The 111,693-nt window shown below is 73.5% G+C and carries 101 protein-coding genes, 1 pseudogene and 1 riboswitch (1 of these 103 cut by a window edge); of the genes and pseudogenes, 48 read left to right on the forward strand and 54 right to left on the reverse strand.

The window, feature by feature from the left end:
• Window positions 1–30 precede the first annotated feature (30 nt).
• A complete protein-coding gene (locus ACIGG8_RS10025) occupies window positions 31–630 on the reverse strand; it encodes an Imm21 family immunity protein (RefSeq protein WP_396546830.1) in 600 nt (199 codons plus the stop codon).
• A gap of 156 nt (window positions 631–786) precedes the next feature.
• On the opposite strand from ACIGG8_RS10025, the gene ACIGG8_RS10030 reads away from it, so the two are divergent.
• Window positions 787–1,686 carry a HipA family kinase gene (locus ACIGG8_RS10030; RefSeq protein ID WP_396546832.1) on the forward strand — a complete coding sequence of 300 codons (900 nt, stop codon included), beginning with the start codon at window positions 787–789 and terminating at the stop codon, window positions 1,684–1,686.
• A gap of 30 nt (window positions 1,687–1,716) precedes the next feature.
• Here ACIGG8_RS10030 and ACIGG8_RS10035 read toward each other — a convergent pair whose 3' ends face one another.
• From ACIGG8_RS10035 to ACIGG8_RS10055, 5 genes are all read right to left on the reverse strand, one after another.
• On the reverse strand, window positions 1,717–2,064 hold the full coding sequence (locus ACIGG8_RS10035) for a hypothetical protein (RefSeq protein WP_396546834.1): 348 nt from the start codon (window positions 2,062–2,064) through the stop codon (window positions 1,717–1,719).
• A gap of 174 nt (window positions 2,065–2,238) precedes the next feature.
• Complete coding sequence (locus ACIGG8_RS10040) at window positions 2,239–3,732, reverse strand: S8 family peptidase (protein WP_396546836.1); 1,494 nt, start codon at window positions 3,730–3,732, stop codon at window positions 2,239–2,241.
• 262 nt (window positions 3,733–3,994) lie between these two features.
• Window positions 3,995–5,131, reverse strand: coding sequence for an amidohydrolase family protein (locus ACIGG8_RS10045; protein WP_396546838.1), 1,137 nt, complete (start codon window positions 5,129–5,131; stop codon window positions 3,995–3,997).
• A 3-nt stretch (window positions 5,132–5,134) separates the two neighbouring features.
• Window positions 5,135–6,598 carry a glutamine synthetase gene (locus ACIGG8_RS10050; RefSeq protein WP_396546840.1) on the reverse strand — a complete coding sequence of 488 codons (1,464 nt, stop codon included), beginning with the start codon at window positions 6,596–6,598 and terminating at the stop codon, window positions 5,135–5,137.
• Between the two features lie 76 nt (window positions 6,599–6,674).
• Entirely contained in the window at window positions 6,675–9,374 is a 2,700-nt protein-coding gene (locus ACIGG8_RS10055) for an MXAN_6230/SCO0854 family RING domain-containing protein (RefSeq protein WP_396546842.1), read from the reverse strand.
• A 538-nt stretch (window positions 9,375–9,912) separates the two neighbouring features.
• Here ACIGG8_RS10055 and ACIGG8_RS10060 point away from each other — a divergent pair.
• The 9 genes from ACIGG8_RS10060 to ACIGG8_RS10100 all read left to right on the forward strand — a co-directional run bounded on the left by ACIGG8_RS10060 (window position 9,913) and on the right by ACIGG8_RS10100 (window position 21,581).
• The gene (locus tag ACIGG8_RS10060; RefSeq protein ID WP_396546844.1) at window positions 9,913–11,688 is read left to right on the forward strand and encodes a 3-hydroxyacyl-CoA dehydrogenase family protein; all 1,776 of its coding nucleotides are present in this window, start codon (window positions 9,913–9,915) and stop codon (window positions 11,686–11,688) included.
• Between the two features lie 245 nt (window positions 11,689–11,933).
• On the forward strand, window positions 11,934–12,854 hold the full coding sequence (locus tag ACIGG8_RS10065) for a TetR family transcriptional regulator (RefSeq protein WP_350525304.1): 921 nt from the start codon (window positions 11,934–11,936) through the stop codon (window positions 12,852–12,854).
• A 379-nt stretch (window positions 12,855–13,233) separates the two neighbouring features.
• Complete coding sequence (ccrA, locus tag ACIGG8_RS10070; RefSeq protein ID WP_350525305.1) at window positions 13,234–14,571, forward strand: crotonyl-CoA carboxylase/reductase; 1,338 nt, start codon at window positions 13,234–13,236, stop codon at window positions 14,569–14,571.
• Window positions 14,572–14,581: 10 nt separating this feature from the next.
• Window positions 14,582–16,612, forward strand: a complete 2,031-nt coding sequence (locus tag ACIGG8_RS10075; protein ID WP_396546847.1) for a protein meaA — start codon at window positions 14,582–14,584, stop codon at window positions 16,610–16,612.
• 42 nt (window positions 16,613–16,654) lie between these two features.
• Window positions 16,655–17,617 carry an HpcH/HpaI aldolase/citrate lyase family protein gene (locus ACIGG8_RS10080; RefSeq protein WP_396546849.1) on the forward strand — a complete coding sequence of 321 codons (963 nt, stop codon included), beginning with the start codon at window positions 16,655–16,657 and terminating at the stop codon, window positions 17,615–17,617.
• 11 nt (window positions 17,618–17,628) lie between these two features.
• Entirely contained in the window at window positions 17,629–18,132 is a 504-nt protein-coding gene (locus ACIGG8_RS10085) for a MaoC family dehydratase (protein WP_396546851.1), read from the forward strand.
• 169 nt (window positions 18,133–18,301) lie between these two features.
• Window positions 18,302–19,534, forward strand: coding sequence for an acyl-CoA dehydrogenase family protein (locus ACIGG8_RS10090; protein ID WP_396546853.1), 1,233 nt, complete (start codon window positions 18,302–18,304; stop codon window positions 19,532–19,534).
• Window positions 19,535–20,023: 489 nt separating this feature from the next.
• Entirely contained in the window at window positions 20,024–20,716 is a 693-nt protein-coding gene (locus ACIGG8_RS10095) for a phosphatidylserine decarboxylase (protein WP_350525310.1), read from the forward strand.
• Window positions 20,703–21,581: a phosphatidylcholine/phosphatidylserine synthase gene (locus tag ACIGG8_RS10100; protein WP_030242067.1), complete on the forward strand. Its 879-nt coding sequence runs from the start codon at window positions 20,703–20,705 to the stop codon at window positions 21,579–21,581. The genes ACIGG8_RS10095 and ACIGG8_RS10100 overlap by 14 nt, the downstream gene beginning before the upstream one ends.
• Window positions 21,582–21,697: 116 nt before the next feature.
• Here ACIGG8_RS10100 and ACIGG8_RS10105 read toward each other — a convergent pair whose 3' ends face one another.
• The 3 genes from ACIGG8_RS10105 to ACIGG8_RS10115 all read right to left on the reverse strand — a co-directional run bounded on the left by ACIGG8_RS10105 (window position 21,698) and on the right by ACIGG8_RS10115 (window position 25,629).
• The gene (locus ACIGG8_RS10105; protein ID WP_350525311.1) at window positions 21,698–23,023 is read right to left on the reverse strand and encodes a hypothetical protein; all 1,326 of its coding nucleotides are present in this window, start codon (window positions 23,021–23,023) and stop codon (window positions 21,698–21,700) included.
• A gap of 638 nt (window positions 23,024–23,661) precedes the next feature.
• On the reverse strand, window positions 23,662–24,786 hold the full coding sequence (locus tag ACIGG8_RS10110; protein ID WP_396546856.1) for an alpha/beta hydrolase family protein: 1,125 nt from the start codon (window positions 24,784–24,786) through the stop codon (window positions 23,662–23,664).
• A 147-nt stretch (window positions 24,787–24,933) separates the two neighbouring features.
• The gene (locus ACIGG8_RS10115; protein ID WP_396546858.1) at window positions 24,934–25,629 is read right to left on the reverse strand and encodes a helix-turn-helix domain-containing protein; all 696 of its coding nucleotides are present in this window, start codon (window positions 25,627–25,629) and stop codon (window positions 24,934–24,936) included.
• Window positions 25,630–25,824: 195 nt separating this feature from the next.
• A riboswitch (cobalamin riboswitch) is annotated at window positions 25,825–25,959 on the forward strand.
• 212 nt (window positions 25,960–26,171) lie between these two features.
• On the opposite strand from ACIGG8_RS10115, the gene ACIGG8_RS10120 reads away from it, so the two are divergent.
• The 6 genes from ACIGG8_RS10120 to cpt are packed head-to-tail and all read left to right on the forward strand — an operon-like array spanning window position 26,172 to window position 33,334.
• Window positions 26,172–27,158, forward strand: coding sequence for a cobalamin biosynthesis protein (locus tag ACIGG8_RS10120; protein ID WP_350521310.1), 987 nt, complete (start codon window positions 26,172–26,174; stop codon window positions 27,156–27,158).
• Window positions 27,155–28,693 (forward strand): cobyric acid synthase, encoded by a 1,539-nt coding sequence (locus tag ACIGG8_RS10125; RefSeq protein ID WP_396546861.1) that lies wholly within the window; start codon window positions 27,155–27,157, stop codon window positions 28,691–28,693. Before ACIGG8_RS10120 ends, ACIGG8_RS10125 begins: the two co-directional genes overlap by 4 nt.
• Window positions 28,690–30,786, forward strand: coding sequence for a putative cobaltochelatase (locus ACIGG8_RS10130; RefSeq protein WP_396546863.1), 2,097 nt, complete (start codon window positions 28,690–28,692; stop codon window positions 30,784–30,786). The genes ACIGG8_RS10125 and ACIGG8_RS10130 overlap by 4 nt, the downstream gene beginning before the upstream one ends.
• Before the next feature lie 3 nt (window positions 30,787–30,789).
• Window positions 30,790–31,395, forward strand: coding sequence for a cob(I)yrinic acid a,c-diamide adenosyltransferase (cobO, locus tag ACIGG8_RS10135; RefSeq protein ID WP_350521313.1), 606 nt, complete (start codon window positions 30,790–30,792; stop codon window positions 31,393–31,395).
• 13 nt (window positions 31,396–31,408) lie between these two features.
• Window positions 31,409–32,779 carry a cobyrinate a,c-diamide synthase gene (locus ACIGG8_RS10140; protein ID WP_396546865.1) on the forward strand — a complete coding sequence of 457 codons (1,371 nt, stop codon included), beginning with the start codon at window positions 31,409–31,411 and terminating at the stop codon, window positions 32,777–32,779.
• 15 nt (window positions 32,780–32,794) lie between these two features.
• Window positions 32,795–33,334, forward strand: coding sequence for a chloramphenicol phosphotransferase CPT (gene cpt, locus ACIGG8_RS10145; protein WP_396547014.1), 540 nt, complete (start codon window positions 32,795–32,797; stop codon window positions 33,332–33,334).
• 148 nt (window positions 33,335–33,482) lie between these two features.
• Here the strand turns inward: cpt and ACIGG8_RS10150 are convergent, their stop codons facing one another.
• Entirely contained in the window at window positions 33,483–34,067 is a 585-nt protein-coding gene (locus ACIGG8_RS10150) for a TetR/AcrR family transcriptional regulator (RefSeq protein ID WP_396546867.1), read from the reverse strand.
• Between the two features lie 133 nt (window positions 34,068–34,200).
• On the opposite strand from ACIGG8_RS10150, the gene ACIGG8_RS10155 reads away from it, so the two are divergent.
• Window positions 34,201–35,382: an FAD-dependent monooxygenase gene (locus ACIGG8_RS10155; RefSeq protein ID WP_396546869.1), complete on the forward strand. Its 1,182-nt coding sequence runs from the start codon at window positions 34,201–34,203 to the stop codon at window positions 35,380–35,382.
• 94 nt (window positions 35,383–35,476) lie between these two features.
• Here the strand turns inward: ACIGG8_RS10155 and ACIGG8_RS10160 are convergent, their stop codons facing one another.
• Window positions 35,477–35,944 (reverse strand): hypothetical protein, encoded by a 468-nt coding sequence (locus tag ACIGG8_RS10160; RefSeq protein ID WP_396546871.1) that lies wholly within the window; start codon window positions 35,942–35,944, stop codon window positions 35,477–35,479.
• Between the two features lie 161 nt (window positions 35,945–36,105).
• The gene (locus ACIGG8_RS10165; RefSeq protein ID WP_396546872.1) at window positions 36,106–36,618 is read right to left on the reverse strand and encodes a MarR family winged helix-turn-helix transcriptional regulator; all 513 of its coding nucleotides are present in this window, start codon (window positions 36,616–36,618) and stop codon (window positions 36,106–36,108) included.
• Window positions 36,619–36,746: 128 nt separating this feature from the next.
• Here ACIGG8_RS10165 and ACIGG8_RS10170 point away from each other — a divergent pair, with 128 nt between their 5' ends.
• The gene (locus ACIGG8_RS10170) at window positions 36,747–37,700 is read left to right on the forward strand and encodes an EamA family transporter (protein ID WP_396546874.1); all 954 of its coding nucleotides are present in this window, start codon (window positions 36,747–36,749) and stop codon (window positions 37,698–37,700) included.
• 91 nt (window positions 37,701–37,791) lie between these two features.
• Here ACIGG8_RS10170 and ACIGG8_RS10175 read toward each other — a convergent pair whose 3' ends face one another.
• From ACIGG8_RS10175 to ACIGG8_RS10190, 4 genes are all read right to left on the reverse strand, one after another.
• Window positions 37,792–38,781, reverse strand: a complete 990-nt coding sequence (locus ACIGG8_RS10175; protein WP_396546876.1) for a hypothetical protein — start codon at window positions 38,779–38,781, stop codon at window positions 37,792–37,794.
• Window positions 38,782–38,874: 93 nt separating this feature from the next.
• Window positions 38,875–39,900, reverse strand: coding sequence for a TolB family protein (locus tag ACIGG8_RS10180; RefSeq protein WP_396547016.1), 1,026 nt, complete (start codon window positions 39,898–39,900; stop codon window positions 38,875–38,877).
• 2 nt (window positions 39,901–39,902) lie between these two features.
• On the reverse strand, window positions 39,903–41,348 hold the full coding sequence (locus tag ACIGG8_RS10185; RefSeq protein WP_396546878.1) for an MFS transporter: 1,446 nt from the start codon (window positions 41,346–41,348) through the stop codon (window positions 39,903–39,905).
• Between the two features lie 5 nt (window positions 41,349–41,353).
• Window positions 41,354–42,331, reverse strand: a complete 978-nt coding sequence (locus tag ACIGG8_RS10190; RefSeq protein ID WP_396546880.1) for an alkaline phosphatase family protein — start codon at window positions 42,329–42,331, stop codon at window positions 41,354–41,356.
• A gap of 301 nt (window positions 42,332–42,632) precedes the next feature.
• Here ACIGG8_RS10190 and ACIGG8_RS10195 point away from each other — a divergent pair, with 301 nt between their 5' ends.
• Entirely contained in the window at window positions 42,633–44,030 is a 1,398-nt protein-coding gene (locus tag ACIGG8_RS10195; protein ID WP_396546882.1) for a cobalamin biosynthesis protein, read from the forward strand.
• The gene (cobC, locus tag ACIGG8_RS10200) at window positions 44,027–45,073 is read left to right on the forward strand and encodes an Rv2231c family pyridoxal phosphate-dependent protein CobC (RefSeq protein ID WP_396546884.1); all 1,047 of its coding nucleotides are present in this window, start codon (window positions 44,027–44,029) and stop codon (window positions 45,071–45,073) included. The genes ACIGG8_RS10195 and cobC overlap by 4 nt, the downstream gene beginning before the upstream one ends.
• Here the strand turns inward: cobC and ACIGG8_RS10205 are convergent.
• The 7 genes from ACIGG8_RS10205 to ACIGG8_RS10235 form a co-directional block, all read right to left on the reverse strand.
• Complete coding sequence (locus ACIGG8_RS10205; protein WP_396546885.1) at window positions 45,060–45,890, reverse strand: MOSC domain-containing protein; 831 nt, start codon at window positions 45,888–45,890, stop codon at window positions 45,060–45,062. The two genes, cobC and ACIGG8_RS10205, sit on opposite strands and share 14 nt — an antisense overlap.
• Entirely contained in the window at window positions 45,884–46,420 is a 537-nt protein-coding gene (locus ACIGG8_RS10210; RefSeq protein WP_396546887.1) for a hypothetical protein, read from the reverse strand. Before ACIGG8_RS10210 ends, ACIGG8_RS10205 begins: the two co-directional genes overlap by 7 nt.
• Entirely contained in the window at window positions 46,417–46,995 is a 579-nt protein-coding gene (locus ACIGG8_RS10215) for a hypothetical protein (RefSeq protein WP_396546889.1), read from the reverse strand. Before ACIGG8_RS10215 ends, ACIGG8_RS10210 begins: the two co-directional genes overlap by 4 nt.
• A gap of 163 nt (window positions 46,996–47,158) precedes the next feature.
• A complete protein-coding gene (gene glnII, locus ACIGG8_RS10220; RefSeq protein WP_396546891.1) occupies window positions 47,159–48,181 on the reverse strand; it encodes a glutamine synthetase GlnII in 1,023 nt (340 codons plus the stop codon).
• A gap of 257 nt (window positions 48,182–48,438) precedes the next feature.
• Window positions 48,439–49,503 carry an SCO1860 family LAETG-anchored protein gene (locus tag ACIGG8_RS10225; RefSeq protein WP_396546893.1) on the reverse strand — a complete coding sequence of 355 codons (1,065 nt, stop codon included), beginning with the start codon at window positions 49,501–49,503 and terminating at the stop codon, window positions 48,439–48,441.
• 88 nt (window positions 49,504–49,591) lie between these two features.
• Window positions 49,592–50,269: a uracil-DNA glycosylase gene (locus ACIGG8_RS10230; protein WP_350521330.1), complete on the reverse strand. Its 678-nt coding sequence runs from the start codon at window positions 50,267–50,269 to the stop codon at window positions 49,592–49,594.
• Window positions 50,270–50,421: 152 nt separating this feature from the next.
• Window positions 50,422–51,513, reverse strand: a complete 1,092-nt coding sequence (locus tag ACIGG8_RS10235; RefSeq protein ID WP_396546895.1) for an amidohydrolase family protein — start codon at window positions 51,511–51,513, stop codon at window positions 50,422–50,424.
• A 43-nt stretch (window positions 51,514–51,556) separates the two neighbouring features.
• Between ACIGG8_RS10235 and ACIGG8_RS10240 the strand changes: the two genes are divergently transcribed.
• Window positions 51,557–52,699 (forward strand): pyridoxal-phosphate-dependent aminotransferase family protein, encoded by a 1,143-nt coding sequence (locus ACIGG8_RS10240; RefSeq protein WP_396546896.1) that lies wholly within the window; start codon window positions 51,557–51,559, stop codon window positions 52,697–52,699.
• A gap of 58 nt (window positions 52,700–52,757) precedes the next feature.
• Here the strand turns inward: ACIGG8_RS10240 and ACIGG8_RS10245 are convergent, their stop codons facing one another.
• Window positions 52,758–54,401 (reverse strand): APC family permease, encoded by a 1,644-nt coding sequence (locus ACIGG8_RS10245; protein WP_396546898.1) that lies wholly within the window; start codon window positions 54,399–54,401, stop codon window positions 52,758–52,760.
• A 349-nt stretch (window positions 54,402–54,750) separates the two neighbouring features.
• Between ACIGG8_RS10245 and ACIGG8_RS10250 the strand changes: the two genes are divergently transcribed.
• Window positions 54,751–56,331 (forward strand): TauD/TfdA family dioxygenase, encoded by a 1,581-nt coding sequence (locus ACIGG8_RS10250; protein ID WP_396546899.1) that lies wholly within the window; start codon window positions 54,751–54,753, stop codon window positions 56,329–56,331.
• A 13-nt stretch (window positions 56,332–56,344) separates the two neighbouring features.
• On the opposite strand, the gene ACIGG8_RS10255 is transcribed toward ACIGG8_RS10250, so the two are convergent.
• Window positions 56,345–57,079 carry a GntR family transcriptional regulator gene (locus tag ACIGG8_RS10255; RefSeq protein WP_396547018.1) on the reverse strand — a complete coding sequence of 245 codons (735 nt, stop codon included), beginning with the start codon at window positions 57,077–57,079 and terminating at the stop codon, window positions 56,345–56,347.
• A gap of 459 nt (window positions 57,080–57,538) precedes the next feature.
• Here ACIGG8_RS10255 and ACIGG8_RS10260 point away from each other — a divergent pair, with 459 nt between their 5' ends.
• The 6 genes from ACIGG8_RS10260 to ACIGG8_RS10285 are packed head-to-tail and all read left to right on the forward strand — an operon-like array spanning window position 57,539 to window position 62,721.
• Window positions 57,539–58,702 (forward strand): extracellular solute-binding protein, encoded by a 1,164-nt coding sequence (locus tag ACIGG8_RS10260; RefSeq protein WP_350521340.1) that lies wholly within the window; start codon window positions 57,539–57,541, stop codon window positions 58,700–58,702.
• Between the two features lie 6 nt (window positions 58,703–58,708).
• A complete protein-coding gene (locus ACIGG8_RS10265; RefSeq protein ID WP_350521341.1) occupies window positions 58,709–59,686 on the forward strand; it encodes an ABC transporter permease subunit in 978 nt (325 codons plus the stop codon).
• Window positions 59,686–60,495 (forward strand): ABC transporter permease, encoded by an 810-nt coding sequence (locus ACIGG8_RS10270; RefSeq protein WP_396547020.1) that lies wholly within the window; start codon window positions 59,686–59,688, stop codon window positions 60,493–60,495. The genes ACIGG8_RS10265 and ACIGG8_RS10270 overlap by 1 nt, the downstream gene beginning before the upstream one ends.
• A 54-nt stretch (window positions 60,496–60,549) precedes the next feature.
• On the forward strand, window positions 60,550–61,635 hold the full coding sequence (locus tag ACIGG8_RS10275; RefSeq protein WP_350521342.1) for an ABC transporter ATP-binding protein: 1,086 nt from the start codon (window positions 60,550–60,552) through the stop codon (window positions 61,633–61,635).
• A 50-nt stretch (window positions 61,636–61,685) separates the two neighbouring features.
• Window positions 61,686–62,393 carry an HAD family hydrolase gene (locus ACIGG8_RS10280; protein WP_396546901.1) on the forward strand — a complete coding sequence of 236 codons (708 nt, stop codon included), beginning with the start codon at window positions 61,686–61,688 and terminating at the stop codon, window positions 62,391–62,393.
• 7 nt (window positions 62,394–62,400) lie between these two features.
• A complete protein-coding gene (locus ACIGG8_RS10285; RefSeq protein ID WP_350521344.1) occupies window positions 62,401–62,721 on the forward strand; it encodes a multidrug efflux SMR transporter in 321 nt (106 codons plus the stop codon).
• 226 nt (window positions 62,722–62,947) lie between these two features.
• Here the strand turns inward: ACIGG8_RS10285 and ACIGG8_RS10290 are convergent, their stop codons facing one another.
• The 3 genes from ACIGG8_RS10290 to ACIGG8_RS10300 all read right to left on the reverse strand — a co-directional run bounded on the left by ACIGG8_RS10290 (window position 62,948) and on the right by ACIGG8_RS10300 (window position 65,018).
• Window positions 62,948–63,463, reverse strand: coding sequence for a pyridoxamine 5'-phosphate oxidase family protein (locus ACIGG8_RS10290; RefSeq protein WP_396546903.1), 516 nt, complete (start codon window positions 63,461–63,463; stop codon window positions 62,948–62,950).
• A gap of 218 nt (window positions 63,464–63,681) precedes the next feature.
• Complete coding sequence (locus ACIGG8_RS10295; RefSeq protein WP_396546905.1) at window positions 63,682–64,350, reverse strand: phosphatase PAP2 family protein; 669 nt, start codon at window positions 64,348–64,350, stop codon at window positions 63,682–63,684.
• Window positions 64,350–65,018 (reverse strand): DedA family protein, encoded by a 669-nt coding sequence (locus ACIGG8_RS10300; protein WP_396546907.1) that lies wholly within the window; start codon window positions 65,016–65,018, stop codon window positions 64,350–64,352. The genes ACIGG8_RS10295 and ACIGG8_RS10300 overlap by 1 nt, the downstream gene beginning before the upstream one ends.
• Window positions 65,019–65,249: 231 nt before the next feature.
• Here ACIGG8_RS10300 and ACIGG8_RS10305 point away from each other — a divergent pair, with 231 nt between their 5' ends.
• The 3 genes from ACIGG8_RS10305 to ACIGG8_RS10315 all read left to right on the forward strand — a co-directional run bounded on the left by ACIGG8_RS10305 (window position 65,250) and on the right by ACIGG8_RS10315 (window position 68,367).
• Complete coding sequence (locus ACIGG8_RS10305; RefSeq protein WP_350521348.1) at window positions 65,250–65,666, forward strand: BlaI/MecI/CopY family transcriptional regulator; 417 nt, start codon at window positions 65,250–65,252, stop codon at window positions 65,664–65,666.
• On the forward strand, window positions 65,663–66,784 hold the full coding sequence (locus ACIGG8_RS10310) for a M48 family metalloprotease (protein WP_396546909.1): 1,122 nt from the start codon (window positions 65,663–65,665) through the stop codon (window positions 66,782–66,784). Before ACIGG8_RS10305 ends, ACIGG8_RS10310 begins: the two co-directional genes overlap by 4 nt.
• Before the next feature lie 146 nt (window positions 66,785–66,930).
• On the forward strand, window positions 66,931–68,367 hold the full coding sequence (locus ACIGG8_RS10315; RefSeq protein ID WP_396546910.1) for a GAF domain-containing protein: 1,437 nt from the start codon (window positions 66,931–66,933) through the stop codon (window positions 68,365–68,367).
• A 53-nt stretch (window positions 68,368–68,420) separates the two neighbouring features.
• Here the strand turns inward: ACIGG8_RS10315 and ACIGG8_RS10320 are convergent, their stop codons facing one another.
• On the reverse strand, window positions 68,421–68,921 hold the full coding sequence (locus ACIGG8_RS10320) for an SsgA family sporulation/cell division regulator (RefSeq protein ID WP_350521351.1): 501 nt from the start codon (window positions 68,919–68,921) through the stop codon (window positions 68,421–68,423).
• A gap of 331 nt (window positions 68,922–69,252) precedes the next feature.
• Here ACIGG8_RS10320 and ACIGG8_RS10325 point away from each other — a divergent pair, with 331 nt between their 5' ends.
• The 4 genes and pseudogenes from ACIGG8_RS10325 to ACIGG8_RS10340 form a co-directional block, all read left to right on the forward strand.
• Window positions 69,253–70,512 carry a hypothetical protein gene (locus ACIGG8_RS10325; protein WP_396546912.1) on the forward strand — a complete coding sequence of 420 codons (1,260 nt, stop codon included), beginning with the start codon at window positions 69,253–69,255 and terminating at the stop codon, window positions 70,510–70,512.
• Window positions 70,513–70,734: 222 nt separating this feature from the next.
• Window positions 70,735–72,054 (forward strand): TerD family protein, encoded by a 1,320-nt coding sequence (locus ACIGG8_RS10330; RefSeq protein ID WP_396547022.1) that lies wholly within the window; start codon window positions 70,735–70,737, stop codon window positions 72,052–72,054.
• Window positions 72,055–72,169: 115 nt separating this feature from the next.
• Window positions 72,170–73,135, forward strand: a complete 966-nt coding sequence (locus ACIGG8_RS10335) for an SGNH/GDSL hydrolase family protein (protein ID WP_396546914.1) — start codon at window positions 72,170–72,172, stop codon at window positions 73,133–73,135.
• 116 nt (window positions 73,136–73,251) lie between these two features.
• A pseudogene (locus ACIGG8_RS10340) lies at window positions 73,252–73,359 on the forward strand (GNAT family N-acetyltransferase); the annotation flags it as partial.
• A 31-nt stretch (window positions 73,360–73,390) separates the two neighbouring features.
• On the opposite strand, the gene ACIGG8_RS10345 reads toward ACIGG8_RS10340, so the two are convergent.
• Entirely contained in the window at window positions 73,391–74,083 is a 693-nt protein-coding gene (locus ACIGG8_RS10345; protein ID WP_396546916.1) for an RraA family protein, read from the reverse strand.
• A gap of 148 nt (window positions 74,084–74,231) precedes the next feature.
• Here ACIGG8_RS10345 and ACIGG8_RS10350 point away from each other — a divergent pair, with 148 nt between their 5' ends.
• Entirely contained in the window at window positions 74,232–74,825 is a 594-nt protein-coding gene (locus ACIGG8_RS10350; RefSeq protein ID WP_396546918.1) for a Uma2 family endonuclease, read from the forward strand.
• A 79-nt stretch (window positions 74,826–74,904) separates the two neighbouring features.
• Here ACIGG8_RS10350 and ACIGG8_RS10355 read toward each other — a convergent pair whose 3' ends face one another.
• The 4 genes from ACIGG8_RS10355 to ACIGG8_RS10370 all read right to left on the reverse strand — a co-directional run bounded on the left by ACIGG8_RS10355 (window position 74,905) and on the right by ACIGG8_RS10370 (window position 79,822).
• Complete coding sequence (locus ACIGG8_RS10355) at window positions 74,905–75,834, reverse strand: proline dehydrogenase family protein (RefSeq protein ID WP_396546920.1); 930 nt, start codon at window positions 75,832–75,834, stop codon at window positions 74,905–74,907.
• A 162-nt stretch (window positions 75,835–75,996) separates the two neighbouring features.
• A complete protein-coding gene (pruA, locus tag ACIGG8_RS10360; protein WP_396546922.1) occupies window positions 75,997–77,625 on the reverse strand; it encodes an L-glutamate gamma-semialdehyde dehydrogenase in 1,629 nt (542 codons plus the stop codon).
• 287 nt (window positions 77,626–77,912) lie between these two features.
• Entirely contained in the window at window positions 77,913–79,229 is a 1,317-nt protein-coding gene (locus ACIGG8_RS10365) for an FAD-dependent oxidoreductase (protein WP_396546923.1), read from the reverse strand.
• Complete coding sequence (locus ACIGG8_RS10370) at window positions 79,226–79,822, reverse strand: PadR family transcriptional regulator (protein ID WP_350521360.1); 597 nt, start codon at window positions 79,820–79,822, stop codon at window positions 79,226–79,228. Before ACIGG8_RS10370 ends, ACIGG8_RS10365 begins: the two co-directional genes overlap by 4 nt.
• A gap of 145 nt (window positions 79,823–79,967) precedes the next feature.
• Here ACIGG8_RS10370 and ACIGG8_RS10375 point away from each other — a divergent pair, with 145 nt between their 5' ends.
• A complete protein-coding gene (locus tag ACIGG8_RS10375; RefSeq protein WP_350521361.1) occupies window positions 79,968–81,569 on the forward strand; it encodes a helix-turn-helix domain-containing protein in 1,602 nt (533 codons plus the stop codon).
• A gap of 37 nt (window positions 81,570–81,606) precedes the next feature.
• Here the strand turns inward: ACIGG8_RS10375 and ACIGG8_RS10380 are convergent, their stop codons facing one another.
• Together ACIGG8_RS10380 and ACIGG8_RS10385 are read right to left on the reverse strand one after the other, a co-directional pair.
• Window positions 81,607–83,097 (reverse strand): alkaline phosphatase PhoX, encoded by a 1,491-nt coding sequence (locus ACIGG8_RS10380; protein WP_396546925.1) that lies wholly within the window; start codon window positions 83,095–83,097, stop codon window positions 81,607–81,609.
• Window positions 83,098–83,370: 273 nt separating this feature from the next.
• Entirely contained in the window at window positions 83,371–84,561 is a 1,191-nt protein-coding gene (locus tag ACIGG8_RS10385) for a hypothetical protein (protein ID WP_396546927.1), read from the reverse strand.
• 136 nt (window positions 84,562–84,697) lie between these two features.
• Here ACIGG8_RS10385 and ACIGG8_RS10390 point away from each other — a divergent pair, with 136 nt between their 5' ends.
• The gene (locus tag ACIGG8_RS10390; protein WP_396546928.1) at window positions 84,698–85,177 is read left to right on the forward strand and encodes a VOC family protein; all 480 of its coding nucleotides are present in this window, start codon (window positions 84,698–84,700) and stop codon (window positions 85,175–85,177) included.
• Between the two features lie 26 nt (window positions 85,178–85,203).
• Here ACIGG8_RS10390 and ACIGG8_RS10395 read toward each other — a convergent pair whose 3' ends face one another.
• Window positions 85,204–86,811 carry a hypothetical protein gene (locus ACIGG8_RS10395; protein ID WP_396546930.1) on the reverse strand — a complete coding sequence of 536 codons (1,608 nt, stop codon included), beginning with the start codon at window positions 86,809–86,811 and terminating at the stop codon, window positions 85,204–85,206.
• 325 nt (window positions 86,812–87,136) lie between these two features.
• Between ACIGG8_RS10395 and ACIGG8_RS10400 the strand changes: the two genes are divergently transcribed.
• On the forward strand, window positions 87,137–88,477 hold the full coding sequence (locus ACIGG8_RS10400) for an MFS transporter (protein WP_396546932.1): 1,341 nt from the start codon (window positions 87,137–87,139) through the stop codon (window positions 88,475–88,477).
• Here the strand turns inward: ACIGG8_RS10400 and ACIGG8_RS10405 are convergent.
• The 10 genes from ACIGG8_RS10405 to ACIGG8_RS10450 all read right to left on the reverse strand — a co-directional run bounded on the left by ACIGG8_RS10405 (window position 88,474) and on the right by ACIGG8_RS10450 (window position 97,036).
• Window positions 88,474–89,277, reverse strand: a complete 804-nt coding sequence (locus tag ACIGG8_RS10405) for a BTAD domain-containing putative transcriptional regulator (RefSeq protein WP_396546933.1) — start codon at window positions 89,275–89,277, stop codon at window positions 88,474–88,476. The genes ACIGG8_RS10400 and ACIGG8_RS10405 overlap by 4 nt on opposite strands.
• Before the next feature lie 157 nt (window positions 89,278–89,434).
• The gene (locus tag ACIGG8_RS10410) at window positions 89,435–90,085 is read right to left on the reverse strand and encodes a hypothetical protein (protein ID WP_396546935.1); all 651 of its coding nucleotides are present in this window, start codon (window positions 90,083–90,085) and stop codon (window positions 89,435–89,437) included.
• Window positions 90,086–90,246: 161 nt separating this feature from the next.
• The gene (locus tag ACIGG8_RS10415; protein ID WP_396546937.1) at window positions 90,247–90,627 is read right to left on the reverse strand and encodes a metal-sulfur cluster assembly factor; all 381 of its coding nucleotides are present in this window, start codon (window positions 90,625–90,627) and stop codon (window positions 90,247–90,249) included.
• Window positions 90,628–90,648: 21 nt separating this feature from the next.
• Entirely contained in the window at window positions 90,649–91,101 is a 453-nt protein-coding gene (gene sufU / locus ACIGG8_RS10420; protein WP_350521371.1) for a Fe-S cluster assembly sulfur transfer protein SufU, read from the reverse strand.
• Between the two features lie 15 nt (window positions 91,102–91,116).
• Window positions 91,117–92,391, reverse strand: a complete 1,275-nt coding sequence (locus ACIGG8_RS10425; protein ID WP_396546938.1) for a cysteine desulfurase — start codon at window positions 92,389–92,391, stop codon at window positions 91,117–91,119.
• Window positions 92,388–93,152: a Fe-S cluster assembly ATPase SufC gene (gene sufC, locus ACIGG8_RS10430; protein WP_196952639.1), complete on the reverse strand. Its 765-nt coding sequence runs from the start codon at window positions 93,150–93,152 to the stop codon at window positions 92,388–92,390. The genes ACIGG8_RS10425 and sufC overlap by 4 nt, the downstream gene beginning before the upstream one ends.
• A gap of 6 nt (window positions 93,153–93,158) precedes the next feature.
• Window positions 93,159–93,476, reverse strand: coding sequence for a bifunctional 3-phenylpropionate/cinnamic acid dioxygenase ferredoxin subunit (locus tag ACIGG8_RS10435; RefSeq protein ID WP_350521373.1), 318 nt, complete (start codon window positions 93,474–93,476; stop codon window positions 93,159–93,161).
• A 5-nt stretch (window positions 93,477–93,481) separates the two neighbouring features.
• Window positions 93,482–94,711, reverse strand: coding sequence for a Fe-S cluster assembly protein SufD (gene sufD, locus ACIGG8_RS10440; RefSeq protein ID WP_350521374.1), 1,230 nt, complete (start codon window positions 94,709–94,711; stop codon window positions 93,482–93,484).
• Window positions 94,712–94,768: 57 nt separating this feature from the next.
• Entirely contained in the window at window positions 94,769–96,184 is a 1,416-nt protein-coding gene (sufB, locus tag ACIGG8_RS10445) for a Fe-S cluster assembly protein SufB (RefSeq protein ID WP_350521375.1), read from the reverse strand.
• 9 nt (window positions 96,185–96,193) lie between these two features.
• On the reverse strand, window positions 96,194–97,036 hold the full coding sequence (locus ACIGG8_RS10450; protein WP_350521376.1) for a MarR family transcriptional regulator: 843 nt from the start codon (window positions 97,034–97,036) through the stop codon (window positions 96,194–96,196).
• 164 nt (window positions 97,037–97,200) lie between these two features.
• Here ACIGG8_RS10450 and ACIGG8_RS10455 point away from each other — a divergent pair, with 164 nt between their 5' ends.
• Both ACIGG8_RS10455 and ACIGG8_RS10460 read left to right on the forward strand, forming a co-directional pair.
• A complete protein-coding gene (locus ACIGG8_RS10455) occupies window positions 97,201–98,127 on the forward strand; it encodes an ABC transporter ATP-binding protein (protein WP_396546940.1) in 927 nt (308 codons plus the stop codon).
• A complete protein-coding gene (locus ACIGG8_RS10460; protein ID WP_396546942.1) occupies window positions 98,124–98,894 on the forward strand; it encodes an ABC transporter permease in 771 nt (256 codons plus the stop codon). Before ACIGG8_RS10455 ends, ACIGG8_RS10460 begins: the two co-directional genes overlap by 4 nt.
• 67 nt (window positions 98,895–98,961) lie before the next feature.
• Here ACIGG8_RS10460 and ACIGG8_RS10465 read toward each other — a convergent pair whose 3' ends face one another.
• Complete coding sequence (locus ACIGG8_RS10465) at window positions 98,962–99,657, reverse strand: LAETG motif-containing sortase-dependent surface protein (RefSeq protein ID WP_396546943.1); 696 nt, start codon at window positions 99,655–99,657, stop codon at window positions 98,962–98,964.
• Between the two features lie 318 nt (window positions 99,658–99,975).
• Window positions 99,976–100,200 (reverse strand): LPXTG cell wall anchor domain-containing protein, encoded by a 225-nt coding sequence (locus tag ACIGG8_RS10470; protein ID WP_396546945.1) that lies wholly within the window; start codon window positions 100,198–100,200, stop codon window positions 99,976–99,978.
• An 84-nt stretch (window positions 100,201–100,284) separates the two neighbouring features.
• Between ACIGG8_RS10470 and ACIGG8_RS10475 the strand changes: the two genes are divergently transcribed.
• Window positions 100,285–101,271 carry a heme A synthase gene (locus tag ACIGG8_RS10475; protein WP_396546946.1) on the forward strand — a complete coding sequence of 329 codons (987 nt, stop codon included), beginning with the start codon at window positions 100,285–100,287 and terminating at the stop codon, window positions 101,269–101,271.
• A gap of 97 nt (window positions 101,272–101,368) precedes the next feature.
• Here the strand turns inward: ACIGG8_RS10475 and ACIGG8_RS10480 are convergent, their stop codons facing one another.
• A complete protein-coding gene (locus ACIGG8_RS10480) occupies window positions 101,369–101,704 on the reverse strand; it encodes a hypothetical protein (protein WP_396546947.1) in 336 nt (111 codons plus the stop codon).
• Window positions 101,705–101,776: 72 nt separating this feature from the next.
• On the opposite strand from ACIGG8_RS10480, the gene ACIGG8_RS10485 reads away from it, so the two are divergent.
• On the forward strand, window positions 101,777–102,418 hold the full coding sequence (locus ACIGG8_RS10485; protein WP_350521381.1) for a DUF2461 domain-containing protein: 642 nt from the start codon (window positions 101,777–101,779) through the stop codon (window positions 102,416–102,418).
• Between the two features lie 103 nt (window positions 102,419–102,521).
• Here ACIGG8_RS10485 and ACIGG8_RS10490 read toward each other — a convergent pair whose 3' ends face one another.
• Window positions 102,522–103,469, reverse strand: coding sequence for a heme o synthase (locus tag ACIGG8_RS10490; RefSeq protein ID WP_396546949.1), 948 nt, complete (start codon window positions 103,467–103,469; stop codon window positions 102,522–102,524).
• Between the two features lie 461 nt (window positions 103,470–103,930).
• On the opposite strand from ACIGG8_RS10490, the gene tkt reads away from it, so the two are divergent.
• From tkt to pgl, 5 genes are all read left to right on the forward strand, one after another.
• A complete protein-coding gene (tkt, locus tag ACIGG8_RS10495; protein WP_396546951.1) occupies window positions 103,931–106,030 on the forward strand; it encodes a transketolase in 2,100 nt (699 codons plus the stop codon).
• Window positions 106,031–106,117: 87 nt separating this feature from the next.
• A complete protein-coding gene (gene tal / locus ACIGG8_RS10500; RefSeq protein ID WP_350521384.1) occupies window positions 106,118–107,260 on the forward strand; it encodes a transaldolase in 1,143 nt (380 codons plus the stop codon).
• A 61-nt stretch (window positions 107,261–107,321) separates the two neighbouring features.
• The gene (gene zwf, locus ACIGG8_RS10505) at window positions 107,322–108,878 is read left to right on the forward strand and encodes a glucose-6-phosphate dehydrogenase (protein ID WP_350521385.1); all 1,557 of its coding nucleotides are present in this window, start codon (window positions 107,322–107,324) and stop codon (window positions 108,876–108,878) included.
• Entirely contained in the window at window positions 108,875–109,972 is a 1,098-nt protein-coding gene (gene opcA / locus ACIGG8_RS10510; RefSeq protein ID WP_396546952.1) for a glucose-6-phosphate dehydrogenase assembly protein OpcA, read from the forward strand. The genes zwf and opcA overlap by 4 nt, the downstream gene beginning before the upstream one ends.
• Window positions 109,969–110,757 carry a 6-phosphogluconolactonase gene (gene pgl, locus ACIGG8_RS10515; RefSeq protein WP_396546954.1) on the forward strand — a complete coding sequence of 263 codons (789 nt, stop codon included), beginning with the start codon at window positions 109,969–109,971 and terminating at the stop codon, window positions 110,755–110,757. The genes opcA and pgl overlap by 4 nt, the downstream gene beginning before the upstream one ends.
• Window positions 110,758–110,824: 67 nt before the next feature.
• On the opposite strand, the gene ACIGG8_RS10520 is transcribed toward pgl, so the two are convergent.
• The 3 genes from ACIGG8_RS10520 to tpiA form a co-directional block, all read right to left on the reverse strand.
• Window positions 110,825–111,112, reverse strand: coding sequence for an RNA polymerase-binding protein RbpA (locus ACIGG8_RS10520; RefSeq protein WP_030238413.1), 288 nt, complete (start codon window positions 111,110–111,112; stop codon window positions 110,825–110,827).
• Between the two features lie 205 nt (window positions 111,113–111,317).
• Window positions 111,318–111,554 (reverse strand): preprotein translocase subunit SecG, encoded by a 237-nt coding sequence (gene secG, locus ACIGG8_RS10525; RefSeq protein ID WP_350521388.1) that lies wholly within the window; start codon window positions 111,552–111,554, stop codon window positions 111,318–111,320.
• 87 nt (window positions 111,555–111,641) lie between these two features.
• Window positions 111,642–111,693 carry the final stretch of a triose-phosphate isomerase gene (tpiA, locus tag ACIGG8_RS10530; RefSeq protein ID WP_350521389.1) on the reverse strand. 734 nt of this gene lie beyond the right edge of the window, so 52 of the gene's 786 nt are visible here — the last part of the coding sequence; its start codon lies off the right edge, out of view; it ends in the stop codon at window positions 111,642–111,644.

The raw sequence follows: 111,693 nt of genomic DNA on the forward strand, positions 1-111,693 counted from the left end.
GACGTTCGAATCCTCGGGCTGTCGCCCGTGTCAGGGTGCGGGCGGCTGCGGACCGGACTCGGGGAGGAGCTGGACCACGCCGAGCCGGTGGGAGTCGGCGTTCTCGCAGAAAGCGCGGACCCTCCAGCGTCCTGCGGGCAAGGGGACCGGGGCCTCGTCCGGCTGCCCCCCGCCGGTGGGGTAGAGCACGCCGAGGTCGCTGCCGGCCTCGGCCGAGTCCATGAGGACTGCCGGTCCGTCGGTTTCCCAGACCCCGCACTCCTCCCACGGCGTCGACGGGTCGTCCAGCGCGGCCTCGGCAGCGGCGAGCAGTTCGACGTCGGAGTCGGCGGCGAACCACCGCAGGAAGCTCTTCCGCTCGGACAGGTAGCAGGTGGCGGCGGGCTCGTCACCCAGCACCAGAGCGGATGCGGTGCCGCCGCCCAGGCCGATCACCTCGGCGGAACCCTCGACCGCGCAAGCCCGGTCGTAGTCGTCCGGCCGGTCGGTGCCGCCGACGATCACACCCTCCGGGGTGCATCCGCCCCACCGGTGCAGCGCGGACACCGGGACGACGACCAGCGGTCCACCCATGGACCCGACCCAGGCCAGGCCGAGTTGCCGGTGGGAGGCGTGTGGGATGTCACTCATGCGCGCAGTCTGCCGCCCCGCACCGACACCCCGGCAGGCCGGGGCCGCGGTGTCGCGCGCCGGTCCGTCCCCGGGGCCTGACGGCCCGGGATTCGAACGGACCGGCCGCAGCCCCTGGCTACACCGATCCGCCGTCAACGAATTAGGGTGGCCGGTGTGCTCGATCTGGTGACTGCAGTGCGCTACGTCGACCCGCTGCGCGCCGGCGGCTCCGTTCCCGGTGTGGTGGAGACCGACGACCTGGGAACGTACGTGGTCAAGTTCACCGGGGCCGCGCAGGGCCGCAAGGCGCTGATCGCCGAGGTGATCGTCGGCGAGCTGGCCCGGCGGCTGGGCCTGCGGGTGCCGGAGCTGCGGCTGGTGGACTTCGACCCGGCCGTCGCCGCGGACGAGCCGGACACCGAGATCCAGGACATGCTCAAGGCCAGCGCGGGACTCAACCTGGGGATGGACCTGCTGCCCGGGGCGCGGGACTTCCGCCCGGGGACGATCGCGGTGGACTCCGTCGAGGCCGGCCGGGTGGTCTGGCTGGACGCGCTCACCGGCAACGTCGACCGCACCGTGCACAACCCCAACCTGGTGGTCTGGCACGGGCGGCTCTGGCTGATCGACAACGGCGCCGCGCTGATCTTCCACCACCGCTGGGCGGGCGCCGAGGCGTCCGTCGGCAAGCGGTACGACCTCAGCGCGCACGCGCTCGGCGGCTCGGCCCCGGACGTCCGGCTGGCCGACGAGGAGCTCGGCCCGCTGGTCACCGTGCCGCTGCTGGAGGAGGTGCTGGCCCTGGTCCCGGACGAGTGGCTGGCCGACGAGCCCGGCTTCGACTCGGCGGACGCCGTCCGGCACGCGTACGTCACCCACCTGGCAGCCCGGGTGGTGCTCTCCGAGGAGTGGCTGCCGGAGGGCTTCGCCACGCCCGAGCAGCTGCGCGAGGCCGAGCGGCGGCAGGCGGCCCGGACCAGGGCCGGGCGGCCGGCCTGGCTGCAGCAGGTGCCGGACCTGCACGGCAAGCCGTCGGTGGAGACGGTCTGGGAGCACCACTTCGACGAGGGCTGAGCCGGCCACCGATCGGGGGGCGGCCGCGGGTCAGCCCATCGCGGGGCGGATCCAGCCGAAGTACTCGACCGCCGTTCCGAGCAGCAGGCCGAAGCCGACCACCGGGAACGCGACGTCCCGGGGCAGCCGCTGCAGCCGGGCGACCAGGAACCCGAGGCCCAGGCCGAGCAGCGGGCCGGCGGCGAGCAGCAGGCCGAGGAGCAGCACCGCGACCGCCGACCCACCGGCGGCCAGGCCCATCACGGCGACCACCAGGCCGCCGGCCGCGACCGTGGCCAGCATCGGTGCGGCGAGCAGCAGTTCGCCCACGCCCAGGGCCAGCGCGAGCCGGTTCCGCTTGCCGGGAAGGGCCTGTCGGCCGGGGACGGTCTGTGCCATGCCGCTCAACTCCTGTGGTGACTCCGTCGGGTACGGACCCATCCTCGGCGGCGGGGGAGGCGGAGGCCTGAGTACGGCTACTCAAACGCGACCGGGGAGCGGGGCCCGTGTGGCCCCGCTCCCCGGCTCGGCGATCAGGTGTCGTCGCGGTCAGCGCATCAGCGCATCAACGCATCAGCGCCACCACTGGACCGCCTTCTCGGCGTTGATGATGCCCGCGCCGTAGAAGCCGTTGTCGTCGGCGCCGCCCTCACAGGTGGCCTTCCACTGGCCGGCGCCGCCCGGGTTCCAGTCGCCGGTCGGGCAGGCGTGGGACTCGGCCTGGCTGGTCAGCATCTCGGTCAGCTCGTCCGCGCTGGCCCACGGGAAGGTGCTGGCGAGCAGGGCGACCACACCGGTGGCGTGCGGCGAGGCCATCGACGTGCCCTGCATGTAGCCGTACTTGCCACCGGGGAGGGTGGACAGGATGCGGCCGTTCTTGTCCGGGGTGTTCGGGATCTGGTATCGGGCGTCGCCACCCGGCGCGGCGACGGTCACGACGCCCTTGCCGTAGCTGGAGTAGTACGACTTGTCGCCGTTGACGCCCACCGAGGAGACGGCCAGGACGCCCGGGAGCTCGGTCGGCAGCGACAGGCAGTCGTTGGTGACCGGACGGGTGCCGGGGGTGGTGTCGTCCGGGCTGGAGACGTCAGTGGTCTTGTGCGCCAGGTCGATGTTCTCGTTGCCCGCCGCGGCGACGTTGAGGACGCCCTTGCGCTGCGAGAACGCGACGGCCTTGCGGACGGCGGCGGTGATGGCCGCCTGGTCCTTGTCGTTCGGGCAGTTGAACATCCACGGGTCGATGTAGTAGCTGTTGTTGGTCACCTTGAACTGGTGCTCACCGGCCCACACGAAGCCGCAGATCGCGTACTCCGGGTAGATGAACCCGCCGTCGTCCACGACCTTGACCGCAGCCAGCTTGACGTTCGGGGCGATGCCCACGATGCCCTTGCCGTTCTTGGCGGCGGCGATGGTGCCGGCCACGTGGGTGCCGTGGTCACCGTCGGGGCCCGGCTGCCAGGCCTTCCAGTCGGTGTTCGGCTTGCCGCCGTCGATGCAGGAGACCGACTGCGAGGCGTCCACGTTGGCGGCCAGGTCCTCGTGGGTGCCGTCGATGCCGGAGTCCAGCACGCCGACGGTGACGTTGCGGCTGCCCAGGGAGAGCTTGTGCGCCTTGTCGACACCGATCTGGCGCATGTCCCACTGGTTGGCCTCAAGCGGCTCCTGACCGGGGGCGGCCGCGGCGGCGGTGGGCTCGGCGACGACCTCGGCCTTCTCGCGGTCGGCAGCCGTGATGCCCTTGGTGCGGCTGGCACCGACGGAGTCGACGCCCTTGGCCAGGCGCAGCTTCTCGGCGAACTTGGTGTCGGTCGAGCGGGCGATGACGACGCCGATCTGCTCGTACGAGTAGACCACCGTGCCGCCGAGGCTCTTGACGGCCTGTTCGACCTTCTGCACCTGGCCGTGGTTGGCCTTGGTGTTGACGACGTAGCTGAGCAGCGGACCGGTCGTCGGGTCGGCCGTGGGGGCCGCGACGGCGGTGCCGGCCGGGAGCGCGAGGGCGCCGGCAGTGGCGAGCACGAGGCCCACCGCCGCGTACCGGGTCCGGCTGATCCGAGAAACTCTCATTGGGGGTGGCCCTCCCGAGTCGTCATGCGGCAGCTGCGGTTGGCAGGTGCACTGGGAATGACCGGACGCTAATGAATATTCGATGAGATGCGCAAGAGGTAGTCATCTAATCGTCACATCTAGACCAGCAACGGATGTTAGGAGTCCGCAGGTCAACAAGGGAAACAGGGGCCAAGATTGTTAAAAAGTGATGGTTCGCCGACGTGCTTCCTTTGCCCCGATAACGGCGGCCGGGCACCGGGCCCGCACGGCCGCGGTGCAGCTACAGGGCGTACAGCCGACGGGCGTTGTCGGCGGCGATCGAGCACGTCAGCCGCTGCGCGTCAGCGGCGGAACAGGCACCGTCCGCCCGCCAACGATCCAGCAACACGGCCAGTCCGTGCCGGAACTGACAGGTGCCCACCAAGAAAAGTTCGGGTAGCCCGTATGCGTCCGTGGAGAACAGCAATTTGCCGAACGGCGCCAGTTCCAGCATCTCGCCCAGCACCGATGCCACCTGCGGGCCGGTGTAGGAAGCCGTCAGCCCGAGGTCGGTGAAGACCGTCGGAAAGGCCTGGGCCAGCCAGGCGGCTTGACGGTGGTACGGGTAGCAGTGCAGCAGCACCAGGGGGACGCCGCTGGGCTCGGCGGCGCGCACGAAGTCCGTCAGCAGGGACGGGTCGGCCCGGTGCAGGGTGAGGTCCGGGTCGCCGAAGCCGGTGTGGAGCTGGATCGGCAGGCCGAGCTCGGCGCAGACCTCCACGGCCGTCCAGAGCAGGTGGTGCAGCAGGACCGGGTCGGTGAGCCGCCCGGACCCGCCGCGCAGCCGGGCGCCGGCCGCGGCCACCACGGCCCGGCGGGCAGGCCGTTCGGCCGGGGCGGCCAGGCCGTGCCGGTAGGCGAGCACGGACTTCACCGCGACGGCCCCGCCGGCGGCGGCCGCCAGCGCCTCGGCGACGGCCGACGGCCAGTCCTCGGCACCGGAGGCCACCGCCTCGGCGACGGACTCCAGCCGGACCACCTCGCGCACCGACGCCCCGGCGGCCGCGGCCAGTTCGGCCGGCGGCAGCAGCGGCAGGCCCGCGGCCTCGGTCAGCCCGGTGTCCACCAGGCAGGTGTCCAGCCCGGCTGCGGCGAGCAGCCGGCCGGTCGCCCCGGCGGCGCCCAACTCGCGCCGCCGGTCCAGGTACTCGGCAGCCGGGGCGTGCGCCGGAAGGCCGAGCGCGGGCGGGCACCAGCGCCGCACGGCGAGGCCGAGCGCGCTGTCGAAGGGCGAGCAGCCGGGCGCGGGCGGACGGTCGGACTCGGTGAGCAGCCCGGCCAGGGCGTCGTCGGAGAGGTCGGCGGCCACCACGCTGTGGCAGTGGTGGTCGACCAGCGCGGGCGCCGCTGCGGACGGTGCGGGCCGCGGCCGGGCCACCGGTCAGTACCGCCAGCGGGTGGCCGCGGCCACCTCCTCGGGCGTGGCGGTGGCGTACTGCTCGGCCTCCGCCCGGCGCACCGCCAGCACCGCCTGGTACAGCGGCTCGCCGAGCGCCTCGCGCAGCACCGCCGAGCGCTCGTACGCGGCCAGCGCCTCGGCCGGAGCCTGCGGCAGCCTGGGCACCGTACCGGGCTCGGCGGCCGCCGGATCTCCGGTGAACTCCGGCGGCAGGGCCCGGCGTTGGTCCAGCCCGGCGAGGCCGGCCGCGATCACCGCGCCGACCGCCAGGTACGGGTTGGCGCTGGCGTCGAAGCACTTGACCTCGGCGTTGGCGGCGGCGGCCCGCTCCCCGGTGGAGCCGGTCACCAGCCGTAGCGCGGCCTCGCGGTTCTCCAGGCCCCAGCACTGGTAGGCGCCGGCCCAGTGCGAGGGCACCAGCCGCAGGTACCCGGCGGGGCTGGAGCAGCCGAGCACCAGCAGTTCGGGCAGCGCGTCGAGCACCCCGGCGAGGAAGCCCTCGGCCTCGGCCGTCAGCCCGTGCGGGCCTGGGCCGCCGTGCCCGAGGTTCTGCCCGTCCCGCCAGAGGCTGAGGTGGAGGTGCCCGCCGTTGCCGACCGCGCCCGCCTCGACCACCGGCGCGAAGGAGACCCGCAGGCCGTGCCTGGCGGAGACGGCCCGGACGGTGTGCCGGACCAGGACGGAGGTGTCCGCGGCGCCGACCGGGCCCTCGGGGGCCACCGAGACCTCGAACTGGCCCGGGGAGTACTCGGGGTGGATCTGCAGGACGTCCAGGCCCTGCTCGCCGAGGGCGCGCAGGACGTCGCGCAGGTAGTCGGAGAGGTCGGTGAGCCGGTGCATCCCGTACGCGGGGCCGTGCGTCGGGTACTGCGGCGCCTCCTGCGGGGAACCGGCGAGGGCGACCACCCACTCGATCTCGATGCCGGCCTTGAGGCTCAGCCCGCGCCCGGCCGCCGCGGCCTGCGCCCGGCGGGCGAACAGCCGCTGGCAGCCGGGGTGCGGGGCGCCGCTCTGGGTGTACCTGTCCCCCGGGGCCCAGGCCCAGCCGGGCTGGGCGGCGAGCGGGACGATCCGCTCCACGTCGGGGTAGAGCCTGAGGTCCCCGGTGGGGCCGCCGATGATCGGGCTGGTGGTGATCGCGTCGTCGGCGAGGAACACGTCGAAGCAGGGCGCGGTGCCGACGCCCCACTGCGCGGCGTGCGTCAGACCGCCGAGCGGCACGGCCTTGACCCGGGTGACGCCCGCGTTGTCCACCCAGGTGACGGCCACCGCCTCCACGGCGGCGGTGCGCAGCCGGTCGGCCGCCTGCTGGGCGCGCTCGGCCCGCTCGGCGCGCGGGGGCAGCCCCACGGCGGCCGCGGAGCCGGCGGGGCCGAACGGATCGGCACCGGAGGGCTGGGCGGCGCCGGGCGCGGTGGGGCCGGCGGTGGCGGTTCCGATGGTCATGTCACCATGCTGCCCCGCCGGTCGGGCTTCCGTAACTCCCCTATCGGGTGGTCCAAACGGAAGCCCGTCCACCCGTTCACCCGTTCGGAGCGAACCGGGCCACCAGCTCCCCGGCGGTGATCCGCTCCAGTGTGTCCGGAGCGGCGTCCAGCCGGCCCGGGTAGAGCCGGTACAGCGTCCCGCCGGCGCCCTCCGGGACGGGCACGTCGGCGTGCACCAGGGCCGCGAACGCCCGTGAGCCGCCGAGGCGTTCGGCGATCAGCCGGGCGGTGTCGTCGGCCGGCTGCTCGGTGCGGTGGTCGCTCTCGTGCCGCCCGCGCAGCCGCTCGGCGAAGGCCGCCACCGGCTCGTCCGCGCCCCGGTGGTAGCGCCCCAGCCCGAGGCCGGTGCGGTCGCGCACCCACACCTCGTCGCTGGCGGCCGCGGCGGCGGCGCAGCCGAGGTCCCACAGGGTGGCCCGGGTGCCGGTGGCGAAGTGGCTGGTCACGGCCTCGGCCAGCGTGCCGATCTCGGCGTGGTGCCGGAAGAGGTTGTGGAACCCGGAAGCGGCGCCGACGTTGAGGTCGGTCCAGGTGTGGCTGCGGGTGTGCAGGTCGACGATCATCGGGACGCAGATCCTGGCGTCCCCGGCGAGGTCCAGCCGCTGGCGGACGCTCCTGGGGTGGAAGGCGCCCGTGCGGTTCCGGGCCGCCTCGGAGGGGGTCAGGGTCATGAAGCCGGCGAACGCGTCGGCGAGGTCCTCGAAGGGGATGTCGTTGTAGCTGAACACCACCACCACGGCGTACCGGGCGCGGACCTTGCCCAGCGCCTGCAGGTCGAGGTCGACGAACTCGGTGGCGCCGTGCGGCGGCGGGGCGGTGGTGAAGTCCCCGGAGTGCACGGCGGCGCGCGGGCCGAGCACCAGCCGGGTGTAGTCGCACAGGCCGGTGAACTGCCACTCCTCGTCGTAGAAGGCGACCGACAGGTCGAGGTCCACCCGCTGCGGCGGGCGCTGCGTCCAGTGCACGAACAGCCGCAGGTGCTGCCCGTGCGGGAGCCGCTGCACGCTGCCGCGCGGCACGGCGACCAGGGTCTTGGCACTGGCCCGTTCGGCGAACGGGACCACCAGGTCGGCCAGCCCGGCGTCCAGCACGGCCACGTCGTAGCGCTCGGACTGCCCGGCCCGGCGCAGCAGTTCGGCCTCGATCAGGGCGCAGACCGGCGCGCTCAGCCCGGCCGGGACGGGCTTGCCCCAGTCGCGGCGGACGTGCGCCGAGGCGACCCGGCCGCGCGGGAAGTACAGCCGCTGCTCGCCGATCCCGCGCGGCGCGCGCAGCCGTCCGTACGCGCCGAGCAGCGGGCCGGGGGCGACCGCGCGCAGCGCGGCCGGCAGCGCGTCGGCGAGTTCGGCGGGCAGGGGCGCGCCGGGGGACCAGGTGGCGTGCACCCGCAGCAGGTGGTGCAGTCGGCGCACCAGTTCGCCGGGGCGGCGGGCCAGCAGGCGCACGGCGGCGGGCAGGTCGCCCTGTTCGAGGGCGTGCTCGACCCGGGCGGCGAAGGTCTCGACGGTCAGCCGGGTGTGCCCGGCGGGTGTCTCGCGCACCCGTAGCGGGGCGGGGGCCTCGCGCAGGTGCGGGCCGAGGCCGTGCAGGTCGAGGTCGCTCTGCCGGACGACGGCGAAGGCGGCCGCCGCGTACGGGAAGCGGGCGCGGTGCTCGTACGGGTGCAGCAGTTCGCCGGCCCGCAGCCAGGGCTGGCGGTGGCGGCGCAGGTCCTCGGCGAGGGTGCCGACCGGGAACGCGTCCAGGACGGCGAGCAGTTCGCGGCGCAGCGGGCGGGGCAGGCCCCGCAGCCGCAGGGTGCGGGCGGTCTCCGGCAGCAGGTCGGGTTCGGCGCCGGACCACGCCCAGATCAGCCGCAGCACGTCGGTGGCGGTGGTGAGGTGGGCGGCGAGCAGCGGTCGGGTGTGCTCCGGGTCGCGGCGCAGCAGCGCGGCCAGCACGGTGGCGCGGCTCTCCCGGACGGGGATCTCGGCGGGCAGCCAGGCGGCCGGGTCGGCCGGGGCGTGGTCGAGCAGCAGGGCCAGGTCCTCGCGGTCCTGCGGGTCCAGCGGGGTCCGCCGGGCGAGCAGGGCGGCGAGCGCGGTGCCGGCGAGTTCGGCCCGGTCGCCGGCCTCGGCCAGGCGCAGCGGCCGCAGGGTGCTGCCGGGCTGGAGGGCGCGGGCGGTGTGCCGGGCGCCCCGGGTGTCGGGCGCGAGGCGGCGCTGCCGGTCCAGCGGGGTGCGGCAGACCGGGCAGCGGGCGTCGCCGGAGGGCTCGACGAGGTCGTCGTGGCAGTCGCCGCACAGCAGGTGTGCGCAGGGGGCGAGCGCGCCGATCCCGGCCTCCAGGCTGCTGCGCCCGCAGCAGAGGCAGATCTGGCTCGCCTGGCAGAGGAGGTAGCCGCGGACGGCCGCCGAGTAGTCGGCCCGTGCGCGGGAGGGCACGCCCTCGGGGAAGCGGCGGAACAGCGGCTGGTGGCGGCGGTCGGCGCCGAGCGTCGCGTCGATCCGTGCCAGCAGGCGCGTGCCGGTCTCGGCCAGCGCGGCCGGGCGCAGCCGTCCGAGGGCGGCGTGCAGGTCGCGGGTCAGGACGTGTCCGCGCCGGGCCAGGTCGGCCTCCAGGGCGATCAGGCCCTCGGCCGTCCAGGGGTCCGGTTCCGCGGGCGCGGCCCCGGCCTCGACCGGGACCGTCCCGTGGCGGCGCAGCAGGTAGGCGTCCAGCCCGTGGTCGGGCGCCGCGACGCTCGGCTTCTTCACAGCTCTTCCCCCGTCGGATACGACAAAGCGGGGGCGGAGAGTGCGCACTCGGTCATGTGAAAGATGAGAGAAGGAAGCACGCCGCGGAGCCGCCCCCGCGTCGATCACCCTAGCGGGCAGCGGCCCGCGCGCCCGAACGGTTTTCCGCCCACGCCCCCTTCCTACCGGCGAGTAGCTTCGCTACAGTGGCCGGACGCACCACCGCCGGGCTTCGGGAGCCGCACCGGCGGGAGCCTGCGGTCGCCGTGTCTGCGGCGCTCGCGCGGTGCGCTTTCACCGGCCGGTGCCGCGAACCGCGGCCGGCCGGGTTTCCCCTCGCATCAGAGCCGCTTCCTTCACCTTCGAGCGCCTGAGTACCACGGCACACCCGCAGTTCGGCCGGAGCGGACCGGCCGCTGCCCGGGTGGGCCGCACCCCGTCATCTCCCCAAGCCCCCGCGCGTGAACCCTCCTCCGGCGGCGGCCGCCCCCGGCGTACGGGCGCGGCGGCGTGCCCGCCGGAGCACGCGCGGGCCCTTCATGACTAGGAGTCAGGACAGATGGAGCGTCCCTTCCCGACCGTCGCCGTCGTCGGCCTCGGCACGATGGGTGCCGGCGTCGCGGTGGCCGTCGCCAAGAGCGGCCGCCGGGTGATCGGCATCGAGGCCACCGAGGACTCCGCCGCCCGGGCACTGGCCCGGATCGAGGAGGCGACCGCGCACGCGGTCGACCGGGAGCGGCTCACCGCCGAGGAGCGCAGCGGGCTGCTGACCCGGATCTCCGTCGGGCACGAGCTGGCGGCCGCCGCCGGCGCGGACCTGGTGATCGAGGAGGTACCCGAGCAGCTGGAGCTGAAGCGGGAGGTCTTCGCCGAGCTGGACCGGATCTGCCCGGAGACGACCGTGCTGGCCACCGGCACCACCGCGCTCTCGGTGACCCGGATCGCCGCCGCGACCGCCCGTCCGGAGCGGGTGCTGGGCCTGCACTTCTTCAACCCGGTGCACACCATGAAGCTGGTCGAGGTGGTCCGCACCGTGCTGACCTCCCCGCAGACCGCCGAGGACGCCGCCGCCTTCGCCCGCGACCTCGGCAAGGAGCCGGTGGCAGCCGGCGACCGGGCCGGGTTCGTGGTGAACGGCCTGCTGTTCGCGTACCTGAACCAGGCCGCCGCGATGTACGAGTCCAAGTACGCCTCGCGGGAGGACATCGACGCCGCGATGCGGCTCGGCTGCGGTCTGCCGATGGGCCCGCTGGCGCTGCTCGACCTGATCGGCGTCGACACCGCGCGCACCGTCCTGGAGGCGATGTACGAGCAGTCGCGGGACCGCCTGCACGCCCCCGCCCCGATCCTCGGCCAGCTGGTCTCGGCCGGGCTGCTGGGCCGCAAGTCCGGCCGCGGCTTCTACACCTACGAGGCGCCGGGCTCGTCCAGGGCCGTGGACGCGGCGACCGGTCCGGCCCTGCCGAAGGTGCCGGGCCGCGAGGTCCGCACCGTCGGCGTCTGCGGCTCGGGCACCATGGCGACCGGCATCGCCGAGGTGTTCGCCAAGGCCGGGCACCCGGTGCTGCTGGCCGCCCGCAGCCAGGAGAAGGCCGACCGCGCGAAGGCGCAGCTGGCCAGGTCCCTGGAGCGCTCGGTCGCCAAGGGCCGGATGTCCGCCGAGCAGCGGGACGCCGCGCTGGCGCTGGTCACCCCGGTCGGCCAGTACGCCGAGCTGGCCGACGTCGACCTGGTGGTCGAGGCGGTGGCCGAGGACCTGGGGATCAAGCGCGAGCTGTTCGCCACCCTGGACAAGATCGTCAAGCCGGGCGCGGTGCTCGCCACCACCACCTCCTCGCTGCCGGTGATCAGCTGCGCGACCGCCACCTCGCGGCCGCAGGACGTGATCGGCATGCACTTCTTCAACCCGGCCCCGGCCATGAAGCTGGTCGAGGTGGTCTCCACCGTGCTGACCGCGCCGGACGTCACCGCGACCGTGCTGGAACTGACCGCCAAGGTCCGCAAGCACCCGGTGGAGTGCGGCGACCGGGCCGGCTTCATCGTCAACGCGTTGCTCTTCCCCTACCTGAACGACGCGGTGCGGATGCTGCAGGAGCACTACGCGACGGTGGACGACATCGACACCGCGATGAAGCTCGGCTGCGGCTACCCGATGGGCCCGTTCGAGCTGCTGGACGTGGTCGGCCTGGACGTCTCGCTGACCATCGAGCAGGTGCTGCACCAGGAGTTCCGCGAGCCCGGCCTGGCCGCCGCGCCGCTGCTGGAGCACCTGGTCGCGGCGGGCTGCCTGGGCCGCAAGACCGGCCGCGGCTTCCGCGACCACGCGCGCCGGTGACCACGCCGCAGCCCGGGGGCGGCGGCCCGTACCAGGCCGGACCGCCCTCCGGGACCCCTCCGTACGGCGGCGCGGCGCACGGCAACGGCGCGCCGCCGCACGGGGCCGCGCCCGCCGCGCGCCCCGGCTGGAGCCCCGGGGCGGTGTCCTCACGCTGGCCCCGGCCGGCCGTGAGCGCCCCGGTCGCACCGGTGCGCCGGGGAAGGCCCGCGGCCGCACCCCCGGGGCCGTGTAGCGTTCCGGACATGGATCGGGTTCAGTCAGCCTCCCCGCAGCGCCCCGCCGGTTCGCACGGCACCGAGCGGACCGCCCCCTCGACCGGGGGCACCGGGCCGGAGGGCGGGCCGGGCAGCCGCCGGGCGGCGGCGCAGCGCCAGCAGATGCGCCAGGACCTGGCCACGGCCGCGATGGAGCTGTTCGCCTCGCAGGGCTACGAGGAGACCACGGTCGACCAGATCGCGGCCGCCGCCGGCGTGGCCCGGCGCACCTTCTTCCGGTACTTCCGGTCGAAGGAGGAGGCGATCTTCCCGGACCACGACGACACCCTCGTCCGGGTGGCCGACCTGCTGGCGAGCGCCGAGCCGGAGGAGCACCCGCTGGACGTGGTCTGCCGCGGCATCAAGGAGGTGCTGCGGATGTACGCCTCCACCCCGGGGGTGTCGGTCGCGCGGTACCAGCTGATCCGCCAGGTCCCGGCGCTGCGCGAGCGGGAGATCGCCGTGGTGGCGCGCTACGAGCGGCTGTTCACCCGGTACCTGCTGGGCCGGTTCGACACCGGCGAGTCCATCCCGTCCGGCTGGCAGCGCGGCGGCGAGGACGACTCGATGCTGGCCGAGGTGTCGGCGGCGGCGGTCGTCGCGGCGCACAACCACGTGCTGCGGCGCTGGCTGCGGGCCGGCGGGCGGGGGGACGTGGAGGCACAGCTGGACCACTCCTTCGAGGTGATCCGGCGGACCTTCTGGGCCGCCAGCGCCCCGGGTGCCAGACGCCGGGGGTCCGTGGTGGCACCCGGTGCCAGTGGGGCCCCCGGTGACACCGTGGCCGAGAGCGCACTGAGTGCCAGCCCCGGAGGTGAGGTGCTCATCACAGTCGCCCGGACGGACGCCCCGCTGGACGTCGTGGTGGACAGCATCCGGGCCGCACTGAGCGGCGCCCGGGAGTCATAGGCCCAGCGTTTACGCAGGTCAGAGCGATATCAAAGGCCCGCGCCGATTCGTCGGCGCGGGCCTTTCGGCTGTCCGCGCAACGCGCGTCACGCGCCGTTTCCGCCCTTTTCGGCCGGTCGGAATTCCTGACACCCGGTGTCTTTACGAGTGGCACAGGGTGCCACTACCTTGTTACTCACCAGTCGCGGCGCCGCGGCTCCCCACCTCGGCGCGCCGTCGTCCGGTGTTCCCACACCCCGGGAGCAGTGCCAGCACGGCCCGGTCCACGCCGGGCGCCCAGCCTGACCCGACCACCACCCATCTCAGCGAAGCCGGTGTCCGCTCCCGGCTCCCCCAGACGCCCTGTGACCCTCACACAGGTACGCCTTCGGAGGCAGCCATGCAGGAAATCCTCGACGCGATCCTCAGCACCGACAGCACGTCGGCGGACTTCGCGGCGATCAAGCTCCCCGAGTCCTACCGGGCGGTCACGCTCCACAAGGACGAGGAGCAGATGTTCGCGGGCCTCGACAGCCGCGACAAGGACCCCCGCAAGTCCCTTCACCTCGACGAGGTCGCGCTGCCCGAACTGGGCCCCGGCGAGGCCCTGGTGGCCGTCATGGCCAGCTCGGTGAACTACAACACCGTGTGGAGCTCGATCTTCGAGCCGGTCTCCACCTTCGGCTTCCTGGAGCGCTACGGCCGGCTGTCGCCGCTCACCAAGCGCCACGACCTGCCGTACCACGTCCTCGGTTCCGACCTCGCGGGCGTCGTGCTGCGCACCGGTGCCGGCGTCAACTCCTGGAAGCCGGGCGACGAGGTCGTCGCGCACTGCCTCTCGGTCGAGCTGGAGTCCCCGGACGGCCACAACGACACGATGATGGACCCGGAGCAGCGCATCTGGGGCTTCGAGACCAACTTCGGCGGCCTGGCCCAGATCGCCCTGGTGAAGACCAACCAGCTGCTGCCCAAGCCGAAGCACCTCACCTGGGAGGAGGCCGCCTCCCCCGGCCTGGTCAACTCCACCGCGTACCGCCAGCTGGTCTCGCGCAACGGCGCCGGCATGAAGCAGGGCGACAACGTGCTGATCTGGGGCGCCAGCGGCGGCCTCGGCTCGTACGCCACCCAGTACGCGCTGGCCGGCGGCGCCACCCCGATCTGCGTGGTCTCCAGCGATGCCAAGGCCGAGATCTGCCGCGCCATGGGCGCCGAGGCGATCATCGACCGCTCCGCCGAGGGCTACCGGTTCTGGAAGGACGAGAACAACCAGGACCCGCGCGAGTGGAAGCGCCTGGGCTCCAAGATCCGCGAGTTCACCGGCGGCGAGGACGTGGACATCGTCTTCGAGCACCCGGGCCGCGAGACCTTCGGCGCCTCGGTGTACGTCACCCGCAAGGGCGGCACCATCGTCACCTGCGCCTCCACCTCGGGCTACATGCACCAGTACGACAACCGCTACCTGTGGATGTCGCTCAAGCGCATCGTCGGCTCGCACTTCGCGAACTACCGCGAGGCCTTCGAGGCCAACCGCCTGGTCGCCAAGGGCAAGATCCACCCCACCCTGTCCAAGGTCTACTCCCTGGAGGAGACCGGCCAGGCCGCCCTCGACGTGCACCACAACAAGCACCAGGGCAAGGTCGGCGTGCTCTGCCTGGCCCCCGAGGAGGGCCTCGGCGTGCGCGACCAGGAGTTCCGCGCCACGCACGTCGACGCCATCAACCGCTTCCGAAACGTGTGAGACGGACCCGATGACCGAGCCCCAGAAGCGCGACCGGCCCTGGCTGATGCGCACCTACGCCGGCCACTCCACCGCGAGCGACTCCAACGCGCTCTACCGGCGGAACCTGGCGAAGGGCCAGACCGGCCTGTCCGTCGCCTTCGACCTGCCGACCCAGACCGGCTACGACTCCGACCACATCCTCGCCCGCGGCGAGGTGGGCCGGGTCGGCGTCCCGGTCGGGCACGTCGGCGACATGCGCACCCTGTTCGACGGCATCCCGCTCGAACAGACCAACACCTCCATGACGATCAACGCCACCGCGATGTGGCTGCTGGCGCTCTACCAGGTGGTCGCCGAGGAGCAGGGCGCCGACATCGCCAAGCTCACCGGCACCACCCAGAACGACATCGTCAAGGAGTACCTGTCGCGCGGGACGCACGTCTTCCCGCCCGGCCCGTCGGTGCGGCTGATCACCGACATGATCGCCTACACCGTCGGCAACATCCCCAAGTGGAACCCGATCAACATCTGCAGCTACCACCTGCAGGAGGCCGGGGCCACGCCCGTCCAGGAGATCGCGTACGCGATGTGCACCGCCATCTCGGTGCTCGACGCCGTCCGCGACTCCGGCCAGGTGCCCGCCGAGCGGATGGGCGACGTGGTCGCCCGGATCTCCTTCTTCGTGAACGCCGGCGTGCGCTTCGTCGAGGAGATGTGCAAGATGCGCGCCTTCGCCCAGCTCTGGGAGAAGGTCACCCTGGAGCGCTACGGCGTGACGGACCCCAAGCAGCGCCGCTTCCGCTACGGCGTCCAGGTCAACTCCCTCGGCCTGACCGAGGCCCAGCCGGAGAACAACGTCCAGCGGATCGTCCTGGAGATGCTGGCCGTCACCCTCTCCAAGGACGCCCGCGCCCGGGCCGTCCAGCTGCCCGCCTGGAACGAGGCGCTCGGCCTGCCCCGCCCGTGGGACCAGCAGTGGTCGCTGCGGATCCAGCAGGTGCTGGCGTACGAGTCGGACCTGCTGGAGTACGGCGACATCTTCAACGGCTCCGAGGTGATCGAGACCAAGACCGCCGCGCTGCTGGCCGGCGCGGAGGCGGAGATCGCCAAGGTGCTGGAGATGGGCGGGGTGATCCCGGCCGTCGAGTCCGGCTACCTGAAGTCCAACCTGGTCGCCTCACACGCGGCCCGCCGGGCCCGGATCGAGTCCGGCGAGGACAAGATCGTCGGGGTCAACTGCTTCGACACCACCGAGCCGAGCCCGCTCACCGCCGACCTCGACACCGCGATCATGGTGGTCGACCCGGCCTCCGAGCGGTCCGTGCTCGCCGCCCTGGAGGCCTGGCGGGGACAGCGCGACGAGGCCGCCGCCCGAGCGGCGCTGGCCGAGCTCAAGGCCGTCGCCGCCACCGAGGCCAACCTGATGCCGGCCACGCTCGCCTGCGCCCGGGCCGGCGTCACCACCGGCGAGTGGTCCTTCGCCCTGCGCGAGGTCTTCGGCGAGTACCGCGCCCCCACCGGCGTCGGCGGCGCGCCCGTCGCGGTCGCCGCCGAGCCCGGCGGGGAGCTGGAGCAGGTCCGTGCCGCGGTCGCCGCGACCGCCGAGGAGCTGGGCGCCGGCAAGCTGCGCCTGCTGGTCGGCAAGCCCGGACTGGACGGGCACTCCAACGGTGCCGAGCAGATCGCCGTCCGGGCCCGCGACGCCGGGTTCGAGGTGGTCTACCAGGGCATCCGGCTGACGCCGGAGCAGATCGTCTCCGCCGCCGTCGCGGAGGACGTCCACTGCGTGGGTCTGTCGATCCTCTCCGGCGCGCACTGCGAGCTGGTTCCCGACGTCCTGAAGCGCCTGGACCGCGCCGGGGTGCAGGATGTCCCGGTGATCGTGGGTGGCATCATCCCGGCAGCGGACGGCGAGGCCCTCAAGGCCGCCGGCGTCGCCGCCGTGTTCACCCCGAAGGACTTCGGCATCACCACCATCATCGGCCGGATCGTGGACGAGATCCGGCTGGCCAACAAGCTCCAGCCGTGGACGCCCGCACCGGCCCCGGCCACGAACTGACCAGCTGACCAGCTGACCACTGGGAAGGAACGAACCACCCTCATGACCAACGTCAACCGCCTGCGCCCGCGCCGCTCCTGCCTCGCCGTACCGGGCAGCAACCCGCGTTTCCTGGAGAAGGCCCAGGGCCTCCCGGCCGACCAGGTCTTCCTCGACCTGGAGGACGCCTGCGCCCCCCTGGTCAAGGAGAGCGCCCGCCACAACATCGTCGACGCGCTGAACAACGGCGACTGGGGCAACAAGACCAAGGTCGTCCGGGTCAACGACTGGACCACCCACTGGACCTACCGCGACGTGATCACCGTGGTCGAGGGCGCCGGCCCCAACCTCGACTGCATCATGCTGCCGAAGGTCCAGGACGCGGAGCAGGTGAAGGCGCTCGACCTGCTGCTCACCCAGATCGAGAAGACCATGGGCTTCGAGGTCGGCAAGATCGGCATCGAGGCGCAGATCGAGAACGCCAAGGGCCTGATCAACGTCGACGCCATCGCCGAGGCCTCGCCCCGGCTGGAGACCATCATCTTCGGCCCCGCCGACTTCATGGCCTCCATCAACATGAAGTCCCTCGTCGTCGGCGAGCAGCCGCCCGGCTACAACGCCGACGCCTACCACTACATCCTGATGCGCATCCTGATGGCCGCCCGCGCCAACGACCTCCAGGCGATCGACGGCCCGTACCTGCAGATCCGCAACCAGGAGGGCTACCGCGAGGTCGCCGGCCGCTCCGCCGCCCTCGGCTTCGACGGCAAGTGGGTGCTCCACCCGGACCAGGTCTCCGCCGCGAACGAGATCTACTCGCCCTCGCAGGAGGACTACGACCACGCCGAGCTGATCCTCGACGCCTACGACTACTGCACCTCCGAGGCGGGCGGCGCCAAGGGCTCCGCGATGCTCGGCGACGAGATGATCGACGAGGCCAGCCGCAAGATGGCCCTGGTCATCGCCGGCAAGGGCCGGGCCGCCGGCATGGAGCGCACCACCAAGTTCGAGATCCCGGAAAGCTGAGGGCCTGAGCCATGCAGTTCGGACGCACCTACGAGGAGTTCGAGGTCGGCGCGGTCTACAAGCACTGGCCCGGCAAGACGGTCACCGAGTACGACGACCACCTCTTCTGCCTCCTCACCATGAACCACCACCCGCTCCACATGGACACCAACTATGCGGAGAAGACGACGGACTTCGGCAAGAACGTCGTGGTGGGCAACTACATCTACTCGCTGCTGCTCGGCATGTCCGTCCCGGACGTCTCCGGCAAGGCGATCGCCAACCTGGAGATCGAGTCGCTGCGCCACGTCGCACCGACCTTCCACGGCGACACCGTCTACGGCGAGACCACCGTGCTCGACAAGTGGCCGTCCAAGTCCAAGGACGACCGCGGCATCGTCTACGTCGAGACCAAGGGGTACAAGCAGGACGGCACGGTCGTCTGCATCTTCCGCCGCAAGGTGATGGTGCCGACCGAGACGTACACCAAGGCGCGCGGCGGCGAGCAGCCCGGCCGCCCCACCCCGCTCTCCTGAACCCCTCCCCCCTCTCCTTCCGAGGAGACCGTGGAGACCCCGGAGGGGCAGGCCGCCGTCATCGGCCGACCCCCACCCGGTAACGGGGGCCCTGCTGCCGCAGCCACGCCGGCAGGGCCCCCGCAATCCCCCCCCCCCCGCCTTCTTCAGACAATTTCGGAGCCGCACGATGGGACGCCTCGCACAGACCGACGGCCTCACCGAGATCCAGCGGGACATCCTCGCCACCGTGCGGGATTTCGTCGACAAGGAGATCATTCCGGTCGCGACCGAGCTGGAGCACAAGGACGAGTACCCGACCGCCATCGTCGAGGGCATGAAGCAGCTCGGCCTCTTCGGACTCACCATCCCCGAGGAGTACGGCGGCCTCGGCGAGTCGCTGCTCACCTACGCCCTGGTGGTCGAGGAGATCGCCCGCGGCTGGATGTCGGTCTCCGGCATCGTCAACACCCACTTCATCGTGGCGCACATGATCAACGCCCACGGCACCCAGGAGCAGAAGGACTACTTCCTGCCGAAGATGGCCGCCGGCGAAATCCGCGGCGCCTTCTCGATGTCCGAGCCCGGCCTCGGCTCCGACGTTTCGGCCATCTCCACCAAGGCGGTCAAGGACACTGGGGGCACCTCCCGGCCGGAGGCCGGGGGAGACTTCTACGTCCTCAACGGCCAGAAGATGTGGCTCACCAACGGCGGCACCTCCACCCTCGTCGCGGTCCTCTGCAAGACCGACGAAGGCGGCAACACGCCGTACAAGAACATGACCACCTTCCTGATCGAGAAGGAGGCCGGTTTCGGCCCGAACCCCAAGGTTCCCGGCCTGACCGTGCCCGGCAAGATCGAGAAGATGGGCTACAAGGGCGTCGACACCACCGAGCTGGTGCTGCAGGACGTCCGGATCCCGGCCGACCGCATCCTCGGCGGCGTCCCGGGGCGCGGCTTCTACCAGATGATGGACGGCGTCGAGGTCGGCCGCGTCAACGTCGCCGCCCGCGGCTGCGGCGTCGCCCGCCGCGCCTTCGAGCTGGGCATCTCCTACGCCCAGCAGCGCTCCACCTTCGGCAAGAAGATCGCCGAGCACCAGGCCATCCAGTTCAAGCTCGCCGAGATGGCCACCAAGGTCGAGGCCGCCCACCAGATGATGGTCATGGCCGCCCGCAAGAAGGACAGCGGCGAGCGCAACGACCTCGAAGCCGGCATGGCCAAGTACCTCGCCTCCGAGTACTGCAAGGAGGTCGTCGAGGACGCCTTCCGCATCCACGGCGGCTACGGCTTCTCCAAGGAGTACGAGATCGAGCGCCTCTACCGCGAGGCCCCGATGCTGCTCATCGGTGAAGGTACTGCGGAGATCCAGAAGATGATCGTCGGACGCCGGCTCCTGGAGGAGTACCGGATCGCCGAGTGATCCCCGGGCCGTCCGGCGACCGACCGCGTCGCCGGGCGGCCCCCTCGAACCGCCGGTCGACGGGCGTGCGGGCCCGTCCCGGCGGAGCGCCGTGCCCCGTCACGGGCCCGGCCTGGTCCGCCAGGGTCCGGCACGGCCCTCCGGAAGCGGCCGTAGGGCGTACAGCTGCGACAACGCGCCCTGCGGCCGCTTCCGCACACCTTCTTCCGGCCGCCGCGCCCGTTTCCCCGCCGTGGTTCGATCGGGGCACCCGCTGAGACAAGTCTCACCAGCCGCGTCCGGTCCCTTGGGAACCGGACCGGGGCGAGCTACGGTCGTAGAGGTGGGACGCGCACACGCGCTCCCACCGGACACATGAACGAGCAGGCGGGTTGCCCACCCACCGTGTGCTCCCGATAGCATCCACCGGGACAGCAAGCCGTCCCTCTATTACCGATTCCGCGGTGGCCCCCGTCCAGCGGCCATGATCCCCCGCGACAAAGGTCTTCGATGCCCATCAGCCCGTCCCCTCACACCTCCGTCCCGGACCGCGATGCCCTCGCAGCCCCGACGTCCGGTCGGCGACCCCGCGTGACCATCGCGCGCGGAGCCACCCCCTGGTTCGTCCCCACCCTCGCCACGGCCGCCGTGACCACCGCCCTCACCCGGCGCAGCGGCAAGTGGGCCCTGGCGGCGGTACCCGCCTGCGCGCTCAGCGCGGGCATGCTGTGGTTCTTCCGCGACCCCGAGCGTGAGGTCGGCACGGGCAGAGTGATCTCCCCCGCCGACGGCGTGGTGCAGAGCATCGACGCCTGGCCGGACGGCCGCACCCGGGTCGCGATCTTCATGAGCCCGCTCAACGTCCACGTCAACCGCGCGCCCCTGCCGGGCACGGTGACGTCGGTCGAGCACGTCGCGGGCGGCTTCGTCCCCGCGTTCAACAAGGACAGCGACCAGAACGAGCGGGTCGTCTGGCACTTCGACACCGAGCTCGGCGACATCGAGATGGTCCAGATCGCGGGGGCCGTGGCCCGCCGCATCGTGCCGTACGTGGCCGCCGGAACCAAGGTCGAGCAGGGCGACCGGATCGGTCTGATCCGGTTCGGGTCCCGGGTCGACACCTACCTGCCGGCCGGCGTCGAGGTCGGCGTCGAGGTCGGCCAGAAGACCACAGCCGGGGTGACGCGCCTTGACCGTGACTGATCCTGAGACAATCGTCGGCCTGGACGACGAGGAGACGTCCCTGCGCCGCCGCCGCTGGGCGCGCGACCGCGAGCTGCGTGCTCCGCGTTCTCCCCAGCACCTGTCCACCGCCGACTTCCTGACCCTGGGGAACGCCGTCTGCGGCTTCCTGGCGATCTACTCGATCACCACCGGGGTCCTCGTCCCGCACATCACCAACCCGGACGCCGCTCCGGACCGGCACAGCGCCGCCACGGCGGTCACGCTGCTGCTGATCGGGTCGATGTGCGACCTCTTCGACGGCCTGGTGGCGCGCAAGCTGCGCTCCTCCGCCCTCGGAGCGGAACTGGACAACCTGGCGGACTTGATCAGCTTCGGCATCGCGCCGGCCTACTTCGTCGCGGTTTGGGGCATGGTCTCCCAGGGCTCCAACAGCAAGCTCTCGGCGCTCATCGCGATCACCGTGCTGCTCGCGGTCGTGCTGCGGCTGGCCCGCTTCTCGGCCGTCAAGATGCGGCCCGGGGTGTTCCAGGGCATGCCCTGCCCGATGGGCGCGATGACGGTCATCGCCATCGTGCTGCTCGACCCGCCGTTCCTGCCCGGTCTGCTCGCCATCTTCGGCGCCGCGTACCTGATGGTCAGCCGGATCGAGTACCCGAAGCCGCAGGGGCTGCTCGCCACCGCCACGCTCTGCTGGATCGTGGTCTCCATCGGCTGCCTGGCCGCCTGGGCCACCGGCCTGCCCGGCGGCGACGCGCTGATGCACGTCGGCGCGTTCGCCCAGATCACGCTCGCCGCGATGGCGCCGCTGCTGGTCATCCGCCGCAAGGTGGGGCAGAAGGTCGGCGACGTCCGCGCCCGGCGGGCGGAGTCGCGGCTCGGCTGAGGCCGCTCGACCGTCGCATGCGGAAGGGCCCGGAACCGATCGGTTCCGGGCCCTTCCGCATGCCCACCGCCTGTTCTGCGGTCCGCGGGCTCCGCGTGCCCGCGGGCTCCGCGGGGTCACGCGCCGCCGGTGTGGACGCTGAAGGCCGAGCGGCGGGCCGCCCGCGCCACGCCCGGGTCCGGGTGCACGCCCGAGACCGCCGTCAGCACCGAGGCCGCCCGCGGGTGCCCGGACTGCCGGGCCCGCGCGAACAGCCGCACCGGGTCCCCCGCCGAGGCGCCCTCGACGTGGCCCACCAGCAGTTCCGTCTCGCCGTGGTCGAGCACCGCGGCCGCCGTGTCCACCCAGAGCCAGGCCGCGTCGTCCGCGCCCAGCACGTCCGCCGGGGAGACCCCCTCGTCCGCGCGCTCCGCCAGCCACAGCAGCGCGTACGGGCGCAGCACCGGCTCGTCCACCGCCGCCCGCACGGCCTGCTCGGCCGGCCCGCCGGCCACCCGCAGCGCCTCGAAGGCCAGCCCGCGCACCAGCGCGTCGTCGCCCTGCGCCGCGTCCAGCAGCTCGGCCACCGCGCGGTCCGCCGGACGGGCCGCGACCCAGGCGCGGTACTCGGCGCGGGCCGGGCCCGGCGAGTAGTCCGCGCAGGCGTTCAGCAGCTCGAAGGCGCTCTGCTCGATGTGCCCGGCCGCCGTCTGCGCGACCGTGCAGATCTCCTCCAGCTTCGCCCGCACCGCCCAGTGGCCGAGCGGCGACAGCTCGGCCGCATCGTTCCTGCGGGTGAGCGCGCCGACGGCCGCCAGGCCGTCCAGCATCCAGTCCAGGACCGCGGCCACGTCCGAGGGCGCGGCCGGGGTGTCGATCTGCGGCTCCCGGCAGGTGCCGCGGACCGCGGACACCGCGGAGGCCGCGTGCGGCACCGGCGACAGGCCGGGACCGCCGGGCCCGCCGCCGACCCGGCGCTCGTCCAGGCCGCGCCGCAGCAGCTCCAGCAGCTCGCTCTCGGGCACCGGGCCGTCCACCAGGTGCAGGAAGGACAGCAGCTGCGGAGCCTGGTCCACGGCCTGTCCGGCCAGCACGGCGAACACCCCGCGCAGCGCGGCGGGCGGCACCGGGGCGAGCAGGGTCCAGGCGTCGAACAGCGCCGACCAGCCGCGCACCACGGCCTCGTCGTCGTGCTCCCAGGCGTGCAGGCGCCAGCCGGGGCCGGCTCCCGCGTCCCGGGCCTCCACCAGGCCCACCAGGAGCGCCTGCCCCCAGGCCTTGGCGGCGGCGCCGACCGTCATGGCCAGCGCCCGGCCGGCCGCACGGGCGTCCTCCGGGAGCAGCTCGCCGCGCTTGTCGACCTCCTCCAGCTCCCCGGCCCAGCGGGCGATCCGGACGGCGTCCACCAGCATCCGGCGGGCCAGCGGCGCCAGCTCGGCCGGTGCCGGGAAGCCCTCCGGCACGGGAACCCGGCCCCGACCGGGCGCCGGCGCGGGCCCTCGTCGCCGGGGTACGCCGTTGCGGGGTACACCCGCCCCGCTCGGCCTGCCGCCGGCTGGCCGGTGGGCCGTACCGGGGAGACGGGTCACCGTCGCACCGGTACCGATCGGAGGCGGGAGCGGGGCATCACGGTCGCGCGGGTTCCGAGACGTCACGTCGAGCAGTCTTCCCCTTGTACCGGCCTTCTGTCACATCCGGTTGTCCGTACGACCGGGCGACCGGCGGCGGCACCTCCGCAAGATCGGGCAACAGAGGCAAACCGCCTGGCCGGAAACGTGTGGCCTGCTCATGCCAGGTGAGCCGAGGCGGTTGCTGCGCCCGTTCGAACGGTCACGGAGTGTGAGGGCGGGGGTGATCAGCAGGGGCCAGGATGTGCCCCCGGCTGCGCGGCGATCGCGGCGATCGACGCCGGGGTCCTCGACGCCCGGCGGAGCTGTCCAGCCCGAATCCGGACGGATGACCGGCGGATCGGGCCGATCTCGGCGCGCGGGAAGTCGACGGGTCCGACTTCCCGCGCCACCCGGCCCGGCGCCGCGTGCCCCGTGCCCGGCGCCCGGCCCGCAGCCCCACGGCTGCCGGCCGCCGGGGCGCCGGCCCCGGGTCAGAGGAGCGGGGTGAGCCAGCGGCGGAGGAGCTCGGTGTAGTGGTCGGGGGCGCTGTTCCACAGGGCGCCGTGGTCGGCACCGGGGAAGGCCTGGAGGTTGACCACGTCGGGGCGGGCGGCGGCGAGCCGCTCGGCGCTGTGGAACGGGGAGACCCGGTCGTCCGGACTGTGCAGGAGCAGAGTCGGGACGCGCAGGTCGGCGCCCTCGGCGATGCGGGAGAAGTCGGCGAGGTCGACCCCGGTGCGGCCCCGCGCGGCGAGGACACCGAGTTCGGCGGCGGCGCCGCGGAAGCCGAGCCGTTCGGCGTCGCGGCGGGCGGAGCCCGGCAGGTCGAGGACCGGCGAGTCGAGGATCAGACCGCTGATGGCGTGGGCCCAGGTCGAGCGGGCCGCAGTCTGCAGGACCACCGTGGCGCCGACCGACCAGCCGTAGAGGATCACCCGGCTCGCGCCGTTGTCGAGCGCCAGCCGTACCGCCGCCTCGACGTCCCGCCACTCGGTCTCGCCGAAGTGGCTGTACCCGTCCGGGGAGGCCGGGGCTCCCTCGTCGCCGCGGTAGGTGACGGCGAGGACGGGCAGGCCGAAGCGGTCGAGGACGGGCAGCACCGGGAGGGTCTGCTGACGGTCGGCCTCCGGGCCGTGGACGAGGATCACCCAGGTGCCGCGCTTGCCGTCGAGGTGCCAGGCGGGGAGCGCACCGAGTTCCCCGTCAACGGAGGTGTCGGTGTAGGCGAGGCCGAGTGCCCGGGTGGGGTCGCCGAGGTGGACGCGGGGGGTGAAACGGACCTCGGTGCCGGGGGTGAGCGTGCCCTGGTCGGCGCGGACCAGCCGACGGGTGACGCCCTGCTCGTCGCTGTGCAGGACGTCCTCCACGACGGCGTGGCCGTTGTCGCCCCACTCGACCGCCCAGCAGCCGGGGTGCAGGCTCTCCGGGCTGCGGGTGAAGGTGACCCGCCCGGCGCCGACGCTCCGGACCACGACCGGCCCGGACTCCCGCCCGGACTCCCGCCCGGCGGTCACCGGACGGACCATCCGCTCGGAAGCCCGACGGCCGATCACCAGGACGACGGCCCCGGTTCCGACGGCGGCGGCCGCCACGACGGCAGCGGTTCCCCAGCGCATATCGTTCCCCGCTCTGTTGGTCTCGGACCGGACGGTGTTCGTGCACCAGTCCACCGGGGCCCCGCCCGCGCGGCCACCGGGCTGACCCGTCCGGGGCACGGCCTCCGGATCCGCACCCGCCGTCGGAGGCCGGCCGCCTCCCCCTTGTTACGCGGTCGGCCCGGTGGTGCCCGCGGTGTCGAGGAGGTGCCAGAAGCGGGGGGTGAGGGATCCGGCGGCCGGGGGCGGTGCGGTGCGGGTGGTGGCGCCCCAGTGGGTGGGGACGTGGTGCTCCTGGTGGAGGGCGGCGAGGGCGTCGGCGAGGGTGTCGGCGGGGGCGGGGACGATGCGGGCGAGGGCGCGGAGGTGGGGCTGCCAGCGGCCGGTGACGCACTGGCGGAGGAGGTGGTCGAGCGCCTCCCCGCGGCCGGTGGCCTCGACGAGTTCGGGCAGGCCGAGGCCGAGGACGTCGGCGAGGGCGCGGGTCTGTTCCTCGTCGCCCTCCCAGCGGTCGGTCAGTTCGGCCTGCCGGTAGGAGTCGAGGGTGGTGCCGGTGCGCTCGGCGACGGCCGCCTGGCCGAGCTCACGGGCGACGCGGTGGTCGCGCAACCGGACCGGACGGGTGTCCATCAGCTGGGCGGCGGGGCACCAGAGGGCGCGGGCGAGGGCGATGAACTCCGCTTCGCCGGGGCGCAGCTCGCCGCTCTCCCAGGCGAGGACGTGGGCGGGCAGCAGCCGTACGCCGTGCGCGGCCAGGCCCTCGGCGACCTGATCGGGGGTGAGGCCGAGGGCGGCCCGGTGGGCGCGGGCGGCTGCGGGCGAGAACGGCACCGGGGGGGCGGCGAGGGGCTTTCTGCGACGCATGCCACCGAACGCTAGGCGCGGACCACGGCGCGACCCCAGCGACCGAACCCACGAAGCGGCCGGCCCGGGGGCGGTGCCGCGCTGGGCGATCCCACAGCTCATCGGCCGCCGTCCCGTGTGACCAACCCCTCCGTGACCTCGGTTGACTCCCGGTTCGGCCGCGTGATGGGATCCTGGGGCCAATCGGAGGCATGGAGAGGAAGCCGGTGCGAGTCCGGCGCGGTCCCGCCACTGTCACCGGGGAGCACGCTCGGAAATCTCGCCACGGCGGGCCGTCAGAAGCCGCTGGAAGGCACCGGGGGTGCGTCCGACCCGGAAGCCAGGAGACTCTCGCCCCCGCTACGTCGATCCAGGGCGCGGACCCTGAGTGAGGACACGCACGCGATGCAGGCTGCCCCGCCCGGCCGGACTCCGAGCTGCCTTCCGCCGAGCCGCCTTCCGCCGAGCCGCCTTCCGATGAGCCGCCTCTCGATGAGTCGCCTTCCGCTGGACTCCCTCTCGTTGAGCTGTCCCTCCATGAGCCGCCTTCCGGCGTGCGGCCGGTGACCGTCCGTCCTGCGGCCGGCCGCCGCTGGGGCCGCGCCGCCGCGTTCGCGGTGGGCGCCGTCGTGGGCTACGCCGCCGACGCCCGCTTCGCCGACCCGCGCCGGGGCCACCCGGTGGCCGTCTTCGGCAGCGCCGCCACCCGCCTGGAGCGGCGGCTGTGGCGCGACGACCGGGCGGCCGGGGCCGGGTACACGGCGCTGTGCGTGGGTACGGTCGCGGCGGGCGCGCTGGCCCTGGACCGTACCGTCGGCCGGCGACCGCTGGGCCGGGCCGCACTGGCGGCGGCCGCGACCTGGACCGTGCTCGGCGGCACCTCGCTGACCCGGGAGGCCCGCGCCATCGGCCGCTCGCTGCAGCAGGGCGACCTGCGGGCCGCGCGGGAGCGGCTGCCGCACCTGTGCGGGCGGGACCCGAGCGCGCTGGACGAGCAGCAGATCGCCCGCGCGGTGGTCGAGTCGGTGGCCGAGAACACCGCCGACGCCGTGGTGAACGCCCTGGCCTGGGGCGCCCTGGCCGGCACGCCCGGGCTGCTGGCCTTCCGCGCGGTGAACACCCTGGACGCCATGGTGGGCCACCGCTCGCCGCGCCACGCCCGGTTCGGCTGGGCCTCGGCCCGGCTGGACGACGTGGCGGGCTGGCCCGGCGCCCGGCTGACGGCCCTGCTGACGGTGGCCGCCGCCCCGCAGCCGCGGACGGCCTGGCGGGTCTGGCGGCGCGACGGCTCCTCGCACCCGAGCCCGAACGCCGGTCAGGCGGAGTCGGCGTTCGCCGGCGCGGTGGGCGTGCGGCTGGGCGGGACGCTGCAGTACGGCGAGCGCGTCGAGCACCGGCCGGTGCTGGGCGGGGAGCTGCGGCCGGTCACGGTCGACGACATCGAACGGGCCTGCACGCTCTCCCGGCGGGTGGGCGCGCTGGCGCTGGGTACGACGGTCGCGGGGCACGTCCTGCTGCGCGCGCTCCGTGGGAAGAGGGGAAGGGCATGACGAACGCGCTGCTGGTCGCCGGGACGACCTCGGACGCGGGCAAGAGCGTGGTCACCGCCGGCATCTGCCGCTGGTTGGCCCGCCAGGGCGTGCGGGTCGCGCCGTTCAAGGCACAGAACATGTCGTTGAACTCCTTCGTCACCGCCGACGGCGCCGAGATCGGACGCGCCCAGGCGATGCAGGCGCAGGCCGCCCGGGTGGAGCCGGAGGCGGCGATGAACCCGGTGCTGCTGAAGCCCGGCGCGGACGGCCGCAGCCAGGTGGTGCTGCTGGGCAGGCCGGTCGCCGAGGTGGGCGCGCTGGACTACCGCGAGCGCAAGCCCGTCCTGCTGGAACGCGCCCTGGAGTGCCTGGCCGATCTGCGCAGCCGCTACGAGGTGGTCGTCTGCGAGGGCGCCGGATCGCCCGCCGAGATCAACCTGCGCGACCGCGACATCGCCAACATGGGCCTCGCCACGGCCGCCGGGCTGCCGGTGGTGGTGGTCGGGGACATCGACCGGGGCGGGGTGTTCGCGGCGATGTACGGCACGCTGGCGCTGCTGTCCGCGGAGGACCAGCGGCACGTGGCGGGCTGGTTCGTCAACAAGTTCCGCGGCGACGCGCGGCTGCTCGCGCCCGGCCTGGAGATGCTGCACGGGCTGACCGGCCGTCCGGTGCTGGGCACCCTGCCGATGCTGCCCGGGCTGTGGCTGGACGCCGAGGACTCGCTGGACCTGTCGACCGTGGTGGACCGCGTCGACGGGCGCGGGCCGCTCGGGGCGGACGTGCTGCGGGTGGCCGTGGTGCGCTTCCCCCGGCTGTCCAACTTCACCGACGTGGACGCGCTGGCGCAGGAGCCCGGCGTCCTGGTGCGCTGGGCCACCAGGCCGGAGGAGCTGGCCGACGCCGACCTGGTGGTGCTGCCCGGCACCCGGGCCACCGTGGCGGACCTCGCCTGGCTGCGCGAGCGCGGCCTGGAACCGGCGCTGAAGGCGCGCGCGGCGGCCGGGCTGCCGGTCCTCGGGGTCTGCGGCGGCTACCAGATGCTCGCGCGCGGGATCGTCGACGAGGTGGAGTCCAAGGCGGGCGCCGTCGACGGGCTCGGCCTGCTGCCGACGCAGGTGCGGTTCGGCGTCGAGAAGGTGCTGGCGCGGCCGGTCGGCGAGGCGTACGGCCGGCGGGTCGTGGGCTACGAGATCCACCACGGGGTGGTGACCGTGGACGGCGGCGACAGGTTCATCTCCGACGACCGGGGGCAGAGCCTGGACGGCTGCCGGGCTGGATCGGTCTGGGGCACGACCTGGCACGGCGTGCTGGAGAACGACGGCTTCCGCCGCGAACTCCTGCGCGAGGTCGCCGACCTGGCCGGGCGGGCGTTCGTGCCGGCCCCGGACACCTCGTTCGCCGAGGCGCGCGAGGCCCGGCTGGACCGGCTGGGCGACCTGATCGAGGAACACGCGGACACCGACGCGCTGTGGAAGCTGATCGAGGGCGGGGTGCCGGCGGCCGGATCGCTGCCGTTCCTGGCGCCCGGGGCACCTGGGAGTGACGCATGACTGACGTCCGCTATCCGTTCACCGCGATCGTCGGCATGGCCGACCTGCGGCTCGGGCTGCTGCTGAACGCGGTCTCCCCCGCTGTGGGCGGCGTGCTGGTGCGCGGCGAGAAGGGCACCGCGAAGTCGACCATGGTGCGCGCGCTGGCCGGCCTGCTGCCGTCCATCGCCACCGTGGAGGGCTGCCGCTTCGCCTGCGACCCGGCCGCGCCCGACCCGCAGTGCCCGGACGGGCCGCACTCCGCCGCCGTGAGCCACGAACGGCCGTCCCAGCTGGTCGAGTTGCCCGTCGGCGTGGCCGAGGACCGGATCGTCGGCTCGCTGGACCTGGAGCGCGCACTGGCCGAGGGCGTCAAGGCGTACGAGCCCGGACTGCTCGCCCGGGCGCACCGCGGCGTGCTGTACATCGACGAGGTGAACCTGCTCCAGGACCACGTGGTGGACCTGCTGCTGGACGCCGCGGCGATGGGCCGCTCGTACGTCGAGCGCGAGGGCGTGTCGGTGCGGCACGCGGCCCGCTTCCTGCTGGTCGGCACGATGAACCCGGAGGAGGGCGAGCTGCGGCCGCAGCTGCTCGACCGGTTCGGCCTGACCGTCGAGATCGCCGCCACCCGGGACCCGGCCGAGCGCGCCGAGGTGGTCCGGCGCCGGCTCACGTACGACGCGGACCCGACCGGCTTCGCCGCGCGGTTCGCCGAGGAGGAGCGGTCGCTCGCCGAACGCATCACCGCGGCCCGGGAGTTGCTCCCCAAGGTCGAGCTGACCGATGTGGCGCTGCGTCAGATCACCGCGGTGTGCGCCGCGTTCGAGGTGGACGGCCTGCGCGCCGACATCGTGATGGCCCGCACGGCCGTCGCGCTCGCCGCCTGGGACGGTCGCACCGAGGTGCTGGAGGAGGACGTCCGTCAGGCCGCCCGGCTGGCGCTGCCGCACCGGCGGCGCCGCAACCCCTTCGACGCTCCGGGGCTGGACGAGGAGCAGCTGGAGCGGACGCTGGAGGAGCACTCCCAGGGCGACGACGATCCGGAGCCCGAGGGCGACGGCCCGGGCCCGGAGGGCGGCCCCGAGGGCGGCCCCGACGGCGGCGGCCCGGACGGCGGCGGGGCGCCCGAGCCGTCCGCCGACGGCGCACCGGAGGCGCCCGCGGAGGACGGACCGGACGGACCGGACGACGCGGAGCAGCAGCCGCAGCAGCCCGTCCCGACCCAACACCCCTCCCCCGCACGGGAGTCGGCGCCGGTCGCGGCCGGGGACCCGTACCGGACCAAGCTGTTCACCGTCCGCGGCACCGGCCACGGCGCCCAGGGCCGCCGCTCCCCCGCCGAGACCAACGGCGGCCACACCATCCGCGCCCGCCGCCCGCAGGGCGCGCTCGGCCGGCTCCACCTGACCGCGACCCTGCAGGCCGCCGCGCCGCACCAGGTGGCGCGCGGGCGCAGCGGCCGGGCGCTGGTGCTGCAGAAGGACGACTTCCGCGAACAGGTGCGCCAGGGACGGGAGTCCAACCTGGTGCTGTTCGTGGTCGACGCCTCCGGATCGATGGCCGCCCGGCAGCGGATGACCGCCGTCAAGGGCGCCGTGCTGTCCCTGCTGATGGACGCCTACCAGCGACGCGACAAGATCGGCATGATCACCTTCCGCGGCACCGGCGCCGAGCTGGCGCTGCCGCCCACCTCCTCCGTGGAGGTCGGCGCGGCCCGGCTGGAGTCGCTGCCCACCGGTGGGCGGACCCCGCTGGCCGAGGGGCTGCTGCGGGCCCACGAGGTGCTGCGGGTCGAGCGGCTGCGCGACCCGAGCCGCCGCCCGCTGCTGGTCGTGGTGACCGACGGCCGGGCCACCGGCGGGCGCGACGCGCTCGCCCGCTCCCACCGCGCGGCCGCGCTGTTCGCGGCGCAGGGCACGGCGAGCGTGGTGCTGGACTGCGAGTCCGGCCCGGTCCGGCTGGGCCTGGCCCGCACCCTGGCCGGGCAGCTCGGCGGCACCGCCGTCAGCCTGGACGAGCTGCGCGCCGAGGGCGTGGCCTCGCTCGTCCGCGAGAACCGTCCCACGACCGTCCGCGACAACCGCGCGACCACCCTGCGAAAGGCGGCCTGACCCATGCCCAAGGGCGTCCCCGAGAGCGTCCCCGACGACGGTCTGACGACCCGTCAGCGCCGCACGCTGCCGATCACCGCCGTGCACACCGGCCCCGGCAAGGGCAAGTCCACGGCCGCGTTCGGCATGGCGCTGCGGGCCTGGAACCAGGGCTGGCCGGTCGGGGTGTTCCAGTTCGTGAAGTCCGCCAAGTGGAAGGTCGGCGAGGAGAACGCGCTGCGCGTGCTCGGCGCCTCCGGCGAGGGCGGCACCGTCGACTGGCACAAGATGGGCTCCGGCTGGTCCTGGATCCAGCGCTCCGCCGAGCAGGAGATGACCAGCGAGGAGGCGGCCAAGGAGGGCTGGGAGCAGGTCAAGCGCGACCTCGCGGCCGAGACCTACCGCTTCTACGTGCTCGACGAGTTCACCTACCCGATGCACTGGGGGTGGATCGACGCCGACGAGGTGGTGTCCGTGCTCAAGGACCGCCCGGGCAGCCAGCACGTCGTCATCACCGGCCGGTACGCCCCCGAGGCACTGACCGACTTCGCCGACCTGGTCACCGAGATGACCAAGGTGAAGCACCCCATGGACGCCGGCCGCAAGGGCCAGCGCGGCATCGAGTGGTAGATCGAGTGGACCGTTGAGCACAATCCCCCGCCTCGTCGTCGCCGCGCCCTCCTCCGGTGCCGGCAAGACCACCGTCGCCACCGGCCTGATCGCGGCGCTCGCCGCGCGCGGGCTGGCGGTGTCGCCGCACAAGGTCGGCCCGGACTACATCGACCCGGGCTACCACGCGCTCGCCGCCGGACGCCCGGGCCGCAACCTGGACGCCTTCCTGTGCGGGCCGGAACGGATCGCGCCGCTGTTCCTGCACGGCGCGGCGGGGGCCGAGGTCGCGGTCGTCGAAGGCGTCATGGGCCTGTTCGACGGGGCCTCGGGGCGCGGCGAGCTGGCGTCCACCGCGCACGTCGCAAAGCTGCTGCGGGCACCGGTGGTGCTGGTGGTGGACGGCTCCTCGCAGTCCCGCTCGGTGGCCGCGCTGGTGCACGGCTTCGCCTCCTGGGACCCGCAGGTGCGCCTGGCCGGGGTGATCCTCAACCGGGTCGCCTCCGACCGGCACGAGCACCTGCTGCGCGAGGCCCTGGAGGAAGGCTCCGGCGTGCCGGTGCTGGGTGCGCTGCGCCGCTCGGCGGCGGTCGCCACGCCGTCCCGCCACCTCGGGCTGATCCCGGCGGTGGAGCGCTCGGCGGAGGCGCTGAAGGCGGTCGCCGACATGGGCGACCTGGTCGCCTCCTCCGTCGACCTGGACGCCCTGCTGGAACTCGCCCGCACCGCGCCCGACTTGGACGCCGAACCGTGGGACCCGTCGGCCGAGGTCACCCCGGTGGCCGGGCGGCCGCGGATCGCGGTGGCGGGCGGCGCGGCGTTCTCCTTCTCGTACGCCGAGAACGCCGAACTGCTCGGCGCGGCAGGGGCGGAGGTCGTCCCGTTCGACCCGCTGACCGCCACCGCGCTGCCGGCCGGGACGGCCGGGCTGGTCATCGGCGGCGGCTTCCCGGAGCTGTACGTACGGGAGTTGAGCGGGAACGCCGCACTGCGCTCGGCCATCGCCGCGTTCGCCGCCTCGGGCGGGCCGATCGCCGCCGAGTGCGCCGGACTGCTCTACCTGGGGCGGGAGTTGGACGGCCTGCCGATGTGCGGCGTGCTGGACACCGGCGCCCGGATGACCGAACGCCTCACCCTCGGCTACCGGGAGGCCGTCGCGCTGCACGACTCGCCGCTCGCACCGGCCGGCACCCGGCTGCGCGGGCACGAGTTCCACCGGACGGTGTGCGAACCGGGCGCGGGCGAACACCCCGCCTGGGGCTGGCACTTGCCGACCGGGCCGCGCACGGAGGGCTTCGCCGGGAGCAATGTGCACGCCTCCTACCTGCACCTGCACTGGGCGGGGGCGCCCGCGCTGGCGTCGTCCTTCACGGCCGCGGCGGCCGCCCACGGCGGCAGACCGTAGGATCCGCCCATGCATGTGATCGTCCTCAACGGCGGCTCCAGCTCCGGCAAGTCGAGCATCGCCCGCTGTCTGCAGGAGCTGCTGCCCGAGCCGTGGCTGCACCTCGGCGCGGACACCATGGTCGACGCGCTGCCGCCCGCGCTGCGTGACGGCGGCGAGGGCATCGGCGGCCTGGACGGCGGGGACGGGACGGTCGAGGTCGGTCCGGCCTTCGCCCGGCTGGACGCCGCGTGGACGATCGGGGTGGCGGCGATGGCCCGGGCCGGCGCCCGGATCCTGGTGGACGAGGTGTTCCTCGGCACCACCGCCTCGCAGGCCCGCTGGCGGGCGGCGCTGGACGGCCTGGACGTGCTCTGGGTCGGCGTGCGCTGCGAGCCTGCGGTGGCCGCGGCCCGGGAGGCCGCACGCGGCGACCGGGTGGCCGGGATGGCCGCCGCGCAGGCGGAGGCGGTGCACGCGGGGGTCGCGTACGACCTGGTGGTGGACACCTCACGGGCCTCCGCCACCGAGTGCGCCCGCACCATCGCCGCGCGGGTGGGCGCGGCGCAGGCCTGACGGCGCGGCCCAGGCCCGACGGCGCGGCCGTCACGGGGCGGGTCGCCATGGGGTGGGCCGTCATGCGGCGGGCCGTCATGCGGCGGGTGGGCGCCGCGCGGGCCGTCGCGGCGTGGGCCGGCGCCGGGTCCGTCCGCGCGGCGCCGGGTCAGTCCCGGTCGAGCAGCGAGGCGAGGTAGCGCGCCGTCTCCTCGCGCAGTTCCTCCGGCGCCGGCGTGCGCAGGTGCCCGCTGCCGGCCGTCGCGTTGAACAGCACCCCGTCGCACCAGCGGACCAGCCGCCGGGCGTCGGCCACCGGGTCGGCCGAGCCGCACCGGGCGAGCAGGGCGGCGGCGATGTCGGCGAAGCGCGCGCCCAACCTGTCGTAGACGGCGCGCAGTTCGGGCCTCCGGGTGGCCTCCAGGGCGAGTTCGAGGCGGGCCAGGGTGACCTGGCGTCCGGTGGTGAGCGCCTGGAGGAGCAGGTCGGCGCCGACCCGTTCGAGCAGTTCCCGGGGCGAGGCGTCGGCCGGGGGCTCGCCGGTGAGGACGGGGTGGTCCTCGGTCTCCCGCGCGACGATCCGGACCAGCGCGACCTCCAGCAGGGCGGCCCTGGTCCGGGCGAGGTTGGAGGTCGATCCGGTGGGCAGCCCGGCCTCCTCGTCCACGGCGCGGTGGGTCAGCCCGCGCAGGCCGCGTTCGGCGATCAGGGTGATGGCGGCGTCGGCGATCAGGGTCGGTCGCGGGGGTGTCATGGGTCCGATCATGGCCTTTCTCCTCGGACGATCCCAACCCACTACGGCAGCAGCCCATCGGAACTACATGTGTAGTACGGTACGCACAGCGGCAACTACAGCCGTAGTGCGAGTGTCGGAGAGGAGCCCACCCATGGGCAGGCACCAGGCGATCGTCATAGGCGGCGGCATCGGCGGGCTGGCCGCCGCCCTCGCCCTCCACCGGCAGGGCGTCCCCGTGACCGTCCACGAGCGCGCCGCCTCGCTCGAACCCGTCGGCGCCGGACTCGCCCTCGCCCCCAACGCCCTGCGCGCCCTCGACCGGCTCAGCGTCGGCGCACGCCTGCGCTCCCTCGCGAACAGTCACCCCGCCGTCGGCCTGCGCCACCCCTCCGGCCGCTGGCTCGCCCGCACCGACACCGCCACCTTCGAGGCCTGCTTCGGCGACACCATCGCCGCCGTCGCCCGCGCCGAGGTCATCGCCGCACTGGTCGACGCCCTCCCGGAGGGCACCGTCCGCACCGACTCGCCCGCCTCGCTCGTCAGCCCCGGAAGCGCCACCGAACCCGCCGTCGTCCGGACCCCGGACGGCGAGCGGTCCGCCGCACTGGTCGTCGCCGCCGACGGCATCCGCTCCGCCACCCGCGGCCTGCTCTTCCCCCGGCACCCCGGCCCCCGCTACAGCGGCTTCACCACCTGGCGCACCATCGTCACGCCCGCCCGCCGACCGGCCGCCGTCGGCGAGGTCTGGGGACGCGGACGGCTCGCCGGGGTCGTCCCGCTCGCCGACGGCCGGGTCTACGTGTACGGCGCCGCCCTCGCCCCCGCCGGCACCCGGGCCGCCGCCGGCGACGAGAAGGCCGAACTCCTGCGCCACTACGGCACCTGGTGCGCCCCCGTCCCCCAACTCCTCGCGCTCGCCGAGCCCGACCGCGTCCTGCGCCACGACGTCTGGGACCTCGCCGACCCCCTGCCCGCCCACCACCTCGGCCGGGTCGCCCTCCTCGGCGACGCCGCCCACGCGATGTGCCCCTTCCAGGGCCAGGGCGCCTGCCAGGCCATCGAGGACGCCGTCGTGCTCGCCGCCCCGCTCACCCCCGCCACGGACCCCGTCACCACCCTCCCCGCCTACACCGCCGCCCGGCTCCCCCGCACCACCGCCATCGTCACCGGCTCCCGCCGCATCGGCGACCTCGTCGCCCTCCGCACCCCCGTCGCCACCCTGCTCCGCACCACCGCGCTCACCCTCGTCGGCCTCCTCCCCGCCCGCGCCCTGCTCAGCCGCTCCGCCGGGACCTACGACTGGCAGCCGCCCGCCCTGGGCGGAGCGGCCTGAGGAGCGGCCGAGGCGCGGCGGCGGCGCTCCGCGGTGCACGCGGCCGGGCGGCGTACGGCCCGTGGGCCGTGCGGCGGACCCGGCCGGGGAGCCGTCAGACGCCGTTGCCGAAGGGGCCGCCGCCGGCGGTGCCACGCAGGGCGTCGGCGCGCCAGCAGGCGGCGCAGCGGAGGCGGGTGTAGATCGTCACCGCGCCCATGAAGACGTCCTCACGACCGTCGGCCGGGGACGGGGAGGCTGCGGGCCCGCCGCAGTCCAGGCAGGGGCGGTGGGGGCGGGCGGCGACGGAACAGGCCCGGCAGATCAGGTGGGTGGGGCACTCGGCGTGCACGACGACGGGCTGGGGGCCGCCGTCGAGCAGGTGGTCGCACCAGGTGCAGGACTGGTCCTCCTGCGCCGCCAGCATCCGGGCCCGGGTCTCCCGCTGCCACGGGGCGGCCTGCTGCAGCGGGACGGTCACCGGCGGGCCCCACCCGGCGGCGGCGAGCCACCGGGCGCCCTCCGCACCGGCCGCCCGCAGCTGGTCGCCGACGGCGATGTCCCTGGGCGTCCTGTCCTTCATCGGACCTCTCCTCCGGTGCTGTTCCACAGGGTCCGCAGGTGCGGGCTCCGTGGGGTCAACGCAGCCGGGCGGCCGCCGGACACGCGCCGCTGCCCGACGCCCGGCCCGGGTCGGGTGCCGGGTGCCGGGTGCCGGGTGTGTGGGCGCCGGGTGGCCGGGGCTCAGTCGAGGAGCGGCTCGGTGTCGCCGTGCGCGACGAGGAGCTTGCGCAGCAGCCCGTCGAGCTGGGCGCGCTCGTCGTCGTCGAGTGCGGCGAGGATGCGCTCCTCGTTGTCGACGTGGCCGGCCAGGGCGCCGTCGATGAGGTCCTTGCCCGCCGGGGTGAGGCGGATCAGGACGGCGCGGCGGTCGTCCGGAGAGGGGTTGCGCTCGACCAGCCCCTTGGCGCTCAGCCGGTCGACCCGGTTGGTGATGGCGCCGGAGGTGACCATGGCGGCCTTGAGGAGGGCGCGGGCGTTGAGCTCGTAGGGCGCGCCGGAGCGGCGCAGGGTGGCCAGGACGTCGAACTCGGAGGAGTCCAGGCCGCAGGTGGTGAAGTACTCGCGCAGGGCGCTGTCGACCCGGACGTTGAGCCGCCGCAGTCGGCCGATCAGGCCCATGGCGCCGGGGTTCAGATCGGGACGGGTCCTCGCCCACTGCTCGACGATGTCGTCGACGGTGTCGCGCTGCTGCATGGTCTGCGCCTTCCTGGCTCTGCTTCCGGGAGACCCCCGCCCGAATATCTTAACCTTCACATACTTGACGTTCGCCTACCTTGGCGCGTAGAACTTATCTCAACGTTCAGATAATCAACGTTGAGGGGATGGCCGTCATGGACCGCAAGCGCGCAGGAATCGCCGCCACCGCTGCACTCGCCCCGGCTGCCTGGGGCACGACCTACCTGGTCACCACCCAGCTGCTGCCCGAAGGCCGCCCGCTGCTGCTCGCCGCACTGCGCGCCCTGCCCGCCGGGCTGCTGCTGCTGGCGATCGGCCGCAAGCTGCCCAAGGGGCGCTGGTGGGGGCGGGCGGCAGTACTGGGGATGCTCAACATCGGGCTGTTCTTCCCGCTCATGTTCGTCGGCGCGTACCGCCTGCCCGGCGGGGTCGCGGCCACCATCGGGGCGATCCAGCCGCTGCTCGTCGCCGGGTTCTCGATCGGAGTGCTCGGCGTACGGCCCGGGCGGCGCACACTGTTCGCCGGACTGGTCGGGGTCGCCGGGGTCGCACTCCTGGTGCTCAAGAGCGGCGCCCGGCTGGACGGCATCGGGATCACCGCAATGGTCATCGGGATCGCGCTGATGGCCATGGGCACCGTCCTCACCCGCCGCTGGGGCCGCCCCGAGGGCGCCACCCTGACCGACCTCACCGCGTGGCAGCTGCTCGCCGGCTCGGTCTTCCTGGTCCCGCTCGCGGCGTTCGTCGAGGGCGCGCCGCCCGCGCTGAGCGCCGCCAACCTGGCCGGCTTCGCCTACCTCGGCCTGTTCAGCACCGCGCTCGGCTACGTCCTGTGGTTCCGCGGCATCGCCCACCTCGGCGCCGGCCCGGCCTCGTTCCTCGGCCTGATCAACCCGGTCGTCGCGACCGTCGGCGGCCTCGTCGTCCTCGGCCAGACCCTCACCGGCTGGCAGGTCCTCGGCCTCCTGCTCGCCCTCGGCGCCCTGGTCGTGGGCCAGGCCCCCGCCCGCAGGACCGCCGCCCCGGCCCCCACCCCGGCCCCCGCCGCCGTTGCTGCTCCGGCCGCGGTCCCGGTCCGGGTCCCGGCAGCCACTCGCTGACCGAGCAGCGCCACCCCCTCACCGCTGTCCCGTCGAGCACCGCTCGGCGGGGCAGCGGCATGCGCGCGCACGGGAGGTGACCGCCCGGGGGTCAGCCGGTGGCGCGGATGTAGATGTCGGCGGCGCCGGAGAGGCCGCCGGGGATGGCGGCCACGTAGATACGGCGGGTGGCGGAGGTGCGCGTGGGTGTGGGCGTGGCGGTGGGGGTCGGGGTGACGGTCGCCGTGGGAGTGGGCGTGATGACGGCGGGCTCGCCGTCGGGAGCGGGGGTGACCTCCGGGGTCGGGGTGGCCTCCGCATCGGAACCGGCGTCCGGATCGGCGTCCGGGTCGACATCGGGGTCCGCCTCGGAGTCCGCCTCGGGGGCGAGGGCGGTGGCGTCGCCGGTGGGAGCCGGAGCGGCGGAGGACGACGGCCCGGACGGCCCGGACGGCGAGGAGTGCGAGGAGTGCGAGGAGTGCGAGGAGTGCGAGCAGGACCGGGAGGGGGACGGGGACGGGGACGGAGAGGCCTCGGCCTCAGGGAAGACGGACGGCGAGGGGACCGGAGACGGCGGAACGGACGGCGAGGGGACCGGAGACGGCAGAGCGGACGGCGAGGAGCTCGGAGACGGCGGAGTGACCGGCCCCTCCGGGAGCTCCGGCGCCTCGGCCGGCTCGTCGCCGCCGAGGGCGGCGACGAGGTCGGGCGGAAGGGGGGCGGCGAGGCCGGGGGCGGGGAGGTCGTAGGCGCTGAGGAAGTCGCCGAGGCCCGGGGCCTTGCCGCCGCCGAGGCGGTAGTGGAGGTAGGCGATGGGGGCGCCGTCGGAGGTGTGGGCGTAGACGGCGCCGACCGGGACGTAGTACCGGCCGACGCCGGGGTGCTGGGAGGGGTGGAGGCCGGCCAGGCGTTCGGCGCGGTCGCGGTCGGTCTCGTGGCCGGGGCTGCCGAGGGTGAGCGCGTTGACGCCGCGCACCACGAGGGCGGCCCCGACGGACACGCACAGCACCAGCCCGACGGCGACGGTGCGCCGCAGGACGGGTCGGCCGTGCAGGGCGGGCCAGGAGTCGGTCACCATGCGCTCGGGTGGGATGCCGTCCACGGGTTGCTGCTCCCCCTCGATCAGGACGTTCGATCCGGTTGGTCGATCAGGACGTCACACTGTGCTCGACGTGGGACCGTAGTCGAGAGTTCCTCAGCCCAGGTAGGCGGGGGCCACCGCAGCCTTGGTGACCGGCTGCGGGCTGCCCGAGCCGTCGGCCGGGACGGCCCACAGGTCGGCGCCGTAGTCGCCGGGCAGGGCGTAGAGCAGGGTGCCGTCGCCGGACCAGAGCGCCTGGTCGTCGATGTTGCGCTGCTCGGCGGTGGCGGTCTCGGTCATGGTGGCGAGGTCGAGCACGTACAGCCGCCACGGGGCGTCGTCGGGGAGGCCGGGGACGCGCTTCTTGTACGCGATGCGGGTGCCGTCCGGGGAGAGGGAGGGGCATTCGACGTTGTCGTGCAGCGCGGTGAGGGTGCGGGCGGCGAGGTCGCCGCGGACGAGGTGGGTCTGTCCGCCGCTGGCGACGGTGGCGTAGAAGGTGTTGTCGTCGGCGAAGGTGACGCCCCAGATGTTGATGTCGTGCGCCTGGGACGGGTGGCCGTCCAGGATGATCGCGAAGTCCTCCAGGTTCTCCCGGAGGTTCCAGTCCCGGACGTCCACGATCGAGGTGCGGGTGGAGAAGTTGCTGCCCGCGTACGAGTCGCCGCTGACGAACACCGTCCAGGCGGCGAGGTGCCCGGACGGCGAGACCCGGGAGCGGGTGGGGATGCCGGCGGCGGGGAAGGAGCGCCGTTCATGCAGGTGGTCGTCGAGGATGACGGCCCGGTAGGTGTCCTCCAGCGCGCCGCGCTGGGCCTGGAGGCAGATGCCGGTGCCCGCGGCGGCGTGGAAGCGCAGGCACTGGACGCCGGAGGCCGTGCGGGGGCCGTCGGGGTGGTCGGCGGCGACGGTGGTGATCTCGTCTCGGTGCGGGCCCCAGGCCATGTTGCGGAACATCAACTGACGTCCGCTGCTCGGGGCTTGGAGGGAAACGGTGCCGGGCCGGACGGAGGGGCCGCCGGGCTGGGCCTGGTCCCGGCGGGCGGTGCGGTCGGCCGCGTACAGGACGGCCCCGGTGCCGACCGCGCCGAGCAGCACGACGGCGACCAGCAGGATGATCACCCTGGTCCGGTTCTGCAGGTTCACGAACTCTCCTCGACGGCGACGGGTCCGGCTTCTGGCGCGGCATCGGATGCGGCCTCGGCTTCGGCTTCGGCTTCGGATGCGGCATCGGATGCGGCATAGGGTTCGGCTACTCGTCCGGCGACGTGCCCGGCGGCGGGTCCGGCTTCGCCTGCCGCCGGGCCGGCCGGGCGCAGCACCGCCGACGCGCCGAGCACGCACAGCGCCAGCGCCCCCGCCGACCAGCCCAGCGCCGTCGGGCCGCCGACCGCGCCCCACAGCGCGCCGAACAGCAGCGAGCAGGCGAACCGGGCCAGCGCCTGCCCGGTGCCGACCAGGGCGAGTCCGGCGCCGCGCTGCTCGGCCGGCACGGCGTCGGCGGCCGCGGCGGCGAGCACGCCGTCGGTGGCCGCGTAGAACGCGCCGTGCAGCACCAGGACGCAGATCACCGCCGGCAGTCCGCGCAGCGGCGAGAGCAGCACCCCGTACGCGAGGAGCAGCACGCCGTGCCCGGCGAGGAAGAGCCGGTGGCGGCCGATCCGGTCCGCGAGCGCCCCCAGCGGGACGGCGAGCAGCAGGAAGGCGGCGGCGGTGCCGAGCGGCAGCAGCGGGAAGAGGGTGACGGACAGGCCCAGTCGGCGCTGGGCGAGCAGGTAGAGGAAGGAGTCGCTGACGGTGGTCAGCCCGAGCAGGACGGCGCACAGGGTGAGGCGCCGGAGTCCGGGCAGGCGCAGCAGGGTGAGGCTGTCGCGCAGCGAGGGAGCGGAAGTTGACGATTCGTCAGCACGTTGCTGCTGCTTCGGCACGAACAGCAGCAGGATCAGCACGCCGAGGGCGGCGACGCACGAGCTGACCGTGAACACCGCGTCGTAGCCGTGCCGTTCGCCGCCGTCGGCGAGCAGCGGGCCGCCGGCCAGCCGCAGCACCAGGAAGGCGGTGAGCGGGCCGAGCAGGGCGCCGGCCGTGTCCATCGCCCGGTGCACGCCGAACGCCCTTCCGCGGTGGGCGGGTTCGGTGGCGAGGGAGATCATCGCGTCCCGGGGTGCGGTGCGCAGGCCCTTGCCGGTGCGGTCGATGGCGATCACGGCGCCGATCATCGGCACGGAGTGGACGAGCAGCAGCAGCGGGCGGCACAGCGCGGAGAGCCCGTACCCGACGGCCGCGACGGCCTTGTGGCGGGCGGCGCCGTCGCGGCCGCGGCGGTCGGCGAGGTGGCCGCCGGCGAGCCGGACGAGGGCGCTGAAGCCGTTCTGGATGCCGTCGAGCAGGCCGAAGCCGAGCGGGGAGAGGCCGAGCCCGGTGAGCAGGTAGAGGGGGAGGACGGCGGTGACCATCTCGGAGGAGATGTCGGTGACCAGGCTGACGGCGCCGAGGGCGAGCACCGTTCCGGGGACGGCGGCCCGTCGCGCCGGTCCTGCGGCCGGGGCGACGGGTGCCTTCGAACTGCGGGAGTCCGCGACGTACACGGGCGTCAGTTCCAGATGCCGGTGATGTCGGTGGCGCCGGCCGAGTTGCCCGCGTGGGCGTCGAGGCCGGCCAGGTCCTCCAGGGTGTGCAGCACGTCGTAGTGGTTGTAGGTGGTGGCGGTGCTGCTGCCCGGGGTGACGTGGGCGCCGTAGACCAGGGTCGGGATGCGGTTGCCGGCCATCCCGTCGTTCTCGTCGAAGGTGACGACGAGCAGGCTGTTGTTGCTCTTCGCCCACTGCGCGTAGGCGTCGAGGTTGCTCTGCAGCCAGGAGTCACCGGTGCCGACGGAGCAGTCGTGCATGTCGTCGCAGAGGTCCGGGACGACGAAGGAGACCTTGGGCAGGGTGCTGAAGTCGGTGGGGAACGCGTCCATGGTGTTCGCGCTGTCAGTGGGCACGTTGCCGAAGCCGAACCACGGGTTGTGCTTCTGCGCGTAGTTGTCGACGCGGCAGTCGGTGGCGCCCTGCTGGGGCAGGCCCTCGTTGTAGCTGGCCCAGGTCTGCCCGGCGGCGAGCAGTTCGGAGGCCAGGTTGGGTGCCTGCAGCGCGCCGACGTGCACGCAGCTGTCGTCCACGATGCCCTGGGTGCTGCCGGAGAACAGCGCGTAGTAGTTGGGCTGGCTGGGGTGGGTGAGCGCGTGGGACTGGGTCAGCTGTGCGCCGCCGGCCACCAGGGTGTCGTTGATGTACGGGGCGTCGGGGCTGCCGACGACCTGCGAGTAGGCGTGGTTCTCCAGCACCACGACGACCACGTGGTCCGGCGCGGGCAGGCCGGCGGCGGTGTCGGCGGCCGCGCTGCCGCCCGCGGACCAGAGGCCCAGCGAGCCGGCGGCCAGGCCGAGCCCGGCGGCGAGGGTGGTCAGCGGGCGGATCCTGCAGCGGCGGGCGGGGCGCGGCGCGGCGGACCGGGCCGGGGTGGCTCCGGCAGTGGGGGCGGAGTCGGGGGCGGGGACGCCGGGGGTGCGCGGTCGTGCGATGGCCATGGGGTCCTCCGGAGGTCGGGGCTGCCGGGGCAGGAGCGCCGAAAACAGTAGGAGCGCGTGGGTGTCGTGTACGGCACAAGACAAGTGAAGAACAGACGAACAGCTGCCGCGACCGGGCCGTCCGGTTCGTGGACGTGCAGCGTTCCGGCCGGCGAGCCGAAGTCCCGGCCCCGGCGCTCCGGCACGAGCACCGCGCCCGGCGGCGGACGTCACACCGGTCGCGATTGACCCTCTCCGGCCGCCCGTGGTGGGATCGCGGAGGCCGCTGCCGAGGGGCCGGGAACGGCAAGGAGCGCGGTACGTGATCGGACTGGTCGCCATCGACGGGCCGGGCCGTCCGCTCGCCGACGAGCTGCACGCGCTCTGGCCGGAAGGCAGCCACGTCCACCGGGCCTCGCGCGGCAACTGCTCCCAGCCGCCCGACGTCCTGCACTTCGCGCTCCACCGGTACCGGGCCGTGGTCGCCGTCGCCCCGCTCCCGACCGTGGTCTCCCTGCTCACCGGCGGGCTCGTCGACCTTCCACGCGGCACGGTCCTGCTCTGTGTGGACCCGCAGCGGCGCTGGGTGATCCCGATGGCCGGCGGGGACGCGGCGGAGGAGCTGTCCGTCGAGGTGGCGGCCGCCCTCGGCGTCACCCCGGTTCCCACCGGCCACGCTCCGTGGGCCGGGGTGCCCGAAGCGCCGGTCGCACCCGTCGGACCGGTCGCACCTGTCGAGCAGGTCGCGCCCGAGGCCCCCGAGGACGCCCCGATCCTGCGGGTCACCGACCGGGAGGACCCGGGCGACGGCGATCTGCTGGTGCTCCCGCGCACGCTCGTCGTCGGGGTCGGCGCCGCCGGCGCCGCCGAGCGGACCGAGCTGGTGCGACTGCTGGACGCCACGCTCAAGGAGGCCGGCCTGGCCCGCGCCGCGGTGGCCCGGCTGGCCACGGTGGCCGGCAAGGCGGACCACCCGGCGGTGCGCTGGGCCGCGTTCTGCCTGGGCGGGATTCCGGTGGACGGACACCCCGCGGAGGAGCTGGCGGGCGTACCGGTGCCGAACCCGTCCGCGGCGGTCGGGGCGGCCGTCGGTACGGCGAGCGTCGCCGAGGCGGCGGCGCTGGCGAGCGCACCGGGCGGGCGGCTCGTGGTCGCCAAGCGGAAGTCGACGATGGCGACGGTGGCGATCGCACGCGCGACGGCGGTGCGTGGCCGACTCGTGCAGGTCGACCTCGGGACCGGCCGGCCCGACCTGCCGGGGGCGGGCACCCCGGGGGCCGGTGCCCCGGGGGCGGGCCCCACGGGAACCGACGCGGCGCAGCTGTACGTACCGGCCGAACTGCGGGACGCCTCCGCGGTGGTGGGGACTCCCGAGGCCCTCGACGCACTCGCGGCGATCGAGGCGGCGGCCGGGCCGCTCCGGCCGACGACGCGGCGGATCGCGGTGGACGTCGCCGCCGGGACGACGGCGGACGGCTCCGGGGCGCCGCTGGACCCGGCCGGAGCCGCCGCACACCTCGCCGCCCACGGACACACCGTCGCCCTGGTCACCCTCGGCGACGGCGCCGGACTCGCCGTGCCGCCCGGCCCGTACGAGCTCCGCCACGTGCCCGCACCGGCCACCCGGGCCGCCCCCGCCGACACCGACAGCGACAGCGACAGCGACGCCCACCCCGCCGACCCCGCCGACCCCGCCCAGCACCAGGGAGACCCCGCGTGACCGCCCCCGAACCCGACCTGCGCCACCACGGCGACGCCGAGGTCCGCGCCGACGGGCTCGGCCTGATCGACCTCGCCGTCAACGTCCGCACCGGAACGCCCCCGAGCTGGCTGCGCGAGCGCCTGGCGGCCACCCTCGGGGACCTCGCCGCCTACCCCGACCAGAGCGCCGCCCGCGCCGCGGTGGCCGCCCGGCACGCCCGCCCGGTGGACGAGGTGCTGCTCACCTCGGGGGCCGCGGAGGCCTTCGTCCTGCTGGCGCGCACCCTGACGGCCCGTCACATCGTCGTTGTTCACCCGCAGTTCACCGAGCCCGAGGCGGCCCTGCGGGATGCCGGACACCGGGTGCACCGGGTGCTGCTCTCCCCAGGGGACGGCTTCCGACTGGGCGCCGTCCCCGAGGAGGCGGACCTGGTCGTCCTCGGCAACCCGACCAATCCGACCTCGGTGCTGCACCCCGCCGAGGCCGTGGCCGCGCTCGCCCGGCCGGGGCGCACCCTGGTGGTGGACGAGGCGTTCATGGACACCGTGCCGGGTGAACGGGAGTCCCTCGCCTCCGTACGGGCCCTGCCCGGCCGGGTCGTCGTCCTGCGCAGCCTCACCAAGACCTGGGGACTGGCCGGGCTGCGGATCGGTTACGTGCTCGGGCCGGCGCCGCTGATCGCCGAACTCGCCGCCGCCCAGCCGCTCTGGCCGGTCTCCACCCCGGCCCTGGCCGCCGCCGAGGCCTGCAGCACCCCGGCCGCACTCGCCGAGGCCGACCGGGCCGCCGACGAGCTCGCCCGCCGGCGCGACCACCTGCTGACGGGCCTGGCCGCCTTCCCGCAGGTGCGGTGGTACGGCGAACCGGCCGCCTCCTTCGTCCTGGTCCGGCTGCCGGACGCCGCCGCCGTCCGGGGGCGCCTGCGCGAGCACGGCTTCGCCGTCCGGCGCGGGGACACCTTCCCGGGCCTGGGCGAGGAGTGGCTGCGGATCGCCGTCCGGGACGAGGAGACCACCGACCGGTTCCTCAAGGCCCTTGCGGCGGTGCTCAGTCCAGCCTGAGCCGGTCGCCCGTCCGGATCCGCCCGGGCGCCAGCACCTGCGCGTACACCCCTGCGCAGGGCAGTGCCGGCATGCCCTCCAGCGGGACCACCCGGTTCCGCTCGGCCGGGATGCGCAGGGCCTCCGGGCGGCGGGGCAGCGGGCCGTGCCGCAGGGTGGGGACGGCGCACCGCGGGGTGGCCGCCACGACGCGCAGGCGCAGCGTCGGACCGACGGCCAGCTCGCGCCCCACCCAGGCGTTCTCGACGAAGCCCTCACCGTCGGTGCGGATCACCAGGTTCGGCCGGTAGCGCTCGGCCTCGCAACCGGTGGCGCGCAGCGTCGAGGTGGTGATCAGGTGCAGCGGAGCGAAGTCGAAGAAGCCGCCCTCGGGCGCGGCACGCCCCAACTCGTTGACGGTGAAGCCGACTTCGGCGGCGATGCCGTGCGCCAGCACCTCCTCCGGCACGGCCCGCTCGACCGTCGCACCGGGCGGGCGTCCGGCGACCAGCGCGACCTTGCGGCCGAGCGCCTCGGACAGCTCCGCCTCGTCCGCGACGTGCCCGTCCGGACCGGTGATCGTCACGCCGCCGTCCGCCGTGGCCGCCGCCGCGTACCCGAGCAGGCCCGCCCAGAGCCGGGGGTGCTTGGCACTGGCGACCCGCCCGGTCGCCGGGTCGAGCAGCGCCCGCTCCCGGTCCCCGGCCAGACCGCGGCCGGTGACGTCGACTGCGTCCAGCTCCTCCCCCAGCAGGGACTTCACCGGGTAGCGCCGCAGCCGCTCGACCGGGCCCACGTCGAGGCCGGAGCCGGCGCGCGCGTCGGCCCCGCTCAGCACTCCTCCTCCACCCACGCCCGGAGCGCCTCGAAGTGCAGCTCCCGCAGGCCGAACCGGGGATCGACCCAGAGCGCCACGGCCGGGGCCGGGTGGTTCGCCTCGATCCACTCGATGTCCTGCGGGCCGAGCTCGTCGTCGACCCAGACGAACGGCCGCCCGGCCGCCCAGGCGACCAGGTCCCGGGTCTTCCAGTGCAGCCCGTCCGGGTCCGTACCGAAGATCTCCGTCCAAGGGACGTAAGGGAGTTCGGGCAGCCCGATGTTCGGGCCGATGAGGGCGTTCGCGTCGTCCGTCCAGGTGGTGGCCCACACCAGCTCGTACGGCAGCGCCAGCAGCTCCGGCCCGTGCCCCGGGTTCAGCCACACCCGCAGCGGCTCCACCTGCTGCCGCGGCTGCGGCGCGTGGCGGGCGACCCACGTCTCGGGGAGCAGCCGGTGGGTGCGGTAGCCGTCCGGCTGACGGGCCCCGGGCGCGGCGTAGGGATTGAGCGGTCCGTCCACGTCCAGGAAGAGCAGCGGCTGTCCGTTCATGCGGCGGCCGCCCACTCCCGCAGGGTCGCGAAGTCGTCCGCCAGCAGGCCTGTTCGGGGGTTGACGTGCAGGGTGAGCGCCGGCCCGGCGTGGTTCTCCGCGATCCACTCGGCGTCCTGCGGGCCGAACTCGTCGTCGACCCAGACGAACGGCCGCCCGGCCGCCCAGGCGACCACGTCCCGGGTCTTCCAGTGCAGCCCGTCCGGGTCCTCGCCGAACATCTCCGTCCAGCGGATGTACGGCAGTTCGGGCAGTCCGATGTTCGGCCCGATGTGGGTGTTCGCCTCACTCATCCAGCCGGTGGCCCACACCAACTCGTAGGGCAGCGCCAGGAGTTCGGGGCCGTGCGCCGGGTTCAGCCAGACCCGCAGCGGCTTCACCCGGCCGACCGGGCGCTTGGCGTGCTTCGCCCGTGTCGCCAGCCTGGCCTGTGCCGCCGCCAGCCGCTCCTGCTTCGCGATCCACCAGGTGGGCCGCAGGCGGAAGGTGCCGTAGCCGTCCGGGCGCCGCTTCGGCGCGGCGAAGGGGTTGAGTGGTCCGTCCACGTCGAGGAGGAGCAGGGGCTGCTGGGTCATGTCATGAATTCTCGTTCCGGCGCCGACAGTTGACCAGCGATTTGCCGGTCGCCGTCGGGCCCCTCCCCGGGCCCGGCGAGGCGCTCGGCGCAAAGCCCGCAGGCCCCTCCCCGGTGCGGGGAGGGGCCTGCGGGCTTTGCACGCACACCACGGGGGCGTCGGATCAGACCTGGCCGGCCTTCTCCAGGGCCTCGCAGCAGGTGTTGATCAGGAGGCGGGTGACGACGTAGGGGTCGACGTTGGCGTTCGGGCGACGGTCCTCGATGTAGCCCTTCTGCTCCACCTCGACCTGCCACGGGATGCGGACGGAGGCACCGCGGTTGGAGACGCCGTAGCTGTAGACGTTCCACGGGGCGGTCTCGTGCTTGCCGGTGAGGCGGGACTGGATGTCGTCACCGTACTGGCTGACGTGCTCCAGCACCTTCTCCTGCGAGGCGCCGAGCGACTCGCAGGCGGTGATGATGGCCTCGTAGCCCTCGCGCATCGCCTTGGTGGAGAAGTTGGTGTGCGCACCCGCGCCGTTCCAGTCGCCACGGGCCGGCTTGGCGTCGAGGGTGGCGTCGATGCCGAACTCCTCGGCGGTGCGGTAGAGCAGGTAGCGGGCGATCCACATGTCGTCCGAGACGGTCAGGGCGTCGACCGGGCCGATCTGGAACTCCCACTGGCCGGGCATGACCTCGGCGTTGATGCCGCAGATGGCCAGGCCGGCGTCGATGCAGCGGTCCAGGTGCAGCTCGACGATCTCGCGGCCGAAGACCTCCTCGGCGCCGACGCCGCAGTAGTAGCCGCCCTGCGGGGCCGGGAAGCCGCCCTCCGGGAAGCCGAGCGGGCGGGAGCCCTTGAAGAAGGTGTACTCCTGCTCGATGCCGAAGATCGACTCCTGCGAGGCGTACTTCTCGGCGACCTCACGCAGCAGGGCTCGGGTGTTGGACTCGTGCGCGGCGCCGTTCGTCTCCAGGACCTCGCAGAGGACCAGGATGTTGTCGCCGCCGCGGATCGGGTCCGGAACGACCTTCACCGGCTCCAGCACGCGGTCCGAGGCGTGGCCCTCGGCCTGGTTGGTCGAGGAACCGTCGAAGCCCCAGGTCGGGATCTTGTCGGCGTTGGGCAGGACGCGAGTCTTGGAACGGAGCTTCGCGGTCGGCTTGGTGCCGTCGATCCAGATGTACTCGGCCTTGATTGCCACGGCTTGTCCCTCGCATTGCTGGGTGGTGGGTGCCCGCGTAGCGTCGCAAGCCGCCGTTTCCCGGTTGTTCCTCTCATGTAACGCGCATGTGAACCAACCGTCCGCATTGGCACGGTCACAGTGCGGGAGTGCCGGGGGTGGCACTCCCGCCCCGCGCGGTGCACGCACCCCTCCCCGGGGGCCCTCCGCGGACCGGCCGCCGGGGCCGGGGCCGGTCACCGCAGCAGTCGGCGGCCGGCCCCGGTCACGACGGCGCCTCAGTGCCGGCGGGCGTGCGCGGCCCGGCGGCGCCGGGTGGCCCACAGCGCCGCCGCCCCGCCCGCGACCAGGGCGGCGGCCCCGGCGGCCAGCGGGCCGGTCGCGCTGCTGCCGCCGGTGGTGGCCAGCCGCTCCGGCTGCGCGGACTTCCCGGCCCCGGCCGGCGGGACGGCGGCGTGCGAGGTGGTGGTGTCGGCCACCGGCCGGGCGGCGGGCGCGGTGCTCGGGGCGTTCGTCGCGGACGGGGCGACCGACGGCGCGGAGGGCTTCTCGCAGCCCACCGAGGCGACGGTGACCTTGCCGCTGACCTTGGCGACGTTCAGGTTCAGCGGGTTCACCTCGACCTGCACCTCCAGGGCCGAGGCGGCGGCGGTGGTCGAGGTGGTGGTCTTCTTGGAGAACTCCACCGTGACGCTGCCGATCAGCGGCACGTCCACCTTGGTGGGCCCGTACAGACCGACGGTGACCGGCTTGCCGAGCACGGTCAGCTTGGCCGGCGCGACCACGTCGGCGGTGGGCTGCCCGTCCACCGGGCAGGTTGCCTCGGCGCTCATGGCCTCCAGGCCGAGCAGCGCGGTGGCGGGCAGGCCGGGGGCGTGCACGTCGGCGTTGACCAGCTTCACGGAGGCGGTGGCGCCCTTGGCGTCGACGCGGGTCGCGGACTTGCCGACGTCGGCCTTGACCAGGGTGACCGGGCCCTGCTGGTCGACGCCGTCCACCGTGGCGGTGAGGACGGATCCTCCCCCAGCCTCCGGCCGGGGGGACCCCCCTCGCTGTGCGGGCGACTCCACCTTGTTCAGTGCGATGTTCACCGGGACGTCCACGGCGTTGTTCAACAGCTTGACGTCCAGCGCGACTTCGGCGGTGACGGCGCGGGCTTTGCCCGGGGAGGGCTCGGCCGACGGGGCGACCGGGGCGGCCTGGACGGGCCCGGCGGTGAGCAGCGTGCCCGCCGCCATCACGGCAGTGGCGGCGGCGACGGCAGTTGCAGAAACGATTCGGTGAGCAGACAAGGCGGTACCCCCACACAGATGGAACGATGAGCCGCCAGTCTTCTCGAACAATCCGTCACATGAGCAACACGGAACGTCATTTCACCCGTTGGAGTGAGATTGCCGTTCCGCGCTGACCTGACTCTGCTACGAGCGGGCCTCAGGCCAGCCGCCAGTCCACCGGCTGCGCCCCCTGCCGCACCAGCAGCTCGTTGGCCCGGCTGAACGGCCGGGAGCCGAAGAAGCCGCCGCTCGCCGAGTACGGGCTCGGGTGCGCCGACTCGATCGCCGGGACGGCCCCCAGCAGCGGCCGCAGGTTACGGGCGTCCCGCCCCCACAGGATCGCCACCAGCGGGCCGCCGCGCGACACCAGCGCCCGGATCGCCTGCTCGGTGACCTCCTCCCAGCCCTTGCCGCGGTGCGCGGCGGGCTTGCCCGGCGCGGTGGTCAGCGCGCGGTTGAGCAGCAGCACGCCCTGCTGCGTCCACGGGGTGAGGTCGCCGTTGGACGGCTGCGGCAGGCCCAGGTCGGTGCCGTACTCCTGGTAGATGTTGATCAGGCTCGCCGGGATCGGGCGCACCTCCGGCGCCACCGAGAAGCTGAGCCCGACGGCGTGGCCGGGCGTCGGGTACGGGTCCTGCCCGACGATCAGCACCCGCACGTCGGCGAACGGCTGCTGGAAGGCCCGCAGCACGTTCGGGCCGGAGGGCAGGTAGGTGCGGCCTGCGGCCAGCTCGGTGCGCAGGAAGTCGCCCATCGCGGCGACCCGTCCGGCGACGGGTTCCAGGGCGGTGGCCCAACCGGGCTCGACGATCTCATTCAGTGGACGCGGTGCCATGGTCGCCACCCTATCGGCCTACACCGACAGGGCGTTCCGGCGGATGATCATGGGATCGAGGGCCGCCGGAGGCCCGTTCCGCGGGCCCCGCAGCGGCCCGGCGGCGGACCCGGCGGACCCGGCGGACCCGCCCCGCCGCACCCGACCCGCCGTCAGCCGATCGGCTTCCCCCGCAGCACCACCAGCTGCGGGTCCGCGAGCACCCGGACGTCCGCCCGCGGGTCCTGCGCGTACACCACGAAGTCCGCCGGCGCGCCCTCCTCCAGGCCGGGCCGCCCCAGCCACCGCCGCGCGCCCCAGCTCGCCGCCGACAGCGCCTCGGCCGGGCTCAGGCCCGCCTTCACCAGCTCCGCCACCTCGTCCGCGACCAGCCCGTGCGCGAGCGAGCCGCCCGCGTCCGTGCCGACGAACACCGGGATGCCCGCGTCGTGCGCCGCGCCGACGGTGTCGTACCGGCGCTCGTGCAGCCGCCGCATATGCGCCGACCAGGCCGGGAACTTGGCCTCGCCGCCGGCCGCGAGGTCCGGGAAGGTCGCGATGTTGACCAGGGTCGGGACGATGGCGACGCCGCGCTCGGCGAAGACCGGGATCAGCTCCTCGGTCAGCCCGGTGGCGTGCTCGACGCAGTCGATCCCGGCCGCCAGCAGGTCCGGCAGCGACTCGGCGGAGAAGCAGTGCGCGGTGACCCGCGCGCCCTCCTCGTGCGCCGCCGCGATCGCCTCGGCCAGCGCGTCGCCGGGCCAGCAGGCGGCCAGGTCGCCGCGGTCCCGGTCGATCCAGTCGCCGACCAGCTTGACCCAGCCGTCCCCGCGCCGGGCCTCGGCCCGGACGTAGGCGGCCAGGTCGCCGGGCTCGATCTCGTGCGCGTAGTTGCGGATGTAGCGGCGGGTGCGGGCGATGTGCCGCCCGGCGCGGATGATCCGGGGCAGGTCCTCGCGCTCGTCGATCCAGCGGGTGTCGGCGGCCGAGCCGGCGTCGCGGATCAGCAGGGTGCCGGCGTCGCGGTCGGTGAGCGCCTGCTTCTCGCTGGTCTGCGCGTCCACCGCGCCGTGCGCGTCCAGGCCGACGTGGCAGTGCGCGTCCACCAGGCCCGGCAGCACCCAGCCGGTCACCGTCCGGACGTCCCCGGCGGTCGGCGGGCGGGTGAAGCTCACCCGGCCGTCCACCACCCAGAGTTCGTCCCGGACGTCCTCCGGACCGACCAGCACCCGACCCCGCACGTGCAGCACCGCGCCATCGCTCATGGCCGCACTCTACCGACGGAGACGTTCCGTGTAAGCAGCGAAGATGCGGCAGACTCGTTCCCGCACCGACCGTCCCTTGCAGCGAGAGGCCATCAACGACGTGAGTCCCTTCCTCGACCTCCCCCCGCTCAGCGCCGCCGAGTTCGCGGCGATCGAGGACCAGGTGGCTGCGCTGCTGCACACCGAGGCCGACGTGATCGTCACCCAGGGCGAGGCGCTCCTCCCCCTGGAGGCCGCGATCCGCGGCGCTGCCCACCCGGGCTCCACCGCGCTCAACATCGTCACCGGCCCGTACGGGCAGACCTTCGGCAACTGGCTGCGCTCCTGCGGCGCCACCGTCGTCGACCTCGCCGTCCCCTTCGACAGCGCGGTGAGCGCGGAGCAGGTCGCCGAGGCCCTCCGGGCCGACCCCGGAATCGACTTCGTCTCGCTGGTCCACGCCGAGGCGGCGACCGGCAACACCAACCCGGTCGCGGAGATCGGCGCCGTCGTCCGCGAGCACGGCGCCCTGCTGATGCTCGACGCGGTCGCCTCCGTCGCCGCCGAACCGCTGCTCACCGACGAGTGGGGCATCGACCTGTGCGTGATCGGCGGCCAGAAGGCGATGGGCGGGCCGGCCGGGGTCTCCGCCGTCTCGGTCTCCGAGCGCGCCTGGGAGCGGATCACCGCCAACCCGGCCGCTCCGCGCCGATCCTACCTGTCGCTGCTCGACTGGAAGGAGCGCTGGACGGACGCCGGCCGCGCCGTGCTCCCGCACGCCCCGGCCCAGTTGGAGATGCTCGCCCTCGGCGCCTGCCTGGACCGGATCGCCGCCGACGGCCTGCCCGCCGTCATCGCCCGCCACCGCGCCGCCGCGGCCGCCACCCGGGCCGGCGTCCGCGCGCTCGGCAGCCTCTCCCCCTTCGTCACCGAGGACGCCCACGCGGCGCCGGTCGCCACCACCCTGCGCACCCCGGACGGGCTGCACGCGGGCGAAATCGCCGCCCGCCTCGACCCGGCGCTGCCCGTCCAGCCGGGCGGCGGCGCACTGGCCGCCTCGATGCTCCGGGTCAACCACTACGGCGCCGCGGCCTCGCTGGACACCGTCCGCGCCTGCCTCGCCGGTCTGGCGGCGGCCACGGACGCCGACGCCGAGCCGGCCCTGGCCGCCGCCGGGGCGGCCTGGAAGGCGAACGTCGAGGCGTAGGGACACGCGGAGCGGCCCCCGGGAACGGTTCCCGGGGGCCGCTTCCGGTTCGCCGGGCTCAGTGCCCGCCCGCGTCCACCACCTCGACGCCGCGGATGTTCCGCTCGATCTCGTCCGCCGGCAGCGCGACCGCCAGCGCCCAGTAGTAGACGACCAGCGAGAACACCACCACGACGAGGATGTCCCACCACAGCGGCAGGTTCCCCTTCGCGCCCGCGCCGAAGCTGCCCTGCCAGGAGATCAGGCCCATCCCGACCAGGTAGGGCGGCAGCCACTGCCCGGCCTTGAAGTCCATCCGCGGCGCGTTCGGCACGCCCTTCGAGACGGCGTACGCGGAGTACCCGCCGAGCAGCACGTACCCGATCACGATGGCCAGGCCCAGGCGCCACAGGGTGTCCCAGCCGGACCAGTAGATGATGAGGCTCGCCACCACGAAGGCCACCGGCGAGATGATCGTGCCGCCGGGCAGGTGGTACGAGCGCTCCATCCCCGGCAGCCGCTTGCGCAGCACGCCGAAGGCCAGCGGGGCACCGGCGTACATCAGCACGACGGCCGAGGTGATGAAACCGACCAGCCGCTGCCAGCTGGGGAAGGGCAGGAAGCAGATCACGCCGGCCACCCAGGCGATGATCAGGCCCAGCCAGGGCACCGAGCGCTTGTCGGTGAACTGCAGGGCCTGGGGCGCGTAGCCGTTGCGGCTCAGGCCGTACGTCACCCGCGAGCTGGAGGTCATGTAGACCAGGCCGGTGCCGGCGGGCGAGATGATCGCGTCGATGAACAGGATGGTGGCCAGCCAGCCCAGGCCGATCAGGGTGGCGAGGCCCGCGAACGGCCCGCTGATGCCGGGGTAGGTGAGCGTGCCCCAGCCGCCGGCGAAGGTCTCCGGCGGCAGGGCGCCGATGAACACCACCTGGAGCATGATGTAGATGACCGTGCCGATCACCACCGACCCCAGGACCGCCCGGGGGATGTCCCGGCGGGGGTTGCGGCTCTCGCCGGCCCACTGGATGGCCTGTTCGAAGCCGAGCAGCGCGAAGATCACACCGCTGGTGCTGATCGCCGCGAGCACGCCCTTGGCGCCGTCCGGTGCGAAGCCGTGGACGTTGAAGTTGGAGCCGTGGAACTCGGTGATCCCGAGGGCGAAGATGGTCAGGATCGGGACGGCGACCTTCCAGACCGTCGCCACGCTGTTGGTGTGCGCGAGCAGCCGGACGCCGAGGAAGTTGATCGCGACGAAGACGCCCATCAGCGCGGCCGCGACGACGAAGCCCGCGCCGGTGAGCGTCAGGTCCTTGTTCAGCAGGCCGTCCGCCCAGGACCAGTGCTGGGAGTAGTTGATCATCGCTTGCACCTCGATCGGTGCGATGGTCGCCGCCTGCAGCCACGTGAACCAGCCGAAGGACATCCCCGCGAACCCGCCGAAGGCGTAGTGCGGGTACCGCGCCGTCCCGCCCGCCACCGGGAACAGCCCGCCCAGCTCGGCGTGCACCAACGCCAGCAGGATGATCGCCACCGAGCCGATCGCCCAGGACAGCAGCGCCGCCGGGCCGGCCGCCACCGCGGCCTTCTGCGCACCGAACAACCAGCCGGACCCGATGATCGCCCCGACCGAGGCCCACAGCAGCCCGGCGACCCCGACCTCACGCTTGAGCCCGGTGTGCCCCGAGGCGATCGGCCCCGTGTTCGTATCGGAATGAGCCATGCCCGGCCGCCTCTCGCTTCAGGGGAAAATCCACCCCGACAGTGCCGCAGCCGCAGCCCCTCGCTCGCCCCGAAACGCGCTGCACCCCGCCCCCGTCAGCCAGACGGACGAAGCGGGCGGCGGCGTCGACGTCCTGCTCCGAACCCCGGACGTACTCGCCGTAGACGCCCACCATGCCGAGCAGGTCCGGACCGCGCCGCACAACCGGCTTCGGGGGCCGCCCCCGCACAGTTCGCGCAGCGTTCACCCATCGGGCACGCGGAGCTCATCGCGGGCAGGCAGGCTCCCGCAAGGGGGGAAGTTGGCTATACAACTTCGCTCCGGAAGCCACCGAACAGGAGACCACCCCATGACCGAGCCGTCGCCGTACTGGCTGCGCGACAACTGCCCGTGCGCCGAGTGCCGGGACCCGCGCAACGGGCAGAAGCTGTTCCAGATCAACGACCTGCCCGAGGACCTGACGATCGCGGCGAGCACCGAGTCCGACGGTCGGCTGGAGGTGCTCTGGTCGGACGGGCACCGCTCCCGCTACCCGCTCGACCGGCTGGCGGAGGAGGACGAGGGGGACGGCCGCACCGAGCAGGGCAAGCGGCTCTGGGCGGCCGCGGACTTCGCCCGCGGCATCCCCGAGGCGGAGTGGGAGACCTACCTGACCGACCCGGCCGAGCAGGCCGCGGTGCTCGCCGCCGTCCGCCGCAGCGGGTTCGCGGTGCTGCGCGGGGTGCCGGCCGTGGAGCGGCAGGTGCTGCGGGTGGCGGAGAGCTTCGGGTACGTGCGGGTCACCAACTACGGGGAGCTGTTCGACGTCCGGGTCGAGCCGGACCCGAACAACCTCGCCTTCACCAGCGCCGCCATCGCGCCGCACACCGACAACCCGTACCGCGACCCGGTGCCGACGCTGCAGCTGCTGCACTGCCTGGAGAACTCGGCGACCGGCGGGGACTCCGGCCTGGTGGACGGCTTCAAGGCCGCGGCGGTCCTCCGCGCGGAGGCGCCAGCGGACTTCGAGACGCTGACCCGCACGCCTGTCCCCTTCGTCTTCCGCGACCGCCGCACCGAGCTGCGCGCCGACCGTCCGCTGATCGACGTCGACGCCCTCGGCCGGATCCGCGAGGTGCGGTTCAACAACCGCTCGATCGGCACCCTGCGCGGGAGCGGTGAGCAGCTGAGCGCCTTCTACGCCGCCTACCGCCGCTTCGCCGCGATCACCCTGCGCCCCGAGCTGCAGCTCACCTTCCGCCTCGGCCCCGGCGACTGCCTGGTCTTCGACAACACCCGCCTGCTGCACGCCCGTACGGCCTTCCGGCAGGACGGCCACCGGCACCTCCAGGGCTGCTACGCCGACCTGGACTCGCTGTCGAGCACCCTCGCCGTGCTGCACCACCGCGCCGCCGCCCTGGACGCGGTCGCCGGGCTGTTCGCGGGCGAGGGCGCCGGGGAGTACCTGGGCGAGGAGGTCACCATGGCCGAGCACATGCTGCAGGCCGCCGCTGCCGCCGAGGCCGCCGGAGCGCCGGACCACCTGGTCGCCGCGGCCCTGCTGCACGACGTCGGCCACTTCCAGGGGGCCCTGCACGGGCGGGACCTGATGCAGGGGAACGACAACCGGCACAGCGACACCGGCGCCGACTGGCTGGCCCGCTGGTTCGGCCCGGAGGTCACCGAGCCGGTCCGGCTGCACGTGGCGGCCAAGCGCTACCTGTGCGCGGTCGAGCCCGGGTACCGCGACCGGCTGTCCGCGGCCTCCGAGTACACGCTGAGCGTCCAGGGCGGCCCGATGTCCGACGCCGAGGCCGCCGCCTTCGCCGAACTCCCCGGCGCGGTCGACGCGGTGGCCGTACGGCGCTGGGACGAGCAGGCGAAGGTGGCCGGCGCGCCGACCCCCGGCTTCGACCACTACCGGCCGCTGCTCGCCGCCCTCATGCGGTAGCGCGGGGGACGGCTCAGTCCATCTCCCGCGCGTGCCGCGAAAGTGCGGAGGTGGCAAGGGAGTTGTGCACGCTGAACGCCACCGTCCCGGGCAGGTAGCGGTCCTGGGACCACTCCACCGGGGTGCCGGTCGGGTCGGTGGTCCGGCGCCGCTCGCGCAGCAGCGGGCCACCGCGGCGGCAGCCGAGCAGCCGGGCGTCCTCGGCGTTGGCGGCGACGATGTCGATGGTGTGGTCGGCGTCGGTGAACAGGATGCCGTGCTCGCGCAGCACCTCGGTGTGCGAGACCACGTCCGGCGGCAGTTCGGCGACGATCTCGCCGACCCGCGGCGGGTAGACGGTGCGTTCGACCATCACCGGCGTGCCGGACAGCGTCCGCAGCCGGACCGTCACGTACACCTCGGCGCCCGGTTCCAGGCGCAGTTGCTCGCGCTCGGCGGCGTCCGCCGGGCGGCGCACCAGCGAGTCCAGGATGCCGCCGGGCTCCTCGCCCATGGAGTACGCCCAGTGCGTGAAGCTGAGCAGTTCGGAGAAGCTCTGCACCCGCGCGCCGCCGAGCACCACCCGGCGGGTGCCGCGGCGGGAGGTGACCAGCCCGTCGGAGCGCAGCACCGCGAGCGCCTGACGGACCGTGCCGCGCGAGACGCCGTACTGCTCGGCCAGCGCGCCCTCGGCGGGCAGCCGGCCGGCCTCGCCGAACGCGCCGGTGGTGATGGCCTCGCGCAGGTCGGCGGCCACTTTCCGGTACAGCGCGCCGGAGGCCCGCTCCCCGGTCGCGGCGGGGCGGTCCCCGCTGACGGGACGCTCCTCGGTGCCGGCGTGCTCTCTCGCGGCCGGGCGCCCCTCGGCCTCGGGGCGCTGGGGCTCGGTTGCCACGTCAGTCAATGTCCCTCCTGGGGCGGTGTCCTGCGCAGCGGTACCGGCGCGGACAGCCAGACCCTATCCCGCTACGCCTTCGAAGCATCGCACCGAACGGATCACGCTCCGATGGCCGGATTCCACCGTTCCCGTAGCCGACCCCGGTTCTGGGCCGTCCGTTCACCTTCCCGTCACCGGGCTCCGGCGTACTTACCTCCGTCAGCGAAGTTGGCTAGTCAACTCGGACGGTTCCGAACAGCCCCCGAAGCCCGGACGACTCCGGACCGCCACTCGCCAGATCCCCCGATCGAGACGCCCACTCGCAGTTCCCCCTTATCAGGAGACTGACCCGTGTCCGTGCACCGCGCCCGTACCGCCGCCTTCGCGGCCGTCCTGACCGCCGCCGCGCTCTCCCTCACCGCCTGCGGTTCCGCCGGCTCCTCCGCGAAGTCCGGCGACGCCGCGGGCGGCAAGAACGCCAAGACCGCCACCTCGGTCGCCGACTTCGGCGGCATGGACGCGCTGGTCGCCGCCGCCAAGAAGGAGGGCAAGCTGCACGTCATCACGCTGCCGCGCGACTGGGCGAACTACGGCAAGCTGATGGACGACTTCAAGGCCAAGTACGGCATCGAGATCGAGGACGAGAACCCGGACGGCTCCAGCCAGGACGAGATCAACGCGGTCACCTCCCGCAAGGGCCAGGACCGCGCCCCCGACGTCGTCGACCTCGGCTCCGCCTTCGCGCTGAGCGCCGCCAAGCAGGGCCTGCTGGCCCCGTACAAGGTGACGGACTTCGACAAGATCCCGGCCACCATGAAGGACGCCGACGGTCGGCACTACAACGACTACGGCGGCTACATGTCGATCGGCTGCGACGCCAAGAAGGTGTCCGTCTGCCCGAAGACCTTCGCCGACCTGCTGAAGCCCGACTACAAGGGCATGGTCGCCCTCAACGGCAACCCGACCAAGGCCGGCGCCGCCTTCGGTGCCGTCTACGCGGCCGCGCTCGCCAACGGCGGTTCGCTGGACAACATCCAGCCCGGCATCGACTTCTTCGGCAAGGTCAAGCAGGCCGGCAACTTCAACCCGGTCGAGGTCACCCCGGCGACCATCGAGAAGGGCGAGACCCCGATCTCGATCGACTGGTCGTACCTGAACGCCGGCTACGCCGACAAGTTCAAGGACAAGGGCATCGACTGGCAGGTGGCCATCCCCTCGGACGGCTCCTACGCCCAGTACTACAACCAGGCGATCAACAAGGACGCCCCGCACCCGGCCGCCGCGCGCCTGTGGGAGGAGTACCTCTACAGCGCCCAGGGCCAGAACGGCTTCCTCGGTGGCTACGCCACCCCGGCCCTGTTCGACGCCATGAAGGCCGCCGGCACGCTGGACGCGGCCGCCGCCGCCAAGCTCCCGCCGGTCGAGAAGCCCTTCACCACCTTCCCGACCCAGGACCAGACGGACGCGGCCAAGAAGACCGTGACCGAGAACTGGGCCAAGGCGATCGCGGGCTGACCTGAGATGACCACGGCTCCCACCCCGGTGCCGGCCACCGCCTCCGCCGCCCAGAGCGGCGGGGGCGCCCCCGGCCCCGCAACCCCCACCACGGCCTCGGCCCGCACGGCCAAGGCCCCCCGCTCCGGCAAGCGCCGGGGCGGCGGCGGCCGAGCCTGGCTCGCCGCCCTCCCCCTGCTGCTGTTCTTCGTGATCGGCTTCGGCCTGCCCGCCGTCGCGATCGCCATCGGCGCGTTCACCACGTCCTCGGACGCACCCGACGGCGGCGGCACCTTCACCACCGACAACCTCACCGGCTCACTCCAGGGCGCCTACTGGACGGCCCTGTGGGGCAGCGTGAAGCTCTCGCTGCTGACCGCGCTGATCGCCACCGTGGTCGGCCTGCCGCTGGCCCAGGCCGTGGCGACCTCCCGGTTCCGGATGTTCCGCGAGGCGGTGATGTCGGCCTCCGGCGTGCTCGCCAACTTCGGCGGCGTGCCGCTGGCGTTCATGTTCGTCGCCACCCTCGGCAACTCCGGCGAGGTCACCAAGAAGCTCGGCCTGACCGCACACGGCTGGAGCCTCTACACCTTCTCCGGCCTCTCGGTGGTCTACCTCTACTTCCTGGTCCCGCTGATGGTCATCACCATCACGCCGGCCCTGGAGGGCCTGCGCGTGCAGTGGCGCGAGGCCGCCCAGAACAACGGCGCCACCTCGCTGCAGTACTGGCGGCACGTCGCGCTGCCCGTCCTGCTGCCCTCGCTGCTCGGCGGCTTCGTGCTGCTGTTCGGCGCCTCCTTCGCCGCGTACGCCACCGCCGAGGCCATGGTGGGCAGTTCGGTGCCGCTGATCTCGATGCAGATCGGCGACGCGCTGTCCGGCAACGTCCTGGTCGGCCAGGGCAACCTCGCCCTCGCCCTCGGCCTCGACATGATCGTGGTCGCCTGCCTGGTGATGGCCGTGTACCTGCCCCTTCAGCGCCGGAGTGCCAAGTGGCTCGCCTGATCGATCGCATCCGTTTCGGCCGCGGCCTGGTCCTGCTGCTCTGCGGCGTCTACTTCGCCGTGCCGATGGCCGCCTCGCTGTGGTTCAGCATCGACGACAACAAGGGCGGCACCAGCTTCCGCGCCTACACCGAGCTGCTGAACGCCCCCGGCTTCACCGACAGCCTGGTGCTCAGCCTCGAACTGGCCGGCGTCACCGTCGCGGTGCTGCTGCTCCTGCTCGTCCCGGCGATGCTCGCCGCCCGGCTCGGCGCGCCCAAGCTGCGCCCGGTGATCGAGGTCATGTGCTCGATGCCGCTGGTCGTCCCGGTGGTCGCGCTCACCACGGGCATCATCGGCGTGCTGCGCTGGGGCCCGGACTACCTGCAGGACACCCCGCTGTTCCAGACCATCGTGGCGATCCAGGACCCGCAGTTCCCGATCGTCCTGGTCATCGCGTACGTGCTGATGGCGCTGCCCTTCGCCTACCGGGCGATCGACGCCGGCCTGCGCGGCGTGGACGTCGTGACCCTGGTCGAGGCCGCCCGCAACTGCGGCGCCGGCTGGCTGCGCGCGGTGTTCACCGTCGTCCTGCCGAACCTGCGCAGCGCGCTGCTGAACGCGGCCGTGCTCACCGTCGCCCTGGTGCTCGGTGAGTTCACCACCGCCTCGATCCTCGGCTTCGCCCCCTTCTCGGTGTGGATCAACTCCAACGGCAAGAGCGACGGCCAGATGTCCGTCGCGGTCTCCATGCTCAGCCTGTTGATCGTCTGGCTCGTCCTGCTGTTGATGTCCGCCGTCGGCCGCGGCCGCAAGACCGCGCGCTCCTGAGCGCACCGCCCGTACGGTCCTGAACCACCCCCCGCTTTCCAGGAGTTCCCTGCCATGACCACGGCCCCCGCCCCCGTCACCGGCGTCGCGCTCGCCCCCGGCAGCGCCACCGTCGAGTTCCGCTCGCTGCGCCGCTCGTTCGGCGCCACCACCGCCCTCGACGGCCTGGACCTCACCGTCCACCCGGGCGAACTGCTCGCGCTGCTCGGCCCGTCCGGCTGCGGCAAGACCACCGCGCTGCGCATCCTGGCCGGCTTCGAGCAGCACGACTCCGGCGAGGTCCTGGTCGACGGCCGGGACATCACCGCGATCCCGGCGCACAAGCGCGACGCGGGCATGGTGTTCCAGTCGTACAGCCTCTTCCCGCACCTGACCGCGCTGGACAACGTCGCCTTCGGGCTGCGGATGCGCGGCACCGGCAAGGCCGACCGCCGCAAGCGCGCCCAGGAGCTGCTGGAGCTGGTCGGCCTGCCGCACCGCGCCGAGCACTACCCGCACCAGATGTCCGGCGGTCAGCAGCAGCGCATCGCGCTGGCCCGCGCGCTCGCCCTGCAGCCGCGGGTGCTGCTGCTCGACGAGCCGCTGTCCGCGCTGGACGCCAAGGTCCGGCTGCAGCTGCGCGAGGAGATCCGGCGCCTGCAGCAGGAACTGGGCATCACCACCCTGTTCGTCACCCACGACCAGGAGGAGGCGCTGTCGATGGCCGACCGGGTCGCGGTGCTGCGCGCGGGCCGCCTGGAGCAGTGCGCCACGCCGTCCGAGCTGTACGGCCGGCCGGCCACCGCCTTCGTCGCCGAGTTCGTCGGCACCATGAGCCGCATCCCGTGCACCCGCACCTCGGACGGCGTCGAGGTGCTCGGCCGCCGCCACGCGGTGGACGGCGAGGTCCCGGCCGACGGCGAGCTGCAGGTGCTGGTCCGCCCGGAGAACGTCGACCTGACGCCCGCCGAGAACGGCCCCGCCCTGGTGGTCAACGCGTCCTTCCTGGGCGCCGTCACCCGGCTCACCGTCCGCCTCGACGACGGCACCGAGGTGAAGGCCGACCTGCCGACCGAGGCCACCGCCGCGCTGCCGGCCGGTTCGCGCGCCGAGCTCACCCTCCCCGAGCGCCCCGTGCTGGTGGACCGCCGCCCGGCCTGAGAGCCTTGCACGTCCCTGCTCCGACTTCGAGAACCACCGAAGGTACCGCCATGCCTGAACCCGTAGTGACCGGAACCGCGGCCCCCGCCGGGGCCGCCCTGCCCGCCGCCGTCCTCTTCGACATGGACGGCACCCTGGTCGACACCGAGCAGCTGTGGTGGCAGACCGCCGTCGAGATCGCCGCGGAACTCCACCACCCGCTCACCGACCAGGACGCCCCCGAAGTGCTCGGCCAGGCCGTCGAGCACACCGCCGCCCACCTCCACCGGGTCAGCGGCACCACCCTCAACGAGGCCGAGGTCGCCGCCCGGCTGGGCGAGTCCTTCGCCGGCAAGGTCGCCGCCGAAACGGTGCCGCGCCCCGGCGCGCTCGCCCTGCTGGCCTCGCTGCAGGACGCGGGGGTGCCCACCGCGCTGGTCTCCGCCTCCCCGCGCCGGGTCGTCGACCTGGTGCTGTCCGCCATCGGCCGCGACTGGTTCGCCGTCACCCTGGCCGCCGAGGACACCGAGCGCACCAAACCCGCCCCGGACCCGTACCTCGCCGCCGCCGAGCGGCTCGGCCTGGACCCGGCCGTCTGCCTCGCCGTCGAGGACACCCCGACCGGGGTCGCCTCCGCCAGCGCGGCCGGCTGCGCCGTGCTCGCCGTGCCGTCCACGGCCACGCCGATGCCGGACGGGGAGCGGATCACGCTGCTCGCCAGCCTGGAGCAGGCCGATCTCGCGCTGCTCGGGAAGCTCACCGCCGCTCCGGCGGTTTGATCCCGACATGCCTTACGTCCTGCTCGCCCTCGCCATCCTGAGCGAGGTCTGCGCCACCAGCTGCCTCAAACTCACCGACGGGTTCACCCGCCTCTGGCCGAGCCTGGGGGTCGGCCTCGGGTACGCGCTCTCCTTCCTGCTGCTCGGCCGCGCGCTCAAGCACATCCCGGTCTCGGTCGCCTACGCGGTCTGGTCGGGGGCCGGCACGGCGGCGGTCGCCGGGATCGGTGTGGTCGCCTTCGGCGAGTCGCTCGGCCGGCTGCAGTGGGTGGGGATCGCGCTGGTGATCGTCGGGGTGGTCGTGCTCAACCTCAAGGGCAGCCACTGACGATCGCGTCCCGACGGACCGTCGGTTGACTGACGGGCTGGTCGACTCGCCCACCGGAGCGGGAAGTCGGAAGTGCCGACTTCCCGCTCCGCGGCGTTCCCGGCGCCGGGACCGGATCAGGGGCCTGCGCACGGTGGCAGAGGCGCAGAGGCTCGGGGCGCAGAGGCTCGGGGCGCAGAGGCTCGGGGCGCGGACGGCGAGGCGCGGACGGCGAGGCCCGGCGTGCCTACGACCGGACCACCCGGGCCCGCAGGTAGTTGCGGCGGCCGAAGTTCGGCTCGTCCACCGCCGTCAGCTCCTCCACCTGGAAGCGGTACAGCGCCGCCGCCCCGCCCCCGGTGAGGAACTGCCGCCGGACGTCCTCGTCCTGCGCGAAGGACGGGTAGCGCCCCTGGTACGCGGCCAGCGCCGCCTCCGCCTGCCGCCCCCAGGCCTCGCCCGCACTGCCGGTCAGCTGCAGCCCGCGCAGCTGCTCGCCGAAGACGGGCGGCGGCAGGAAGACGGTGGCGGCGGCCCGGGCCTCCTCGGCCAGGTGGTGACTGTGCCGGGTGGAGCGCTCGCTGACGAAGTAGAGGACGAGGTCGTCGTCGTACGCGAAGAAGGCCAGGTTGGCGTGCGGCCCGTGCTCGTGGCCGGCGGTGGCGAGGGTGAGCACCATGGCCTCCCCGAGCAGCCCCTCGACGCCCTTGTGCAGCAGGTCGCCCGGCCAGTCCCCCTGCGCGATGTCGAGTCTGTACGGCATACGGCACTCCCTCCGCTGGCACGCCCGGCGCCTTCGCGCCCCGAGCACGACTGAGCCGGGCGGGCGCCTCCGAGGAGGCCCCACGCCCGGCTCACATGCTCTACCCGCCACCCCGGCCGGACAAGGGCCGCGGAACGGGTGGAATCAGCGGAATCGGCGCCGCCGCACCGGCGTCAGCGGCAGCCGCCGCATCCGGCGGGAGCGACGCCGTCGGGTGCTCAGTGCCGCGGCGCCCCGTACCCCGCGTACTCGGGGCTCACCAGCGGCGGCTGTCCCGGTCCGAGCAGCGGCCGCAGCGCGCCGGAGCGCATCCGGTCCACGAGCGGCCCGCAGCGCCCGGCGACCGGCGCCAGCACCACCGCGACCAGCAGACCGACCAGCGCGCCGACCGCCACGTCGTGCGGGTAGTGCACGCCGACCCAGACCCGGGAGGCGGCCATCAGGGCCGCGAACAGGACGGCCACCGAGCCGAGCCTGCGGTTGACGAACCAGAGCGAGACCGCGGCGGCGAAGGCGATCACCGAGTGGTTGCTCGGGAAGGACCAGTCGCCGGTGCCTGGGCAGGTCTCCAGCGAGATGCTGCCGGGGATCTGCGCGCAGGGCCGGACCTCCTCGACGATCCCCTTGAACACCGAGTTGACGGCGTACGCGAGGACCACGATCACCGGCGAGGCCAGCACCTTGGCCATCACCGCGGAGTCCGCGCCGCGTGCGCGCCACCACGCCCAGAGCATGAAGAGTGCGAACAGTCCGAGGCCGAGTGCCGACCAGACCTTGATCAGCTCGTCCAGCCAGTGCGGTGCCGACTGCGCCCACCCGTTGACCCGGGTGTAGAGGCTGCCGTCGATGCCGCTGCCGTCGTAGACGGCCAGGGCCCGGTTGGGCATCACGCGTCACCTCCGTGACGTGGCGCCTTACGGGCGCGGAACAGTTCGAGAACAATGGGGAACACGGAGACAACTACTACCAGACCGATGACGGGCAGCAGATACCGGTCGATCCCGGGTACGGACGATCCGAGCGCGTACCCGGCGAGCACCACGCCGACCGTCCAGACCGCACCGCCGAGGACCTGCCAGCGGGTGAACGAGCGGACGGGCACCTCCAGCACGCCGCACAGCGGATTCAGCACCGTTCGGACCACCGGGATGAAGCGCGCGAGCACGATCGCCTTGCCGTGGCCGTACTTCGCCAGCAGTTCCTCGGCCCGTTCGACGCCCTGCAGCAGGCTCTTGCGCCGGGTGCGGCGCAGCAGCGCCCGGCCGCCGCGCCGGCCGATCAGGTAGCCGAGCTGGGCCCCGCCCAGCGCCCCGACCAGGGCGGCGGGCAGCACCTGCCAGAGCTCCAGCTGCGGCCCCCGGGTCGCTCCGGGCACGCAGAGCAGTCCGGCGGTGAACAGCAGCGAGTCGCCGGGCAGGAAGAAGCCCACGAGCAGGCCGGTCTCGGCGAAGAGCACGACGGCGATGCCGAGTGCGCCGAAGGCGGCGAGCAGTGAGGACGCGTCCAGCGGGTTCACCGCGAGGTGAACGGCCGGATCGCCGGGGAACTGGAGCAAGGCTGGCGGACCTCCCGTACGTTGGAGGGCGGTTCACGGCGGAATCCGCCCGGAACCGATCGGTTCGCAGCGGACCCGCCCGGGTCGGCCGTGCACCGCGGACCCCGCGCGGTCGGCGGTTCACTGGGAGCGCCCGGACCGGTGGGTTCACGAGCCGGACCCCCGCCCGACCGTCTACAGTCACGTAGACGGTCTACATGACTGTAGACGAAACTTGGAGGAAACGCCGCCATGTCCGACGTAACGTCCGCCCGCCGGCCCGCCGGGGAGCTGGAGGCCGAGGTGCTGGCCGCCCTCTGGTCGGCCCGGCAGCCGATGACGCCGCAGGACGTCCAGGCGGCGCTCGGCGGGGACCTCGCCCGCACCACGATCGCGACGATCCTGGCCCGGCTGCACGACAAGGGGACGGTCGAGCGCACCCGGGCCGGCCGCGCCTACGCCTACACCCCGACCGTCCAGGACACCGCCGGACTGGCGGCCCGCCGGATGCACACCGAGCTGGGCCGCGAGGCCGACCGCTCCACCGTGCTGGCCCGCTTCGTGTCCGACCTCTCCGCCGAGGACGAGCAGCTGCTGCGCGACCTGCTCGGCGACGGTGCCGCCGGCGACGACCCGCGACCGGACCCCCGGGGGTCGGCCGGCCGATGATGATCGCCGTCTGGGCCCCGCTGCTGCTGCCCCTCCTGGCCGCACCCCTGGCCCGCCGCCTCGCCGAGTCCCTGCCCCCGCGGGCCGCCGCCTGGACGCTGGCGGGCAGCACCGCCGTGCTGGCCGGCGGCACCCTCTGCTCGCTCGGCCTGCTCGCCACCGCCGGGCTGCTCCAGCTGCCGCCGGTCGCCGCCCTCGGCCACCTCTCGCTGCGGTGGCTCACCGCGGCCGCGCCGGACGCCCCGCTCGCCGCCGCGGCGGCTGCCCTGGCACTCGTCGTGCTCGCCGCGCTGGCGGTGCGCACGGCCCGCCGCCGCCGGCTGGAACTGCGGACGGCCCGGGCCGCCCTCCCGCCCGGTGACCGGCATCCGGACGTGCGCCCCCGAGGCGCCACCGTGCGCCGGGCGCGCACCCCGGAACGGTTCACCACCCCGACGCCGGGGCCCGCCGAACCGTCGGCCGCGACTCCCCCGCGCCCCGGCCGATCGACGGTGGCGGCCCTGCTGCGGCCCGCCGAGCCCCCGCTCAGCGTCCTGGACGACGAGCGCGCCGACGCCTTCGCCCTGCCCGGCCGCCTGCGCCGCCCGGGCCGCCCCGGCGAACCGGGCCGGATCGTGGTCACCTCCGGCATGCTGCGCGCCCTGAACGGGCCCGAGCGCTCCGCCCTGCTCGCCCACGAACGCGCCCACCTGGCCGCCCGCCACCACGTCTTCCTCGCCGTGGCCGAGCACGCCGCCCACGTCCATCCGGCGCTCCGGGCACTGCGCGCGCCCCTCGGGTACCACCTGGAGCGCTGGGCCGACGAGGTGGCGGCGGCCCGGGTCGGCGACCGCACCGTGACCGCCCGCGCGGTCGGCCGGGCCGCCCTCGCCGCGAGCCGCTCCCCCTGGCCGGACCGGCCCCGGGCGGCCGCCGCCGCCCACTCCGGACCGGTCCCGCGCCGGGTCGCCGCGCTGCTCCAGCCCCGTCCGGCCGCCACCCCCGGCGCCCGGCTGCGGGCCGTCGCGCTGGCCCTGGCCGCCTGCCTGGCGCTGAGCACTGGCGCCACCCTGGAGGCCACCGCCGACCTGCACCACACCGTCGAGGCGGCCGAGCTGGGCACGGGCGCGCGGCACTGACGCCGCCCGCGCCCCGGGGCCGCTCCGCCGTACCGCCCGGTATGCCGAGTTGGCAGACCCCACCCCCACGCGCCCACCTCACCCGTACGCTTTCGTCAGCGCGTCGGCCCCGGCGCGACCTCGAACGGCGGCGAGGAGCGGAACGAGTGCGGCAGACCGGACGGCAGTCCCGACGACCAGAGCGCCGCACCCCGCCGACCGCGACGGAGCTGGCCAAGGTCCACGAGCGGACCCTCACCGGCGCCGCCGCACGGGAGCTCACCGGACCGTCCCCGGAAGAGGGCGGCGCCCCCGGCCTGCTCGAACCCCGCCCGGAGATCGGCGACTCCTGGGCCCGGCTGCGCCGGCTCGGACTCGACCCCGACACCGGCGCCGCCACCGTCCTGCTCGGCCCGGCCGAAGTCGAACAGCGCCGCCGCGCCAGCGGGCTTGACGCAGTCATGCCAGTCCTGCGGCAGACCCTGCTGGAACCGACCGGCGCCGTCCCGCTGATCCTCGCCATCGCCGACGCCGAGGGCCACGTGCTCTGGCAGGAGGGCGAGCGCGGCCTGCGCCGCAGCGCCGACCGGATCGGCTTCATCACCGGCGCCCGCTGGGTCGAGGAGAGCGTCGGCACCAACGGCATCGCCGTCGCCCTGCGAGCCCGCCGCCCGATGCACGTCCACTCCTCCGAGCACTACCTGCGCAGCCACCACTCCTGGACCTGCGTGGCCGCACCCGTGCACGACCCCGGCACCGGGCGTCTCGTCGGCGCCGTCAACCTGAGCGGCCCCGCGCACAGCATCCGCCCCTACCTGCTCCAGCTCACCGCCACCGCCGCCCGGCTCGCCGAGACCGAGTTGCGCGCCCACCGGCTGGAGGCGCTGCACCAGCTGCGCACCCTGGCCGCCCCGATGCTCGCCCGGGTCGGCGGCCCGGCCCTGGTCGTGGACGCGGCCGGGTGGACCGCCGCCGCGGCCGGGCTGCCGCCACCCGACCGGCTGCGGGTGCCCAGCGAGGGCTGGGCACCGGCCGCGGTGCACTGGGTGCCCGGCCTCGGCGAGTGCGTACTGGAACCGCTCGCCGACGGCTGGCTGGTGCGCCCGGTCCGGCCACCCGGCGAGGACGGCTCCGGCCCGGTCGACGCCGAACAGTCCGAGGGCGCCCGGCTCCGGCTCGACCTGCGCCGGCCGGACCGCCCCGAGCTGTCCGTCCGCGGCGCGGCCGGCAGCTGGTCCCACCCGCTCAGCCCGCGCCACGCCGAACTGCTGCTCCTGCTCGCCACCGGACGCGAGGGCAGCACCGCCGCCCAGCTCGCCGAGGCGCTGTTCGGCGACGCGGGGCGGACGGTGACCGTCCGCGCCGAGCTGTCCCGGCTGCGCCGCTACCTGGGCGGGCTGCTGGCCCACCGGCCGTACCGGATCGCCGAGTCGGTGCTGGTCACGGTGGAGGGACCGGACGACCCGTACGACCTGCTGCCGTCCTCCTCCGCCCCGGCCGTCCGGAGGCTGCGGACCGCGCTGGCGGCGGGGAGCGCACGGCTGCCCGGCGCGGCACCCGTCCCGCCGCCGCGCGCCCCCGGGGACGCCCCGCTCGGCTGCTGAGGCCCGCCACCGGCTGCCGACCGCCGACCGACCGGCCGACCGCCGACCGCCCGTCAGCCGCCCGCGAGCAGCGCGGCCAGGTCGGCGTCGGTGGGGCCGCAGTCGCGCTCCTGCGCTTCGGAGACCAGCGCGTACGTCCGGTCCAGCCAGGCCTGCACCCGGGGCTTGGAGGCCTCCAACAGGGCACTGCCGTGCGGGGATTCGAGCGCCAGGTGCAGGGTCGAACCGTGGCAGGGGCAGTACGCCGGCCACAGCTTGACGTCGCCCTGGCCGCTCAACGAGCGCAGGCCGTCGCGCAGCAGCTCGCGCGAGAACACCCAGTCGGCCTCGTCCGGCCGCCCCAGGTGGAACGTCAGCAGCACCTCGTACGGCCGGACGGCGTCGAACCGGAACCGGGTGCGCACCTCGCCGACGACCTCCTCACCCAGCGAGATCCGCAGGGTCAGCACCTCCTCCACCGCCGCCGGAGCGGCGGTGGAGCCGTCCCCATCGCCGCCCGTGGGGGTGGCGGCGAGGGGTGCACTGGAGGCTGCGGACAGCGGGTCGGGCGGCATGACGGTCTCTCCGGGACGGCGTGGGATGCACTCAGCCTGCGCCACCCCGGGCCGGGCGGCAAGGGTTGCAAGGGGGTTGCAATAACCCCCGTCCGGGGCAACCGGCCCTTACGGCGCTTGTCGGACGGAGCGTCAACTTCCGTACATCGAACGGATGTCCACGAAATGGATGGAAGCCGTCCACGGTGTGACCGCCCGCTGGTACGCTCTCCCCCTCCCCGACGCGGGCCCGCGGCGGAAACGGCCCCCCGCGGCGGCCGGAGCCGGGCCCGGCGGTCGCGCGTGGGAGAATACGGCGACGCGACGGCGACTTCGGGGAGGGAGGGGTCCGGTGGCTGTGCGCGAGGACACCACGCAGGACGTGCGGCACGAGCCCGAGCGGCACGGCCGGAACGGCCGGCACGGTCGACCGCGTCCGTTCGGCGGCCGGCTCCGCCTGCCCACCCTGCGCTTCTCCGGCGCCGCGATGGCGATGTCCACCGTCGTCGGCATCAGCATCGCCACCACCCTCCTGCTCAACGAGCAGCAGGGGATCGGCCGTCGGGCCGGCGTGGCCCGGGTCGGCTCCACCCCGCCGCCCACCCCGGGGGCCACCGACCAGGCCGAGGCGGTCTCCGCGTCGACGCCCACGGCCGGCCCGGCCTCCGGCGGGCCGTCCGCCGCCCGGCAGCCGGCGCACCCGCCCACGCGCCCCTCGGCCCACCCCTCGGGAGCGGCACCCGCCCTGGCCACCCCCACCGAGCGCTCGGCGCACCCGGGCGACCCGACCGGTGGCCGGACCGCCGCCGGGCAGGACGCGCAGCCTTCCGGCACCCAGCTCGCGGGCAGCGAGCCGAGCGGCCAGCCCGGCGCACCGGCGCCGGCCGGGCCCTCGCCCGTCGCCCCGACCCCGCCCACCGAGCAGCCCGTCGGCGGGCCCACCGACGACCGGCCGCCGAACCGGCCCGGCCTCAAGCCCACCGGACCGACCCACCCCGTGCCGCCCACCGCGACCGACCCGGGCGGCGACACCGGCACGGCGACGGGTGCCCCCGGCCCCACCGCGCCCGACCCGACCGCACCCGCTCCCACGGCGCCCGTTCCCGTCGTGCCCGACCCGGTCGACCCGGACCCGAGCGCCGACCACGCCCTGTCCGGCGTCGCCCTGGTCGCCCCGCTCGGCCGCGACGGCCTGCGGCACGAGCTGGGGCTCACCGTGACCGAGTCGGTCACCGCCCTGCAGGCCGAGTTCCGGCTCGTCCCCGGCGACTCGGCCGCCGGCCCCGGCACCGCCTGGACCGACCTGCCCGGAGCCGTGGTCACCGTCCAGCAGGAGCGCGGCACCCTGGTGTACCGCTTCACCACGCCGCCCGGCACCGACGTCCGACCGGGCCACTACACCTTCGGGGTGCGCGGCGCCCGTCCGGCCGCGGCCGACCCGTCGGCGGTCCGCAAGTCGGCCCCGACGGAGAGCTGGAGTGCCTCCGCCTTCGCCCTCGGCCACCCGCGCGCGGTCGCCACGCTCGGCACCTTCGGCCCCGCCCTTCCCCTGCCCGCCGCACCTCGGCCTCCGGGCACTCCGGCCGGTCCGCAGGCCCCCGCGCCCCGCTGACGCCCCGCCGCCGGCCCGGTCCGGCCGGTCGCCGCGGCCGCCCGGCCGACGGCCCGTTGTTACAACGTTCCAACAGTCCGACGATCCGACAGCTGACCTGCCCGGACGGGCGCATCCCCGCACCCTCGTTCGTTACTGTGGGCACCACCCGGCCGGGCGCCCCCAACGGCCCCCGCCCGGGGCCGTCGTTCCGCACCCGAGGAGGAGTCCGTGCCCACCGTCCTGACCCAAGGCGGCAACGCACCGCTGACCGCCGCGCGAGTGACCGTCGAGGTCACCGCGCCCAAGGCGCTGGACGTCTCCGGCCTGCTGCTGACCGACGCCGGGAAGGTGCGCTCGGACGACGACTTCGTCTTCTTCAACGCCCCGAACGGCCCCGGTGTCAGCCACCGCCCGGCCGCCGCCGGGACCCCCGACGCGATCACCGTCGACACCCGGGCCGTCCCGGCCGGCATCACCAAGATCGTGGTCACCGCCAGCCCCGCCGACCAGGTCTCCACCTTCGCCGGGACGGAGCCCACCGCCACCGTCCGGGACGCCGACAGCGGCGAGGTCCTGGCCACCTTCACCCCGCCCCCGCTCGGCGTGGAGACCGCGCTGATCGTGGTCGAGGTCTACCTCCGCAACGGCGCCTGGAAGGTCCGCGCCGTCGGCCAGGGCTACGCCAACGGCCTCGCGGGCATCGCCACCGACTTCGGCGTCAGCGTCGAGGACACCCCGGCCCCGGCCGCCGGGGCCGCCCCGGCCCCCGCGGCCCCCGCCCCGAGCACCCCGCAGGCTGCGGCCCCGACCGTCCAGCTCCCCACCCCGCCGACGGCCCCGCCCGCTCCCCCGGCGGCGCCCGCAACACCGCCCGCCGCCGCGGTCGACCCGCGGATCGCCATCGCCACCGGCTCCCACGCGCTGCCCCCGCTCCCGCCGGCGCCGCCCGCCGCACCCCCGGCCCCCGCCCCGGCCGCGCCGGCGAAGATCACCCTGGACAAGGGCCGGGTCAGCCTGGTCAAGGGCAGCTCCGTCTCCCTGATCAAGAACGGCCGCCCCTTCCTCTCCTCCGTCCGGATGGCCCTCGGCTGGGAGCCCGCCGGCCGCGGCCGCAGCGTCGACCTGGACGCCTCCTGCCTCGCCTTCGACGCCCGCCACAAGCGGCTGGAGACGGCCTGGTTCATGAAGCTGAACATCTTCGACGGCGCCATCGCCCACTCCGGCGACAACCTCACCGGCGGCGGCGACGGTGACGACGAGATGATCACCGTGCACCTGGAGGGCCTGCCGGCCGAGGTCCACGGGCTGGTCTTCGTCGTCAACTCCTTCTCCGGCCAGAAGTTCACGGACGTGAAGAACGCCTACTGCCGCCTGCTGGACGCGGGCACCAACGAGGAACTGGTCCGCTTCGACCTCACCCACTCCGAGCCCCGCACCGGCGTGGTGATGTGCAAGCTGGTCCGCCGTCCGGGCGGCGAGTGGGAGATGACCGCGCTCGGCGAGTACGTCGACGGCAAGACCGCCCGGGCGATGATCGAGCCCGCCGCCGCGCTGCTCTAGTCATGCCCGCGCCCGCGAATTCACCCTCCTGAGGCATCAAGTCGTCCACGCACCGGCTCGATTGACTCTCAGGGGGGTGAATCGCACTCTCCCCCGCACTCGCTGAGGAGAGACCGTGCCCCGCTTCCCGTCCCGCCTCGCCGTCGCCGGCACCGCCGTCGTCCTCGCCGCCGGACTGACCACGCCCACCGCCGTCCAGGCCGCCGCCAAGCCGTCCGCCCGCGCCCGGGCCCTGAGCTGGGTGGCGATGGGCGACTCGTACACCGCCGGCGTCATCGAGGCCACCGGCGCCGAGACCGAGCCGATCGACGGCTGCGCCCGCACCGTCGGGTCCTACCCCGAGATCGCCCGTCGCGACCTCGGCTCCCTGGTCGACCAGCACAACGTCAGCTGCAGCGGCGCCACCACCGAGAACGTCGACGCCACCAAGCTCTCCCCGCTCGGCCGCCCGCTCCCGCCGCTCGGCTCCGACCCGAACGCCCCCTACCCGCCCGTCCCGCCGCAGATCGACGCCGTGGGCCCGGCCACCGACCTGATCACCGTCGGCATCGGCGGCAACGACCTCGGCTTCGCCGAGATCCTCAAGAACTGCATCGAACTCGGCGCCACCCACCTCGGCCAGGGCACCCCCTGCAAGGACGCGTACGACGCGAGCCTGCCCGGCCGCCTCACCGGGCTCCGCGACGCCTACGACCGAATGCTCACCGCGCTGCACGCCAAGGCCCCGTTCGCCAAGGTCCTCACCGTCGGCTACCCGCACCTCGTCCCCGAGGACGTCAACCTCTGCACCTACGGCGACCTGCGCCAGTTCGTCACCTTCACCACCGGCGACCTCGCCTGGGCCCGCACCGCGATCGTCGAGCCGCTCAACGCGGCCATCGCCCGCACCACCGCCGCCCACGGCGACACCTTCGTCGACCTCTACCCCAGCACCGCCGGCCACAGCGTCTGCGACGCCGACCACTGGCTGGACGGCGTGCTGACCAGCATCCTCCCCCTGAAGTACGCGCTGGTGCACCCGAACGCCCGGGGTCAGGCCAACGCCGCCGTCGTCGTCGAGAACGCCGTCCTCGGCGGCTGACCCGCCGGCTGCCGGGCGGAGCCCCGGCATCCCGCGGAAAACCACTGGCCCGGCCCGGTGCTGTGGATCATGCTTGTCGGATGCTCATCCGCGAAGCGACCCCCGAGGACTGGCCCGAGATCTACGAGTCGCTGGGCTTCGAGATCGTCGGCACCGTCCCCGAGGCCTTCCGCCACCCGGTCGACGGCTACGTCGGCCTGCACGTCATGTACCGCGCCCTGTAAGGGACTTGGCTCCGGCTCGATCCCGCCGCCGCTACTCCTCGATCGCCCCGCCGACCCGCCGCAGGTGCTGCCGGAAGCTGTACGACGGGTCGGCGGCGCGGCGCTCCAGGTAGTCGTCGAAGGCGGTCTGCCGACGCAGCGTGTCCCCGGAGGCGATCCGCTCGGCCTGCGCGCGCTCGATCCGGGCGATCACGCCCGCCGCCTCCAGCACCTCCTCGACCCGGTCGGCCGGAACGAACAGCACCCCGTCCGGGTCGGCGAACACCACGTCCCCGGCGGTCACCGCGTGCGGCCCGACCCGCGCCGAGAGCAGCGCCTCCGGCTCCCGCTCGTCCAGCCGCATCGGCCCGAGCGGCAGGGCGCCGTAACTGAACACTGGCAGCCCGATGTCCAGCAGCTCGGGCGTGTCCCGGTGCAGCCCCCACACCACGATCCCGGCCACCCCGGCGGCCCGCGCCTCCAGCACCGCGAGGTCCCCGATGCAGGCCTCGTCGGTCCGCCCGCCGTTGTCGATCACCAGGACGTCCCCCTCCCGGGCGGTCCCGTACGCCTCCAGGAAGACGTCCACGCTCCCGTAGTGCCGCACCGGCAGCACCCGCCCCGCCGCCCGGCTCCCCCCGGCCACCCCGCGAACCCCCACTGGCGCCGCCCGCAACCCCACCCCGAGCCGCACACACGCATCCGCCACCAACGGCGTCGACAGCCCCGCGAACTCCTTCAGCATCCCCAACTCCTCCCACCAAAAGCCCAGTTCACCAGCACCGGATCCTATGCCCGGCCTCAAACTCACACCATCGAGTGAAGGTCCGCCGTGTACTGCACAACGCCACCCAGCGGCGAATAGCCTGACGCCCATCCGAAGGAGGGGCATCATGAGTGCTGTGGCGCATAAGCATCCGATCACGGGCTCCCCATCGCAGGCCGACATCCTGCTGGAGAGCTTCCTGAGCCTGCACTCCCCCGAAGGCTTCCGAGCCGAGCTCATCGAGGGAGAGATCATCGTGGCACCACCGCCGGACGGCGATCACGAGGACTACATCGACCTTCTCATCGATCAGGTGAAAGCCAAGTCCAAGGTCCACATGCAAGTGTCCGGCGGCAAGGGTCTCCGGCTGGTCAGCGGCGGGCTGTGCCCGAAGAACCACGTCATTCCGGATGCGACGATCGCGCCTCGGGAGCTTCGCCTCTTCCGCGGCGCCCCGCCGTGGATGGAACCGGACGGCGTCGCCATGGTCGCCGAGGTAACGTCGAGCAGGCCCGACCAGGACCGCATCACCGAGCGGCACTGTTACGCCCGCGCCGGCATCCCGCTCTATCTCCTGATCGACCGCGAGAAGTCCCAGGTCAGCCTCTTCAGCGCCCCTCACCGCGAGGAGTACACCGAGGTCCACCTCGCCGCGTTCGGCGAACCGCTCACGATCCCCGCCCCCTTCGAGTTCGACCTGGACACCAAGGACTTCCTCTAGAACCACGGACTCCGGAAACCACGAAAACGGCCCGCACCCCCCGTCAGGGGTGCGGGCCGTCCGTTCGGTGGCGCCGGGGTCAGCTGCGGGTGGCCATGGCGCGCAGGAAGAAGGTCAGGTTGGCCGGGCGCTCGGCGAGGCGGCGCATGAAGTAGCCGTACCACTCCTGGCCGTACGGGAGGTACACGCGCATCGTGTTGCCCTCGCCGGCGAGGCGCAGCTGCTCCTCGGGGCGGATGCCGTAGAGCATCTGGTACTCGAAGGAGTCCCGGGTGCGGTGGTTCCACTCGGCCAGCTGACCGGCGATCTTGATCATGTTGGGGTCGTGCGAGGCGATCATCGGGTAGCCCTCGCCGGCCATCAGGATCTTCAGCGCACGGACGTACGCGAGGTCGACCTCGTGCTTGCCCTGGAAGGCGACCGCCTCGGGCTCCTTGTAGGCGCCCTTGCACAGGCGCACGCGCGAGCCGGGGCCGGAGAACTCGCGGCAGTCGGCCTCGGTGCGGCGCAGGTAGGCCTGGAGCACGACGCCCAGCCAGGGGAAGTCCGCCCGCAGCTCGCGCGCGATGCCGAGGGTGGAGTCGGTGGTGGTGTGGTCCTCCATGTCGAGGGTCACCGTGGTGCCCGCGTCGGCGGCGGCCTCGCAGATGCGGCGGGCGTTCTCCAGCGCGATCTTCTCGCCGTCCACCGGGAGGAACTGGCCGACGGCCGACAGCTTGACCGACACCTCGGCACCGGCCGCCAGGCCGGTCTCCTTGAGGGCCTTGAGCAGGTGCTCGTACGCCTCGGCGGTGCCGGCGGCCTGGGCGGCGTCCTGGGTGTCCTCGCCGAGGTGGTCCAGGGTGACCTTGCGGCCGGTGGCGACCAGGTCGTCGCAGGCGGTGACCGCGTCGTCGAGGGCCTCGCCCGCGACGAAGCGCTCGACTATCGCGTGGGTCGGGGGGAACTTCTCGACCACGGTGCGGACCTGCGGGGACCGGGAGGCCGCGAGAAGGGCGGAACGGAGCATCGTGACTCCTGGAGCTGGTGTTTCCAAGGGTGGCAGAAGGGCCGGGGCGGCGGTTCGGGTGGGTGGGGCCGCCGCCCCGGCGGGGCGACGCCCGGCTGCGGGGCCGGGCGTCGCGGGTGACCGGTGGCTACTGGACGAACCGTGTGGTCGGCACGGGGCGTGTCAGCCCATGTGCGGGTAGCGGTAGTCCGTCGGCGGGACGAAGGTCTCCTTGACCGAACGGGTCGAGGTCCAGCGCGCCAGGTTCTGCTTGGCGCCGGCCTTGTCGTTGGTGCCGGAGGCACGCCCGCCACCGAAGGGCTGCTGGCCGACGACGGCGCCGGTCGGCTTGTCGTTGATGTAGAAGTTGCCGGCCGCGAAGCGCAGCTTGTGCATCGCGTCCTGGGCCGCCGCGCGGTCCTGGGAGATGATCGAGCCGGTCAGGCCGTACAGGGACACCGACTCCATCTGGGCCAGCATCTCGTCGTACTTCTCGTCCTCGTAGACGTACACGGCCAGGATCGGGCCGAAGTACTCGTCCTTGAAGTACTCGCTCGCCGGGTCCTGGCAGACCAGGACGGTCGGGCGGACGAAGTAGCCGACCGAGTCGTCGTAGGTGCCGCCGGCGAGGACCTCCACGGAGGAGTCCGCCTGGGCGCGGTCGATCGCCGCCTTGTTCTTGGCGAACGCGCGGTCGTCGATGACGGCCGACATGAAGTTGGACAGGTCGGTGACGTCGCCCATGGTGAGGCCCTCGACCTCGGCCGCGAACTCGTCCTTCAGCCCGGCCCACAGCGAGGCGGGGACGTAGGCGCGGGAGAGTGCGGAGCACTTCTGGCCCTGGAACTCGAAGGCGCCGCGGGTCATCGCGGTCTTCAGGACCTTCGGGTCGGCCGACGGGTGGGCGACCAGGAAGTCCTTGCCACCGGTCTCGCCGACGATCCGCGGGTAGGTGCGGTACTGCGAGATGTTGGTGCCGACCTCGCGCCACAGGTGCTGGAAGGTGGCGGTGGAGCCGGTGAAGTGGATGCCGGCCAGCGCCGGGTGCTTCAGCGCGACGTCGGAGACGGCCAGGCCGTCGCCGGTCACCATGTTGATGACGCCCTTGGGCAGGCCGGCCTCCTCCAGCAGCTGCATCAGCAGGTGCGCGGAGTACTGCTGGGTCGGGGACGGCTTCCACAGCACCACGTTGCCCATCAGCGCGGGCGCGGTCGGCAGGTTGCCGGCGATCGCGGTGAAGTTGAACGGGGTGATCGCGTAGACGAAGCCCTCCAGCGGGCGGTGGTCGCTGCGGTTCCACACGCCGTCCGAGGAGATCGGCTGCTCGGCCATGATCTGGCGGGCGAAGTGCACGTTGAAGCGCAGGAAGTCGACCAGCTCGCAGGGGGTGTCGATCTCGGCCTGCTGCGCGGTCTTGGACTGGCCCAGCATGGTGGCGGCGGCCAGGGTCTCGCGCCAGGGGCCGGCCAGCAGGTCGGCGGCCTTGAGGAAGATCGCGGCGCGGGAGTCGAAGGAGAGCGCCTGCCAGGCCGGGGCAGCGGCCAGAGCAGTGTCGATGGCGTCCTGCGCGTCGGCCTGGGTGGCGTTGCGCAGGGTGCCGAGCCGAGCCGCGTGGTTGTGCGGCTGGACGACGTGGATCTCGGTGCCGCCGCCCATCCGGCGCTCACCGTTGATCGTCATGGTCAGCTGGACCGGCTCCTGGCCGCCCAGCTCCTTCAGCTTGGCCTCCAGACGGGCCCGTTCGGGGCTCCCGGGGGCGTAGCTGTGGACCGGCTCGTTCACCGGCGCGGGGACCTGGGTCACAGCGTCCATAGAGCGCACGCTCTCCTTCGTTCAATGCGGGGGGATTGCCGGCGCGGGTCGCACGCCGGCCACAGCACGAACGCTATTCCTGGCCACCGACCCACTTGATTGGCCGGGCGGCTAAATTCCCCCGTACGGCGTTGTCCGGCCCGACGAAGGGGGTCACGCCGCGGTCACGATCGGCCCCACCCCCGCGGCGGCCGACCCGCCCCGTCGCGGCGCCCGACCCGCCCCCGCACCGCGCCCGACCCGCTCCCGCACCGCACCGGGCCGGCTCCCGTCACCGCGCCCGACCGTCAGGCCGCGCGCTTGTCCCGCCCGTGACGGCCCGTCGCACCCGCACCCGTGCCGTCCAGGGTGACCGGGGCCATCCGGCGGTCCCAGTCGATCCGGTAGCCGTGCACCGGCCGGAGCATCTTCTCGGGGCTCATGAAGGTCCGCATCGCGATCGGCGCGACCAGCCGGAACATCATCCGCCCGACCGGCCCGGAGGACTTCTGGCTGTTGGTGCGGGCCGCGTCGGCGGCGATCTTCTCGACCCGGGGCCGGCGCAGCGCCTCGTACGCGGCGAAGGCGGCGGTGTGGTCGGGCAGGTCGCGCAGGCAGCGGGCGAGTTCGACGGCGCTCTCGACGGCCAGCGAGACGCCCTGGCCCGAGCTGTTGGACGGGGCGTGCACCGAGTCCCCGACGAGGACCATCCGGCCGCGGTACCAGCGCGGCACGGACGGCATGATCTCCAGCCGGGGGAACACGTCCATGGTCTCCACGTCCGCCATCCGCAGCACCTCGCGGGCGGGCACGTCGTCGGAGTGCAGATCGCGGCAGCGGCGCAGCCACTCCGCCATGCCGACGGCCCGGGCCTCCTCGGGGGCCAGCGGTTCGGGCTGCGGGATGTTGCTGAACCAGGCGGTGCCGCTGCCGTCGGCCAGGCCCCAGTAGCCGAAGAAGGCGCGGGCGCCGTTGGCGAAGTGGACGGACTCACCGCGTCCGGCCCGGCCGGGCAGCCGGTGGGAGCTGTAGCCGCCGACGCCGAGCAGTCCGGTGTACTGCGCGGCGGGCGCGGCCGGGTCGATCAGGGTGCGGACGGTGGAGCGGGTGCCGTCGGTGCCGATCAGCAGGTCGCCGGTGGCGGTGCTGCCGTCGGCGAACCGGGCGGTGACCCCGTCGGCGCCCTCCTCGGCGCCGACCAGCCGCTTGCCCCAGTGCACCTCGACGCCGGTCTCCTGCAGCCGCCGCTGCAACACCTCGTAGAGCTCGGCGCGGCGCATCAGCCGCCCGCGCGGCAGGTCGGCGAGGCCGGAGAACTCGGCCAGCACGCCGCCCTTGCCGTCCTCGATCACCATCGGCCCGACGGGTTGCCCGATCCGGCCGACCTCCTCCTCCAGGCCGACGAGGGCCAGGGCGCCGAGCCCGTTGGGGGCGATCATGAAGGTGCCGCCGACGCCCTCGGCGGAGCTGCCGTACGCCTCGAAGACGACCGGCTCGATGCCGGCCTTGCGCAGTGCCAGCGCCATCACCGGTCCGGCGATGCCGCCGCCGATGACCAGCGCCTTCCGGGCGGTCCCTGTGTTGCCGGTGGTGCTGGTGGTGCCAGTGGTGCCGGTGGTGCTCATTCCAGGCTCCTCATGAATTCCTGCAGGGTCCGGTTGAAGTCCGGCTCCCCGATCTGTCCGATGAGGTTCTCGGTGTAGCGGCGCTCGGCCTCCAGCAACGCGAGGGCGTACTCCTCCTCGACGACGAACATCGGGTGGACGTCCATCTCGACGGCCTTGCGCAGCTGGGCGCGCGAGTCGTCGATCCGCGCGTCCAGCGCCTCCAGGCGCCGGCCGAGCAGGTCGGCCGATTCCTCGGTCGGGAGCACCACGAGCAGGCAGAGGGCGACCCCGAAGGCCGGGTACTCCTCCTGCGGTTCGGCGATCCATTCGCGCATCCAGTCGAGGAGCTCCGTCTGGCCCTCGGGGGTGAGGGCGTAGACGGTGCGCTCCGGCCGCTGGGTGTCGCGGACGGTCTCCTGCTCGGCGACGAACCCGGCCTTCCGCAGTTGCTCCACGACCATGTAGAGCGAGCTGCGGTTGTACTTGATGTTGCGGTCCTTGCCGTGCTCCTTGAGCCGGCGCCCCATCTCGTACGGGTGCATCGGCTCGGCTCCGAGTTCGGCCAGGACCGCGAGGGCCAGCGGGTTCGACACCTTGCGTCGCTTCGCCATGAGAACGTTCCTCATCACTTGGTCAGTACTGACTATCCATTCTCGGATAGTCAGAGTCAACTATTCAGGATCGACGAACCACGACTCTGTCCGTCCGGCTAAAATCAACCACACGGCATTGTCCGAGCGGATGAAGGAGGCCTGAGTGAGCACACCCGGCCTGCCGCTCCGTCAACTGCTGATGTCCCTCGGCGAACCCCTGGTCGAACTGCAGGCCGCCCCGCTGGGCCTGGACGTCCCGGTGCGCGACGTCGCGATCCTCGACCCGGAGGACCCGCCGACCGCCTCCCCCGGCGAACTCGTCCTCGCGATCGGCGCCCGCGGCCGCGCCGCCCTCCCCGCCCTGCGCGCGGCCGGCCGGGCCGGCGCGGCCGCCGTCGCGGTCAAGCTGGACGGCCCCGGCCAGGCCGACGCGCTGCGCGAGGCCGCCACCGACGCGGGCGTGGCCCTGCTCTCGGTGCGCCGGGAGACCCGCTGGGAGCACCTCGACTCGCTGGCCCGGGCGATCATCGCCGGCCCGGACGCGCCGGACGCGCCCGGCTCCCCCGAGCCCAACGCGGGCGACCTCTTCTCCCTCGCCCAGACCGTCGCCGTGCTCACCAACGGCATCGTCTCGATCGAGGACACCTCAAGCCGGGTGCTGGCCTACTCCCGCTCCTCCGACTCCGACGAGGTCGACGACCTGCGCCGGCTCTCCATCCTCGGCTGGCAGGGCCCGGAGCCGTACCTGTCCAAGCTCCGCGAGTGGGGCATCTTCCAGCACCTGCGCAGCTCGGACGCCCCGATCGCGGTCGAGCCGCACCCCGAGCTCGGCCTGCGCCGCCGCCTGGCCGTCGGCATCCGGGCCGGGGCGCAGCCGCTCGGCACCATCTGGGTACAGGAGGGCGCGCAGCCGCTGGCCCCGCTGGCCGAGCAGGCGCTGGTCGGCGCCGCCCGCGTCGCGGCCGCCCAGCTGGTGCGCCGCCGCCGGGAGCTGTCCGCCGACGTCCGGCTGACCCAGACGCTGCTCACCGGCCTGCTGGAGGGCTCCACCGGCCCCCAGTCGCTCGCCACCCACCTCGGCCTGGACCTGCGCCGCCCGGCCACCGTGCTGGCGTACGGCGCGCACACCACCGAGGCGCTGCACCGCTCCGACGTCACCGGCCTGATCTCGGTGCACACCGCCGCCCGGCACCGCACCGCGCTGCTCGCCCCGATCGAGTCCCGGGTGTACGTGCTGCTGCCCGAGCTGCCGCCGGGCCTGCCGATGACGACCGTGCGCGGCTGGGCCTCCGAGGTGGTGACGGCGGCCCGGGAGCACCTCGGTGTCACGCTGCGCGCGGCGATCGGCGCGACCGTCGACGGGCTGGCCCAGGTGCCCGACTCCCGCGCGCAGGCGGACCGCATCCTGGACGCGATGGGCCGCGGCGGCGTGGACCTCGACGTCGCGGCACTGATCGACGTCCAGGCGGAGGTGCTGGTCAGCGAGATGGTCGCGCTGCTGCAGGAGCGCACCGGCCTGCGCGACCCGCGGCTCACCGCGCTCACCGAGTACGACCGCCGGCACGGCACCCGGCTGGCCGAGTCGGTGCTGGCCTGGCTGGACGCGCTCGGCGAGGTCCGGGTGGCCGCGGACGCCCTGCACATCCACCCCAACACCCTGCGCTACCGGGTGCGCCGCGCCGAGCAGTTGACCGGCATCGACCTCGCCCAGCCGCAGCAGCGGCTGCTGGCGATGCTGCAACTGCGGCTGCCCGCGGACGAGTAGTCCACGGGCAGCCGACGGGGTCAGGACGGACGGTGCGTCACTCGCCGTAGCCCTGGCCGCGCTTGTGCTCGTTCAGCCGGCGCCACGGGCCGGTGATGGCCAGCTGGATGCCCGGGGTCTGGATGTTGGCGAACAGGGTCTTGCCGTCGTCCGAGAAGGTCACCCCGGTGAACTCGCTGAACTCGGGCTTCTCGGCGGTGCCGATGTTCAGCTCGTTGCGGGCGATCGGGTAGACCAGCCCGTCCTCGGTGGCGCCGAACAGGTGCGAGACGCCCTCGCCGTCCTCGCAGATCACGATGCCGCCGTACGGCGAGACGGTGATGTTGTCCGGGCCGTCGAAGTTGTCGTGGTCGCCCCAGACGTCGGTGTTGACGCCCAGCAGGACCTTCAGGGTGATCGTGCGGCGGGCCGGGTTGTAGAACCACACCTGGCCGTCGTGCTGCAGCGGGCTCTCCGAGCGGGCGAAGCTGGAGACGAAGTAGAAGCCGCCGTCACCCCACCACATGCCCTCCAGCTTGCGGGCGCGGGTGACCTCGCCGTCCTTGAACTGCTTGCGGACGGAGACGGTCCTGGCGTCGCGGTCCTGGACCTTGACCCAGTCCACGCCGTAGGTGGTGCCGACCTTGGTGGCGCGGGAGAGGTCGTCGACGAACTTGCCCTGCGCGTCGAAGACCTTGAAGGCCTCCAGCAGGCCGGCGTCGGCGGCCAGCTTGCGCAGCTGGTAGCGGCCGTGCCTGAAACCGGCCGGCGGGGTCCAGCGGAACAGCAGGCCGTTCGGGTTCGAGGCGTCCTCGGTCAGGTAGACCTGGCCGCGCTTCGGGTCCACGACGACGGCCTCGTGCGCGTAGCGGCCGAAGGCCTTCACCGGCTGCGGGTCCCGGTTGTAGTCGTCGTCGAACGGGTCGACCTCGAAGATGTAGCCGTGGTCCTTGGTGAAGCCGTTCTTGCCGGCCTTGTCCTCGGTCTCCTCGCCGGACAGCCAGGTGCCCCACGGGGTCACGCCGCCCGCGCAGTTGGTGGCGGTGCCGGCGATGCCGACCCACTGCTCGACCGAGCCGTCCCGCTTGGCGTGCACGATGGTGCAGCCGCCGGCCGCGCCCGGGTCGTAGACGTGGCCCTCGGTCAGCGGCACCGGGTGCGGCCAGTTGGCGCGGGCGCCGGAGAGCTCGTGGTTGACGACCATGAAGTTGCCGCCGTGCTCGTCCTCGAAGGCGGAGGTGCCGTCGTGGTTGCTCGGGGTGAACTCGCCGGTGCGCAGCTTGGTGACGCCGGCCCGGTTCAGGACCTTGTACGAGAAGCCCTTCGGCAGGGACAGCAGTCCGGCCGGGTCCTGCGCCAGCGGGCCGTAGCCGACGGCGGTGCCACCGGCCGCGTTGGTCCCGGCGGCCGCCGCGACCGGAGCCTCGCCGCCGGCCGGGGCGGCGATCGCGCCGGGGGCGCTGGCCAGGGCCTCGGCGCTGCCGGCGATCAGCACGCCGGCCCCGACGAGGGTGGAACGGTTGACGAAGTCCCGGCGGGACAGCGACATGGCAGCAACTCCTGAAGGATGAGCGGGCGTCGGGGCGGGATGCCGACGCCCAGCAGGCTCCGCCGCGCGGGTGAACCCGGCGTGACGCCCACCCCACATCCGGGCGGCCATTTGCGGACCGATGACCTTCGCATGACCTCCGCTTTGCCAAGGCACCGTCAGGAGCCGTCTGCCGTCACGGCACTCCCGGCCCCGGTCGGACGGCACTCCCGACCCCGGCCGTCACGGCACTCCCGACCCGGCTTCCGCAATCCCGGCCCCGGCCCGCCGGGCTCAGCGCCGCGCCGCCCGCCACTGCTCCCAGGCCGCCAGCCACAGCTGCTCGGCCAGCCGGTGCTCCTCCCACACCCCGGCCCCTCCCCCCGCGGGCCGCTCCCGCCACAGCTGCGCCCAGGCCCGCTGCGCGGGCAGGCTCGCCACCTCGCTCGCGAACACCGTGTACCGGACGACCTCCTCGGCGGCCGCCTCCCCCTCCGCCGTGCCCACCAGCCAGTGCGTCTGCCGGGACAGCCGGTTGAGGTGGTTGACCATCGAGGTCACCGCCGCCGCGGCCTCCTCCCGGGTCTCGGTGGCCAGCCGCATCTGCTGGCGCACCGCTGCCTCCCAGCGCACCGCGCAGGCGTCCCCGCGCAGCCCGCGCGGCAGCCGCGGCGTGCGCCCGGCCCGGACCTGCGCCTCGATCGCGGCGGTCTCGGCGATGCTCTGCGCGATCAGCGACCGGTGCGCCTCCAGCCCGACGACGGGCGGCAGTTCGCGCTCCTCGACCGGCACGTACCGGGCCCGCCGGGAGGCGAGGTCGCGCAGCAGGTCGGTGCGTCCGCTCAGGTACCGCTCGAAGTCGCCGATCCCGCCGAGCTCCACCCCGCCCGGGTCCACCCCGCGCCCGCAGACCGTCACGGTCAGCCCGCCGATCCGCAGCCGCCCGGCCCACACCGCCCCGGGCCCCTCGGCCGCCGCGGCCCCCGGCCGCAGCACCGGCCGGTCCTCGTGCACCTCCACGGCGCGCGGCTCGCCGTCGACCGTGATCCACGCGCGCAGCGCCCGCACCCGGCCCGGCCCGTCGCCCTCGTCGACGCCCAACTGCTCGTAGACGCGGTCCCGTTCGTCCTCGACGACGTCCTCCAGCTCGGGCAGCGGCTCGCACCGCTCGGCGCCCGGGCGGTACGTCCGCACCGTCACGTACGGGCCCGCCGCCGAACGCCAGTCGCCGCACAGCACCTCGACCCAGCGCAGCACGCCGCCGGAGGTCTCGAAGGCGGCCAGTGCCTCGCCGGTGCGGCCCGGACCGGAGGCCACGCCGTACACCGGGAAGTCGACCGCGGCGAGGGTCCGGCGGGAGAAGTCCTCCTGGTCGGCGAAGCGGCCCTCCGGGCCCGACCGGTTCGGGACCGGGGCGCGGCCCGAGGGCCCGGTGTTCCACTCCTGGGGCCTGCCGCCGCTCTCCCGCACCATCCTGTGCCGCACCCCCGACTCCTCGCGCCCGCACCGCTGACGCCACCTTACGTGCCCGCAGCTGCCGGGTCATCAGCCCGACTGCCGGACGGGGGTGGTGGCCGTGTCAGGGCACCCGGTTGTCAGCCGTCCTCCCTAACCTGGCCGCATGACAGCACAGAGCAGCACCACCGCGGGCGCCGGCACGGCACCGGACGGCTTCCCCGCCAGGATCAGCATCGTCACCCTCGGCGTCTCCGACCTCGACCGCAGCACCCGCTTCTACGAAGGCCTCGGCTGGCGGCGCTCCACCGCCTCCAGCCCGGAGATCGTCTGGTTCCGCACCGCCGACTCGGCGCTCGGTCTCTTCCCCACCGACGAGCTGGCGGCCGACGCGGGCATCCCCGCCACCGGCGAGCCGTCCTTCCGCGGCGTCACCCTCGCGGTGAACCTGGAGTCCCCCGCGCTGGTGGACGCCGCGATGAGGACGGCCGTCGAGGCCGGCGCCGTGGTGGTCAAGGCGCCGGTCCCGACGAGCTGGGGCGGCTACTCCGGCTACTTCGAGGACCCGGACGGCCACCTCTGGGAGCTGGCCCACAACCCGTTCTTCCCCTTCACCGAGGACGGCTCGCTGGACCTCCCGGAGTAGACCCCCCGGGTCCGCTCCGGGCCCCCTCAGTTCCTCGAACGGGCCTTGAAGGCCGCCTTGCGCGCCTCCTTGGCCACCGCCCGGTCCAGGTGCAGTTCCCCGATCGCCTCCAGGACGTCCGCCGTGTACGGGTGGTCGACCCGCCACAGCTCGCCGAACCAGGTCGCCGTATCGCCCTTCACCGGCAGGTCGGCGACCAGTTCGCGCAGCAGCGCGGCGTCACCGCCGCTGTCCAGCAGCTGGGCGGCGAAGGTGTCGACCACCGTCCACAGCGTCATCGCCCGGGTCGGCACCGGCACGTCCGTCGCGCCCTGCGCGGTCAGCCAGGCCCGCGCCGCACCGCCCAGCTCCGCGTCGTCCAGCACCTCCCGGACGGCCGGTTCGGCGCCCGGCCCCAGCAGGTCGAGCGCGGAGACGCAGAGCATCCGCCGCAGCGGCCCGTACGCGTCGTCGCCGCGCGCCGCCGCGAGCAGCTCGCGCGCCGCCGCCACCGGCTCCCGGCCGGCGGTCCACACCCGCAGCTCCTCCTCCGGCAGCACGTTGGCCGACTCGCACACCGCGCGCAGCAGCTCGGCCGCGTCGCCCTGGGCCAGCTCGCCGACCAGCGGCGCGTCGTAGCCGTCCTCCAGCAGCCACTGCCGGATGCCGTACTGGCCGAGCGGGGTGAGCCGGACCAGGCCGAAGCGGGCCGACTCCTCCTCGTCCAGCGGCTCCTCGCCGACGACGGCGGGCTCCTCGCCCTCCTCCTCGTCGAACAGCTCCGGGTCGATCGGGCGGTACTCCAGCAGGCCCAGCTCGGCCAGGTCGCCCAGCATCGGGTCCAGCGCGACCATCACGTCGGTGATGTCGCCCAGCAGCTCCTCGCTCGGCTCCTCGCCCTCCGGCACCACCAGCAGCGCGGCCAGCACGCCCAGCGGCACGGTCTCGTTGCCGGGGTCGGCGAAGGCGGTGGTCTCGTAGAGCACCTGCAGCGCCTCGTCCAGCAGCTCGGCGGCCTCGTCCCGGGCCTCCTCGACCTCGTTCAGGCCGTCCTCGTCCTCCTCGGCCGTCGCCTCCTCGGTGCCCTCCTCCGGCATCGAGTCCGCCTCCACCGCCAGCTCCCGGACGATCCCGGCGGCGGTCAGCCACAGCTCCAGGACGGTCTCCGGATCGCCCTGCTCGGCGGGCTCCAGGTCCGGCCCGGGGACGGCTACGTGCTCGCCCTCCGCGGTCGTGCCGAGTTCCACCAGGTCCAGGTCGCAGGCCAGCGACCAGGCGCGCAGCGCCTCGACCTCGGCCTCCTCCGGCACCTCGCCCTCGGCCGGGGCCAGGCCCAGCAGCCGCGCGGCGGGGGCGCGGTCCTCCTCGACCAGGTCGCCGAACTCGTCCACCGCCCGGTGCGGGGCCGCCCAGCGGGCCAGCGTCAGCGCGTACCCGAACATCGGGACGGCCTTCGCCTGCTCGGCCAGCTCCTCCTCGGCGGGCAGCTTGACGGGCGGCACCAGGACGGCCGCGTCGTCCAGGTCCTCGTCGTCCAGACCGTGCGCGGCGAACGCCCCGTAGAGGTCCTGCAGCTCCATGTCGGCGGGCAGGACCGCCTCGGCAGCTCCCTCTCCCCCTGTAGCCCCGGCGTTCTTCCGACGTCGTCCGGCCATCGTTTGCGCTCTCCCTCAGCCAGCGGTCAGCCCAAACAGCTCCGCGTACCGATCTACCACCTCAGCGTATAGGTGTGGCACCCCCGATGCCCGGCCGCAAGGGGCGCACGCAGGGGCGCGCGCCGCATCCACGCGCCCACCCCTTATCCTTCGCATTGGTACCGTGCACACCCCGCGCGGGCCGCCGGGCAACGAAGCCCCCTCTCTCAGCTCATCCGCTCCACCAGGGAGCCCCGCACCGCGGCCACCACCACAGCGCCTCAGGACGGGCGCGCCGGCATACCCCGCCGACCCCGGTGGTGCCCTGCCACAGGAGACCCCTCACATGGCGGACCTCTCCCCCGCCGGCTCCGGCCTGCGCACCGCGCAGCTCGACGGACGCCGACTGTCGGAGGCCCTGCTTCCCCTGGAGCTCGCGCCGCGCGCCCAGCTCCAGCTCTCCGCGATCAGCCGCTGGAACGCGATGCGCGGAGTCCGCGTCGGCCTGGTGGCCGCCGCCCTGCTGCTGATGCTGATCGGTGCCAACCTGGCGACGCCGATCTACCCGCTCCTCCAGCAGCGCCTCGGACTCGGCCCGCTCGACACCACGATCCTCTTCACGATCTACGTCTTCGCGCTGGTCCCGGTGCTGGCCGTCGTCGGCCACTGGTCCGACCACCTCGGCCGCCGGGCCCTGATCCTGCCCGCCGTCGCCCTGGCCGCCGCCGGCGACGTCGTCTTCGCCACCTCCGGCAGCTTCTGGCAGCTCGCCGCCGGCCGGGCGGTCCAGGGCATCGCCGTGGGCCTGTCCACCGGCGCCGCCGGGGCCGCCCTCGGCGACCTGCTGCCCGACCACCCGACACTGGCCGCCAAGCTCACCCTGGCCTGCTCCGCCGGCGGCGTCGCGCTCGGCCCCATCGTCGGCTCCCTGCTGGCCGACGGCGCCGACCCGCTGCTGACGCCGTTCCTGCTGCACGCCATCGCGCTCCTCGCGCTCTGCGTGCCGCTGGCGCTGGTCCACCCCCGGATGCCCGGCCGCAACCGCCCGCCGGCCTCCCCGCCCCGGATCACCACCCCGGCCCACCTGCGCCCGCAGCGCCTGCGGCTGCCGCGCACCGGCCGCCGCGAGTTCCTGCTCGCCGCCGGCGCCGGCTTCATCTCGTACGGCGTCTTCGGCGTCTACCTGGCCCTCGCCCCGGCCTTCTCGGCCAAGCTGCTGCACACGCCCTCGCACCTGACCGGCGCGATCGTCGCCGCCCTGCTGCTCGGCTCCTCGGCCGCCGCCCAGCTCGTCGTCCCGCCGACCGCCGACCGCACGGTGATCGCCCTCGGCATGACCGGCCTGGCCACCGGCCTCGGCCTGGTCGTCGCCGCCGGGTACACCGGCACCCCGGCACTGCTGTTCATCGGCAGCGTCCTCGGCGGCATCTGCCAGGGCGTGGCCTTCCGCTCCCTGTTCACCAGCGCCGTCGCGGCCATGAACCCGGAACGCCGCGGCTCCGAGCTGAGCGCCCTGTGGATCATCGTCTACCTCGGCAGCTCCGCCCCCATCATCGCCGTCGGCGCCCTCGTCCAGCAGTACGGCCTCCTGCCCGCCGTCAGCGGCTTCGCCACCGTCGCCGCCGTCCTCTGCGCCGCCCTGGCAGTGGCCGTCGCCCGCGGGTCGAAGACCGCGCGCGCCGCCTAGGAGTCGCGTCCCGCTGCGCCGCCGTACGCGGCCACCGCCACCAGGCGGCGCAGCCGGGCGGGCGCGGGCATACCGAGTTCCGCACGCAGCCGGCGCTCGTAGCACTCGACGTCCCGCAGCGCCTCGCCGGCGTTGCCCTCGGCGAGATGGGCCCGGATCAGGCAGGTCTGACTGCTCTCGCGCAGCGGGTCGGCGCGGACGGCTGCCCCGGCGGCGGCCACCGCCTCCGGGAAGCGCCCGGCCCCGACGAAGGCGCCTGCCAGAGCCTCCAGCGCGTGGATCCGCAGTCGCCGCCAGCTCTCCGCCTCCAGCAGCGTCCAATCGTCGTACCAGCCCGGCAGCAGGTCGGCGGAGAGGTCTTCGACGGCCGTCAGCCCGAGGGCGAGCCGGCCGAGCGTCGCCCTGGGCGCGAGGATCTCGCCGGCCAGCGTCCGGGCACCGCGGATGTCCACCTCGACACCGTCCGCCAGCCGCAGCTCCGCCGGACCGACCTCCAGCACCCGCCGGCCCGCCGCAGGCAGCCGGGTGAGGGCCGAGCGAAGGCTGGCGTACGCGCAGCGCTCGGCGGTGTCCGGCCACAGGGCGCCGGCGACCAGGGCCCGGGGAACGGCCCCGCGGCAGCAGAGCGCCGTGTACGCGAGCAGCCGCTGCGCCCCGGTGGAGACGGTCACCGTGGTGCCGCCGACCGAGAGGTCGAAGCCTCCGAGCACCGTGAGACACACCTGCCCGCCGTCCACCGCCCGCTCCCGGCCGGGGCCGAGCTGCCCTGTGCCGTCGTCGCACCGATCGCCGCAAGCCATCGGACCACCGTTCCTTCGCGCACGGAGGGCCCCGGCCGGGGCCCTCTCATCCATGCTGCGACACGTCCTGGGCGCTGTCGCCCCGGTCACACGCCGTCACGACCCCCGGGCCGGCCGGGGGTCGTGACGGCGTGTGTTCGTCGACTCGGGGGATGCGTCACAGCCTGAAGCAGTAGCCGACCGGGATCGAGGCGGTGACCCGGCCCGAGGTCAGGTCGATCGCCCGGGCGGTGGCGTTCTTGGACGCGCAGGTGTACGGGTGGCCGGTGTTCACGCCGAAGCTGCCGCCCGCGAAGCCGTCGTAGCGGTGCGCGGTGACGGTCTGCGACCACTGCACGGTGCCGGTGGAGTTCAGCCGGATCTCGACGCGCACCGCGCCGTCGATGTTGAAGTGGTCGCCGTTGATCTCCAGGTTGCCGCCGACGTCGTCGGTCCAGATGCGAACCGCGAGCCGCCGGTCGTCGGCCTGGCTGTTGTCGGACCTCGTCTGCGTACGGGTCTGCGGGGTCACGCAGACGGTGTCACCGACCCAGGCCTCGCGCCACACGTAGCCCTGGACGCAGAAGCCGTTGGCCAGGGTCCGAACCGGCACCTGGCTGTTGTCGTACGCCGCCTGGGACCGGGTCGTCGGCGTGACGCAGACGTGGTCGCCGGGCCTGGCGTCCCTCCAGACGTAGCCCTGGCGGCAGGTGTCCGGCCCGTAGTCCTGGGCCTGGGCCGTGGTCGGCACCAGAGCGGCGGTGCCTAGGGCCATGACGGTGGCCATCGCCATGGTCGCTCCGGTGCGCAGGATCCGTCGTGTGGTCATCTCCCTGCCTCCCTGGGAACGGGGTTCTCCTTGGTTCGCCCAGCGTCCGACGCCCGCCGTGACCGGGGCGTGACACCGGGGCACCGGTCACGGGGAGACGGAACGCCGCTGCCCGGGACTTCCGATGAAGTCCCGGGCAGCGGCGTTCGGACCGAAGGGTGTCAGACGTTGAAGCCGAGGGCGCGGAGCTGCTCGCGGCCGTCGTCGGTGATCTTGTCGGGGCCCCACGGCGGCATCCAGACCCAGTTGATGCGCAGGTCCTTCACCAGGCCGTCGGTGGCGGTCTTGGCCTGGTCCTCGATGACGTCGGTCAGCGGGCAGGCCGCCGAGGTGAGCGTCATGTCGATGGTGGCCACGTCGGACTCGTCGATGTGGATGCCGTAGATCAGGCCCAGGTTGACGACGTCGATCCCCAGCTCGGGGTCGACGACGTCCATCAGGGCCTCGGTCAGGTCCTCGACCGAGACGGTGCCGGCCGTGGTGCCGACGATGAGGCCGGTCTGCTCCTCCGCAGCGGAGGTGGCGGTGGTTTCGTCACTCATGGTCTGTCCTCCTCTGCGGGGTCAGTCGTTCACGGCGGGGTGCTGGGCGAGCGCCTGGGCGGTGGCGTCCTTCCAGGCCATCCAGCTGAGCAGGGCGCACTTGACCCGGGCCGGGTACTTGGAGACGCCGGCGAACGCGACCGCGTCCTCCAGCACCTCCTCGTCGCCCTCGCCCTGGCCCTTGCTCTGCATCAGCTCCAGGAAGGCCTCCTGGACCGCCTGCGCCTCGCCCACGCTCTTGCCGACCACCAGGTCGTTGAGCACCGAGGCGCTCGCCTGGCTGATCGAACAGCCCTGGGACTCGTACGAGACGTCGGCGACCGTCGCGCCGTCGAGCTTCACCCGCAGGGTGATCTCGTCGCCGCACGTCGGGTTGACGTGGTGGACCTCGGCGTCGCCGTCCCGCAGCCCCTTGCCGTGGGGGTTGCGGTAGTGGTCCAGGATGATGTCCTGGTACATCGAGTCGAGCTTCATGTCCTGCGCGTCCCGTCAGCCGAAGAAGTTCCGGACGTGGTGCAGGCCGTCGATCAGCGCGTCGACCTCGCCCGGCGTCGAGTACAGGTAGAACGACGCCCGCGTGGTCGCCGGAATTCCGTACCGGAGGCAGACGGGCCGCGCGCAGTGGTGGCCGACGCGCACGGCGATGCCCTGCTCGTCCAGCACCTGACCCACGTCGTGCGGGTGGATGTCACCGAGGGTGAAGGAGATCGCCGCACCGCGGTCCACGGCCGTGCGCGGGCCGATGATCCGCAGGTCGGGGACCTCCAGCAGCCGCTCGACGGCGTACGCGGTGATCGCGTGCTCGTGCGCCGCGATCTTCTCCATGCCGACGCCCTGCAGGTAGTCGATGGCCGCGCCGAGCCCGACCGCCTGGGCGATCGGCGGGGTGCCGGCCTCGAACTTGTGCGGCGCCGGGGCGTAGGTGGACGAGCCCATGGTGACGGTCTCGATCATCTCGCCGCCGCCGAGGAACGGCGGGAGGTCCTCCAGCAGCTCCTGGCGGCCCCAGAGCACGCCGATGCCGGTCGGGGCCAGCATCTTGTGGCCGGTGAAGGCGACGAAGTCGGCCTCCAGCGCCTGCACGTCCAGCACCATGTGCGGCGCGGCCTGCGAGGCGTCGATGACGACCAGCGCGCCGACCGACTGGGCCTTGCGGACGATCGTCTCGACCGGGTTCACGGTGCCGAGCAGGTTCGAGACCAGGGTGAAGGAGACGACCTTGGTCTTCTCGGTGATCAGCTCGTCGATGTTCGACAGGTCGAGCCGGCCCTCGTCGGTGAGCCCGAACCACTTCAGCTTCGCGCCGGTGCGCTGCGAGAGCAGCTGCCACGGGACGATGTTGGAGTGGTGCTCCATCTCCGTGATGACGATCTCGGAGTCGGCGTCCACCTTGTACGGCTCGTCGGCCCAACCGAGCATGTTGGCCACGAGGTTGAGCGACTCCGAGGCGTTCTTGGTGAAGATCACCTCGTTGCGGCTCGGCGCGTTGACGAACGCCGCGACCTTGTCGCGGGCACCCTCGTACAGCGCGGTGGCCTCTTCGGCGAGCACGTGCACGCCGCGGTGGACGTTGGCGTTGTGCCGCTCGTAGTAGGCGGTCAGCGCCTCCAGCACCTGGCGCGGCTTCTGCGAGGTCGCCGCGTTGTCCAGGTAGACCAGCGGCTTGTCGTCGTGCAGCAGCCGCTGCAGGACCGGGAAGTCCTTGCGGATCGCGTCGGTGTCGAGCAGACCCGGCAGGCCCGACCGCTCATGGGCATGCGTCACTCGGATGCGCCCCCCTTCACGTACGCCTCGTAGCCCTCGTTCTCCAGCTTGTCGGCCAGCTCGGCGCCGCCGGACTCGACGATGCGGCCGCCCGCGAAGACGTGGACGTAGTCGGGCTGGATGTACCGCAGGATGCGGGTGTAGTGGGTCACCAGCAGGGTGCCGACCTCGCCGGTCGAGCGGACCCGGTTGATGCCCTCGGAGACGATGCGCAGCGCGTCGACGTCCAGGCCGGAGTCGGTCTCGTCGAGGATCGCGATCTTCGGCTTGAGCAGCTCCAGCTGGAGGATCTCGTGGCGCTTCTTCTCACCGCCGGAGAAGCCCTCGTTGACGTTGCGCTCGGCGAAGGCCGGGTCCATCTGGAGGGCGGCCATCGCCTCCTTGACCTCCTTCACCCACAGCCGCAGCTTCGGGGCCTCGCCGCGGACGGCGGTGGCGGCGGTGCGCAGGAAGTTGCTGACCGAGACACCGGGGACCTCGACCGGGTACTGCATGGCCAGGAAGACACCGGCCTTGGCCCGCTCGTCGACGGACATCTCCAGGACGTCCTCGCCGTCCAGCAGCACCGAGCCGCCGGTGACGGTGTACTTGGGGTGGCCGGCCAGCGAGTAGGCCAGGGTGGACTTGCCGGAGCCGTTCGGACCCATGATGGCGTGGGTCTCGCCCTGCTTCACGGTCAGGTCGACGCCCTTCAGGATCTCGCGCGGGCCGTTCTCGGCCTCGACGGAGACGTGCAGGTCGCGGATTTCAAGGGTTGCCATGTGTACTCAGGACTCCTGGTTGACGGAGACGAGCACATCGTCCCCTTCGATCTTTACGGGGTAGACAGCGACCGGCTTGGTGGCGGGCAGGCCGGAGGGCTTGCCGGTGCGCAGGTCGAAGCTGGAGCCGTGCAGCCAGCACTCGATCATGCAGTCCTCGACCTCGCCCTCGGAGAGCGAGACGTTCGCGTGCGAGCAGATGTCGTTCACGGCGAACACCCCCTCGTCGGTGCGGACGACGGAGACCGGCACGCCGTTGAGGTCCACGCGCTTGGGCACGTCCTCCTGGAGGTCGCTCAGCGCGCAGGCACGGAGGAAGGTCATCGCGTTCAGACCGCCGCTTCCAGCTCTGCGTCGATCTTCTCCATGAGCTGTTCCTGGACCTCGGCCACGCCGATCTGCTGGAGCAGCTCGGCGAAGAAGCCGCGGACCACCAGGCGGCGGGCCTCGTCCGCCGGGATGCCGCGGGCCTGCAGGTAGAACAGCTGCTCGTCGTCGAAGCGGCCGGTCGCCGAGGCGTGGCCGGCGCCGACGATCTCGCCGGTCTCGATCTCCAGGTTCGGGATCGAGTCGACCCGGGCGCCGTCGGTGAGCACCAGGTTGCGGTTGAGCTCGTAGGTGTCGGTGCCGAGCGCGGCGGCGCGGATCAGCACGTCGCCGACCCAGACCGCGTGCGCGTCCTGGCCCTGCAGCGCGCCCTTGTACGCCACGTTCGACCGGCAGTGCGGCGTGTCGTGGTCGATCACCAGGCGGTGCTCCAGGTGCTGGCCGGCGTCGGCGAAGTAGAGGCCGAACAGCTCGGCCTCGCCGCCGGGGCCCGCGTAGTTGACCCGCGGGTGCAGGCGGACCAGGTCGCCGCCGAAGGTCACGACCACGGACTTGTACGTGGCGTCCCGGCCGACCAGCGCGTTGTGCTGGGCGACGTGGACGGCGTCGCGCTCCCAGTCCTGGACGGAGACGAAGGTGAGCTTGGCGCCGTCGCCGACCAGCAGCTCGACGTTGGCGGCCCGGGTGCCGGTGCCCGCGTGGTTGAGCACCACGACGGCCTCGGCGAACGGCTTGACGTCGATCACCACGTGGGCGAAGCGGACGCCGCCCTCGCCGCGCACGTCGATCCTGACCGGCTCGGTCAGCACCGCGTCCTTGGGGACGGTGACCACCAGGGCCTGCTCGAAGGCGCTGAACGCCTGCGCGGCGACCCGGTCCACCGGCGTACCGGCCTTGCCCAGGCGGGCGTCGTCGCGGCCGACGGTCTCGGCGGTGACGCCGTCCGGCAGCGTGAACTCGACCTTGTCCTCGCCCTTCTCGGCCTGGGCGGCGGTCCCGTCGTGCAGCCCGCCGAGGCGGTGCAGCGGGGTGAACCGCCAGTCCTCCTCGCGGCCGTGCGGCACCGGGAAGTCGTTCACGTCGAAGGACGGCTTGACCGCGACGCGCGCGTCGATCGGCTGCTGGACCGTGGCCCGGCCGGTGCCGGGGCCGGCGAGCTGCGCGCCCGCGCCGGCGGTGCCGACCTCGATCGACCCGGCGGTGGTGGAGCCGGTGGTGTTCTGCTCAGCCATGGCTGTTCGTAGTGCTCTCTTCCTCGGAAATCGGTGGACGGCGGTGGCGGCTGGACGTCAGCCGACCGCGCCCTCCATCTGCAGCTCGATCAGCCGGTTGAGCTCCAACGCGTACTCCATCGGCAGCTCGCGCGCGATCGGCTCGACGAAGCCGCGGACGATCATCGCCATGGCCTCGGTCTCGGTCAGACCGCGGCTCATCAGGTAGAACAGCTGGTCCTCGCTGACCTTGGAGACGGTCGCCTCGTGGCCCATGGACACGTCGTCCTCGCGGACGTCCACGTACGGGTAGGTGTCCGAGCGGGAGACGGTGTCGACCAGCAGCGCGTCGCACAGCACGTTGGACTTGGCGCCGTGCGCGCCCTCGCCGATCTCGATCAGACCGCGGTAGGAGGTGCGGCCGCCGCCGCGCGCCACCGACTTGGAGACGATGTGCGACGAGGTGTTCGGCGCCATGTGCACCATCTTGGCGCCGGCGTCCTGGTGCTGGCCCTCGCCCGCGAAGGCGATCGACAGGGTCTCGCCCTTGGCGTGCTCGCCCATCAGGTAGACGGCCGGGTACTTCATGGTGACCTTGGAGCCGATGTTGCCGTCGACCCACTCCATGGTCGCGCCCTCGTACGCCACGGCGCGCTTGGTGACCAGGTTGTAGACGTTGTTCGACCAGTTCTGGATGGTCGTGTAGCGGCAGCGGCCGCCCTTCTTGACGATGATCTCCACGACCGCGGAGTGCAGCGAGTCGGAGGAGTAGATCGGCGCGGTGCAGCCCTCGACGTAGTGGACGTAGGCGTCCTCGTCGACGATGATCAGCGTCCGCTCGAACTGGCCCATGTTCTCGGTGTTGATCCGGAAGTAGGCCTGCAGCGGGATGTCGACGTGCACGCCCTTCGGCACGTAGATGAACGAGCCGCCGGACCACACCGCGGTGTTCAGCGCGGCGAACTTGTTGTCACCGGCCGGGATGACGGTGCCGAAGTACTCCTTGAACAGCTCCGGGTGCTCGCGCAGCGCGGTGTCGGTGTCCAGGAAGATGACGCCCTGCTCCTCCAGGTCCTCGCGGATCTGGTGGTAGACGACCTCGGACTCGTACTGGGCGGCGACACCGGCGACCAGGCGCTGCTTCTCCGCCTCCGGGATGCCGAGCTTGTCGTAGGTGGCCTTGATGTCCGCCGGCAGGTCCTCCCAGGACTCGGCCTGCTTCTCGGTGGAGCGGACGAAGTACTTGATGTTGTCGAAGTCGATGCCGGTGAGGTCGGAGCCCCAGGTCGGCATGGGCTTCTTGCCGAACAGCTTCAGGCCCTTGAGCCGGAGGTTCAGCATCCACTCGGACTCGCTCTTCTTCGCGGAGATGTCGCGCACGACCTCCTCGCTGAGCCCGCGCTTGGCAACGGCGCCGGCGGCGTCCGGGTCGGCCCAGCCGTACTCGTAGTTGCCCAGGCCCTCAAGCTCCGGGTGCGAAACGGTGTCAGTCATGCGAGCTTCCTAACGCGCGGACGCAGAATCTTCGGTGGACGTACCGGCAGTCGGCACTGCATCGGAGCCGCGGCCCGCGGAACCCCGGGCGGGCGACGATGCGGCACCGGGTGCCGGCACATAGGTGGTGCAGACCCCGTCGCCGTGGGCGATGGTGGCCAGCCGTTGCACATGGGTGCCCAGGAGCCGGGAGAAGACCTCGGTCTCCGCCTCGCAGAGCTGCGGGAACTGCTCGGCGATGTGCGCGACCGGGCAGTGGTGCTGGCAGAGCTGGGCGCCCGCCGGGGCCTTCGCCGCGGCCGACGGGACACGCCGCACCGTGGCAGCGTACCCGTCGGCACTGAGCGCCTCGGCGAGCGCCTCGGTGCGCTCCCCCGCCCCGGCCCGGCCCAGCGCCTCCAGGTACTTCTCGCCCTGCTTGCCGAAACGGGCCCGGGCGAAGGCGGCGACGGCCTCCTCGCCCGCCTTGCCGCCGCCCACCGAGTCCGAGATCCAGCGCAGGGCGTCGGCGGCGAGCTGGTCGTACGCCTGGTAGAAGGCGTCCCGGCCGCCGTCGGTGAGGGCGAAGACCTTGGCCGGGCGGCCCCGGCCGCGGCTGCCGTAGACCCGCTGCTCGCGGGACTCGACCAGGCCGGCGGCGGTGAGTCCGTCCAGGTGGCGGCGCACGGCGGCGGCGGTGAGGCCGAGCCGGCTCGCGAGGTCGGCGGCGGAGGACGGGCCGTGGTCCAGGATCGACCGGGCGACCCGGTCCCGGGTGGCGCGGTGGCCCTCCAGCAGCACCTCGGCCGCCGTCACGGGCACGTCGCAGTGGGAGGCCGACTCGGCCTCCTGCTGCTGGGCGTGCTCGCGCATGTTTTTCACAACACCAGTGTTGCGTAATTACTTCCGTCGGGACAAGCCGTGATCCATGCCTCACCGGTGTCATCGATCACGCAGGTAAGCCTTACCTGACCAGCCGAAACGATCACCGAGGCCGCCGTACGGCCGGTTCGTGAGCGCCTCTTACACTCGCCGGTATGCACTCCGAACCCGCGGTCCAGATCGCCGGGCTGGTCAAGCGCTACGGCGACAAGCCCGCGGTGGACGGCCTCGACCTCACCATCGCACGCGGCGCGATCACCGCCGTCCTCGGCCCCAACGGCGCCGGCAAGACCACCACCATCGAGACCTGCGAGGGCTACCGCCGCCCCGACGCCGGCACCGTCCGCGTGCTCGGCCTCGACCCGGTCGCCCAGAACGCCGCGCTGCGCCCCCGGATCGGCGTCATGCTGCAGTCGGGTGGTGTGTACGCGGGTGCCCGCGCCGTCGAGATGCTGCGGCACACCGCCAAGCTGCACGCCCACCCGCTGGACGTGGACGCGCTGGTCGAGCGCCTCGGCCTCGGTTCCTGCGGCCGGACCACCTACCGGCGGCTGTCCGGCGGCCAGCAGCAGCGGCTCGCCCTGGCCATGGCCGTGGTCGGCCGCCCCGAGCTGGTCTTCCTGGACGAGCCCACCGCCGGCCTCGACCCGCAGGCCCGCCGCGCCACCTGGGAGCTGGTCCGCGACCTTCGCCGGGACGGCGTCACCGTGGTCGTCACCACCCACCACATGGACGAGGCCGAGCAGCTCGCCGACCGCGTCGCGATCGTGGACCGCGGCCGGGTGATCGCCGACGGCACCACCGAGGAGCTGTGCCGCGGCGGCGCCGAGAGCGCCCTGCGCTTCGACGGCCCGCCCGGGCTCGACCTCGGCCCGCTGCTCAAGGAGCTGCCCGAGGGCGCCACCGCCGTCGAGACCGCCCCGGGCAACTACCGGGTCGAGGCGCCCGTCGACCCCCAGCTGGTGGCCACCGTGACCGGCTGGTGCGCGGCCTCCGGCGTCCTGCCCGAGCGGCTGTCCGCGCAGCGCCGCAGCCTCGAAGACGTCTTCCTCGACCTGACCGGACGGGAGCTCCGATCGTGAGTGCCACCGATTACGCCCCGAAGCCGGGCGCAGCGCCGGTCGGCCGGATGCTGCTCGCGCAGACCGCGTTCGAGACCCGGATGCTGCTGCGCAACGGCGAGCAGCTGCTGCTCACCGTGGTCATCCCCACCGTGCTGCTGGTGCTGTTCTCCGCGGTGGACATCGTCGCGGTGGAGGGCCCGGGCAAGCGGGTCGACTTCCTGGCCCCCGGCCTGCTCGCGCTGGCCGTGATGTCGACGGCGTTCACCGGGCAGGCCATCGCGACCGGCTTCGAGCGCCGCTACGGCGTGCTGAAGCGGCTCGGCGCGAGCCCGCTCCCGCGCTGGGCGCTGCTGACCGCCAAGACCGGCTGCGTGCTGGTCACCGAGGCGCTGCAGGTCGCGCTGCTGACGGTGATCGCCCTGGCGCTCGGCTGGTCCCCGCACGGCGACCCGTTCAGCGTGGCCGCGCTGCTGGTCCTCGGCACCGCCGCCTTCTCCGGGCTCGGCCTGCTGATGGCGGGCACCCTGAAGGCCGAGGCCACGCTGGCCGCCGCCAACCTGGTGTTCATCCTGCTGCTGCTCGCGGGCGGGGTGATCGTGCCGCTGAGCCGGTTCCCCGACGCCGTGCGGTCGGTGCTGGAGCTGCTGCCGATCTCGGCGCTGTCGGACGGCCTGCGCTCGGTGCTGCAGACGGGTGCCGGGGTGCCCTGGGCGGACCTCGGGATCCTGGCCGGCTGGGCCGTGCTCGGCCTGGCCGCGGCCGCCCGCTTCTTCCGCTGGGAGTAGGCCGCGCCTGCGACACGGCAACGCCCCCCCGGCCGGGGGGGCGTTGCCGTGTTCGGGTCGCGGTGCGTCAGCCCTGGCTGCCGCCACGACGCTTGCGGGCGAGCACGACGAGCGCGCCACCGACCAGCAGCACGCCGCCGCCGGCCGCCGCGATCATCGGGGTCGCGTCGTTGCTACCGGTCTGGGCGAGCACCGGGCCGCTGCTCGTGGGCGCCGGGGAGGGCGTCGTGCTCGGGGTCGGGGTGGCCGACGGGGTCACGGTCGGCGTCGCGGTCGGCGTCACGGTGGGCGTCGGCGTCGGCGCGGGGGTCTTCGTCGGCGTCACGGTGGGCGTCGGCGTGGGGGTGGGGGTGGGGGTCTTGGTGGGGGTGGGGGTCGGAGTCGGCGTGTGGCACGGCTCGATGGTCTTGGTCTCGTTGATGTTCCACCCCTTCTCGTTCGGGTTCTCCGAGGTGGTCACCACCAGGTTCGCCTTGATCGGGGCGGTGTGGTCCTTCACCGGGAAGGTGCCGTGGAACTCGGCGGGGAAGGCCTTGTTGTCCAGGACCTTGTCGCCGTCGATGGTGAGGCTGACGGTGTTCTTCACGTCGGCCTTGGGGCTGTAGTTGATCAGATCGATCACGATCTTGTCGCAGGTCACCGACCAACTCGGCACGTGCGCCGAGGCGTTGGTGGCCAGCGCCAGAGGCAGTAGAAATCCGGCCGCCGCTGTGCCGGCAAGTGCCGCCGCGCCGATCCCGATGTGCCGCTGCTGTCGCGCCATTACGCTGTTCCCCTCCGAACGGTCTTGTGCAGCAGGCGTGTTGAATGGTTCGCGGTGGCCCGCTACGACTGTCCGGGGGACTCTACCGGCACTCCCGCTTCCCGCCACACCCCGCCGTACGACCGGATTTCGTCTGTCCGTCCAGTCTTCGATGTGCATGACCAGCCCATCACAGTCGCCACCTCGCGGAACGCGGATTCGGCAAACTTGAATGAACTTCGTCACCTTCCAGACAGAACGGCGCCCCCGGTGATCGGGTTCAACCACTGGGGGCGCCGCTTCAATCAGCCGACGAACATTCGGACTTTTCCTGCCTTATCAGGCCCTCCTGGCCTTGCGCCGGGCGGCCACCACGATCGCGCCACCGGCGGCGATCACCGCGGCACCGCCGATCGCCAGCGGCAGCACTGGGCCGGAGCCGGTGTGCGCCAGGTTGCCGCCGCCGGTCTCCCGGGCGGACGGGCTCGCCGAGTGGGAGTGGCCCGAAAAAGGTATGGACCAATCCACACTCTTTCGATCACCCGCGTGACTGGTCAAGACCATTGACCGTTTTGTCCGAACAGTCCCTCCACGCCCCGGACGTGGCGGGGCGGCCCCGCCCCAAGATCGCCCATAAAGCCACTTACCATGGACGTCGTGCTTAAGACCACCCCCTTCTCCCTGCTCGCCGAGCGCTGGCAGCCCTCCGCCGCGATGGTCCGGCGCGCCGCGTTCGCCGCGCTGGTGATGAGCGTGGTGATCGTCGTCACCGGCGGCGCCGTCCGGCTCACCGCCTCCGGCCTCGGCTGTACGACCTGGCCCCGCTGCACCGACGAGAGCCTGACGCCCACCGCCGAGATGGGATTCCACGGCGTCGTCGAGTTCACCAACCGGATGCTCACCTACGTGCTGAGCGCGGCGGTCGGCTGGGCGATCCTGGCCGCCCGGTGCGCCCGGCCATGGCGGCGCAGCCTGACCAAGCTCGGCTGGGCCCAGTTCTGGCTGGTGATGAGCAACGCCGTACTCGGCGGCATCACGGTCCTCACGGGCCTCAACCCGTACACCGTCGCCCTGCACATGATCGCCGCGATGGCCCTGGTCTGGGTCGCCCTGCTGATGTGGGAGCGCAGCAAGGAGGGCGACGGCCCGCCGAAGCTCGCGGTCGCCCGCCCCATCCAGCAGCTCTCCTATGTCCTGGTCACGGTCGTCGGCCTGCTGGTCGCGGCCGGCACCCTGGTGACCGGCGCCGGCCACCACCCGGGCACCCCCAAGGACAACAAGATCGTCCCGCGGATCCCGATCGACTACGACCGCCTCGCCCAGTTCCACGCCGACTTCGCCTTCGTCTCGGTCGGCCTGGCCATCGCGGCGATCTTCGTCTTCGCCGCGATCAAGGCCCCGCAGCCCGCCCGCGCCCGCGCGAAGGAACTGCTCGCGGTCCTGCTGCTCCAGGGCGTGCTCGGCTTCGTCCAGTACTTCACCGACGCCCCGGAGCTGATGGTCGGCCTGCACATGTTCCTGGCCACGCTGACCTGGATCGCCGCGCTGCGCATCCCGCTCGCCCTGCGCACCCGCGAGGACGAGGCCGCCGCCGAGCAGCCGGCCGACCGGACCCCGCAGAGCGCGGCCGCCTGAGGGCGCCGGGAACGACACCGGAACGGCACCGGACAGCGCGAAGGCCCGGTTCCCCCGCACGGGGGGAACCGGGCCTTCGCGTCGTCCGAGCGGGGCGTCAGCCGCCGAGCTGGATGCCGGCCATCCGCTTCCACTCGTACGGGCCGGTCTTGACCTTGAGGCCCAGCTCGCCCTCGAAGTCGTCGTGCAGGGTCAACCCGGCCAGCTCGGCGGCCCGTCGGCCGACGGCGTAGCTGGGGGCGACCTGGTCACCCCAGGCGCCGTCCGCGCCGACCACGACGATCCGGGTGGCCACGGCGCCGACGTACTCGACGACCGCGTCGGCGCTGCCGCCGTGCTGCTGGGCGAAGCTGGTGAGGTTCTTGGCGATGCGCTTGGCGCGGCGCTCGGTGCGGGCGTCCGGCGCGGCCGTGGCAATCTCTGCGCTGCTCATGCCCGCATGCTACCCACCGGTACACGCCCTGGCGACGGGAGCACCCTGTGCACCGGGACACATACTGGAGACGTGACGTTCAAAGGCTGGCCCTCCGAGGCGCTCGACTTCTACGAGCACCTGGAGGCCGACAACTCGAAGACCTTCTGGCAGGCCCACAAGGAGCAGTACGAGGACGCCGTACGGGCCCCGATGGAGCAGCTGCTCTCCGACCTGGAGCCGGAGTTCGGGCAGGGGAAGATCTTCCGCCCGAACCGCGACATCCGCTTCAGCGCCGACAAGTCCCCGTACAAGACGCACATCGGCGCGCACCTGGAGAGCGGCGGCTACATCCAGCTCTCCGCCGACGGCCTGGCCTGCGGCAACGGCATGTACCAGCTCGCCCCGGACCAGCTGGAGCGCTACCGCGCCGCCGTCGCGGAGGACGTCACCGGCGCCGAGCTGGAACGGGTGATCGCCAGGGTGGAGAAGGACGGCCCGAAGGTGTTCGGCCGGGACTCCCTCAAGTCGGCCCCGCGCGGCTACCCCAAGGACCACCCCCGGATCGAGCTGCTGCGCCACAAGGGCCTGGTGGCCTGGCAGGAGTGGGAGCCCGCGAAGTGGCTGGGCACCCGCACCGCCTACACCCGGATCACCGCCTTCCTGCAGGCCTCCCTGCCGCTGCGGGACTGGCTGGACGGCCACGTCGGCCCCTCCGAGCTGCCGCCCCGCTGACGCACCGGAAACGGAAGAGCCGGAAACGGAAGAGCCGGAAACGGAAGAGCCGGAAACGGAAGAGCCCCGGTCCGAGGAGGACCGGGGCTCTTCCGCACGACGTCTACTTCACGAACGGGTCGATCGCGCACACCACGAACAGCAGCGACAGGTAGGTGATCGACCAGTGGAACAGCCGCATCTCCTTCAGCTTGGCTCCCACCACCCCGGCCTTGGCCCGCCCGTACAGCGCGTGCGCCTCGCGCAGCCAGAAGCCGCCGAGCAGCACCGCTGCGACGGGGTACAGCCAGCTCATGTGCCCCAGCGGCCACACCGCCAGCGAGGTCGCGACCATCACCCAGGAGTAGGCGACCACCTGCTTGCCGACCGCCACGTTGCCCTTGACGACCGGCAGCATCGGCACGCCCGCGCGCAGGTAGTCGTCGCGCACCTTCATCGACAGCACCCAGGTGTGCGGCGGGGTCCAGAAGAACACCACCAGGAACAGCGCCACCGCCACCCACGACACCGAGTCGGTCACCGAGGACCAGCCGATCAGCACCGGCATGCAGCCGGCGATGCCGCCCCAGACGATGTTCTGCGAGGTGCGCCGCTTCAGCCCGAGCGTGTAGACGAACACGTAGAACAGCAGCGCGCCCAGCGCCAGTCCGGCGGAGAGCCAGTTGACGCCCCAGCCGAGCAGCGCGGTGGAGAGGACCGCAAGCGCGATGCCGAACACCAGCGCCTCGCGCGGCGACACCATCCCGGTGACGATCGGCCGGCGCTCGGTGCGGGACATCATCGCGTCGATGTCGCGGTCGATGTACATGTTGAGGGCGTTGGCGCCGCCCGCCGAGAGGTAGCCGCCGACGACGACCTTCAGGACCAGCAGCATGCTCGGCACGCCCTGCTGGGCCAGGAACATCACCGGCACGGTGCTCATCAGCAGCAGCTCGATGATCCGGGGCTTGGTCAGTGCGACGAACGCGCCGACACGGGCCCCGATCGGCCGGTGCGCAGGCGTCGCCCCGGTGACCCCGGCGGGACGGGTTTCGACGGCGGTCACTAACACCCCAACTGAAGATGAATCCTCGCAGGCGTCCACAGGAACGAAGGGTCCCGAATCGTCCGCTCTGCGCGTACCACGACACCATAGACGCTCCATATATCCCATCCGGCTCCGGGGTCCCCGGCGAGGCCGAACCGCACACCCCCGGGTGAACCGACTGGGTGAAGCCACGAACCGTCTCCGGCGGCCCCCGCTACCCCGTCCTGACCACCCCGGCGGCGGGCCGTCACGAAACAGGAGAGCCTGGGACAAAAGCAGTCATACGGGCCTAGTGGGAATCACCATGCGGAAATCCCGGTTGTCTCAGCACGGAGGGTGAGCCCCGGCCCGGACGGTAGGCTCGCACGCAGAAGCGGGATCTACCCTCCGTGACCGGCACCACCCAGCGTCGGGACCACAGCGCCGTGGCCGACCCGGTCCCCATTCACGGGGTCACTCTTCAATGGAAGGAGCCCTGAGACAGGGTGAGCACTGCGCCGACGAACGCATTCGAGTGGACCGATCTGGACGAGCGCACGGTTGACACCGCGCGAGTCCTCGCCATGGACGCTGTCCAGAAGGTCGGCAACGGGCACCCCGGGACGGCCATGTCGCTGGCCCCGGCCGCGTACCTGATCTTCCAGCGCTTCCTGCGCCACGACCCGACCGACCCGTCCTGGGTCGGCCGCGACCGCTTCGTCCTCTCCCCCGGGCACACCAGCCTGACGCTCTACACCCAGCTGTACCTCTCGGGCTACGGCCTGGAGCTGGACGACCTCAAGGCCTTCCGCGTCGCCGGCAGCCGCACCCCCGGTCACCCGGAGCACGGCCACACGGCCGGCGTCGAGACCACCACCGGCCCGCTGGGCCAGGGCATCGCCAACGCGGTCGGCATGGCGATGGCGGCCCGCTACGAGCGCGGCCTCTTCGACCCGCAGGCCCCGGCCGGCGAATCCCCCTTCGACCACACCATCTGGGCCATCGTCTCCGACGGCGACCTGGAGGAGGGCATCTCCGCCGAGGCCTCCTCGCTGGCCGGCCACCAGAAGCTGGGCAACCTGGTCGCGCTCTACGACGACAACCACATCTCGATCGAGGGCGACACCGAGACCGCCTTCTCCGAGGACGTCCTCAAGCGCTACGAGGCGTACGGCTGGCACGTCCAGCGGGTGACCCCGAAGTCCAACGGCGACATCGACGTGGCCGCCCTGGCCGACGCGCTGGCCGCGGCCAAGGCCGAGACCTCCCGCCCGTCGTTCATCGCGATGCGCACGATCATCGCGTGGCCCGCCCCGGACGCGCAGAACACCGCCAAGGCGCACGGCTCCGCGCTCGGCGCCGCCGAGATCGCCGCCACCAAGAAGGTCCTGGGCTTCGACCCGGAGAAGACCTTCGAGGTCAGCGACCAGGTCATCGAGCACGCCCGCCTGGTCATCAAGCGCGGCAAGGCCGCCCGCGACCAGTGGCAGCTGTCCTTCGACGCCTGGCGCGCCGCGGACGCGGACCGCGCCGCCGAGTTCGACCGCATCCAGGCCGGCGAGCTGCCCGAGGGCTGGAAGAAGGCCGTCCCCTCCTTCCCGGCCGGCAAGGACGTCGCCACCCGCAAGGCCTCCGGCGACACCCTCAAGGCGATCGGCGCGGTGATCCCGGAGCTGTGGGGCGGCTCCGCCGACCTCGCCGAGTCCAACCTCACCACCATCGACGAGGACAGCTCCTTCCTCCCCGAGGGCAACCCGCTGAAGTCGGCGAGCCCGTACGGCCGCACGATCCACTTCGGCATCCGCGAGCACGCCATGGGCTCGACCATGAACGGCATCGCCCTGCACGGCAAGACCCGTGTGTACGGCGGCACCTTCCTGGTCTTCGCCGACTACATGCGCCCGGCCGTCCGCCTGGCCGCGCTGATGAAGCTGCCGGTCACCTACGTCTGGACGCACGACTCGATCGGCCTCGGCGAGGACGGCCCGACCCACCAGCCGGTCGAGCACCTGGCCTCGCTGCGCGCCATCCCGGGCCTGGCCATGGTCCGCCCGGCCGACGCCAACGAGACCGCCGTCGCCTGGCGCACCGTCGTCGAGCGCCAGACCAGCCACCCGGGCCCGGTCGGCCTGGCCCTCACCCGCCAGGGCGTCCCGACCTTCGACCGCGAGGTCTTCGGCTCCGCCGAGGGCACCGCCAAGGGCGGCTACATCCTGGCCGAGGCCTCCACCGGCGACCCGCAGCTGATCCTGCTCGGCACCGGCTCCGAGGTCCAGCTGGCCGTCAAGGCCCGCGAGGTGCTGGAGGCCGAGGGCATCGCGACCCGCGTGGTCTCCATGCCGTCCTTCGAGTGGTTCCAGGAGCAGGACCAGGCCTACCGCGACAGCGTGCTGCCGCCGTCGGTCAAGGCCCGGGTGTCGGTCGAGGCCGGCATCGCACAGGGCTGGCGCGAGCTGGTCGGCGACCACGGCCGCATCGTCTCGCTGGAGCACTTCGGCGCCTCCGCCGACTACAAGGTGCTCTTCGAGGAGTTCGGCATCACCGCCGAGCGCGTGGTGGCCGAGGCCCACAACGCCCTGCGCTCCCTCGAAGCCGTCAACCGCTAGCCGCCAGGGCCGCGTACCCGCCCGCACGCGAGTACGCGGCCCCCTCCGCCTACCCCACGAAGCAGAAGAACAAGGGACTGAAGCACCATGACTGACGCACTGAAGCGCCTCAGCGACGAAGGCGTTGCGATCTGGCTGGACGACCTCAGCCGCAAGCGGCTCAACTCCGGCAACCTGGCCGAACTGGTGCAGAACAAGCACGTGGTGGGCGTCACCACCAACCCGACCATCTTCCAGAAGGCGATCGCCGGCAGCGGCGACGACTCCTACGACGGTCAGCTGCGCGACCTCGCCGTCCGCAAGGTCACCACCGACGAGGCGATCCGCATGATCACCACCTCCGACGTGCGCGACGCGGCCGACGTGCTGCGCCCGGTCTACGACGCCTCCAACGGCCGCGACGGCCGGGTCTCCATCGAGGTCGACCCGCGCCTGGCGCACGAGACCGCCCCCACCGTGGCCGAGGCCAAGCAGCTGTGGTGGCTGGTCGACCGCCCGAACGTCTTCATCAAGATCCCCGCCACCAAGGCCGGCCTGCCCGCGATCAGCGAGGTCATCGGCCGGGGCATCAGCGTCAACGTCACGCTGATCTTCTCGCTGGAGCGCTACAAGGCCGTCATCGACGCCTACCTGACCGGCCTGGAGTCCGCCAAGGCCAAGGGCCTGGACCTCTCCCAGATCGAGTCGGTCGCCTCCTTCTTCGTGTCCCGCGTGGACACCGAGATCGACAAGCGCCTGGACAAGATCGGCGGCGACGCCAAGGACCTGCGCTCCAAGGCCGCCCTGGCCAACGCCCGCCTCGCCTACCAGGCGTACGAGGAGGTCTTCGGCAGCGTCGACGGCAAGACCGCCGGCAACGCGCGCTGGAAGGCCCTGGAGGCCGCCGGCGCCAAGCCGCAGCGCCCGCTGTGGGCCTCCACCGGTGTCAAGGACCCGGCCCTGCCGGACACCCTGTACGTCACCGAGCTGGTCGCCCCCGGCACCGTCAACACCATGCCCGAGGCCACCCTGGACGCCACCGGCGACCACGGCGTGATCACCGGCAACACCATCGTCCCCAACTACGCCGACGCCAAGGCCGTGCTGGACGCGATCGCCGCGGCCGGCGTGGACTACGACGACGTGGTCCAGGTCCTGGAGGACGAGGGCGTCGAGAAGTTCGAGCAGTCCTGGAACGAGCTGCTCGACACCGTCACCGCCTCGCTCGCCTCCTTCGCCGACGAGAAGTGACCCCTGCTCACAGCCAGCGCACGAAAGCGGAGCCCATCAAGTGAGCACTGATTTCCCTGAGTTGACTTCGGATTCGGACGCGGACGACCTCCCGCCCACCCCCGTCAACCCGCTTCGTGACCCCTCGGACCGACGGCTCCCGCGCATCGCGGGGCCGTCGGGTCTGGTCATCTTCGGGGTCACCGGCGACCTGTCCCGCAAGAAGCTGATGCCGGCCATCTACGACCTGGCCAACCGCGGTCTGCTTCCGCCGGGCTTCTCCCTCGTCGGCTTCGCCCGCCGCGAGTGGGACGACGAGGACTTCGCGAAGGAGGTGCACGACGCCGTCCGGGACCACGCCCGCACCCCGTTCCGGGAGGAGGTCTGGCAGCAGCTCGCCAAGGGCATGCGCTTCGTGCACGGCACCTTCGACGACGACGACGCCTTCGACAAGCTCCGCGCGACCATCGAGGAGCTGGACAAGGCCCAGGGCACCGGCGGCAACTTCGCCTTCTACCTGTCCGTCCCGCCGAAGTTCTTCCCGACGGTCGTCCAGCAGCTCAAGAAGCACGGTCTGGCCGACCCGCCGCAGGGCTCCTGGCGCCGCGCCGTCATCGAGAAGCCCTTCGGCCACGACCTGGAGAGCGCGCAGGAGCTCAACAAGGTCGTCCACGAGGTCTTCCCCCGGGACGAGGTCTTCCGGATCGACCACTACCTGGGCAAGGAGACGGTCCAGAACATCCTGGCGCTGCGCTTCGCCAACCAGATGTTCGAGCCGATCTGGAACCGGTCGTACGTCGACCACGTGCAGATCACCATGGCCGAGGACATCGGCATCGGCGGCCGGGCCGGCTACTACGACGGCATCGGCTCCGCCCGTGACGTCATCCAGAACCACCTGCTCCAGCTGATGGCGCTCACCGCCATCGAGGAGCCGGCCTCCTTCCACCCGAAGGCACTGGTCGCCGAGAAGCTCAAGGTGCTCAGCGCCGTCAAGCTCCCGGCCGACCTCGGCCGGCACACCGTGCGCGGCCAGTACGCCTCCGGCTGGCAGGGCGGCGAGGAGGTCGTCGGCTACCTGGACGAGGACGGCATCAACCCGGACTCCAAGACCGACACCTACGCGGCCATCAAGCTGGAGATCAACAACCGCCGCTGGGCGGGCGTCCCGTTCTACCTGCGCACCGGCAAGCGCCTGGGCCGCCGGGTCACCGAGATCGCGGTCGTCTTCCAGCGCGCCCCGTACCTGCCCTTCGACTCCTACGCGACCGAGGAGCTGGGGCAGAACGCCCTGGTCATCCGGGTCCAGCCGGACGAGGGCGTGACGGTGCGGTTCGGCTCCAAGGTGCCGGGCACCTCCTTCGAGGTCCGTGACGTCACGATGGACTTCGCCTACGGCGAGTCCTTCACCGAGTCCAGCCCGGAGGCGTACGAGCGGCTCATCCTCGACGTGCTGCTCGGCGACGCCAACCTGTTCCCGCGCCACCAGGAGGTCGAGCTCTCCTGGCAGATCCTCGACCCGATCGAGAAGTACTGGGACACCCACGGCAAGCCCGCCCAGTACGCGGCGGGGACCTGGGGCCCCGTCGAGGCGGACGAGATGCTCGCACGAGACGGCAGGAGCTGGCGCCGGCCATGAAGATCGACCTCACCAACACGACGTCGAGCAAGATCAACGCCGCGCTCATGGAGGCGCGCCGGGCCAGCGGCTCCACCGCCGCCGGCATGGTGCTCACCCTGGTGATCGTGACCGACGAGGGCAGCGCCTACGACGCCCTCAAGGCCGCCAACGACGCCTCCCGCGAGCACCCCTCGCGCACCCTCGCGGTGATCAAGCGCGCCGGGCGCTCGCCCCGGGCCCGCGCCGAGACCCGCCTGGACGCCGAGGTCCTGGTCGGCTCGGACGCCGGCTCCGGCGAAACCGTCATCCTGCGCATGCACGGCGAGCTCGCCGCGCACGCCCAGTCGGTCGTCCTGCCGCTGCTGCTGCCGGACGCCCCGGTCGTGGTCTGGTGGCCGGACAACGCGCCGCTGCACCCGGCCCAGGACCCGCTGGGCTCGCTCGCCCAGCGCCGGATCACCGACGCCGTCACCGCCGAGTCCCCGGTCGGCCAGCTCGCCCAGCGGGCCCAGAGCTACACCCCGGGCGACACCGACCTGGCCTGGACCCGGATCACCGGCTGGCGCTCCATGCTGGCCGCCGCGCTGGACCAGCGGCCGTCCACGATCATCTCCGCGGTGGTCGAGGGCGAGTCCTACAACCCCAGCGTCGAGCTGCTCGGCCTGTGGCTGACCAACCGGCTGCACGTGCCGGTCGAGCGGGTCGTCACCGGCGGCCCCGGCATCACCGCGGTGCACCTGCGCACCACGGACGGGGACGTCACCCTGGACCGGCCGGACGGCCTGATGGGCACGCTCTCCATGCCCGGCTCGCCGGACCGCCAGGTGGCGCTCAAGCGGCGCGAGACCTCGGAGCTGATCGCCGAGGAGCTGCGCCGCCTGGACCCGGACGACATCTACGCGACGGCCGTGCGCACGCCCGTCGAGCGGCTGCGCGAGCCGGCCAACGCCGAGACCGCGGCGGCCGGGCTGGTCGCCCGGGAGGCCGCCGGGGACACCGGGGACGCCGCCGAGGACGCGGTGGCCAACCCGGAGCGGATCACCACCGACGCGTCGGACCGGAAGCCCGCCAAGAAGGCCGCCGGCAAGCGCACCACCAAGGAAAGCGCATGACCAACGCGACCCCGCAGCTGGTCGTCCACCGGGACAAGGAGCTGATGGCCCAGGCGGCCGCGGCCCGGCTGATCACCCGGATCGTGGACGCCCAGGCCGCGCGCGGCACCGCCTCGGTGGTGCTCACCGGTGGTCGCAACGGCAACGCCCTGCTGGCCGCGATCGCCGCCTCCCCGGCGCGCGACGCGGTCGACTGGGGCCGTCTGGACCTCTGGTGGGGCGACGAGCGGTTCGTGTCCGCCGCCGACCCGGACCGCAATGCGGTCCAGGCGCGGGCCGAGCTGCTGGACGCCGTCCCGCTCGACCCGGCGCGGGTGCACGAGATGCCCGCCTCGGACGGGCCGGACGGCTCGGACGTGGAGGCCGCCGCCGCCCGCTACGCGGAGGAGCTGGCGAAGGCGGCCGGGCCCGGCGACCGGCTGGGCGTCCCCGCCTTCGACGTGCTGCTGCTCGGCGTCGGCCCGGACACCCACGTCGCCTCGCTCTTCCCCGAGCACCCGGGCGTGCGGGAGACCGAGCTGACCGTGATCGGCGTGCGCGGGGCCCCCAAGCCCCCGCCGACCCGGATCTCGCTCACCCTCCCGGCCATCCGGTCCGCCCGTGAGGTCTGGCTGCTGGCCGCCGGCGAGGACAAGGCGGGCGCGGTCGCGCTGGCCCTGTCCGGACCCGGCGAGATCCAGGCGCCCGCCTCCGGCGCGTACGGTCGCAGCCGCACCCTGATGCTGCTGGACCGCGCCGCCGCCGAGCGGATCCCGCCGCAGCTCTACCCGCCGGCCTCGGCGTAGGGCCGGCAGGCAACGGCGAAGGGCGCCACCGTCGATGACGGTGGCGCCCTTCGCCGTTCCGGTCGCCTCAGATCTCGCCGCGGAGCTTCGCCAGCGCCTCGGCCAGGATCGCCTCGCCGTCGGCGTCGGTGCGCCGCTCACGGACGTAGGCGAGGTGGGTCTTGTACGGCTCGTTGCGCGAGGGAGCCGGCGGGTTGTGCTGGTCCTGCCCGGCCGGGAAGCCGCAGCGCGGGCAGTCCCAGGTGTCCGGGATCGCCGCTTCGGCGGCGAAGCTGGGCCGGGTCTCGTGCTTGTTGGCGCACCAGAAGGAGATCCGGTTGCGCGGGGCGGACTCGCCGCGCTCCGCCTCGCCCATCGGGCCGGCCCCAACCCTGCTGCCACGGATGGCATTGCCACTTGCCACGGTCTGACTCCCTGCGTACTGGTGCGCCGACCCGCCGCGGAGCGCGTCGGTGGCGAAAGTCGTCCTAGTGTAAGCAGGAGTTAAGGATCCGCCACCATCGCCTCCGCCCCCGACCGCTCCAGGATAGGCGCTCGGGCGACGGGGCGTCAGGCTTGTGTCAGCTCTGGTACTTCAGCACCAGGCCCAGGACGATGATGGAGGCGAACCAGCCCAGGCCGACCACGATGGTGATGCGGTCGAGGTTGCGCTCGGCCACCGCCGAGCCGCCGCCGGTGGACATCGCGCCACCGCCGAACATGTCCGACAGGCCGCCGCCCTTCCCCTTGTGCAGCAGCACCAGGAGGATCATCAGCAGGCTGAAGATGATCAGGGCAATCGAGAACCCGAGAACCACGACGGGACCAACTCTCTCGTATCTTCGGCGAAGGGGCCGGGCCGCGTACGGCGGTCCGACCCCAAAGCCTACGTTGCTGCAGCGGCGTTAGCCTACTGCCTGCTCACGGTAGCGCACGATCTTGACGAACTCGTCGGCG

It is taken from the genome of Kitasatospora sp. NPDC085464, assembly GCF_044541955.1.
Taxonomy (GTDB): domain Bacteria; phylum Actinomycetota; class Actinomycetes; order Streptomycetales; family Streptomycetaceae; genus Kitasatospora.

What these genes read in the sequence shown, in the direction of transcription:
- ACIGG8_RS10125 (WP_396546861.1), top strand. Translation starts at nt 27,155, where the DNA reads ATGACGAACGCGCTGCTGGTCGCCGGGACGACCTCGGACGCGGGCAAG.
- ACIGG8_RS10130 (WP_396546863.1), top strand. Translation starts at nt 28,690, where the DNA reads ATGACTGACGTCCGCTATCCGTTCACCGCGATCGTCGGCATGGCCGAC.
- ACIGG8_RS10520 (WP_030238413.1), bottom strand. Translation starts at nt 111,112, where the DNA reads ATGGGCGAGGCGGAGCGCGGCGAGTCCGCCCCGCGCAACCGGATCTCC.
- ACIGG8_RS10090 (WP_396546853.1), top strand. Translation starts at nt 18,302, where the DNA reads ATGGGACGCCTCGCACAGACCGACGGCCTCACCGAGATCCAGCGGGAC.
- ACIGG8_RS10380 (WP_396546925.1), bottom strand. Translation starts at nt 83,097, where the DNA reads ATGTCGCTGTCCCGCCGGGACTTCGTCAACCGTTCCACCCTCGTCGGG.
- ACIGG8_RS10320 (WP_350521351.1), bottom strand. Translation starts at nt 68,921, where the DNA reads ATGCCGCCCGACCCGCTGTCCGCAGCCTCCAGTGCACCCCTCGCCGCC.
- ACIGG8_RS10080 (WP_396546849.1), top strand. Translation starts at nt 16,655, where the DNA reads ATGACCAACGTCAACCGCCTGCGCCCGCGCCGCTCCTGCCTCGCCGTA.
- ACIGG8_RS10355 (WP_396546920.1), bottom strand. Translation starts at nt 75,834, where the DNA reads ATGCTCCGTTCCGCCCTTCTCGCGGCCTCCCGGTCCCCGCAGGTCCGC.
- ACIGG8_RS10160 (WP_396546871.1), bottom strand. Translation starts at nt 35,944, where the DNA reads ATGAAGGACAGGACGCCCAGGGACATCGCCGTCGGCGACCAGCTGCGG.
- ACIGG8_RS10280 (WP_396546901.1), top strand. Translation starts at nt 61,686, where the DNA reads ATGCCTGAACCCGTAGTGACCGGAACCGCGGCCCCCGCCGGGGCCGCC.
- ACIGG8_RS10405 (WP_396546933.1), bottom strand. Translation starts at nt 89,277, where the DNA reads ATGGCTTGCGGCGATCGGTGCGACGACGGCACAGGGCAGCTCGGCCCC.
- ACIGG8_RS10305 (WP_350521348.1), top strand. Translation starts at nt 65,250, where the DNA reads ATGTCCGACGTAACGTCCGCCCGCCGGCCCGCCGGGGAGCTGGAGGCC.
- ACIGG8_RS10400 (WP_396546932.1), top strand. Translation starts at nt 87,137, where the DNA reads ATGGCGGACCTCTCCCCCGCCGGCTCCGGCCTGCGCACCGCGCAGCTC.
- ACIGG8_RS10285 (WP_350521344.1), top strand. Translation starts at nt 62,401, where the DNA reads ATGCCTTACGTCCTGCTCGCCCTCGCCATCCTGAGCGAGGTCTGCGCC.
- sufC (WP_196952639.1), bottom strand. Translation starts at nt 93,152, where the DNA reads ATGGCAACCCTTGAAATCCGCGACCTGCACGTCTCCGTCGAGGCCGAG.
- ACIGG8_RS10035 (WP_396546834.1), bottom strand. Translation starts at nt 2,064, where the DNA reads ATGGCACAGACCGTCCCCGGCCGACAGGCCCTTCCCGGCAAGCGGAAC.
- ACIGG8_RS10480 (WP_396546947.1), bottom strand. Translation starts at nt 101,704, where the DNA reads ATGAGCAGCGCAGAGATTGCCACGGCCGCGCCGGACGCCCGCACCGAG.
- ACIGG8_RS10065 (WP_350525304.1), top strand. Translation starts at nt 11,934, where the DNA reads ATGGATCGGGTTCAGTCAGCCTCCCCGCAGCGCCCCGCCGGTTCGCAC.
- ACIGG8_RS10365 (WP_396546923.1), bottom strand. Translation starts at nt 79,229, where the DNA reads ATGAGCACCACCGGCACCACTGGCACCACCAGCACCACCGGCAACACA.
- pruA (WP_396546922.1), bottom strand. Translation starts at nt 77,625, where the DNA reads ATGGACGCTGTGACCCAGGTCCCCGCGCCGGTGAACGAGCCGGTCCAC.
- ACIGG8_RS10250 (WP_396546899.1), top strand. Translation starts at nt 54,751, where the DNA reads ATGACCGAGCCGTCGCCGTACTGGCTGCGCGACAACTGCCCGTGCGCC.
- ACIGG8_RS10150 (WP_396546867.1), bottom strand. Translation starts at nt 34,067, where the DNA reads ATGACACCCCCGCGACCGACCCTGATCGCCGACGCCGCCATCACCCTG.
- ACIGG8_RS10025 (WP_396546830.1), bottom strand. Translation starts at nt 630, where the DNA reads ATGAGTGACATCCCACACGCCTCCCACCGGCAACTCGGCCTGGCCTGG.
- ACIGG8_RS10210 (WP_396546887.1), bottom strand. Translation starts at nt 46,420, where the DNA reads ATGAACGGACAGCCGCTGCTCTTCCTGGACGTGGACGGACCGCTCAAT.
- ACIGG8_RS10075 (WP_396546847.1), top strand. Translation starts at nt 14,582, where the DNA reads ATGACCGAGCCCCAGAAGCGCGACCGGCCCTGGCTGATGCGCACCTAC.
- ACIGG8_RS10295 (WP_396546905.1), bottom strand. Translation starts at nt 64,350, where the DNA reads ATGCCCAACCGGGCCCTGGCCGTCTACGACGGCAGCGGCATCGACGGC.
- sufB (WP_350521375.1), bottom strand. Translation starts at nt 96,184, where the DNA reads ATGACTGACACCGTTTCGCACCCGGAGCTTGAGGGCCTGGGCAACTAC.
- pgl (WP_396546954.1), top strand. Translation starts at nt 109,969, where the DNA reads ATGACCAACGCGACCCCGCAGCTGGTCGTCCACCGGGACAAGGAGCTG.
- ACIGG8_RS10050 (WP_396546840.1), bottom strand. Translation starts at nt 6,598, where the DNA reads ATGACCATCGGAACCGCCACCGCCGGCCCCACCGCGCCCGGCGCCGCC.
- ACIGG8_RS10155 (WP_396546869.1), top strand. Translation starts at nt 34,201, where the DNA reads ATGGGCAGGCACCAGGCGATCGTCATAGGCGGCGGCATCGGCGGGCTG.
- ACIGG8_RS10215 (WP_396546889.1), bottom strand. Translation starts at nt 46,995, where the DNA reads ATGACCCAGCAGCCCCTGCTCCTCCTCGACGTGGACGGACCACTCAAC.
- ACIGG8_RS10350 (WP_396546918.1), top strand. Translation starts at nt 74,232, where the DNA reads ATGAGTGCTGTGGCGCATAAGCATCCGATCACGGGCTCCCCATCGCAG.
- ACIGG8_RS10040 (WP_396546836.1), bottom strand. Translation starts at nt 3,732, where the DNA reads ATGAGAGTTTCTCGGATCAGCCGGACCCGGTACGCGGCGGTGGGCCTC.
- ACIGG8_RS10190 (WP_396546880.1), bottom strand. Translation starts at nt 42,331, where the DNA reads ATGGCCATCGCACGACCGCGCACCCCCGGCGTCCCCGCCCCCGACTCC.
- ACIGG8_RS10310 (WP_396546909.1), top strand. Translation starts at nt 65,663, where the DNA reads ATGATGATCGCCGTCTGGGCCCCGCTGCTGCTGCCCCTCCTGGCCGCA.
- ACIGG8_RS10230 (WP_350521330.1), bottom strand. Translation starts at nt 50,269, where the DNA reads ATGGCACCGCGTCCACTGAATGAGATCGTCGAGCCCGGTTGGGCCACC.
- ACIGG8_RS10165 (WP_396546872.1), bottom strand. Translation starts at nt 36,618, where the DNA reads ATGCAGCAGCGCGACACCGTCGACGACATCGTCGAGCAGTGGGCGAGG.
- ACIGG8_RS10455 (WP_396546940.1), top strand. Translation starts at nt 97,201, where the DNA reads ATGCACTCCGAACCCGCGGTCCAGATCGCCGGGCTGGTCAAGCGCTAC.
- ACIGG8_RS10370 (WP_350521360.1), bottom strand. Translation starts at nt 79,822, where the DNA reads ATGGCGAAGCGACGCAAGGTGTCGAACCCGCTGGCCCTCGCGGTCCTG.
- ACIGG8_RS10085 (WP_396546851.1), top strand. Translation starts at nt 17,629, where the DNA reads ATGCAGTTCGGACGCACCTACGAGGAGTTCGAGGTCGGCGCGGTCTAC.
- ACIGG8_RS10170 (WP_396546874.1), top strand. Translation starts at nt 36,747, where the DNA reads ATGGCCGTCATGGACCGCAAGCGCGCAGGAATCGCCGCCACCGCTGCA.
- opcA (WP_396546952.1), top strand. Translation starts at nt 108,875, where the DNA reads ATGAAGATCGACCTCACCAACACGACGTCGAGCAAGATCAACGCCGCG.
- ACIGG8_RS10415 (WP_396546937.1), bottom strand. Translation starts at nt 90,627, where the DNA reads ATGAGTGACGAAACCACCGCCACCTCCGCTGCGGAGGAGCAGACCGGC.
- ACIGG8_RS10390 (WP_396546928.1), top strand. Translation starts at nt 84,698, where the DNA reads ATGACAGCACAGAGCAGCACCACCGCGGGCGCCGGCACGGCACCGGAC.
- ACIGG8_RS10410 (WP_396546935.1), bottom strand. Translation starts at nt 90,085, where the DNA reads ATGACCACACGACGGATCCTGCGCACCGGAGCGACCATGGCGATGGCC.
- ACIGG8_RS10265 (WP_350521341.1), top strand. Translation starts at nt 58,709, where the DNA reads ATGACCACGGCTCCCACCCCGGTGCCGGCCACCGCCTCCGCCGCCCAG.
- ccrA (WP_350525305.1), top strand. Translation starts at nt 13,234, where the DNA reads ATGCAGGAAATCCTCGACGCGATCCTCAGCACCGACAGCACGTCGGCG.
- ACIGG8_RS10450 (WP_350521376.1), bottom strand. Translation starts at nt 97,036, where the DNA reads ATGCGCGAGCACGCCCAGCAGCAGGAGGCCGAGTCGGCCTCCCACTGC.
- ACIGG8_RS10470 (WP_396546945.1), bottom strand. Translation starts at nt 100,200, where the DNA reads ATGGTCTTGACCAGTCACGCGGGTGATCGAAAGAGTGTGGATTGGTCC.
- ACIGG8_RS10465 (WP_396546943.1), bottom strand. Translation starts at nt 99,657, where the DNA reads ATGGCGCGACAGCAGCGGCACATCGGGATCGGCGCGGCGGCACTTGCC.
- ACIGG8_RS10345 (WP_396546916.1), bottom strand. Translation starts at nt 74,083, where the DNA reads ATGCTGAAGGAGTTCGCGGGGCTGTCGACGCCGTTGGTGGCGGATGCG.
- ACIGG8_RS10115 (WP_396546858.1), bottom strand. Translation starts at nt 25,629, where the DNA reads ATGCGTCGCAGAAAGCCCCTCGCCGCCCCCCCGGTGCCGTTCTCGCCC.
- ACIGG8_RS10435 (WP_350521373.1), bottom strand. Translation starts at nt 93,476, where the DNA reads ATGACCTTCCTCCGTGCCTGCGCGCTGAGCGACCTCCAGGAGGACGTG.
- cobO (WP_350521313.1), top strand. Translation starts at nt 30,790, where the DNA reads ATGCCCAAGGGCGTCCCCGAGAGCGTCCCCGACGACGGTCTGACGACC.
- ACIGG8_RS10475 (WP_396546946.1), top strand. Translation starts at nt 100,285, where the DNA reads ATGGACGTCGTGCTTAAGACCACCCCCTTCTCCCTGCTCGCCGAGCGC.
- ACIGG8_RS10245 (WP_396546898.1), bottom strand. Translation starts at nt 54,401, where the DNA reads ATGGCTCATTCCGATACGAACACGGGGCCGATCGCCTCGGGGCACACC.
- tal (WP_350521384.1), top strand. Translation starts at nt 106,118, where the DNA reads ATGACTGACGCACTGAAGCGCCTCAGCGACGAAGGCGTTGCGATCTGG.
- sufU (WP_350521371.1), bottom strand. Translation starts at nt 91,101, where the DNA reads ATGAAGCTCGACTCGATGTACCAGGACATCATCCTGGACCACTACCGC.
- ACIGG8_RS10290 (WP_396546903.1), bottom strand. Translation starts at nt 63,463, where the DNA reads ATGCCGTACAGACTCGACATCGCGCAGGGGGACTGGCCGGGCGACCTG.
- ACIGG8_RS10240 (WP_396546896.1), top strand. Translation starts at nt 51,557, where the DNA reads ATGCGGCAGACTCGTTCCCGCACCGACCGTCCCTTGCAGCGAGAGGCC.
- ACIGG8_RS10095 (WP_350525310.1), top strand. Translation starts at nt 20,024, where the DNA reads ATGCCCATCAGCCCGTCCCCTCACACCTCCGTCCCGGACCGCGATGCC.
- ACIGG8_RS10395 (WP_396546930.1), bottom strand. Translation starts at nt 86,811, where the DNA reads ATGGCCGGACGACGTCGGAAGAACGCCGGGGCTACAGGGGGAGAGGGA.
- ACIGG8_RS10110 (WP_396546856.1), bottom strand. Translation starts at nt 24,786, where the DNA reads ATGCGCTGGGGAACCGCTGCCGTCGTGGCGGCCGCCGCCGTCGGAACC.
- ACIGG8_RS10235 (WP_396546895.1), bottom strand. Translation starts at nt 51,513, where the DNA reads ATGAGCGATGGCGCGGTGCTGCACGTGCGGGGTCGGGTGCTGGTCGGT.
- ACIGG8_RS10060 (WP_396546844.1), top strand. Translation starts at nt 9,913, where the DNA reads ATGGAGCGTCCCTTCCCGACCGTCGCCGTCGTCGGCCTCGGCACGATG.
- ACIGG8_RS10275 (WP_350521342.1), top strand. Translation starts at nt 60,550, where the DNA reads ATGACCACGGCCCCCGCCCCCGTCACCGGCGTCGCGCTCGCCCCCGGC.
- sufD (WP_350521374.1), bottom strand. Translation starts at nt 94,711, where the DNA reads ATGGCTGAGCAGAACACCACCGGCTCCACCACCGCCGGGTCGATCGAG.